Below are 114,768 nucleotides of genomic sequence, written 5' to 3'. Positions count from 1 at the left end.
GCGATCGCCTTGGCCACCCCCTCGACCGCGCCGGCCGCCCCCGACGCGTGATCGGCCGGCTTGGACCCGCGCTGCTCCCGCCCGGTGCTCGTGGTCCCGGTGGTGGAGTCGTCGGCCTTGTCCCAGCCGTCGTCGCCGGGCTGACGCGGCACCACCGCCTGGATGGTCGTCACGAAACCCTGCCGCCGGGACAACCGGTGCGTCACCTGTGTGACCAGGCACGGCGACAGCGTGGTCTGCTCGGCGTCCGGCCCGAGCACCGCGTCCAGGTCACGCAGCAGCGGCAGGCCCGCGCCGGTCGGTGCCAGGTCCGGGTAATCCTCGGGCGGCAGCGGGATGGACACCCGGTCGCCGGGCTTGAGGTCGGGCCGGCCCAGCGCGGTCGCGGTGACCTTGGCCCGGGGCGATGGCGGTGGCGGCCCGGCCGTCGCCTCGCGCGGGTCGGCGTCGGCGCCGCGTTCGGCGCTCACCAGGCCGCCGGCCGCGTCCAGCGTGCGATCCACCGGCAGCGCCTTGACCCCGCTCTTGTCCGCTGTCCACTCGCCGAGGTGCAGCACACCGTCGCGGATCAGGGCCGCCGGCAGTCCCTGCAGCTTCATGCCGGCCAGCACCTGGTCGCGGACAGTGCGCATGGCCTGCAGGGCGCTGCCGGGCCGGACGTCGGCGGCATTCTGGTCCTTCCCGGGCTTCGGCAGGGTGTCCACGCCGTGGCTCCGGACGCTGATGCCAGCCCGCCGGGCGATGTCGTCGACGGCGTCCGGCAGCGTCTTGTAGGTGAGCGTGCCCGCCATCCGGGTCTCGCCGAGCCGGGCGACCACCCGCTCCCGGCCGCTCAGCACCGTGTCGTAGCGGCGCTCGCCGGCCTGCCGCCGCATCGAGTCCACCCGGATGGTCGCGACCAGGCTGTCCGCCGGGGGCCGGGTGCCGCCGTCGACGAGGTCGCCGAGACCGGTGGCCCGGGCCAGATCGCCGAGCACCCCGGCGGTGGTGTCGCACCACCACAGGTGGATCTCGGCGGCCAGCACGCGGCCACCGGCCCGGACGCGCTGGTAGTCGGAATCGGTGAGTCCCTCGATCACCACCTCGTAGCGGCCGCCCTCCAGTTCGAACGGCAGCGTCGCCGAGACCGAGCCGTCGTAGGTGTCGCTGCCGACGGCGAGCAGCCGTTTCAGGCCGCCCGGACCGTCCGAGAAGAAGACCACGGCCCAGGCCGGCACGGTGCCCGGCTGCACGTCGGACGAGCGGGCCGCCGGGCCGGTCAGCGGAATCGTCATCGGTTCGCTCCCAGCAGCAGATCGAGGGCGGGATCGCCGGGTGTCGGCGCCGGTCCGGCCGGTCCGGCCACGGTGAGCGGGCGCCAGCGCAGCACCAGGCGGCTGCCGGAGCGGCCCGGGCCGAGCAGAGCGCCGGCGGTCAGCAGCAGCCGGTCCACGATCAGCTCGGCCACCGCGGCGGATCCGGCGGCGAGCCGTACCGGCACGCCGGGGACGACCGGCACGGTGTCGCCGATCCGCCCGTCCACCACCATGGTGAGTCGCGGCCGGGGCAGGTCGAGCGGGGCGTGCCCGTCCGGCGGGGCGGCGGTGATGAGCTGGTCGTCGACGACCACGAGGCGCGGGTCGGCGGCGAGCAGCGGCGTGGCCGAGCCGAGCGGCACGGCCAGCACCAGCAGGCGGGAGTCGTCCAGCGGCAGCCGGGCGGGCACGCCGTCGGGCAGATCCGTGTCCAGGGTGGACAGTGTGGGTGCGGGCGCAGGCGGTGCAACCGGGTCCAGGGCGTCGAGGTACGCGTCGGCCAGCGGCCGGGTCACGAAGGCGGGCAGCACGTTCACGGCGGCCTCAGAACGGGAGCCGGTCGGTGAGCGCGCCGACCCCGATCGACGTGACGTCCAGCAGCCGGGTGAGGCTGCCGGGCGGGGGCAGGTGGATCAGGCGCATGGTCACGTCGATGGTGTCCTGACGGGCCGCGGTGAGGCTGAAGCTGAGCGACTGCACCGCCAGGTTCGTGCGGACCGTGGCGCTGGTGACCAGCACCAGACCGGTGCCCAGGCCGCCGGTCTTGGGACTGAGCACGGTGCCGTACCGGCTGGCCTCGGCGATGTTCTCCAGCATCGCCTTCCATTCCAGGCGCAGCGGGCCGAGCAGCACGGCGGTGAGCCCGATGGTGTCGTCGTGGGTGGGCAGCGCGACCCGGCGATTGCTTCCGCCGACCGCGGGGACCGCGTACGACGCGTCGATCGCCATCTGAGTGACCGCCCACAGTGGAACCGGGACGATCCCGTCGAAGAGCACCGCGCTCGGCGTGTGCAGATTCGAGGCGTACGAGCTGGGCATGGTCAGTCCCTCGCCAGGTTGTGCAGGTCGGCGGCGAAGCGGTACAGGTCGTCCGGGGTCGCCCACTGTGCCCGCCGGTCGAACGCGGTGATCGCGGCGTCGATCTGACCGAGCAGGGCCGGGTCGGCCGGCCGGGTGGCGAGCTGCCGGTCGATCCGGCCGACGGCCTCGGTCACCGCGTCGATGGCCTTGTTCCAGGCCGGGTTCTGGTCGTAGGTCCGCTTCAGGATCGTGGTGTCGAGCACCCTGGTGAGCCGCTTGAGGGCGTTCTGGGCACGGGCGACGGCGACGTTGGTGGCGCGGACCGGTTCCGGCCCGGTCCGGTGGCCCAGCGCCTCCTTGAGGGGGTCCGGGGGTTCCACGTAGTCGATCGGCGGTTTCTCGTTCGCGGGCGCGGCCTCCCAGGCTTCGAGGCTCTTGCGGGTAGGTGGCGACCCGTACTGGAGGATCTCCGGACCCACCCCGGTGACCTTGACGTTGATCGGCCCGTTCGGGTCCGGCGGGCCCTCCGGCACGGTCAGGTCGATCGTGTAGAGGTCGTGGACCTTGCCCTCGGCCACCGCGCTGATGTGGTACTGCCGGTCGGCGAGCGACTGACCGGACTTGCGGGTCCGGGTGGTCCACACGTATTCGACGCCGGGCGGGGCGTTGTCGCGCAGCCTGCGGACCCAGGCCTCGACGCCGTGGTTCTCGAGCCAGTTGTTGATCCGGGCGATCGCGTGCACCACCCCGTAGACCGCGTCGAAGCCGAGTCCCGGCGAACCGGCGCCGTGCGCGCGCTGGGTGCCGGCCTTCTCGTACGCCTCGCCCATCTCGGCCGCCCGGAAGATGACCTCCTCGCCGCGGGTCAGCCGCCGGGTGCTCGACACGCTCGGCCCGACCAGCAGCTCCTCGACGATCGCGCCGTCGGCCTCCTTCCAGACGCGGTAGCCGAACTCCTCGAAGTGCAGGACCGTGTCGTCGGGGATGTCGGGGAACTTCCAGTAGAGCCCGTCCGCGTCGATCTCCAGGGTGATCTCGCCGCGGCGTACCTTCCGCTCACCCCACACCTTTCCCGTACGCCCGAGCACCGGAGCACCCTCGCGAGGCGCGTTCGTGGGCTTGTCCGCGAGCCCGGGGCGCGCACCCGGGTAGTCGGGCTGCGCCGCGGTGTCCGGCAGCGGCTCGACCAGCCGGCCCTCCTCCTGGGCCCACTTCTGCGGGTCGGCCAGCTTCTTGGTCTCCTCGTGCAGCTGGTCGAACATCATCCGCAGCTCGTCCCGGTTGACCGTCTCGCCGGTGCCGGCCAGCACCTTCTCGTACACGACGTGGATGGCCTCGCGCAGCCGGGTGAGCCGGCCGACCACCTGCGTCATCGACGTGACGTAGCGGCTGCCGAGCAGCTCCATCGCGTCCATCACGCCGTTGGAAAGGATCTTGGTGGCGGCCTCGCGGTCGGTGAGCTTGAACCTCTTCATGAACGCGTCGACGACGGCCAGCTTCCCCACGGTGAGGTGCACGTGCGGCTCCAGGTCGGTGCCGCGGACCTTGAACGCGACCATCACGCCCCCTCGATCGCGCGGCCGAGCACCTCGAAGACATCGCCGGGCGAGGCGTGACCGGTGACGCCCACCTGCCGGCTGACCGCCTCGGCGATCCGGCCGACCGCCTTGTTCAGGGCCAGCTGGAGCAGATATCCCTTGGTCATCTCGATCGCGAACGTCTTGGTGAAGTGCTTGAGGCTCAACGCGGCCAGGTGCTCGGCGATCTGCTTCATGGCCTGCCGGGTGGCGATCCCGGCGGCCTCGGCGACCTGGCCGCGCGCCACCGCCCGGCTGACCCCGGCCGCTCCCCGGGCCAGCGCCGGCGCCTCCGGGAGCACGGTCAGCGCCGCACCGATCACGGCCGCCCACATCTCGGCCTCGACCTGGGCCTTGGAGAGGATCTCGTCGCCGTCCAGCATCGAGCGTTGCAGGTCGCGGTGCTCAAAGGCGGTTTCCAGCCCCTCGTACGCCTGGACGAGCCCGACGCCCAGCGCGAGTGGCGGGCAGAAGATGGCCAGCACGGTGATGCCGACCAGGTTGAGAATCTCGAAGACGGCCGCCTTGTCGATCTCGGCGTTCGCGAGCCGGCGCATGCCCGCCACGTACGCGTCCTGGTCGGTGAACGCCGGTCGCAGCCGGTCGTCGGCCAGCTTGTGGATGCCGGCCAGCGTGGCGCCGATGTCCGAGGCGGTCTTGATGTCGTCCCGGCTGAAGCTGGCCAGCCCGAAGGCGAGGCTGCGGTCGCGTGCGGCCTTCCGTTGCCACTCCCCGTTGGACTTGAGGAGTTCGGTGAGCAGGTTCCGGAAGATGTCGTCGACGTGCCCAGTCAGCTGGTGCCCGAGCTCGGTCGACATGGCGTTGTCGAGCGCCTGCGCCAGCTTGAGCTCGCGGACCAGATCGTCTACTTCGGACACCTTGTCGACCAGCGAGTCGACCTGGGCGACCTGCCGGCGCTGGGCGGTGATGAGCGCGTCCAGCTCTTTGCGGCTCCACCAGCGGCCGTCGCCGTCGTACACGCGGAAGCCGTCCTTCTGCCGCGTCACGGTGCCGGACACCGGTTCGTGCGAGACCGGCTCGCCCGCGCCCAGCGAGTCCAGCAGGTCCTCGGTGAGCGACTGCCAGGCGGCTGCCGAGCGCGGGTTCAACGAGCTGCCGGCCGACCCGATCAGCGCGTACGTCCGGTTCTCCCGCTCGATCAGGGCGTCGCGCAGGCGCATCAGCTCCACGGTGTCGGCGAGCATGACGACCAGGAGCAGGCGCGTGACCGACATGTAGGACGCGAAGTTCATCGCCCGCTTGGAGAGCTCCTCGCCGGTCGCGTACAAGGTCTGCAGCAATACGTCCTGGCAGGTCGAGACGAACATGGAGGCGACCGCGTCGTCCTGCGCGGAGCCGAAGACCTCGGTGAAGCGGACCGCCCACTCGCTCGCGTGACCGGCCACCGGGCAGGGCAGGGCCCGCTGAAGATCCAGGTTGATCATGATCGAGAGGTAGTCCCGGTACAGCGCGGTCAGCGGCCCGAACGCCTCGGCCATCGCCTTGATCTGCGGCATCATGGGCGCCCGGTTGCTGGTCAGGATCCGGCAGTTGCGGTCCACCTGGACCAGCGCCCCGATCAGGAACCCGCCCACGAACGCGCCGGGCTGCATGTGCAACAGCCCGGCGAGGCTCTGCACCCGGGTGGCCAGCCGCTCCGCGACGTGCGCCGGCAGGTTCTCGATCGCGGGCTCACCGAGGAAGGGCATGTCCGGCGTGCGCGGATCGTCGTGCTGCAGGCCCAGCAGACTCAGCCACAGGCTGGGCTCCTCGGCGTCGAGGGGCGGGCATTTCCCGTACGTGTCCTCGTGTTCCTCCGGATCGTCCTCGGTCAGCACGAGCACCGGCCGGGTGTCGCGCGGGAGGTCCTTGACGACCGGCCCGATCCAGACCGGCTTGCCGTGCGCGGTCAGCTGGAAGACGGTGACCGAGTTGCCGGCGTGCAAGCCCGTCTCGGCGAGGCGCTTGCGGGCCTGCCGGTGCAGCAGCGCCTGGTCGGCCTGCGGCGATCGGCGCAGCAGGTCCACGCTGATCGCCTCGATGAGCAGTTCCTCGACCTGGGCGGTGCCGGTCGCGGACCCGAACACGCTCCACCGGTCGGCGTCGACGAAGGAGACCCCGTGCAGCACCGCCTCCTGCTTGCCACCGGGGAACTGATAGATGCCGAGGTCGGCGAAGGCGCGGCGCCGGGCCGTGAAGGTGCCGTCAGGTCCCGTCTCGACGTCGATGAAGTCGGCGATCGCGACGCCGGTGTCCGCGTCCCCGCGGATCGCCACGAACCGGTCGGGTGGATAGCCGCCGGTGCGCACCATGATCGCGTCGAGCAGCTCCGCGTTGCTCCGGATCCGGCGCAGGCGCTGCGCGGGCCGGGCCTCGGGCACCGGATCGGGGGTCAGGTCACACAGCGGCACCGTCACCGCCGCGCCGCCACGGTCGTAGTAGGGCACCCGGTAGCCGGTCGCGCCGTCCGAGGTCACCACGAACCGGTCCTCGTCGTACGGCTCGGCGTGCTCGGTGCGGTCGCGCCCGTGCTCGGCCGGCGCCCACGAGCGGGTCATCCGCTCGGCGGCCAGCTCGATGCCGCCGCGCAACGCCTCCTCGACGGCGGCGGCGATCCCGCGCGGCAGCTCGTCACCGGTGAACCGCACCGTGATCGCGGGCCGCCGCCCGGACGCGGGGGCCCGGGTGACCGCGTGCACGGTCCGGGCTCGCCGCACCGCCCGGTCCAGGGCCGCGCCCGCGGCGTCGCCGACCAGCGCGACCAGGCCGTCGCCGACCCGGTCCGCGGCCACCTCGAGCCGGACCCGCACCGGGACGCGCACGGTCGTCATGCCAGCGACTCCAGGGCCGCGGTGAGCCGGGCCAGCGTCGTGTCGACGTGCTCGTCCGGGTCGCAGGCCGGCACGATCCGCACCTCGACCTCGACCGGGAACTCCAGCACCAGCCCCTCCTCGCGGACCCGGGCCAGCACCGCCTCGCTCCCGTCGGCCGTGACCACGAGCTCGCCCCGGCTGAGCACGACCAGGCCGGTCTGCTCCACCACCCGTACGGTGTCGTCGTCCATCGGTTCCCCTACAGTGGCGTGTTCCGCGGAGTCTTCGTGGTGGCGCTGTTCTTGTCGGTGACCTCGGCCTCCAGCGAGAAGCCGGAGAACGTGGCGACCGGGGCGCCGCTGATCGTGGCCGCGCCGGGAGCGGCGCTGGTGATGTAGCACTGCTTCATCACGACCGTGGCGTACGACCAGTCGTTGCCGTCCTGTTCGAGCATCACGAGCTCGAACGGGTCGCCGCGGAACGCCAGCGCGGTCAGGTCGGCCACGGCCGGGCCGATCGCCATCACCGACAGGGTGAAGGTCAGGTTGTGCGGCGTGGACACCATGCCCACGTGGGTGCGCTCGACGGTGTGCAGCGGCTCGGCGCTGGAGCCGAACTGCGGAATGAACGACTGCGTGGCGTACGCACGGTTCTCGGTGCCGTTGACGGTGAACCGGACGCCGAGCCGGGTCTTCCAGTCGAACTGCGGTGACGTCATCTGTCGGCCCTTCTCAGAAGTGCGGCACCAGCGTCACGTTGAGCTGGTGGATGGTGGCGGCGATCTCGACCAGCACGGTGGCTTCGACCTGGCGCTTCTGGCGGGCGGTCACGACGGCGGCGGTGTCGGCGTCGGTCCGGGCCGGCTCGGGCAGCCCGAGGATGGCCAGCAGCGGAATGGTCACCGAGAAGCTGTCGATGGTCCCGGCGCCGGCGAACGGCGCCAGGATGTTCTCGACCCGGATCTTGACGGCGGTCAGCCCGGCCTTGGTGATCCGGCTGTCCCCGACCGCGCCGATCAGACCGGCCCGCAGGTTGAACTTCATCTGGTCGAGCAGCGTCACGATGTCCAGGTAGTTGCGGGTGGCGTCGCTGGTGAACACGCCGCCGTCGGCCAGGAAGAGGCCGGTCCCCGGGATCAGCGCCGGGTCGATCAGCGGGATGATCCCCTCGCCGGCGAGCGCGGTGATCTCCGGCGGCGTGTACTGCGAGGTGATCGGCATGGTGAAGCCGCGCACCTGCTTGAGCAGCACGCTCGTGCCGGGCGGGTAGCCGGCGACCGTGCCCATCACCGCCGCGGCCGCGTCGCCGGTGGCACCGCGCGCCGTGACCAGCACCATCCGGCCGTCGTCGCTGCGCAGCGGACCGTATCCGGAGGCGGCCAGGATGTCCGAGACGTACTTCGGTGAGCGCGCGACGGTCGGGTCGACCATGGCGACCGCGATCCGGTCGCTGCCGCCGGCCGAGGCGTTCTCGACGTGTTCCTTGAGCGCCATCAGCCCGGTCGCCGCGGTGTTGCCCGAGGTGGCCTTCCCGGCCTTCGTCTCACCGGCCAGGCAGACCCAGGTGACGTCGTCGGCGGCGTCCAGGCCGGCCAGCGCCGCGGCGTACGCGTCCGCGGTGTCGGTGCGGACCCCGTAGACCTTGCTGGGCCGCGGGTCCTGCTGGAACACGAGGTCGAGGCTCTGGGTCAGCGGGTTGGCGGCGCCGCCGTTGGCGAACGCGTCCAGCACCGAGGCGTGGTCGGTGACCTCGACCGGGGTGGCGGCCGGCGCCGAGACGCCCGCCGCCGCGTTGCCGACGACCGCCACCACGCCAGGGTTGCGCGTCGCCGCGGGCAGCAGCCCGCTGGTGTCGATCGTGACGTTGACGTACGGGTAGGCCGGTTGCACCACGGTGCTCATGCGATTCCCTCCGGATCGGGGTGTGTGGTGGTCAGGTGGTGACGACGGCGATCCCGCCGGCGGCGAGCCAGCCGCGGGCCGCGGCCAGCCGGGCTCCCGCGTCCGCCCCCGGCCAGCCCTCCTGCTCGAACGCGGCGGCCGGCAGCAGCCAGCAGACGACGCGGTCGGCGCGGCGGGGCGGAGCGTCCGGCGGCGGTTCGGGGAGCGGGTAGGCCAGGGCGGCGCGGCGGGCCGAGTGGGTGGCTCGCAGCAGCTCACGCGGCGCGGTGTCGGCGGCCGCGACCAGGACGGCGACGACGACCGGGAGCACGAGCGGGGTGGCCGTGGCCGGGTCGGGCGGTGCGCTCATCGTCAGCCGCAGCCCGAGCCGGTCGCGGCCGCCGTCCCGGCCGGACGAGGCCACCTCGGCGACCTCGATCGTGCCGCCGGCCCGCGCCGCGCGGACCGCGAGCCGGGCGGCCAGCACCGCGTCGGCGCCGGCCGCCGAGCCCGACGGGTCGTCCCACGTCAAAGTCACGTCCCACGGCAGGGCGTCACCCGCACGGGTGAGCCGGGCGGTCGCGGTGCCGCCGCGGGCGATGGGCACGGCGAGGTCCACCCGGTCGTACGCGGCGGTCGTCGGCCCGGTCACGGTGGCCGGATCGATCTCGTAGGCGACCGTGGCGATCTGGAGCAGCGCGTCATCGGTCAGCAGGCCGGCGCGGGCAGCCGGGTCGGCGAGGCGCAGCAGTGTGCTGTCGATCGCGTCCATCAGTCACCGACCAGTACCGCGGCCAGGGTCTCGGTGCCCAGGTCGGACAGCGGAGTCTGGTGCGGTCGCATCTCGTGCAGCACCGCGTTGCGCGCGTCGTCGGCCAGTCGCACGACCCGTACGCGGCAATGGGTGCTCTGAAAGGCCGACAGGTCGCCGTCGGTGAACCGATGCAGCGGCGCGACCACCACGTCGGCGCGGCTGGCCGCGGCGCGCTCGAAGTCGGTCACCGGGCTCTCGCCGACCAGCACCAGCGTCGAGCGGCTCGCCACGACGGCGCGCACGACCTCACTCAGCATCTGAGTGAGCCCCATCACGAAGACGCGGACCGGCATGGCCCGAGTCTGCGGGCGCGACCGTCCCGGACGGGAGGGATCGCGGGACCCGGATCGCGGCCCGGATCCCGATCCGTATCGTCGTGAACCTGCTAGAAAACGGCAGCCCGGGCGGCCGATGATGGCAACGATGAACGTCGTCGTCGTCTCGCGCGTGCGCCTGTACCGGGAGGGGCTCGTCCTCGTGCTCCGGAACAGATGCGGGCTGAGCGTGGCCGGATCGGCCGGCGCCGGGCCCGAGGCGGTCGAGCTGGTCGGCGCGACCCGGCCCGCGGTGGCGATCGTGGACTCGGCGCTCGTCGTCGGCGACGGCCTGATGCCCGCGTTGCGCCGCGCGCACCCGCCGATCCGGGTGGTGGCGTTCGGCGTAGGCGACGACGAGGCCGAGATCATCGCGTGCGCCGAGCGGGGCGTGGCCGGCTACGTCTCGAGCGACGCCGTCGCGGCCGACCTGGTCGCGGTGCTCGAGGCGGTCGGCCGGGGCGAGCTGAGCTGCACCCCGTTCGTGGCCGGCACGCTGCTGCGCCGGGTCGCCGCGCTGGCCGGCCACGGCCCGATCCAGGGCAGCCTGCTCACCCACCGCGAGGCCGAGGTGCTCGCGCTGCTGGAGCAGGGTTTGATGAACAAGCAGATCGCGCGCCGACTGGGGATCTCACTGTCCACGGTGAAGAACCACGTGCACCGGATCCTGCAGAAACACGCGGTGCTCAGCCGCAGCGACCTGGCCCGAACCTGACGACCCTCGAGTCCGGACCCATTCGATCCTCGACATGCGCGTGGTGGTGCGGCCGGGTGAGAAGCCGGACTACAGCACTGTCGAGCCGGTCAGCACGGCGGAGGCGTTGCAGGCCGCCGGTGTTGCCAAACTGACCCGAGCGCACGTGCAGCAGATCGACGACCTTGCCGAGCAGCGCTGGTTCGGCCGGTGTGCGGTGCTGCACGACGACACCGGTCAGCCGTCCGAGATCTACTTCTGGGGGTTCTCCGGCGACTGAGACCACCGTCAGGACGCCGGGAGTGTTTTCGGCTGGCGCAGGCCGCACACCGCGATCAGGTCGTCCAGCACGCCGATGAATCGCGTACGGACGGCCGCGGTCTTCCAGGTTTTCTGATCCCGCGGGCACATCAGTGCCGGGTCGTAGCCCTGACCCGCGATCATGCCGGTCATGCGGTTGACGGTGGCAACACAGACGGGTGTGGTGTATCCCCACGGCTTGGTGGTCGCGGATACCCCGGCGGGTAGCTTCGTGCGGCCGTCGACCATGACGCCGGTCAGCTGGCCGGACCGCAAGTTCCGGGTCCGGCTCAGGTTGGCGCCGCGGAGATCGGCGCCGGTCAGGTCGGCGTACTGGAGGTCGGCGTCGCCCAGGTTGGCGCTGTTCAGGCTGGCGCACGTGAAGAAGGCGCGCCGGAGAGTGTTTTCGTCGGCCCGCAGCGCAAGACCGCGGAGATTGGCTCGGCGGAAGTCGACCGCGACGCCCAGAAACGCGCCGTTCGGCCGGAAGTAGGGCAGGGAAATGCCATGCAGGTTCGCGCGGCTGATGTCGGTGCTGTGCACGCCGAGCATCGCGTCCGAGTCCAGCTTCTTCACCTGGTTCATCGCGCGCGACACCACCACCGGCTGCGGCGACAGATAGTCGGGCAGGCCGCGGCTGGTGGGCGTGCTCAAATCCTGGATGAAAGCGGTCAGCACTTGGAGGGCGTCGCCGGCGCCGTCCTGCTGCTTCGCCGTGTCGCCGTCATAGTTCGAGCGGTCCTGGACGAACTTGGTCAGCAGCTGCATGGAGTTCGTCTGCACGGCTACCGAATTGCTGCCCAGGCCGTCGACGATGTTGCTGTAATAGGTCGCGCGGGAGTTGCGCTCGAACTGGCTCTGACTCGCGGCCAGCTGGCGGATGGACAGGACGACGGTGGTGCCGACGACGAGCACCGTCAGCATGGTCGAGACGACGACTGTCCACAGCCCCCAACGGCGTTGCCGCTTGTCGTTGCTTTGGGCGTACCGGAATTTCGCTTCCTCCAGCTCCAGTTCGCGTTGCCGGAAGTTGGCGTCGGTCTGATCCATCGGTCGCTCCCCGGGCGCGGCTGCACAAACGCCAGGGTCGGGCAGGCATAGGCCGGTGTAAATCAGCATCCCGACAGAGACTCGGAGCCGTCACGGGGCCGGTCGTTCGGCGTCGAAGGCTTGCTGGCCGAGGACGCGGAGGAAGGCGAAGCGTTCCGCGGTGCCCGAGCCGGGCTGTGGCCGGAAGACCGCCGCACCGACCGGAAGCGGCGCTGACCTCGTCGAGAACGTCGGTGCTGAGCTCGATCCGCCCGGCGGCGACGTTCTCTTCAAGATATGTCCGGCGCTTGGTGCCGGCCAGCGCCGTCACGTAATCGCCCTGGTGGAGAACCCAGGCGACTTCGCTGATCGACTTTCTGCCGGCGCCGCCATACGAGGCCATAATGTGGGATCAGTGTCCGTTGTGTGGGACCGGCGACCACATCGTGGCAGCGCGTCCACAAGATGAGATTCTTGTCCACAATGGAGCCTTTCTCCGCTTTCGCACCTTTTGCTCGGCCGCTTTCCGGGGCGTTTTGGAGACCTTGGAGACTTATGGCTCGCATGTGGGCGTAAGTCTCCAAGGTCGCAAGAAAGTCCAGAATGTGGCCGGGGTCGCCGCATAGTGGGATGCATGGGCGAGGTCGCGTCGGCCTTGAGGCATGGTGCGGCTCATCGGGTCAGCTCGTCGGCCGATGCCGGTCGCGGGCTCGCGGCGCGAGGCCGGGCCGGGGCAGTATGGCGGTGACGGGCGGCCGACGTGGCGCGCGCCGGCTACGCGGTTTCCTTTCGGATGACCGGGGCCACCTCCGTCGCGAACAGCTCCAGGCTCTCGCTGACCATTCCGAACGACATGCTGCCGACGTCGAACTGGCCCACGTAGCGGCTGATGCCGAGCATCTCGTGATGCCGCATGATGCCGTCGATGACCTCCTGCGGGCTGCCGACCAGCAAGCCGCTGCTCAGCCACTGGTCGTACACAGGCCGGGGCATGCCGTTGGGCATCGACGGGTGCAGCTTGAAGTAGTCCGAGTAGTACGGGAAGAAGTCGTCCTTGGCCTTCTGCGACGAGCGTCCGATGTACATGTGGCCGCCGCTCGCGATCGGCAGCGCCGCCGCGTCGTGGCCGGCCTGTTCGGCGGCACGCCGGTAGAGCTCGACCGTCCGGTGGCCCGGGTCGGGGCTGGTGAACAGGGCCAGGAACATCGGCGCGCCCAGCGTCCCGGCGCGCACCGCCGACTTGGGCGTGCCGCCCACGCCGATCCAGACGGGCAGCGGATCCTGCAGGGCTCGCGGCGCCACCACCTCGCCGTTGAGCGCCGCCCGCGTGGTGCCCTGCCACACCGGCCGCTCCTCGCGTACGAGCTGCAGCAAGAGCCGGATCTTCTCCTCGAACAGCACGTCGTAGTCGCGGATGTCGTAGCCGAACAACGGGAACGACTCGGTGAACGCACCCCGGCCCGCGATGATCTCGGCACGGCCGCCGGACAGTTGATCCAGGGTCGCGAACTGCTGGTACACGCGTACGGGATCCTGGGTTGACAGCACCGTGACCCCGGACGCCAGCCGGATGTTCTCGGTGACACTCGCGATCGCCGCCAGCACCACCTCGGGCGCCGATATCGCGTGATCGGCGCGGTGGTGCTCGCCCAGGGCGATCAGGTCGAGGCCGGCCTCGTCGGCCATGACGGCCTGCCGCACCAGATTGTCCAGCCGCTGCCGCACGCTGATGGTTTCCCCGGTACGCGTGTCCGCAGTCACGCCGCCGAAGGAGTAAATCCCGAGTTCCACTGCCGAACCTCTCTCAAGCGACGCGGTTGTCGTCGAGGTTCACGACCTCATCGCCCGGTGCTTCATGATGCTTACGAAATGTGCGCAGCCCCATCATGAGTCAGAAATGTGGGCGGTACAAAAGGCACATTGATGTGCGCCGCATCAGTGAGTTCGGAGGCCGTTCAGAGCGAGAGCCAGGATCTTGGACGTCACCGGGCGACGCTCGCCCGGTCGAACTCCTCGCGGTGGTTACGGATGTCGTCGCGGTGTTCGTACGCCCACTGCGCGAGCGCCAGCACCGAGCTCAGGAGCGTGTGGCCGAGGGGTGTCAGCGAATACTCGACGCGCGGCGGTACCTCCGCGAAGGCGGTGCGCTCGACCAGGCCGTCGCGTACGAGGTGCTTCAGCGTCAGGGTCAGCATGCGCTGCGAGATGCCGGGGACCAGTTGGTGGAGATCCGTGTACCGCCGGGGGCCGTCACCCAGCGTACCGATCACGATGACGGTCCACTTGTCACCGACGCGATCGACGACACCGCGGATGAGGTCGGCGTCGTCCGCCCACTTCTCGCAGGGCCCGGGAAGCCGGATTCCGGCCGCGCGAAAGTCTGCCACCGTCGGCACGACGATCATCCTCCTCTTACGGACGCAAGGTGCCCTCGGATCCTGACGCACGATGCGGTTACGCACAAGTCGTAAGTAATGAGGCTCCCCTTCGGTTAGCCCGTGCCGGTGCGCTGGCGCGACGCTGCCCATCGAGCCGTAACGGCTATGTCGGCAGCTCTCCGGTCTCGGCCAACTGCTGCGCGACGTCGGTGAGCCGGCGGTTCAGCCGCTGCGACACCCGGCGCAACAGATCGAAGGCGTCCCCGGCGGACAGCCGCTGGCGTTCCATCAGGATGCCCTTGGCCTGCCCGATGATGTCCCGGCTGCTCAGTCCGCGATGCAGCGCGGCCTCCCGACGATCGACCTCGTCCTGCCGCTGCGCCACGGCCACGGCCACCGCCACGTACGAGGCCAGGATTGAACCGAACTCGTCGTCTTCGTCGCCGAACGCGTCCGGGGCCGCACCGTAGAGACTGAACGCTCCGAGCGCCGACCACCGGGCCGGCCGGTACACGAACAACCCGTAGCTGAGGGCGCTCGACACCCCGAGGTCGGCGGCAGTGGCAGCCAGGACCGGCCAGCGCCGCACCGCGGACAGGCCGGCCACATGGATCGGACGATCGCTCTCCATGGCTTCCGGCGCGGGACCGATGCCGGTCGCGAACTGGATGTTGTCGAGTTCGGCGGCGACCGCGTCACTGCTCACCGTGTCCACGACGCGTCCATGCTGGTACAACGTCACGCTCGCCCGCTCGCAGCCGGCCACCGCGCCGACGGTGAACTTCAGGACCTGCGCGAGCACCTCCCGCAGGTCGTCGTTGCCGAACAACTGCCGGGCCAGTGGAGCAAAACTCGCCAGCAACATCGGCCCGTACGCCTGTGGGCCCCACTCGGCCGCGGCACGTGCCCGATCGTGCGCGGCGGCACGCCGGTTGACCACGGCACGCTCCCGTCGCCGTTCACCGTCGGCGCGCGCCTCGGCGTCCGCCACCGGGTCCCGGCCGGTGTGCAGCCGCGCCGCCGCGGGCCGGCGGCCGCCCGGTCGCTGCTGATCGAAACTCCGCTCCCGATCGAACAGCTCCCGCTCCCGGTCGTCGGCCAGTTGCTCCCGGAGCTCGGCCGTCTCCTCGCGCCGGTCGGCGAGCGTGTCCCGATCGTCGGCCCGGGCGTCACGTTCGGCGGCGATGAAGTCCCGCCGATCGGACAGCCACGCGGATTCGTCAGGATCCGCTGTCTGTCCGGCGGTAACAGCGGTCGCCGCCCGCGCGCTCCCGGCAACGCGAAGAGCAGCACGGGCCCGGACCCGGTCGGCGGCCTCCCGCGTACGCTCCAGCTCCGCCTCGGCCCGGCGTACCGCCGCCTCGGCCCGGCGCAGCGCCGCCTCGGTCGCGGCCACCTCCATCGCGTCGTCGTTGGTCCCGGCCCGCGCCGCGTGGTCAACCTCTCGTTCGTCCTGGGCGTGTTCCTGCCGGTCGGCGGCGCGTTCCCGCTCGTCGGCCAGCGCCTCTCGCTCGTCGGCCAGCCGTTCCCGTTCGTCGGCCAACCGCTCGCGCTCGTCCGCGCCGGCCTCCCACAGGTCGGCCCGCCGCTTACGCTCCGCCGGCGAGACGTCGCCGCCGGACGCCGCCCTCCCGTCCGCCTCAGTCAAGCCCGGCCTCCCGCCATGACGTGCCGCCGTCGGTGACCAGCAGCGACTCGAGCCCGAGGACACGGAAAACCATTGCCGGCATGCCGTGCAGCCCCTCGACCTGCAACCGTCGGCCCCGGCTCGTCGCGGCCGTCCAAGCAGTAACGATGGCATCGACGCTGCGGGCGTCGACATAGCCTACGTCCGAAAAGTCGAGCACGATCGAGGTGGCGGCACCGGACTCGACGACGCTCATCAGTCGTTCGCGCAAGTCCTCCGCCGTGGCCAGATCCAGCTCGCCGGCCAGACAGATCACGTCGACCCAGCCGACCCGGCGCTGTGACCAGCAGAAAGGGCCTGCGTCCCGCTGCGGGATACGCATTTCAGAATCAGCGATTCTGGGCACCAGCCATCTCCTCTCGGAGCAATGGCTGGGTCATCAACCGCCCCCATCCTCCCCCCGAACGGGACCGCCCGCAACTTTGACCACTACGGGGCACGGAACCGAACTCGGATGTAAGCCAGCTCATATTGGACTCGGCGGTCCTCTCGGCAATATGAAAGCACGAGTTAAGCCCTGGAAATGAACCGGACGCTCGGGCACAAATCGTCGATGGCGGACGCTATCGATCGCCTGTCAGAGGAGGTTTCAGTGAGGTCGTCCATACCGGAATCACCGCTGACTCCCGCGCAGGTTTTGCGACTGACCGATGCGGGTGGCGCGCAGGCCGCGTGGATCACCCTGCTCACCACCGAGCATTACAATCTCCAGACCAAACGCGCCGCCACGATCAGCGAGGCCAATGGACGCGCGAGTGTGTTCATCGGTGCCGTGTCGGCGGGTCTGATCGCTCTGGGATTCCACGGCGGCGGGCATGATCGCTCGGCCAGCGTCACCGTGTTCGACGTCCTCGTCCTGACCTCGCTGGTGTTTCTGGGAGTGGTCAGCTTCTTACGCTGCCTCGAAATCGCCATCGACGACTGGGAGTTCGCGGGGCGGATCGCTCATTTGCGAGCGGCCTACGCCCAACTGGTACCCGAGCTGACCGTTCTGCTGGCCGCGTCGTGGGGCGAGGAGAAACTGAACATGATGCTGGCCGGCCGCTGGCGTCCCTTGCGCAAGATGCTCAGCGTGGCCGGCAGCATCGCCGTGATCACCGGCGTCGTCCTCGGCTCCGATGTCGGCGTGCTGCTCTACGGTCTCCATCTCCAGCTGTACGCGGCGATCGGGGCGGGCGTCGTCGTGGGCGCGGTGTTCATCACCGCCGCGGCGCACTACCAGTGGGCGCGCTGGTGCGAGGCGTCCCCGGCCGCGGAGTACCCAGCTGCGTAGCAATGCTCTAGGGCAGCAGCTGCGTGATCAGGGCGTCGGCGAGCCAGTTCTCGTAGCGGCCAGCGGTCCATCCGCGTTCGATGACCAGGGTTCGATATACCTCGGGCAGGACCAGCGTGAGATAGATGGCCACGCCGTCGTCGGTGCTGACGCCCGGTGCGAGGTGGGCGGCGATGGCTTCGACGTGGCGGCGGAAGGCGCGTTCGCGGTTGGCAGCGATGGTCCGCATGTCCCGCGCGATGTCCGGGTCGGTGCGGGCCGCTTCCTGGTAGATGTCGATGACGTCGTACATCTGCTCGAACTGCCGGCGCTGAATGTTCGCCGCCCGCCGGAGGCCGTCTCGGGGGTCCGGCTCCGCGAGGGCCTCTTCGTGGGCGCGGTCGATGTCGAGGGTGTCGGCGATCCCCCAGGCGATGGCCCGCAGTATGGCGGCCTTCCCGCCGAACGCCGAATAGATCGTCGGTGCCGGGATGTCGGCGGATTCCGCGATCGCGGCAATGGTCGTCGCCACGTAGCCCTGGCCGGCGAACAGGGCACGCGCTGCCGAGGCGATCTGCGCCTTCGTCGCCATCGCCTGACGTTGCCGGTGACCCTTCTTGACAACCACGGTGGGAGAGTATCACTGTCTTCATCATAGTCTCACTATGATGAAGGGAGCACCGCAATGGCTTCCGAAATGCTCGAGACACCCGTGCTCATCGTCGGCGGCGGCCCGGCCGGGCTGACCGCGTCGCTGCTGCTGTCCCGGCACGGCGTCGCATCCCTGCTGATCGACAAACGCGTGACCGGGTCGCCCCTCCCCCGGGCCCGCGGCGTGCACGCCCGGGCGATGGAGATCCTGCGAGTCTGCGGGGTCGAGCCCGACCTGCGGGCCGTCGAGCTGCCGATCACCCCCGGCGCCGAGTGGCGCACGGACCTGACGGGTTCGCCGCTGCGCGAGGACGTGCCGTCCGCCGGCCGGTCCCTGGTGAGCCCGTGTGAAGGGCTGTCGGTATCCCAGGATGTGTTCGAGTCGGTGCTGCGCGAGCACGCCGGCGGCTACCCGGCGGGGCAGCTGCGCACGGGTGCGCTGCTGGAGTCGTTCCAGATCGTCGACGGCGGTGTGCTGGCCACGGTGACCGAGCAGACCACGGGCCGTACGACGCGCGTCCGGGCACGATGGATGATCGCGGCCGACGGCGCCCGCAGCGGCATCCGCCGGCAACTCGGCATCGCCATGAACGGCCCCGAGGATCTCGGCCGGCAGACGATGATCGCGTTCCGGGCCGACCTGACCGCCCGGACCGGTGTACGCCCGCGCGGGATCTACTTCCTCACCGCCTCCGGAGCCGCGCTGATCTGGACCCACGCCGACGACCGTTGGGTGCTGAGCCAACCCGGCCCGATAGCCGCCGGCGACGACCCTGCGACCGTCGTCCGGCGCGTCCTCGGCCTTCCCGGCCTGACCCTGGACGTGCTGGGCACCAACGCGTGGACGGCCGCCGCGCAATCCGCTTCGCAGTACGCGTACGGGCCGGTGTTCCTGGCCGGCGACGCCGCCCACCGTTTCCCGCCCGCCGGCGCCACCGGGGTGAGCACCGCGATGCACGACGTACACAACCTCGCCTGGAAGATCGCCGCCGTCGTCCACCGCCACGGCGGCGAGAAGCTGCTGGACAGCTACGCCACCGAACGAGAACCGGTCGGCCGCCGCAACGCCGACGAGACCGGCACCGCCTGGACCCGGATCTTCACGGCGAACGGGGCGCCGTTCAACGGACGCAGCCTGGCCCAGATCGACATGGGCTACCAATACACCTCACCGGTCACCGCCGGCGACGGAAGCCCCGACGCCGACCCGCCCGGCGCCGACTACCGGCAGACCGCGGCACCGGGCTGCCGCGCCCCGCACCTGTGGCTCGCCGACGGATCGTCCACCATCGACCTGTTCGATCGCCGTTTCGTCCTGCTGACCGCCGAACCCGGCCACGCCTGGCGCGACGCCGTCGCCCGCTGCCCCGGCGCACCCGTCGACAGCCACGTCATGACCGAAACGCAATGGCCTGACCTGTACGGCGTGGCACCCGACGGTGCGGTCCTCGTCCGCCCCGACGGCCATGTCGCCTGGCGCAGCGCCACCGCATCCACCGACCCCGAGGCGGACTTCCAGACTGCCTGGACCACCAGCACGGGATTTGCCGCGACACCTCGCCGATAGTCTGGCGGCATGGCCGCGCCGTTCGACTCGTCCCTCGACCTGCGGTTGCTGTCGCCGTTTCTGGTTCTGGCCCAGGAACTGCATTTCTCGCGGGCCGCGCAGCGATTGCATATCGCCCAGCCGGCGCTGAGCCAGCAGGTAGCCAGGCTGGAGCGTGCGCTTGTTCGACCGTCCGCCACGACCGATCGCGCTGACCGCGGCCGGCCAAGCGTTGCTTGACCGCGTCACCCCGGCGCTCGCGATGGTGGAGCAGGGCGTCGCGGAGAGCAGAGCGACGGCCGGCGAGCAATCCGAGACCCTCACCGTCAGCCATCTGAGCTCGTTCGCCGTACGCCTGGTCCCCCTGATCGTCGGCACCCTGCGCGCCACGCATCCGCGGCTGCTGCTGACGCTGCACGAAGCCAGCCTTCCCGAGCAGCTCGCGGCGTTGCGCGCCGGACGTGTCCAGATCGGGCTGGTCCACACCAACACCGATCTGCCCCTGCTCATCCCGGACCTGCGCGCCGTGACGATCGCCACCGGCCCGCGCATGATCATGGTGCCCGCGGGGCATCCCCTGGCGGTCAAGGACGCGGTCGTGCTGTCCGACGCGGCAACGCAGCCCTTCGTGCTTCCGTCCGGCGACGGGCAGACGGGCTACCGCGCCGGGATCGAGCGCACCTGCCGGCGGTACGGCTTCACCCCGCTGCCGGCCGCGCAGGCCAACGACACGGGCGTCATCGTCGAGCTGGTCGCGGCCGGCATGGGTGTCGCTCTGCTGCCCTGGTTTGCCGCCACCGACCTGCCCCGTGACGTGGTTGCCCGGCCGCTCGCCGACGAACGGTGCGAGCTCGTGGCGCTCACCACCCCACACGCTCCCCGTACGGCAAGCGCCCTTATCGCCGCTGCCCGCGAGGCGGTAGAAAAGTTGACCACCGCGGTCAGTCGATCGCCCGCCACCGGCGCTGATGCACGGATGTGATCGTCCATGCATAACCATTCTTGGCGGCGGAATCACCGCCGGGCATCGTGGCGGCATGACATCGACAACCCCTACCGGCAACACGGCCGCGTCCAGCGATCCCGTACTGAGCCCAGGATTGCCGCCCCGCGATGCCGAGGACGCGAACGCCAACGACATACGCCGTTTCGTCTACACCTGGTTCACGCTGTTCGAACACCGGGCTCCGGCCGAGCAGCTCGCCACGCACCTGGCAACCGGCGAACACCTCACCCTGGTCATCCCCGGCACTGAGCCGATGCATGACATCGAGCAATTCACCGCCTGGTACAAGCAACTGCTGGCCAACACGCAGTGGAACTTCCACGAGTTGTCGAACCTCAGGGTCAACTATTCTGGCGACGACGCCTATGACGTCACGTTCGACGTCGACTGGCAGGGCGCCGTCACCGAGGCTTCGGCGTGGCCGACCAATCTGCCGGAGCAGCGTTTCCGCTTCGCGCTACGCCAATGGTGGCGGGTCATGGTGGGCCCGGGCGGCGCGCTGGACAGCCCGTTCACCATCGCCGACCTCGTCACCGAAGCCCGATAGTTCATGGCCACAACAGGTTACGACCACGTGATCATCGGGGCCGGTAGCAGCGGATCCGTCCTGGCCAACCGGCTCACCAAGGACTCTGACGTCCGCGTCCTGCTGCTGGAGGCCGGACCCGCCGACGACCTGCGGACCATTGACATCCCAGCCGCCATGATCCAGCTGGGATCTCCGGGGCGCTGACGTCGCCGAGTACGGATCGCCATCACGGCCGACCGGTTGTAGCTTGCAAGTAAAAGGCGAGCGGGGTAGCACGATGTCGAAGCGTTGGCAAGATCTCAGTCAGGCGCAGCGCCGCTCCATCATCGGGATGACGGTCGCCGAGACCGCGTTCAAGGCCGCGATGTTGATCGACCTCAAGCGTCGGCGAGCGAACGAGGTGCGCGGTCCTAAGTGGCTATGGGCTTCAACTGCCCTCATCAACTCCGCAGGGATCGCGCCAGCCGCGTACTTCCTTGTCGGCCGGATTAAGTAAGCCACTGTCGCCTGGCGTTGGCCGGGGCGATCCGGCGTCTGAGCGCCGGTGTTCCCAGCTGCGGGTGCTCCATGTAGACGACCATGTCGAAAGACGACCAGGCGGCCCGGTGTCGTCCAGTGGTCGAACTCAGCCGCGGCCAGGGCAGGCGCAGGCCCGTACCACCTCCTGTGCCGCGTTCCCGTCTTATCAGGCGAGGCATCGACAGAGGGGGAATGCATGGATGACAGTCGGACCCGCGTACCTGGCCTATTTCGACGGACAGCTGACGGCGCTCCGGCGCATGGCGTACCTGCTCTGCGGGGACGGCGACCAGGCTGACGACCTGGTCCAGGAGACCGTCACCAAGGTGTACGCACGCTGAGGGCGGATTCTCCCGCGTGGACAACATCGACGCGTACGTGCACACGGTCCTCGTCCGGGCGTTCCTGGACGAGCGCAGGCGCGGCTGGTGCCGGGTCCGCCTGCTCGCCTCGGCACCCGACCATCCCGCCCCCGCGCACCCACCGGTCGAGGACCGCACCGTGGTACGAGCCGTACTCGCCCGGATCCCGCTCCGGCAGCAGGCCGTCCTTATCCTGCGCTTCCTCTGCGACCTCCCGGTGGCTGAGGTGGCCGACATCCTCGGCTGCTCCCCGGGGACGGTGAAAAGCCAGACCGCCCGGGCCTCGGAGCGGCTGCGTGCCGCCCTGCCGGACACGCTGATGGGAGCCGATCGCGCCGCAGGACGCGGCAGACGGCGGTGTCTGGATGCAGGTGCAGATCTGGGACGCCCGCGCGTGGAGCCAGCAGGACATCGTGGAGTTCGCCGACGGCATCCACGTGCAGCCCAGGGCGGTTCGCGGGCGCGGCTGACCGGGACCACGCACCCTGACCGGCCATCCGAGCCCGTTGCGCAGCCCGCGCAACGGGCTCGGGCGCAACCGGACATCGCCCAGTTCGCCGCCGTCGGCCGCAAGGAATAGTCGCCCGCTTTTCGTAGCCCAATCCTGGCCTGTCATCCGGGCGCGGCCCTGCCTAATTTGGTGGGGTGCCCAGGACCATTTGGGTTTCACGTGCGTTAGGGGGATTCCTGTGCGAACACTGATCAAACGTCTGTCTGTTATGGCCGCGAGCGTCGTCGCCGCGACGGCGGCAATGGTTGCTAGCGGTGTCAATGCACCTGCGTCGGCCGCCGGCCCGGCACCATGTCCGATCAACCACGTCTGCTTCTACGAGTACTTCCACGACAACAATGGAAACCCGCAGCGCGCGGGAAGCATGTCCGATCAGACAAGCCAGCTTATGGGACATCCGAAGACCATTACCGCAAACGTCGACCAGGCATTCGAGTATGGAACCGGTTCGGTGCAACTCGACGTATTCGGCTCGATCACCGACTTCAGTAAGAATAGCCATTTCACCAACGGTCACCTGATCGACGACAAGGTCTCGTTTGTGGACAATGAGACTGATCAGTGCCTCATGATGTGGGGAAATCCGGGCTTCCAAATTCCGGACGGCCACCTCAGTGAAGCGGTTCTGTTCGGGCCACATACCGCGAAGGCTATGGTCGGCTACAACCTCGGCAGGGATGACAACAAGTTCTCCTCCGCGGCCGTGACGAAGCAAACGGCACCGAGCCGGTGCGACGCGTACGCATCCAGTGGCAACTATGAGTGGATGACCAGCCCCTTCAATCACCACAGCTAGACACCTTCGTGGTGCATGAATGGTCGTTGGGCGACGTGGCCTCACACCCGGACGTCGTCGCCGAGATGCTCGACATGCTCGACGTGCACGAGGGACACAACGTCCTGGAAATCGGCGCCGGCACGGGCTACAACGCGGCCCTGCTGAAAACCCTTACCGGCCCAACCGGCTCGGTCACCACCGTCGACATCAACGCCGACGTCACCGCCGCAGCCCGCCACCACCTCGACGACACCGGCTTCCACAACGTCAAGGTGATCACCCGAGATGGCGCTGATGGGGCACCGGAGGGCGCCCCCTACGACCGGATCATCGTCACCGTAGGAGCATGGGACGTCCCGCACGCTTGGTGGGATCAGCTCAAACCTGACGGTCGGCTCGTGCTGCCGTTACGCTGGCGCGGCACCAGCCGCGCGGTGTCCCTCGTGAAGCAGACTGACCGATTGGTCGCCGACCGGACTTCGCTGTGCGGATTCGTGCCGATGCTGGGCCAGTACGGCGAGCGCAGGCACACCATCGACGCCGACGGCCTGGTCACGATCCACTACGACATCGACCAGGCCGACGCGCTCAACGGCATCGACGGCGTTCGCAACCGCGAGAAAACCCAGGTGTGGAGCGATCTGACGGTCGGAAGCGAAGAACCGTTCGACCTGCTGTGGATGCATTTGAGCGCCACGCATCCCGGCACCGCCCGCATCCAGGCCGACCGGAAGGCCGTCGACTCCGGACTGTGCATGCCCGCCGTGCCCATCCGATCGCCAGCACTCATTGGTCGAGGGTCGCTGGCGTACTTCTCCATCCGCCGCACCGACGAGCCCGGCCGCTGGGAACTCGGAGCCATCGGTCACGGACGCGCCGGCCACAAACTCGCAGAGTTCATCGTCGGCCAGATCCGCCAATGGGATACCGATCGGTTGGCTGATCCGGCGCTTACGATTTATCCGGGTAACGTGGCGCTTTGCGCAACCGAACGTGGGGTCGTCAACAAGAAAGAGACCCAACTGCGCATTCAGTATTGACATACGGGTCAACTTAATCTGGCCGCACGGCACTGGCCGACAGTCGTGCGCTGCCAGTAAAGCGGGCGAATAGGTAGTGCTACCTCGCGTTTGAGCGTTTATGGTTGAGATTGAAACAATCCTACTCGTAACCCAGCTGATGCGCTTGCGTATTCCGCGACTGACCTTTCAGTGACGTCTCGATTTCGCGCCAATAAGACCAGCGTTCAGCAATGTAGCGCTTGCGCTCGTCGGTCATCATCACTGATCTGCTGGTCGCCTCGGCTGGGTCGCCAAGGAGAAGTGGCGGCGGCCTGGCTGCACGACATCGGCTACGCACCGGCACTGCAGACCACCGGATTCCATCCCCTTGACGGCGCCCTTTACCTGCACGCCCGCCAGTGGCCGATGGCCGTCGCCGCCCTGGTCGCCCACCACTCGGGCGCCGCCGAGGTCGCCGCCGTCCGCGGCCTGGTCGGCGCAGTCGCCGGATTCCCGCCGCCGGCCCTCGCGGTGGGCGACGCTCTCACCTACGCCGACCAGACCGTCGGACCCGACGGCGACAGCGTGACCTTCGCCGAACGCCTCGCCGACATGCTCCGCCGGCACGGCCCGGACTCGGCCAACGCCATCGCCCACGCCCGCCGCGAGCCGGTGCTGCGCGCCGCCGTCAATCGGGTGGACCGACGCCTCGCCGCGCTCGGCCAACCCTCATACTCCTGAAGCTATCGAAGCGGGCGGAACGCGGCCTGCAGCTCCGCCGCGAACAGCTCCGGCTCCTCCCACGCCGCGAAGTGCCCACCCCGCGCCGCCTCGCCGAAATAGTTGAGCGTGGGATAGGACTTCTCGGCCCAGCTACGCGGTGTCCGCCAGATCTCGCCCGGGAACGTGCTGAAGCCGACCGGCACCCGCGGTGCCGGCAACGGCGCACTGCCCGCGGTGGGTGCGTCCGGCCCGTACGCCTCCCAATAGGACCGCGCCGCCGACGCACCCGTGCCGGTCAGCCAGTACGCCGTGATGTTGTCGAGAATGTGGTCCGGGGTGAGGTTGCCCGAGGACTGCCCGTCCACGAACGCGTGCCCGATCTTGTAGTAGGCGTCGGTGTCGTGGTCGATCATCCAGGCGGCCAGCGCGGCCGGCGAGTCCAGCAGCGCGTACCCGATCGTCTGCGGCCGCGAGGCCATCTCCACGAAATAGCCGTTTCCGCTGGTCTGGAACAGCTTGATCGCGGCGAGCGCGGCCCGCTCCTCCTCGGTGGCGTCCGGCAGCACGGACGGATCGTTGAGCGCCGGCACGAGCAGGTTGGTGTGGATGCCGATCAACCCGTCCGGGCCGATCCGGCCCATCGCGTCGGTGACGCCGGCGCCAACGTCACCGCCCTGCGCCACGTACCGGTCGTAACCCAGCCGCCGCATCAGCTCGGCCCACGCACGAGCCGTACGCGCGAGGTCCCACCCGGTCTGGACCGGCTCACCCGAGAAGCCGTACCCGGGCAGCGACGGCAGCACCAGGTGGAACGCGTCCGCAGGGGTGCTCGGATCGGTCAGCGGCCCGACCGAGTCGAGCATCTCGACGACCGAACCCGGCCACCCATGCGTCATGATCAGCGGCAGCGCGTCCGGATTCTCGGACCGGACGTGCAGGAAGTGGATGGTCACGCCGTCGATCTCGGTGGTGAACTGCGGCAGCGCGTTCAGCCGGGACTCGACCCGCCGCAGGTCGTACTCCTTCTCCCAGTACTGATGCAGCGCCGCCATGGTGGCCAGCTGCACCCCCTGCGAGCGGTCACCGACGAGTTCCTGCGACGGCCAGCGGGTCGTCGCCAGCCGGCGACGCAGATCGTCGAGCGCCTCGTCACGGAAACGCACGGTGAACGGCCGGATCTGCTGCTCGAGCGAGGTCATGGCACGCACTGCCCTTCGGGAGAATCGACGCGAAGATGCCGTCCACCAGCCTGCCAAGGATTGGCGGGGCACGACCCAGGGAGAAACCCTGGTCGGTCAACTGGTGGGCAGCACGTCGAGGGCGCCGCCGTACTGGTAGCTGCCGTAGAGCTGCACCCCGCGGTGCGGGCTCTTGACGTTCCACTGGCCCTTGGCGGTGCGGTAGACCACGATGTCGGCGAACCCGTCACCGTCGTAGTCGCCGGTGGCCGGCACGTCGGAAGCGTCCCCACCGTACGCGTAGGCGGCGTACAGCTGCGCGTTGCGGCTGGTGCTCTTTATCCACCACTGGCCCAGGCCCTTGCGGTAGAGCACGATGTCATCCTTGCCGTCCCCGTCGAAGTCGCCCGCCAGCGGGATGTCGGTGGGGTTGCCGCCGTAGGCGTAGCCGCTGACCAACGTGACCCCGCGATGCAGGCTCTTGATGTTCCACAGCCCGCCGCCGTACACCGCGGCGTCGGCGTAACCGTCGCCGTCGAAATCGCCGACCACCGGCAGGTCCGTGGCGCCGCCGAGCACCGTACCGCCGTACAGCTGAAGGTTGCGGCTGAGGCTCTTGACCCACCACTGGCCCGCGGATTGACGGTAGAGCGCGATGTCGTCGATCCCGTCACCGTCGAAATCGCCGACGAGCGGAATATCGCTGGCATTTCCCCCGTACGGGTAATCGGTGGCCAGGTCGACGCCGCGGTATTGGCTGCGGATGTTCCATTGGCCGTGATTGTAGAGCGCGATGTCGGCATGCCCGTCACCGTCGAAGTCCCCGGTGAGCGGCACGTCGCCCGGTTCGCCGCCGTAGACGTAACTGCCGCGGATCTGGGTGCCGGTGGCGGCGTTGAGGAGGTTCCAGAAACCGTTCGGCGGGCGGTAAAGCGTGAACTCGCTGCGCCGGTCGGCGTCGAAATCGTTGGCGGTGCGGGCAATCGGCTTACCCGCCAGGGTGGCCAGTCCGGCGACCGAGCCGTTGAACACGTTGCGGTCCACGTTGCCGGTGATGCCCGCGACGGTGCCGCTGCTGGTGTACTGCCAGACGGTGAAGGTGGCCCAGCCGGCCGAGACGGTTCCCGGCGTGCTGGCGTACGCGGCATGGTCCAGTGGCAGCGAGGCGAACGCCTTGCTGTTGCCGGTGCAGGGGTTCCACCAGTTCGGGTTCGTGTAGATCATCGGTTTGGTGCCGGTGCGCCGTTGCACCTCCGCGACGAAGGCCTGGATCCAGGTCACCATCTGGGCCGGCGTCAACCCGTAGCAGGGTGACGGGCTGCCCGATCCCGCGTACGGCCATTCGATGTCCAGCATCGGCGGCAGCGTGCGGCCGTCGTGGACGTATTGCGCGTGGTCGAGGAAGAAGTCGGCCTGGACGGTGCCGGTGCTTTTGTCGGGCAGGGCGAAATGGTACGCGCCGACGTACAGGCCGGCGCTTTTCGCCGCCAGGTAGTTGGTGCTGAAGGTCGGGTCGACGGTAGCGGTGTTGTCGGTTGCCTTGAGGATGGCGAATTTCTCACCGGACGCCGCGACCTGGGGCCAGTTGATCGTGCCTTGGAAGTGCGACACGTCGACACCGTCGACGCTGAATCCGGCCGGTGTCGAGACGGTCGGCGTCGGCACCAGGCCGGTGTTGTTGCCGGGTCGTCCGAAACCGGCGTGCGCTTGGCCGTCACCGGCCGTCCCAGCGGCCTGGGCCGGAACGACCGGAGCGATGAATAGCGCGGCCGCAACTGTTGCGCCGGCGAGAAAATGTTTACCGAAAAGGGGCACGCCCTAAAGTCGGATGATTCATTTCATCCGGGAACTCGCCCGGTAAATTCGGGGGGAACCGTCCGGATACATCGGACGGCCGCATTTTGTGAAGTGTCTGCTGGACAGGTCCGCCTGTTTGTCGCTTAATTGACGGCCCCGCCGCGGTGACGTTGGCGGTGCGCTCGGTGACTTCTACCGTCCCCATCGGACTTCGCCGACGAAACATGGGGGGCCTCATGCAACACAACCGCCGGTGGTGGGCGCTGGTCGCGGTGTCACTCGCCACCTTCATGACGTATCTCGACAACAACGTGGTGAACGTCGCGTTGCCGTCGATCCAGCGCGATCTGCATCTGAGCATCGAGGGGCTCGAATGGATCGCGAGCGCGTACATCCTGGTGCTGGCCGGTCTGTTGCTGGCCGGCGGCCGGATCGGCGACGTGCTGGGGATGCGCGGCACGTTCTACGGCGGACTGGCGGTGTTCACCGTCGCCTCGGTGGTCGCCGGCCTGGCGCAGAACCAGGAGATGCTGATCGGTGCGCGAGCCGTGCAGGGCCTGGGCGCCGCGCTGCTCACGCCGGCCTCGCTGGCGTTGCTCCCGGCGCTGTTCCCGGACCCGCGCGAACGCGGCGCGGCGATCGGCATCTGGGGTGGCGTGAGCGCGCTCGCGCTGGCCGTGGGTCCGCTCACCGGCGGCTGGTTGAGCGAGCACGCCTCGTGGGGCTGGATCTTCCTGATCAACGCGCCGGTCGGTGTCGTCACCGGCCTCCTGGCCGCGGTCACCGTGCCCGCGGTGGAGCGGCAACGGTCGCGCGGCCTGGACGTGCCCGGCATCGCGGCGTCGTCACTCGGCCTGTTCGCGGTGACGTGGGGTCTCATCGAGGGCGAGTCCCGGGGCTGGACGTCGGCCGGGATTCTCGGCGCGTTCGGGTTCGCGCTGGTGGCCGCCATCGCCTTCCTCGTCATCGAGAAGCGCTCGAAGAACCCGATGATCGAGCTCGGTTTCTTCCGCCTGCGGGTGTTCACCGGCGGCCTGGTCGCGATGGGGCTGTGGGCGTTCAGCGTCTTCGGCATCTACTTCTACACGGCCATCTACCTGCAGAACGTGCTGGGCTTCTCGCCGACCAAGGCGGGCGCCTCGTTCGTGCCGATGGCGCTGCTGATGGCGGTGACCGCGATTCTCGCCCCGCGGCTGGAGGCGCGGTTCGGGGCCGGCCCCACGGTGGCGCTCGCGCTGCTTCTGATGGGAATCGCCGAGGCCGCGATCGCGACGTACGGCGAGGGCACGACCTATGTGGACCTGCTGCCGTGGATCCTGCTGCTCGGCGTCGGCGGTGGCATGGTGATCCCGCTGAACAACGTGATCGTCGGGGCGCTGCCGGCTAACCGCGCCGGAATCGCCTCGGGCATGCTCAATGTGTCGCGCGAGGTGTTCGGGCTGCTGGGCATCACGATTCTCGGGGCGATTCTGACCAGCCGGTCGAACGGCGCCACCGGCAGCGAACTGCATCGCTATCTGCACGGCTACCAGACCGCCATGATCGTCGCCACGGTTCTGGTGGTCGCGGGCGTGCCGGTAAGCCTGTGGGCGCTGCGGTCGATGCGGTCCCCGGCACCGGAAGCGGCCGAAAGCCCGCGGTGGGCTTCCTCACCCGGGGCCCGCGGGTAAACGGTGGCAGGATCGGCCAGGCTGATTGACGCAAGCTACTTCGGGGGCAGGGCTTCAGATGGCATTCGAGATACGGCCGGTTCAGGTACGGGACTACGGAGGGCTCGGGCACGTCACCGCCGAGGTCTACGCCGTGGTGTATCCGCCGATCGAAGAGGCCCGCAAGGCCGTACGGGAAATGCGTGATGTGACCGCCCGGGTGGCGGAGGCCGAAACGACGTTCGTGGCGGTCGAGCCCGGCGACGGGAAGGTCCTCGGCGGCGTCTCGTTCGTGTTGAGCGGCAACAAGCACGCCAATGTCGCCCGGCCGGGTGAAGGCGAATTCCGGCTGCTGGCGGTCGACCCGGCGGCGCGCGGGCAGGGCGTGGGTCAGGCCCTCGTGCAGGCCTGCCTGGACCGGGGTGCCGAGCTCGGCCTCGAGCGGGTGGTGCTGCTGACCCAGGAGGACATGCTGGAGGCACAGCGGCTGTACGACCGGATGGGGTTCAAGCGGGTGACCGACCGTGACTGGGAGCCCGTGCCCGGCGTTCGGCTGTGGGCGTACGCCTTCGAGGTGTGAGCGGAACCGCGTGGTGATGTGCGTCACGCTGGGCCGGTCGGGGGCGCCGGGTATTTCGTCACGCCCCGCGACGGTGGCAGCCTCGGAGACGTGCAATTAAGAACCCGCCGCCTCCCGTTATCGGCCGAGGTGGCGTTGTCGATCCTCGCCGCCGTGGCAGCGTTCGCGGTGGCGGGTGTCGTCTGCGCGGCGGCCCGGCACAGTCACGTGCCGGGGCTGGTCCTCGGGCTGGCGCTGCTGGCCGTCGTGCTGGCGATCGCGCGGACGGCCGGGATCATGTATGCGCTGCCCGTCGGCGTGGTGGCCACCGAGGCGTACGACTGGTTCTTTCTGCCGCCGCTGCGCACGCTCGACGCGGGTGCCTTCTCGGTGCTCGGGCTGCTGATCGCGATGGCGGTGATCGTCGGGGCGGTGACCACGACGATCGCCCGCAACGCCGTCGAGTCGGAGCGGGCCCGGGGCAATCTGGCCGATGAGCAGGCCGCGCTGCGGCGGGTCGCCACCCTGGTCGCCGCCGGTGCCCGGCCGTCCGAGGTGTTCCAGGCGGTCGCCGACGAGCTCGCCCGCCTGCTCGGCGCCGACTCCAGCTTCGTGGCGCGGCTCGACGACTCCGACCCGGCGAAGGGCGAGGAGCCGCGGATCACCATCGTCGGCTCGTACGGGCGGTTGACCGCCGCCACCCCGGTCGGGACCAGGGTCGCGCTCGAAGAGGGCATGATGATGCGGACCGCCGTCGACACCGGCCGGGCCGCCTCGTTATCGGGCGCCGGTCTGCAGATCGGGCCGTTCGGCGCGGTCGCGGCCGACCTGGGCCTGAACAAGGGCATCTCGACGCCGGTGATGGTGGGCTCGCGGCTGTGGGGCGTGGTCGTGGTCGGCACCAACGGCGACTTCCAGCCCGGCGCCGAGTCGCGCATCGCCGACTTCATCGAGCTGGCCGCGATCGCGATCGCCAACACCGAGGCCGACGAGCAGCTTCGCGAGCTGGCCGACACGCAGGCGTCGTTACGCCGGCTGGCGCTGCTCATCGCGCAGGGCGAGCAGCCGGAACGCGTGTTCGCCGCGGTCACCAAGGAGGTGCTGCGCCAGTTCGGCGACGAGGGCGGCACCGCTCGGCTGTTACGCTACGAACTGGATGGCACCGCCACTTTACTGGCGAACGAGGGCAGCTCCGGGCCGCACGTCGTGGTCGGCGGGCGCTGGGAGATCCGGCCGCATTCGGGCCTGTTCGAGACCGTCCGCCGGACCGGGCGGCCGGCTCGCGTCGACGACTACCGCACGCTTCCCGGCGGCAGCGCGTTCGCGCGGGAAGGGCTGGTCTCGGCGGTCGGCGTGCCGGTCCACGTCAACGGCCGGCTGTGGGGGCTCATCGCGGTCGGCACCAGCCACGACCGGCTGGCCCCCGACCTGGAGGCCCGGCTGACCGAGTTCACCGACCTGGTGGCCACCGCGGTCGCGGACGCGCAAAGCCGGGCCGAGCTGACCAACTCCCGCGCCCGGATCGTGGCCGCCTCCGACGAGACCCGCCGGCGCATCGAGCGCGACCTGCACGACGGTGTCCAGCAGAGCCTGGTCACCCTGGCGCTGCGCCTGCGCACGGCGGCCTCGGACCTGGCGATCGAGGGCAAGGCCGGCGCCGAGGGCCAGGACGGCGAAGAGCTGGCCGACGTCGCCACCGGCCTGATGACGGTCATCGACGAGTTACGGGAGCTGTCCCGGGGCATCCACCCGGCCGTGCTGTCCGACTCCGGCCTGCGGCCCGCGCTGCGCGCCCTCGCCCGCCGCGCCCCGGTGCCGATGAACGTCGAGGTGCACTTCGACGAGCGGCTCACCACCGCAGTCGAGGTCGGCGCCTACTACGTGGTCTCGGAGATGCTGACGAACGCCGTGAAGCACGCCGACGCCTCCACGGTCGACGTCGACGCCGAGGTGACGGACTGTGTGCTGACGCTGCGGGTGCACGACGACGGCACCGGCGGCGCCGACCCGGAACGCGGCACCGGGCTGCTCGGGCTCAAGGACCGGATCGAGGCCCTGGGCGGCCGCTTCGACGTGCACAGCCCGGTGGGCGGCGGCACCACGGTCATCTGCCGCATCCCGACCTGCCGGCCGGCCTAAAGGGCATAAAACGATCACCCCGCGGGTTGGGATGCCCGTGAGTGATGCGGCGACGGTGGTGGTCATCGGTGGCGGGCAGTCCGGTCTCTCGGCCGGCTACCACCTGAAACGGCGCGGGTTCGGCAGCGCGCTGGACGAACCGGCCGGCGACCGCACGTTCGTGGTGCTCGACGCCGCTCCCGCCCCGGGCGGCGCCTGGCTCGAGCGCTGGGAGTCGCTGCGGATGGCGACCGTCAACGGGATCTTCGATCTCCCGGGCTTTCCCAAGCCGCCGCTGGACCCGGAGGAGCCGAGCCGCACCGCGGTGCCCCGCTACTTCGCGAACTTCGAGCGCCGGACGGAGCTGCCGATCGTACGGCCGATCCAGGTCAGCGCGGTCCGACCGGGCCCGGACGACAAACTGATCGTCGAGACGAACCGGCAACAATGGGTCACCGAGGCGATCATCAACGCCACCGGCACCTGGACCAACCCGGTGCGCCCGCACTACCCGGGCCAGGAGACCTTCACCGGCCTCCAGCTGCACACCCACGACTACGTGTCGGCCAAGGAACTCGCCGGGCTGCGCGTCGCGGTGGTCGGCGGCGGGATCTCCGCGATACAGCTGCTCGAGGAGATCTCCCGGGTGGCGAGGACCGCCTGGTACACCCGTCGTCCGCCGGTCTTCCGGGACGGCCAGTTCGAGCCCGAGGTGACCGGTCGCGAGATCATCGCCAAGGTGATCGCCGACGTCGAGAACGGCCGGCCCACCGGGAGCGTCGTCTCCTACACCGACCTGGCCTGGACACCGTACGCGCTGGCGGCGAAGGCGCGTGGGGCCCTCGAACGGCGCCCGATGTTCACCGCGATCGAAGCTCACGGCGTACGGGAATGGGATGGGTCTTTCACGTCGGTGGACGCCATCGTCTGGGCCACCGGTTTCAAAGCAGCACTCGCCCATCTGGACCCGTTGGGGCTGCGGAACGAGCGGGGCGGCATCCGGTTGATCGGGACTCAGGTGGCCGACGATCCGCGGGTGCACCTGATCGGCTTCGGCCCGTCGCAGTCCACGGTGGGGTCGAACCGGGCCGGCCGGGACGCGGTGCAGGCCCTGGTCGGCCACCTGCGAAAATGACTACGGCTTGCGGCCGACCGCGCCGTACTGCTCGACCTCGCGCGCCTCGTCCTCCGGCCGCCACCGGGTGACCGGCACCAGACCGGGCTCGACGATCTCGAGACCCTCGAAGAACGCGGCGAGGCGATCGGTGTCGCGCAGGTAATACGGCAGGGCGGCGGACTCGTTCCAGATGCGCGCCGCCTCGACCACTTCGGGCGTGATCGGCGCGCTGTCGTAGATGGCGAGGTAGCTGCCGGAGGGCACCGCGTCCAGCGCCTTGCGCACCATGGCCTGGGCGACGGCGTCGTCCTCGACGTGCCCGAGCACGCCCATGAACAGAACCGCGACCGGCTCGGAGAAGTCCAGCGTGAGCGCGGCCTCGCTGAGCACCAGGTCGATGTCGTGCATGTCGGCGTCGACGTAGCTGGTGATGCCCTCGGGCTTGCTGGTCAGCAGCGCCCGGGCGTGGGTGAGCACCAGCGGGTCGTTGTCGACGTAGACGATCCGGCTCTCCGGCGCGACCGACTGCGCGACCTCGTGGGTGTTGTTGGCGGTGGGCAGGCCCGTCCCGATGTCGAGGAACTGCCGCACACCGGCCTCGCCGGCCAGGTAGCGCACCGCGCGGGTCAGATACGCGCGGCTGAGCCGGGCGTTCTCGGCCAGTTCCGGCTGACCGACGAGAATCTGTTCGCCGACCGCCCGGTCCACGGCGAAGTTGTCCTTGCCGCCGAGCAGGTAGTTCCAGATCCGCGCGGTGTGCGGGACCGAAGTGTCCAGTTGCGGGAATTGCTGCTCGTCGTTCGACACGCGCGTCATCCTCTTCGGACGGAACAATGCCGATTGATCATAGACCGTCCCGGCCCGGGCGGCGAACCCCCTAAAGTTCCGGCATGGTGGCGGCGACATAACTGCCCAGAACGGTCACCGTGCAGCCCATGTCCTCCAGGTCACTGAGCGCCTGCCGGGTGCGGTCCTCGCCTATGCCGCCGCCGAAATCCAGATAGAACATGTACGACTGTGGTTTGCCGACGATGGGCCGCGAGGTGAGCAAGGACAGGTTCAGCCCCTGCGCCGCGAACGCGCCGAGCGCGCCGTGCAGCGAGCCGGGCTGGTTGGGCGCCTCGATGACGATCGAGGTCTTGTCGCCGTCACGCTGCTCGGTCAGGTCGCGGGTCAGCACCACGAACCGGGTGAAATTGTGGTGATTCGTCTCGATGCCGCGCCGCAGGATCTGCATGCCGTGCATCTCCGCGGCCGCGGCCGAGGCGATCGCGGCCCGGTGGATGTCGCCGGACGCTTTGACGTCGGCGACGCTCCCGGCCGTGTCCGGGTGTTCGAAACGAGCGGCATCCGGAAGCGCGGAGTCGAGGAAATCCTCGCATTGCGAGAGCGCCACCGGATGCGAGTAGACCTCGGTGACATCGGCCAGGGTGGCGCCCGGCATCCCGATCAGGCATTGCTCGATGCGCAGGATCACCTCGCCGCGAATCAGCGACGGCCGCACCTGCAGCAGGTCGTAGACGTCGTTGATGGTCCCGTGCAGCGAATTCTCGATGGCGCAGACGGCGTAATCGGCGCGCCCCTCTTCCAGCGCGTCGAACACCAGGCGGAACGGCAGGTCACAAAAGATGGTGTCGATGTCGTCGCCGAAGTATTGGCGGGCGGCGACGTCATGGAAAGACGCCGCCTGACCTTGGATCGCGATGGTGGGCCGGGAGTTCACGGGCTACACGCTACAGCGCACGTCACATTCCCGGCCTATAGGACGGCCAGCGTCTCGTACAGGTCGTCCAGACCCTGCGAGCCCAGCGACAACGCCGCCATGTGCCAGGCCTTGAGGTCGAACGCCTCGCCACGCGCCGCGCGGGCCGCGTCCCGGCCCCGCAGCCAGGTGCGCTCGCCCAGCTTGTAGCCGATGGCCTGGCCGGGCATGCCCAGGTAGCGGATCAGTTCGCCGTCGAGGAACTCGTCGTCCAGCCCGCTGTAGCGGCCGAGGAACTCGCGGGCCGCCTCCGGGGTGACCGGCGACCCGGGCCGGAACGGCGAGTCCGCCGGGAAGTCGAACCGCAGGTGCATGCCGATGTCGATGATCACCCGGATCAGGCGCAGCATCTGCGAGGACAGGTAACCCAGACGGGTGGCCGGCGTGGTGTGGTAGCCCAGTTCGTCCATCAGCAGCTCGGCGTAGAGCGCCCAGCCCTCGACGTTCGCCGACACCTCGCCCAGCGACACCTGATAGGTGGACAGCCGGTCCGCGACGTAACGCCACTGCGCGAGCTGCAGGTGATGCCCGGGAACGCCCTCGTGATACCACCCGGAGGTGAGGAACCACAGCGGGAACCGCGTCTCGTCGCCGACCGGCAGCCACGTCCGGCCCGGGCGGGAGAAGTCCAGCGACGGCACCGTGTAGTAGGGCGCCGGGGCACTGCCGGCCGGTGCGATCATCGCCTGCACCCGGGCGACCGGCTCGGCCAGGTCGAAGTGCGTGCCCTGCAGGTCGCCGATCGTGCGGTCCATCAGGTCCTGCAGGAACTCCCGCATCGCCTCGACGCCCTCGATCGCCGGGCCCTCGGTCTTCAGGTATTCCGCGGCCGCGACCGGCGTGGCGCCGGGCAGCACCTTCTCGGCCTCCACGCGCATCTCGGCGTCGAGCTTGCGAAATTCATCCCAGGCCCACGCGTACGCCTCGTCCAGGTCGAAATCGGCGCCGTTCCAGTACCGCGACCAGAGCCGGTAGCGTTCCCGGCCGACCGCGTCCGGGGTGCCCGCCGCCGCGGGGGCATACTCCTCGGCGAGCCAGCCGCGCAGCCGGGACAGCGAGGCGGTGGCCTGGAACGCCGCATTGTCGAGCTCGGCGCGCAGCGCCTGCGGGCCCGGCGCGACGACGTCGGCGAACCAGGCGGTGTTCACCCACGTGTTGAGCTGGTCGATCATGGTGGAGACCTGGCGTGGGGCGGACAGGAGACCCTTGCGCGCGCCAAGTTCCAGGGTGGTGCGGAAGCCGTCGACCGTCTCCGGGACGCGGCGCATCCGGCGGGCGAGCACCGCCCACTGGTCGTCGGTCTCGGTCGGCATCTGCACGAAGATCTCGCGCATGCGGTGGATCGGCGACATGAGGTTCCGCAGCGCCCGCAGGTCCTCCCCCGCGTCATGGATCGCCAGCTGCGCATCCAGGCGTTCGCGTAGCAGGCGGGCGCAGCGCGCCTCGTCGGGATCGCCGGCCGGGGCGGCGTCGAGCCGGGCCAGCGTGCGGCGGGCAAGCTCGGCCGCGGCTTCCAGACCGGCCGGCGACAGGTCGGGCAGGTGGTCGTCGTCCGGGTTGATGCCGAGCTCGACGGCGGTGGCCGGGTCGAGTTCGGCGAGGTCGGCGACGTACGCGTCGGCGAGGTGGCGAGGAGTGTCGGGCATATCAGCCTCTACGTGTGGCGGGCGGGGTTGTTCCGGCGTGCGACCGTCGATCGCTGTCGCAACGACGCGCCGGCCACCGGCTATTCGCCCAAGTTCGGGCGGGCAACGCAAAAAGCATGCGTCGCCGTGACCGTGGCGCCAAATCACTCGTTGGACGATACGGTGCATCAGAATTACCCCTCCCCCCGGTGGTTCGAGTGAGATCGATGGCAGGCTTCCGACGGCGATCCGCGCTGCTCGCGTTCGTCGCCGTGAGCACGCTCGTCGTGGCGGCGATCCTGCTACCGGCCCGCGCCGTCGCCGGCCTGCTGATCGCCTGCTCGGGCGCGTTCGCCGTGGTGATGATCCGGGCCGTACGGACCCGGCGCGCGGCCGGCCCGCACCCGCGTGCGCTGTCGCTGGCGGCCGGCATCCTGCTCACCGCGCTCGCCGGGGCGGCGGCCGCGCTCGCCGTCCTGATCGCACCCGACGTGCTGGTCGCCGGCGGTGTGCCGCTGCCCGCGGAGATCCCGCTGGTCACGCTGTTCTTCGTGGCCGGCGCCTATCTCCCCGCGACGCTGCGCCCGCATCAGCGGCGTGACCTGCTCGCCCGGTTACGCGCGGCGCTGGACATGCTCGGGCTGACCGCGTGCCTGATCTTCACGCCGTGGCTGGTGCTGACGCACGGCGACGAGCAGCGCGGGGCGACCATGACCGCGCTGATCCTGGGCGCCACCGCCGCCGCGGTCGTCGCGGTCAGTGGCGTGCACGCGATCCGGCACCGGGCGGCGCTTCAGTGGTGCGGGCCGGGCGCGGCGTTGTCGCTGGTCGGGCTCACCGCGCTGGTCATCGGAATGGATTATCAGGGCGAGCCGAACGCGGCGATCGCGGCGCTGGCCGGCGGCCTCGCGGTGAACGTGGCCGCCGCGCTCATGTGGTATGGATCGGTGCGGATCCGGCCGGACGCCCGCCCGATTCCGCCGGCCGGCAGCGAACCGTCCGCCGGTTTCCCGTTGCTGGCGTTGCCGATCCTGGGATCCGCGCTGGCCACCGTGTACCACCTCATCACCGGCGGCCGTCTGGACCCGGTGGCGATCATCCTGGGGACCGTCGCGATCACGGCGGTGGCGACCCGGGAGTGGGTGTCCGCGATCGTGTTGCGCCGGCACGCCGACCACCTCACCGACCAGGGCAACCGGTTGCGCAGCCTGGTGTTCGGCTCGGCGGACGTGGCGATGATCCTGGACGCCGACCTGGCGGTGCGCTGGCAGTCACCGGCCGCCGCGCGGCAGTTCGGACTGTCCGATCAGGACGTTCTCGGGCGAACCGCGTCGGCCCTCGTGCATCCCGGCCAGGCGGACGCCCTGCACGCCCACCTCACCGAGCGGATGGTCCACCACGACCCCACCCCCTTCCCGGTACGCCTCCGCGACGGCTTCGGCCGCTGGCGTGACACCGAATGGACCACCAGCGGCGGCGACCCGGCGGAACCCGGCCGCACGCTGGTCGTGCACGTCCGGGACGTGAGCGACCTGCGCAGCCTGGAACAGGCGCTCCGCGACGCGAGCCACCTCGATCAGCAGACCGGCCTGGCGAACCGCGAGGGGCTGCGCCGGGCCGGCGAGCTCACCCCGGACACCGGCGCGATGATCGTGATCGAGCTGGGCGGGCTCGCCGCGATCGGTGACGTGCACGGTCCGGACCTCGCCGAGGTGGTCGTGGCGGAGGCCGCGCGCCGGCTACGCACCCGGATGGCCGGCGGCGACGTGCCGGCCCGGCTGAGCGAGACCCGGTTCGCGGTGCTGACCCGCAGCGGCGCGGTCCGCGCGCACCTGCTCGCGAGCCAGCTCCTCACCGCGCTGACCACGCCCTATTCGGCGGCCGGCACCGCGGCCCACCTGTCCGCCTGGGCCGGGCTCGCCGACCTGACCGCGCAGGTGGACATCGACGAGGTCATCCGCCGGGCCGGGCTGGCGATGCGGTCGGTGCGGTCCGGGCCGCCCGGCGCCGTCGAATGGTACGACGAGCAGATGGAGATCAAGCTCCGCCGCCGTTCCACTCTGGAGCGAGACCTGCCCGGCGCCGTGCAACGCGGCGCCCTGGAGCTGAACTTCCAGCTCGTGGTCGAGCTGCCGGGCGGCCGGCCGGTCGGCGTCGAGTCGCTGCTGACCTGGCGGCATCCCACCCAGGGCGTGGTGAGCGCCGACGAGCTGCTCGCGCCGGCCGAGGATCTGGGACTGCTCGCCGAGATCGGCCAGTGGACGCTGCATCGTTCGTGCCGGTTGCTGGCGGACTGGCGGCGCCAGCACGAGGATCTCTGGGTCGCGATCAACGTCCGTCCCCGCGAGCTGGTCGATCCGGCGTTTCAGGCCGCCATGCAGACCGCCCTGGAAACGCATCAGATCCCGCCGTCGGCCCTGGTCGTCGAGGTGTCCGAGCGCGACCTGATCGACCAGCAGCCGGCGGTCGAAGACCTGGCCGCGCAGCTCGGCCGGTTGCGCGCGCAGGGCGTCCGGACGGCGGTGGACAACTTCGGGGCCGGCCCGACGTCGCTGAGCCGGCTACGCATCCTGCCGATCGACCTGCTCAAGGTCGACCGGGACGTGTTCGGCCAGCCGGCCGGCACGCTGCCGCAGATCGGCGCGGTGATGGACGTGACCGTGGCGCTCGGCCGCCGGCTCGGCATGGAGGTGATCGCGCACGGGCTGCAGCAGAGCGAGGATCTGGAGGTCGTGCAGGCGGCCGGATGCCGGCTCGGCCAGGGCGACCTGCTGGGCAAGCCGATGCCCGCCGAGCACCTGGAAGCGCTGCTGGAACGGCAACCGCGCTGACTCAGTAGGCGCCGGCGATGATCTCGCGGATCGCCACGGAACGCACCTCGAAGACGTCGAAAACGCCGGCCGCGGCCATTCCAGGTGCCAGTTCCCGCAGTTGCCCGGCGACGGCTTCGTAGTCCGCGCTGCCCGGGTTCAATGTGGACAGGGTCCGCGCGTTCTCGATGAACGCGGCAACTGTGCCCTTACGAACCTGTACCCCGCCGTTCGCGACGTAGGTGCTGGCGGAGTCCGGAATCGCGTCCTCGGGGCGCACGACCTTGCTGCTGTCACTCATGAGATCTCACGGTAGGGGCATTCCGGCGGCAAAACCCTGTGAGCCCTCGCACGCTCACGGCTGGTGACTGACCCGTGCCCAGGTGTCGGTCGAGTCGGTCGACCCGCCGTACTGGGTCCAGCGGGCCTCCGTGCAGATGTACGGGAAATCACCCACCGAGGTGAGAGCCTTCTGCGTCGATACCGTCCGGCCGTTGCGGACCACCTCCCATCGGTGGCCGCCGGAGACCTCGCTGACGAAGATGCGCCCGCCCCGCGTCTCGACGCGCGTGGTCTCCTTGCCGCGCAGCCGCCATTTGTCGGACAGGCCGGCGGCGCTCAGCAGCGCGGACTTGGTGAAGTCGTCGGACGTCCGGCCGTCCGGCCGGATCGACAGGGTGGCGCCGGCCGCGCCCGAGTAGCGGGATTTGTCATCGGACGTCTTGATCTGCATCGAGGTCATCCGCCACGTGCCGACGAGGCAGGGATCCAGCAACGGGGTCACCGAGGGTTTCCCGCTCGACGGGCTCGTCTTGGCTGCCGTGCTCGCCGATCCCGCCGAGCGAAGCGGCTCGACCATCGCGCGCGTCCGGGCCGGTGCTTTCCGGCCGGAATCGGCGCGGGCGACCCAGAGTGTGCCCGCGGCCACCCCGGCCACGGCCACGGCGCCCACGATCGCGACCGCGACCCTCCGGCGGCGCCGCCCGCGCGGCCGCGGGATCTCGGCGGTCCCGGCGGCGATCGGGACGGTCCGCTGCGCACCCTCATTCGCGGTGGTCGCGGCCAGCGTGGGCGCCGGCGCGACGACCGTGTCGCTCTTGCGTCGCGCCCCCGGCCACCGCCGTGGCCGGCGCGGCTTCGTCTCGGCGAGCGACGCGACGGTTTCCAGCAACGGGCGCGACTCGACGGCGGTGAGGCGGCTCTCCGGGTCCTTGTCCAGCAAGCCCTTGATGACCGGCCACAACCTCCCGGCGTACGGGGGAGGAAGGGGTTTGCTCCCGAGCACCGCGGCGACGGTGGCCTGCGTGTCGTCGCGCTGGAACGGCGAGCGGCCGGTCACCGTGGCGTACAGGGTGACGCCGAGTGACCACAGGTCGGAGGCGGCGGTGGCGGGCTTGCCGTTGATCCGTTCCGGAGCCATGTACGCCGGGGAGCCGATCAGATGCCCGGTCGCGGTCAACGCGGTGGCGTCGTCGATCGCCGCGATGCCGAAGTCGGTCAGCACCACCCGATCGCCGTCGAGCAGGATGTTCGCGGGCTTGACGTCGCGGTGCGCGATGCCCTCGGCGTGCGCGGCCCGCAACGCGTCCAAGACCTTGAGACCGATTTCCCCGGTACGCTGCTCGGTCAGCAGCCCGTGTTCGGCGATCTCCGCGGCCAGGGTGCGTCCCGGCACGAGTTCCATCACGATCCAGGGCCGGCCGTCCTCGGTGACCACGTCGTGGATCGTGACGATGCCGGGATGCCGCAGCCGGGCCGCGGCCTGTGCCTCGCGGAGCGCGCGCCGGGCCAGTTTCTCGTCGACCGGCGCGGCGGCCGGGCCGTGCACCCAGATCTCCTTGACGGCGACGTCGCGTCCCAGCAGCTCGTCGTGTGCCGCCCAGACCGCGCCCATGCCGCCCTGGCCGAGCGGGCGCAGAAGCCGGTAGCGGCCGACGACCACGCGCGGCTCTTCAGTCACAGACCAGAATCTATCTCGCGTCCACAAGGGAAGGGCGGCGCGGGAGGCGCCGGTCGTGTCACGCGGCCGGCGCCCCGCCGGAGACGTCGCGTGTGCTCGGCGCGCGTCTCGCTGTTCGACGGTGAGCGCGATGCGCAACCACATCCGGCGCCGAACCAGGCCGGCGCTACGCTCCGTCGTCGATCACGACTACTGTGCACCCTGGCCGGCCGGTTCGGCGGTGTTCGATACGAAGCTTGTACGCGTCCTTCACGCCTTGGCTACGGTCATCGTCGCGTGCCAGTGCGGGGACTCGGCGATCATCCGGCTGATGCTGGCGGCATCGGTCGGGCGGGTGAACAGATAACCCTGCGCGGTGTCGCAGCCGAGTTCGCGCAGCATCGCCAGGGTCGCCTCGTCCTCGACACCCTCGGCGATGGCCCGCAGCTCCAGGGCATGCGCGAGGGCGATCATGGCGTTTACGACACCGGCCCGCGCCGGGCTGGCGGTGATGCCCTGCACGAAGCTCCGGTCGATCTTGAGGGCGTCCCAGTGGCGGTCGGCCAGCCGGGACACCGAGGAGTAGCCGGTGCCGAAGTCGTCGACCGCCACCGCGATCCCGTGCCGGCGCAGCTCCGCGAGGATGCCGGTCATCGCGACGTCGTCGACCAGCGCGGTCTCGGTGATCTCCAGGATCAGCGCGGCCGGCGGGGTGCCGTGCGCGGCCAGCGCGGCCAGCACGCTGGGCACCAGCCGGGAGTTGCCGAGCTGCCGGGGCGAGACGTTCACCGCGACCGGGGGCCGCCAGCCGAACTCGGCCAGCCAGCCGTCCTGCGCCGTGAGCGACTGCTCCAGCACCAGGTCGAAGATCGGGCCGATGATGCCGTGCGTCTCGGCGAGCGGCACGAACTCGTCCGGCGACAGCGGCCCGCGGGTCGGGTGCCGCCAGCGGACCAGGGCCTCCAGCGCGTACAGCTCGCCGGTCGTGACGTCCAGCTCTGGGTGGAAGACGCAGGTCAGCTCGTCGTTGAGCAGCGCCTGCCGCAGCTCGGTCTCCAGCCGCAGGCGGGCCCCGGCCTCCTCGGCGTGCCGGTGGTCGAACCGTTCGGCACGGCCCCGGCCACCGTTCTTGGCCTGGTACATCGCGGTGTCCGCGTCACGCAGCAGCTCGTACGGGTCGGCCCGGTAGTCGTCGGTGGTGCGCACGCCGACCGAGACGGACGGGTACAACTCGATGCCGTCCAGGACGATCGGCTCGGTGACCGAGGCGACCAGGCGCTCGGCGACGCGGTCGGTGTCCTCGTCGGTGGCGCCGGGCATCAGGATCACGAACTCGTCGCCGCCCAGCCGCGCGACGACGTCGCCGTCCTGCTCGCCGACGCCGCGGACGGTGCCGACGATCCGCTCGGCGATCGTGATCAGCAGCCGGTCGCCGGCCGCGTGCCCGAGGCTGTCGTTGACGTCCTTGAACCGGTCCAGGTCGCAGAACAGCAGGGCCACCCGGCTGCTGCCGTCGGACGGGAGCTCGGCCAGCGCGAAGGTCAGCCGGCGCACCAGCTCGGTGCGGTTGGGCAGGCCGGTCAGCGCGTCCCGGGTGGCGCGCCGGCCCATGTCGCGCAGCGGACGGCAGATCCGGGCGGCGGCCAGCACCCCGGAGAGCATCACGGCGAGCTCGACCAGCCGGTCCCGGCCGGTGGAGGTGGCGAAGGCGAACGCCTCCAACGCGAGGACGCCGGACACCACGACGAGGTACCGGCGCACGCTGAGGATGTTCGTCGAGACGTACCGGGGGACGTTGAGTTGTCCCATCTGGGGATGCAGGGCCGCGGCGGCGAGCAGCAGCGGCATCAGCATCCAGCCGATGTCCATCCAGCCGCCGGCCGCGTAGGTGCCGTTGAGGCTGGCGGTGGCGTAGTACGCGTCCGGGACGAACCAGGCGACCATGCCGGCCACCAGGAGTCGCGCCGGCATCTTGCGCATCTCCATGCTCAGCCCGGCGCGCAGGGCCCCGAACAGCACGATGAGCGTGCTGATCGGGGTGCCGACCGCGACCAGGACGGCCAGTTCGGTGCCGCCGGCGTCGAGGGTGGGGCTGATGATGTGGATCCAGTACAGCAGGGCCAGTGGGATCGTCAGGACGCCGGCCTCGAGGACGCTGTCGCGGCCGGCCCGGTGACTGAGCCGCACCACGGCGGCGGCCGCCAGCAGGTGCGCGGCGATGTAGAGGACGTCGGCGACCCCGGGGAACGGAGCCTCGGCGTGAAAAAGGTCGTAGCCGGCGAAAATGATGTCGCCGGCGGCGGAAAGGGCCAGCGCGGTGGCCAGCATGACCCAGGACGATCGGTTGCGCGGCCGGCCCCGGCGCACCCCGACGATGGCGGCGACGGCTCCGGAGGTGTTGACGGCCGGGAAGATCCAGCTGGTGACCTGGTTCAGGGGCAGCGTGATGTAGCAGGTCGCGGCGACGCCACCGGCGAGCAGCAGCCATAGCCACGCTTTGCTGTGCGGTGGCACCACGCGCATGTCGGCTCCTGTCGCCCGCCTGCGTCCCGGTTGGCGGGACGAAGGCTGTAATCGGCCGCGAGCGAGCGCACTTGAGCTTCCGTCCGGCCCGTTCTGGGCGGGTTCGATCGGTCTGACCGACCGCGTGGCGTTATTGCGTTGTGGGCGGGCCGGCGTTTTGCGATTCTGATCTCGGCCCCGGCGGCTTCAGAAACAGGCGCTTCCACAGCGGATGCATTGGCGCTCAAACCACGCTGATTCGCTGCCCTCCAAGCCACCGGTCTTTCAAATCGGAACCGCTCCGGGGCCACCTTTTCGTTTACGGGGGGGGAAAATGTCCGAGGTCATCGTCCACAGTGGATTTCGCGGCCTGCGTTACGTCGACGGCCGTCTCGAGACGGTGCTGGAGCCGGGCCGCTACGAGCTTGTGCGGCGCCGGTTCCCGGGCCGGCGCGTGCCGAGCGTCGAAATCAACCTGATCGACGTGCGCGAGCGTGAACTGAACATCAAGGGCCAGGAGATCCTGACCGCCGACAAGGTCGCGGTTCGCGTCAACATCATCACGCACTTCCGGGTCACCGACCCGGTGGCGGCGGTGGAGCGGGTGGCGGACTACAGCGACCGGCTCTACAGCGACGTGCAGCTCGCGGCGCGGCGCTCGCTGGCGTCGATGACGCTCGAGGCCATCCTGACCAACCGCAACCAGCTCAGCGAGGACATCCTGCGCGACGTCGAGGGGGTGGCCGCGGGGTACGGCGTGGCGATCATCCGGGCGGACGTGAAGGACCTGGTGTTCCCGGGCAACCTTCAGGAGGTCATGAACCGGGTGCTGATGGCGCAGCGCATCGCGGAGGCGCAGATGGTCGAGGCGCGGACGCGGGCGGAGCGGGAGGCGCTGGAGGCCACGTCGAAGGCGGACGCCGAGCGGGTGGCGGCCCAGGCCCGGGTGGAGAAGACCCGACTGGCGGCCGAGGCGGACGCGGAGGCCAAGCGCATCCGGGCCGACGCGGACGTGGACGCGCTGCGGCGGCTGGCGGCGGGGGCCGAGGCGTACGCGCAGCACCCGGCCCTGCTCCGGCTGCGTGAGCTGGAGACGCTGGGCGATCTCGGCTCGAACGCCGCGGCCCGCCTGTACATCGGCTTCGAGAAGCACAGCAACACGCTGGACGCGGACTAAGCCGCATCTTGTGGATCTTGAGGGATGATCCAGATCGTCGCGGTTGTTGATCACCACGCGGTGAGTGCCCGATTTGAACTGACTGACGCCGAGTGGGAACTTCTCAAGCCTCGGCTACCCGCGGATCCGCCGCGTGGCAGCCGGTGGATCGACCACCGTACGGTCATTTCCGGGATCCTGTTTTCGGGAACGGACCGGGATTCCGTGGCGGGACCTGCCCGCCCGCTTCGGGAGCTGGAAGACCGTCTACCTGCGTAAACGACGGTGGGCGCTGGACGGCACCTGGCAACGCATCGCCGAGCGGCTGCGCCTGGACACCGAAATGGGTGATCCGCAGTGGACGCTGGGCATCAATTCCAGCGTGATCCGCGCGCATCAACACGCGGCCGGCACCCGCCACCAGCGCCCGGCCGACGCGTATTTTCGGACCAGTGCGTTAAGTGCGCACCCACGAACCGACGTCCGAGCACACCTGATGCGCGTCCCGCTGCCGACGATCAGTGCTCCTCGGGTGCTCGGGGTGGATGACTTCGCGCTTTCCGGCCGCGTTTATGGCACGTTGCTGGTCGACGAGGACACCCGGGTTCTGCCGATCACGTTGCGGGAAGGCCGTGACGCCGCCTTCAAGATGCCGACTGACTGCATGCCGTGGCCCACGAGGCGTTCGGCATTTATGCCGAATGTCCAGCGCAACGTACACGCCGGAGTACTAGCGATCGCGGACTCCCTCCTCTCTGTCACAACGACGACAGGGGCTCCTCGTACTGGTATCTGAAATTGCGACACTTGCCTGAGGTGACGGTCCGTATGCATCGTAGAACGTCAGTGAATGACGCTAAGGAGCACTGATGCCCCGGCCATGGGAAGCTGACCCGAGTGCAGAGTTGACTCGCAGACTTGGCAAGTCGCCACTGGAGCTCGGCGCGACCAGTAGTGGACCAACCTGCCCAGATATATGGGAACTCGACAACGGCGACATAGCCGTGATCGGACGCGAGCACACTGCTGACTACGTCGACCGCCTGCCCGAGGGCGTGGCGATTGGATCGGATGAGCGGCTAGTGATCATCCCAAGGAGTATGATTGTTGCCGCCAAACCCGACATGCCAGACGCCTAGACTGCCGACATGTCGCTTGTTGACGCCGCGAAGACGACCTATCTACCGTTGGATGACTACATCGAGGACTTCACGACAGTGTCAGCCAACCTCGTGGGGGACATCTGGAAATCCGAACGCGCCCAGCACTTCCAGGAGCCTGGGAACCGGAGTTGGGAGGCGTATATCGCGGGCCGATGGGAGGAGGCTCTCCAGGCTTCGACGTCAGAGCTGACCGAGCTGAAGCAATACTTTTCGCAGCTGGAACGCCGGGGAACTCAGTTCTACCGCATCCGGGTTGTGGAGTTACCTCTGTCTAGCTATCTACGGTGGGAGCTACACATATTACGCGTGAGGCTACTAGCCGGCGAACGGATCAGGATCGCGCCGCCACCGATTACCGATCGGGCCGAGCAGCAATACGGAATGATTCCTGAATTGGTGCTTCTTGGCGACACGGCGGGGTACATCGTCGACTACAGCGACGACGGCGTCGCTAAAGGGGCAGCAAAGTTCGACGATCCATTGTTAATCGGACGCTGTCGGGCGGCCCTAGCGGAAATGTACGAACATAGCGAAGAATTCGAACAATTTTTTGCGCGGGAAGTCCTTCCGGTAGACCAGCGATAACGACCGTGATTCGATCCGTGCAAATTTCCGGGCGCGCGGTCCGTGCTACCATGCTGCGTACCGCAACCCTGGCGCTCACCGCGCTAGCGATTCTCGGCGCTTTGGGCGCCGTACTACTCTCGCCGCTCGCCCTATCGCGACTACCTTCCGGAGAAGGCGTCGATTGGGGCACACTAAGCGACGTTGGTCAAACGTACGGTGCAGCCTCTGCAGTACTGTCTGTGCTTGCACTCGGTGGAGTCGCCGTGTCGCTGCATCTACAACGGCGAGAATCCAAGGCGGCTCGAGAGCAAGCCCTTCGCGGATTACACTCTGACCTACTCAAGATGGCGTTGGATGACACGTCTTTCCTCGCGTGCTGGGGGCCGATTGCCAGCTCATCCGATATGAACTGGTATAGACAGCATATTTATCTCAATCTTATTGTCTCGCATTGGCAGATGGAGTGGGAGATCGGGGCGCTTAGTGAAGCTCATCTGCGCTTTACTGCGGCCGGAATTTTCGGAGGTCCGCTAGGCCGCCAATTTTGGGCCGAAGCGCGGGAGCCTCGACGAGCCGTCGAACGTGGACGCCGTGCCCGGACCTTCTACTACATCGTCGACGACGAGTACCAGGCCGCCCTCGGAAGGCTCGAGGGCGAAGATTCGACGGGCACGCAGCCGGAGGATAATCAGCAAACCCACAGTGACCTTCCCGGCTCACATGGCGAGCAGCCTCGGAATTGGCCTGTCGAACGCACGCCACAAAAAGGAATAACTCTTGAATTCTCAAGGTTGACGGCTGCCATCTATATCGCGGCCGGAGCCGTCGTTGGCGCAACGGTTCTGCGGACGCTTCGAGACTTGACACGGAAGCCATAAGGCACTCGCCGCCATCTTAATACTGCAGCGGCACTCACCTGGGTGGACAGCTGCGGCGTTTGTGGTGGCTGAGGCGGACTTGGTGTTGACGTCGTCGTCGCCAGCGGGACTACCACCAGGTGTGTTTAGGCTGGCGGCGGCGGACGAAGAGTGCGGCCAGCCGACGCCGGATCTCCGATACCATTTAGCCGAGCAAGTTAACGAACGTCTGACGCCAAAACACGGCTCTGGCGCGAATTCCGTCTTTGATCTTGCTTTTGGGGTTACTGCTATCGGGATGCGGTGATCGCGCCTACAAGTGCGTACCAATCTGGCCAGATTGTGGTAAGTCCGCGTGGCTTCCAGTGGACTCAAGAGCTCATTGATCTCGGTCCGCAAATTTACAATACTCGCTGGGTCTCTGCGCCTACCTCGACACGGTTTTCGACCAGCGCCAGACTCCCGTCCTTCTAGCGGAGTTGGCGCGAAAGCAGCCAAGGATCTGGTTAGTGAGCGCCGCATCGCCTCGACCATCTCCGCTCGGCGTACTCACCGAGGACCGAGCCCGATCTGCGCGTAGGGATGCTGCGCGCACAGGGTGCAGACCGAGGGCACCCGGGCCGTGGAAGTCAACCTTCCCGATCTTGACGGGAGCGCATGGTATTGGTTTGAGCAGCCGGGCCGATAGGTCATGGACGATCGGTTTGGCGTGCGCGAGCGGAGTCAGCCGAATGGGATGGTCCGAGGCGTGCCTACGGATCGATGATCGGTATCGCGTTCCGGACGAAGGGCGGAGGTAGCGGACAGGCCCGCTTTGATTCGATGTCAGCGGGCGCGGCCTTCGTGCGCTCGTGGATCTCTGGGGCGGGTTGATGGCACCTTTTCCGATTCTGTTCTTCATCTTCGTCGAGATGCTCAGTATGGGCGCGATGCTCGTCCACAAAGGGATAATGAATGCGACTGGCCAACAGACCCGGCCACTCAACCTCTCCCGTCGGTCTCTCGCCGACCTCCGGCGCGCCCACGGCCGGCCGGCCAACCCAGCAGAGGCCGATATCCACCGCCGGTCGGCCGACCTAATGGCCGCGCTCCGGTTCTATCAAGTCGCGGTCGATCCGCGCTTCACCGACTGGGAGATCGGCAACCAGCTGGCAGTCAACGCACCACGGATGATGGAGCAAGTGATCGACGCGTACGGCCACCTGCCGCTGAGCCCGGAGCGGGAGGTCGCGGTCCAGGTTCTGCCACACCTATCTGCCGCAGGGCCTGGCAGTCACCGGCAATGCATACACGTTGTTCGCCGGTGGTGCTCTGCGTGGCGACCGCCCCGGTCGCCGCTGACTTCGGTGGCGCCTCCGTCAGTATCGGCGTAGCAGGCAGAATTCATTGCCCTAAGAGCGGGCTAGGTAACCCGCAGGTCACGCCCGGTTCGGCCCCGGCCAGGCGTGACCTCAACCGCTGCCGACGTGTGTCCAGAGGCGGTCAACGGGCATGATGTGGATCCGGTCCTCGTAGGTGTAGGAGCGTAGGCCGGTGCTGAGTGCCGCCCCGGCGATGAACCTGTCGCCGAGGGCGTCGCGCAACGCCCGCAGGCCCTTGAGGTCGGCGCCGGCGACACGTTCGTTCGCCTTGACCTCGAATGCCAGAACTCCGCCGTCGTCAAACTCGATGACGAAGCCGACCTCCTCGCCGTCGTGGGTGCGCCAGTGGAGACGCGCTGTGTGGCGAGCTGGGCAGCTGAAACGCGCATGAGCCGAGCAGCCACCCCGGAATCGATGACATGAACCTTTGGCGCTGCCGTGGCTCGCGCGCGCAGGGTCTTTCCCCAAGCTGGCAGTCGCTCGATGACAAAGAGTCCGCAGCGCGGGCAGGAAGTCCTCGGTGACACCGGCGATCTCGCCCTGTGACAGAGGCCAGATGGTCATGGTGTGCAGCCGGCCGGGAACTACCAAAATCCGAGGTGCCTGAACTACCAAAATCCGAGTCACGCAAAAGTACCCAAATTCGGGCGCTCGTGGCTACCGATTCTTTAGCCACGGGCCTCCGGACGGGCTGTTCGCGGGGCGGACGTGAAGAAGGCCGGCCACCCAGCTGGCCGGCCTTCTTCTTTTACTGGGGACGGGCTTATTTCTGGTTGCCGACCAGCTTGGGGCTGGCGGCCAGGCAGACCAGGATCAGGACGGCGCTCAGGACGAGCAGGGCGTTCTTCGGCTGGACGTACTCGACCGCGATGCCGACCGCCAGCACCGGGACGATCAGGCCGACGTAGGAGGACAGGAACAGGCCCGCCAGGGCCTCGCCCCGCTTCGCCGGCTCCGAGACCCGCACGACCGTGGTCACCGCGCCCTTGAACAGCAGGCCACCGCCGCCGCCGGCCAGGCCGCCGCCGATCAGGAACAGGGCCAGGCTGGGCACGAACGCGCCGACGGTGACCACGATCAGGCCGACGATGGCCAGCGTGAGACCCGCGATCAGCAGGGTTCGGATCGCCACCTTGACCGTGATGATCTGCAGCAGAGCGGCCGTGCCGAAGACGATGAAGGCGACCGTGCCGGCCAGGGCCCGCGACGGGTGCCCCATGGTGCCGGCGACGAAGGCCGGAGCGATCGTGTTGAACAGGGCGTTGACCGCGAAGACCACGAACCCGGCGCTGGCGGCGGCCCAGAAGGCGGGCTTGGCCTCGGCGGGCAGCGACACCCGCTGCGGGCGGTAGGCCGGGCGCGGGCCGTCGACGTTCGCCGTCTCCGGTGACAGGGCGACCGCGATCGCACCGACGATCATCAGCACGCCGAAGACGATGAAGGGGGTGCGCAGCGGCGCCGAAACCCACTCGGCGAGGAAGCCGGCGACCAGCGCGCCGACCGCGAAGCCACCGAAGTTCGCCGCGGCACCGACCACGTCGGCCCGGGTGCGGGAGGCACCGGAGCGGCCGTTGAGCTCACCCACGAAGGCGGTGAACGCGGCGCTGACCAGGCCGACGCCGATGCCGGAGACGACGCGGCCGATGATGATGGACGGCAGCGCCGGCGAGGCGATGAAGATGACGGCCGAGAGGATCTCGATCAGCAGGCCGATCAGGATCATCCGTTTGCGGCCCAGGTAGTCCGAAAGGTGACCGGCGAAGAACAACGTCGCGACCACCCCGACGGCGTAGACCGCGAAGACGACCGTGATCATGAACGTCGAGAAGCCGTCGCGGAGCTGGTACAGCTCGTACAACGGCGTCGCGACGGTGCCGAACGCGATCGTGATCAGGAACGCGAACGCGACCGACCAGAAGGCCGCGTTGTGCCCGAGAACGCCCGACCGCGACGCGCCGCGCGTCTCCGCAGCGTGCGTAGTGATCGAAGACATGACAACCCCCACAAGGTATTCGTAGCAGCGTTACGCTGTACTGGGTAACGACGCTAACACCCTCGGGTATTCCGGCGCTAGGGAAGATTCGTAACAGGGTTACGCTCAGGGGCGTGTCGTCCGACACAGTCAGTAGCACGGGTACGGCACGAGCGTATCGGCGGTAACATGGCCTCATGGATACGCGCACCCAGATCCTCGAGGCGGCTGAGAGGCTGTTAGACGTTTCCCCCGACCGCGACATCTCCACCCGGGCCGTCTGCGAAGCCGTCGGCGTCGGCGCCCCGGTGCTCTACCGGCTTTTCGGCGACAAGAAGGGCCTGCTCAGCGCCGTCGTCGACTACGGCTTCGAGCGCTACCTGAACTCGAAGCGCGCGCTGCCCGTCTCGGACGACCCGGTCCAGGACCTCCGCGACGGGTGGAACGGCCACGTCGCGTTCGCGCTGGCACACCCCGCGGTGTATCGGATGATGTACTCCCCCGCCTTCGAGACCGTGCCGGGCGCCGCCAAGGAGGCGCTCGACCTGCTGCGCGTCGTGCTGGACCGGTGCGCTGCGGCCGGCCTGCTCGCGGTGAGCCCGGAGGTGGCGGCGCAGACCATCATGGCGGCCAACATCGGCGTGGCGCTGAGCATGGTGACCCAGCCGGAGACGTACCACGACCCGGAGCTGTCCACCCGGGTACGCGACGCGCTGCACGCCAAGCTGCTGATCCGCCGCGACAACCTGCCGGCCGAGCCGGACCGCCTCGCGCCGGTCGCGCTGCAGCTCGCGGCCCTGCTGCGCCAGCAGCCGAGCGGCCTGGGCGAGCCGGAAACCGCCCTGTTGGTGCATTGGCTCGACACCATCGGCACCGATACGACACATTAAGCCGGTGCCGGAATCGCTTTCGGAGCTGCTGAACGGGCGGCGCGCGGCCCTCGACGCGACGCTGCCCGCCGCCGGGTTCGTCGTCGGGTGGCTGGCCGGCGGCCGGTCGATCTGGGCCGGTTCCGCCGTCGCACTGGCCTGCGCCGCCGTCGTCTCGGTGTGGCGGCTGCGCCGGGGCGACAAGCCGCGCGCGGTCCTGATCGGACTGCTCGGCGTGTGCGTGGCGGCGCTGATCGCGTTGCGCACCGGGCGGGCCGAGGACTTCTTCCTGATCCAGCTGCTCAGCAACGCCGCGAGCGCGCTGGTCTGGGCGGTCAGCATCGTGATCCGGTGGCCTCTGCTCGGGCTCGTGGTGGGCGCGGTGCTCGGCCAGAAAACGCGATGGCGGCGCGATCCGGCTCTGCTACGCGCGTACGGGAAAGGAAGTTGGGTCTGGGTTGCCCAGTACGTCGTGCGGGTCGCCGTCTTCCTTCCCCTGTACGCCGCGGAGCAGGTGCTGGCGCTGGGCGTGGCGCGGGTGGCGCTGACCTGGCCGCTGGTGGCGGCGAGTCTCGCGGTGAGCTGGTGGGTGATCCGCCGCAGCCTGCCGCCGGGGCATCCGGGCCTGCGCCACCCCCAGATCTAGCCGGCGGGCAACCGCACGGTGACCGTGGTGCCGGCGTTCTCGGTGGAGTCGACCTCGATGGTGCCGCCGTGGTTGCCGACGATGGTCCGCACGATGGCCAGGCCCAGCCCGGTGCCGGGGATGGCGTTGCGGATCGCGTTGGTGGCGCGGAAGAACCGGGCGAACAGCGCCTGCTTCTCGCTTTCGGGGATGCCGATCCCGGTGTCGGCCACGCTGAGCGCCACCCGGTCGCCGTCCTGCGCGGCCCGGACCGTGACGGTCCCGTCCGCGGGGGTGAACTTGACCGCGTTGCTGAGCAGGTTCACCAGCACCCGGTCGAGCTGGGCGCCGTCGCCGCGGGCCGGTAGCGGGCCCCGCACGTCGCAGTGCAGGCCCACGGACGCTTTCGCGGCGGCCGGGGTGATCCCGCCGATCGCCCGCTCGATCACCTCGGCGAGGTCGACCGTCGCCAGCTCGCTGCGGAACTCGCCGTTCTCGATCCGGGCGAGCGTGAGCATGTCCTCGATCAGCTCACGCAGCCGGGCCGCGTTGCGGGCGATGACCTCGACCATCCGTCGCTGCGGCTCGGTGAGGCCGCCGGTGTCCGGATCGCGCAGCAGCTCGCTGTACCCGGAGATGCTGGTCAGCGGCGTACGCAACTCGTGCGACACGGTCGTCATGAAGTCGGTCTTGGCGTTGTCCAGGGCTTCCAGCCGGTCGCGTATCTGCTCCTCGTGCCGGCGCACCAGGTCGGCCTGGTCGGCGGCCGCGTTCAGGGCCTCGGCGACCGCGCGGATCTCGGTGAGCCCCTCCACCCGGGCGCGGCCGGCTTTGTCGCCCTCGGCGCGTTTCTCCAGCAAGGTCGCCATCTCGCGCAGCGGCCGGGTGATCCGCCGCCGGGTCCGCATCGACGTCACCACGGCGATGGCCGCGGCCGCGAGCGTGATCAGCCCGATCCCGACGCCGGTCGTCACGTTGATCACGTCGATGCGCCGGGTCAGGCGCTCGGCCTCGGCGGCCAGGTTCCGCTGCAGATCGTCGTTGGCACGGTGGAAATCGTCGAACAGCTGCTGCCCCTGCTCGGTGAGCGCGACGGCCGTCGCCGACAGCGGCAGCGACACGCGCAGTTCCTCGGCGTTCTGCCACCAGGCCAGGCCCTTGGCGATCTCGGCGTCGATCTGGGCGCGGCGCTGCTTGGTGCCCAGGTTCCGCAGGTCGGACACGGCCTGCGCATACCCGTTCTGCGCGTCGTCGAAGAGCTGCAGCATGTGGGCGTCGCCGGTCAGTGAGTAGCCGCGCATCGCCCAGGCGGCGGCGCTCACGGTGTCGCCGATCCGGTCGTTGGCCAGCCCGAGTGGTTGCACCTCCAGGGTCAGCCGGTCCACCACCCGGTTCTGCACCAGGGCGGCGCCGAGCCGCAGTGCCCCGGCGCCGACGATCAGCACGATGAGCACGGCGAAGGTGCGGCTCAGCAGCCGGGCGACCGACCCCTCATCGGGCATCTCGCGCGGTCACGCCCGCGCCCGGCTCAACAAGGACTGGATCCGGGAGACCAGCTCGCGCGGGCTGAACGGCTTGGTCACGTAGTCGTCGGCGCCGGCGCTGAACCCGCCCTCGACGTCCTGTTCCTGCACGCGCGCGGTGAGCATGACGATCAGCATGCCGGCGGTGGCCGGATCGGCACGCAACATACGGCACACGTCGATGCCGGAGAGACCCGGCATGGAGACGTCCAGCACCGCGAGCGTAGGCCGGTGGCTGCGGGCCTGGTCGAGCGCGGCCTGGCCGTCCTCGACCGCGATCACCTCGAACCCGGCCTGCTCCAGCTTGAACGCCACCAGATCGCGGATGTCGGCGTCGTCGTCGGCGACCAGGACCACCGTCACGGCAAGCTCCTTCGCAGTCCGTTCGCCCGACCATATCCGATTTATGCCTTCAAAGTGCTGGCAACCGGTCCGCAACCGGCGCGCAGCGGCGTTGCATCCGCGCTCCGGTGTCCTGATTCTCAGACGCCGAGCTTTTCGAGGAGACCCGATGCACGCCCTCATCGCTGACATCCGCAGCGAGGCCCTGTTCGCCTCGAACCTCCAGCGGTCGCAGCACCCGACCGTGGAATCGATCCGCGCCGTCGTCAACTCGACCGTGGACCGGCTGGGCCAGCGCCGGTGCTCCGAGGTCGTCGCGCAGGAGTTCGGCGAGCACCCGGACTGTGCTCTTGATCGCATGCGGTGGGCCCGGCGGGCCGTGCGTCTGGCCTTCGAGGCCTGACAGGTCGTATGCTCCCGGACATGTCAGCGCGCTTGAGCATGTGGTGGCCCGCCTAACCGGCGGCCACACCCTCCCGCGCGCTCCAAGCTCACGCGGCCGCCTCCCCGAGGCGGCCGTTTCGCATGGCTGGTCTCGGTCGGCGCCGCCGAAACCGGAAAGAGGACCACCATGCGGCCTTTCGCACTGATCCATCGCGACGGCACCGACTACGTCGAGGTGCTCACCGGCGACGTGATCACGGTTGCCACGCTCGCCGAGATCCCGCTCGATCCCGGGCATCCGACGCTGGCGCTGATCCCGTATCGCCAGGTCACCGAGCGCGGCTTCCACTGCATCGACGACCACGCGCCGCTCGAATGCCTGGTCGTGGCCTCCTCGAAACGCGAACCGCTGAGCGCCTTCCCGCCGGCGCCGCTGACCGTCACGGGCGGCGCCTTCGATCTGTCCGACGAGGCGTACGGGAAGATCGTCGAGGATGTGCTGCGCGACGAGATCGGCCGCGGCGAAGGCGCCAACTTCGTGATCCACCGCGTCTTCGAGGCGACGGTCGACGGCGATCCGGTGGACGCCGCCCGGGCCGCGTTCGGCCGGTTGCTCGCCGCCGAGCAGGGCACCTACTGGACCTTCCTGGTGCACACCGGCACCCGCACGCTGGTCGGCGCCACCCCGGAACGGCACGTCAGCGTCGCCGACGGGATCACCATGATGAACCCGATCAGCGGGACGTTCCGGCACGGATCGGGCAGCCTGGTCGATTTCCTGCGTGACCCGAAGGAGATCGAGGAGCTCTACATGGTGCTCGACGAGGAGCTCAAGATGATGGCCACGGTCGCCGAGCACGGCGGTCAGGTGGCCGGGCCGTACCTCAAGGAGATGGCCCACCTCACGCACACCGAGTATCTGCTGGCCGGCAAGGGTTCGAAGGATGTCCGCGAGGTGCTGCGCGAGACCATGTTCGCGCCGACGGTGACCGGCAGCCCGATCGAGAACGCCTGCCGGGTGATCGCCCGGCACGAGGGCCGCGGCCGTGGCTACTACGGCGGCGTGCTGGCGCTGCTCGATCATGACGAGCAGGGCCGGCAGTCGCTGGACGCGCCGATCCTGATCCGGACCGCGGAGATCGCCCCGGACGGTCGCCTGCGCGTGCCGGTGGGTGCCACCCTGGTCCGGCACTCGAACCCGGCCGGCGAGATCGCCGAGACCTACGCCAAGGCGGCCGGCGTCCTGCGTGCGCTGGGTGCCTCCGGTTCCGCTTCTTCCCCGGTACGCCCGGACCCCGTCACCCCCGAGGTTTCCGCGCTGCTGGCGGCCCGCAACGACAACCTGGCCCGGTTCTGGCTCGACTCGCGGGCGCCGGGCTCGCTGACCGTCCCGGAGCTGGACGGTCGCACGGCGGTGATCGTCGACGGCGAGGACACGTTCACCGGGATGCTCGCCCACCAGCTCAAGGCGCTCGGGCTCGCCGTTTCGGTGGTGGGGTGGAACGCGCCGGTTCCGGATGCCGACCTGGTCGTGGTGGGGCCCGGCCCCGGCGACCCGTCGGATCTCGGCGACCCGAAGATGAAGGTGCTGCGCGACCTGGTGTCGTCGCTGCTCGAGGCCGGGCGGCCGCTGTTCGGCGTGTGCCTCGGGCACGAGATCCTCTCGGTGCACCTCGGCCTGCCGATGGTCCGGCGGGAATCGCCCTATCAGGGGCTCGCGCGCGACGTCGATCTCTTCGGGTCGCCGCGCCGGGTCGGTTTCTACTCCAGCTTCGCCGCGCACAGCCCCGCCGAGGCGTTCGAATCCCGGTACGGCCGGGTCACGGTGGCACGCGACCCGGCCGACTCCGCGGTCCATGCGTTGCGCGGCAGCGGATTCGCGGGCGTGCAGTTCCACCCCGAGTCGGTGCTGAGCCGCGACGGCGTGACCGTTCTCGCCGAACTTCTGCCGCACGTCCTGTCCGGGGCGGTTAGTCCCGCGCGGAACGGGTAGCAAATTTCCTAGTCGGTGGTTCAAGCGGATCGAGAGCCTCCGCTTGGGCCACCGGCGCGAACCGGCTCGTGAAGTTGCGCATCACCCGGGGCTGCGAGGTGATCCGCAGGCCCCGGACGGCTTCCCGGCGGTCGTGGACGGCGGCCACCGTCTCGATCACGTACTCGAGGTGGCTGCGCGTGTAGACCCGCCGCGGCAGCGCCAGCCGCACCAGCTCCCACGTCGCGGGACGCTCCACGCCCGTGGTGGAGTCCATTCCGAAGGTGACGGTGCCTAGCTCGGAACCGCGCACCCCACCCTCCAGGTAGATCTCGTCGACCAGCGTCTGCGCCGGATAGTGGTCCCACGGCAGGTGCGGCAGGAACATCCGGGCATCCAGGTACGCGGCGTGCCCGCCCGGCGGGAGCAGCACCGGGACTCCGCGCGCGGCCAGCGCCTCCACGAAGGCCGCCGTGGTGCCGACCCGATGCCGCAGGTAGTCCTCGTCGAGCACCTCGCGCAGGCCGACCGCGATCGCGTCCAAATCCCGGCCGGCCAGACCCCCGTACGTGGGATAGCCCTCCCCCGCGATGCACAGCTGCTTGACCCGGGTCGCGACCTCGTCGTCGTTGACGCAGATGAACCCGCCGATGTTGGCCAGGCCGTCCTTCTTCGCGGACATCGTGATCGCGTCGGCCTGGGCGAACATCTCACGCACGATCTCGGGAATCGCGACGTCCGCGTAGCCGGGTTCGCGCTGCCTGATGAAGGAGGCGTTCTCGGCGAAGCGACACGCGTCGATCACAAACGGGATCCCGTACGCCCGGGCCAGCTCGCCCATGCCGCGAATGTTGGCCATCGACACGGGTTGACCCCCGCCCGCGTTGTTGGTGACGGTCAGCATCACGAACGGGACTTTGCCGTCGCGGATCTGCTCCTCCACCGCGGTCAGGTCGGCGTCGCCCTTGAACGGGGCTCGGGTGCTGGGATCGCGGGCCTCGGAGATGGGAAAGTCTTTAGCTCGCCTGCCCAGCAGCTCGAGGTTGCCTTTGGTGGTGTCGAAGTGGGCGTTGCTCGGGACGACCTCGCTTTCTCGTTCTTGCACGAGCGCCGCGAAGAGGATGCGCTCGGCGGCGCGGCCCTGGTGCGTCGGGATCACGTGGCGGAACCCGAAGATCTCCTGGACCGTACGCTCGAAGCGGGTCCAGCTGCGGGCTCCCGCGTACGTCTCGTCGCCGCCGAGCAGCGCGGCCCACTGATGGTGCGACATCGCCGCGGTGCCCGAGTCGGTGAGCAGGTCGATGGTGACGTCCCCCGCGCGCAGGCCGAACAGGTTCCACCCGGCGTCGCGCAGCGCCTCCTCGCGCCGGGCGCGGGTGGTCACCGGCAGCGGCTCCACCATCTTGATCTTGTACGGCTCGAACGGCCACGTCTGCGCTGTCATAGATTCGATCGTGGCCGTCGCCGCAGCCGGTGGTGAAGACGAGATCGAAGGCGTTGCCGGCTTTGGGGCTCCGAATGGAAGGTGGATCGACCGATGACGTCCGATGCCAGTTTTGCCCTGGATCGCACCGACCGGGCCATCCTCGACGTGCTCCAGCGCGACGGGCGGTTGTCCTTTCTCGCGGTGGGCCGTCTGGTCAACCTGTCCGGGCCGGCCGTCCGGGAACGGGTGCGGCGGCTCGAGCAGGCCGGGGTGATCCGCGGCTACGGCGCCCGGGTCGACCACGCGGCGGCGGGTCATCCGGTGCTCGCGTTCGTCCGGATGGCGTGCATCGGGCCGGGCTGCATCCGCACGTCGTACACCCCGGCACTGTTCCCGGAGATCCTCGAATTGCATCGGCTCAGCGGCGGGGACTGCTCGATCCTGAAGGTTGTCACCCCCACGGTGGCGCGCTTGGAGGAACTGATCGACCGGCTCGCCGCGTACGGGAAACCGACCACCAGCCTCGTGCTGTCCACCGTGGCCGAGCACCGCCCGATCCCATAGGTTGGGGTTTATGGAATTTCGCACCCTCGGGCGTAGCGGCTTAGCCGTCTCCACGCTCTGCTTAGGCACCATGACATTCGGCAACGAGTCCGACGAGAAGATCTCACACGAGCAGCTCGACATGTTCGTCGAGGCCGGCGGGACCTTCGTGGACACCGCGAATGTCTACTCGGCCGGTGAGTCCGAGCGGATCATCGGCCGCTGGCTGGCCTCCCGTCCCGCCTCGGTCACCGACGCGATCGTGCTGGCGACAAAGGGCCGCTTCGCGACGGCGCAAGACCCCAACGGCAAAGGCCTTTCGGTACGCCACCTCACCCGCGCCGTGGAAGCATCGCTGGACCGCCTCGGACTCGACACGATCGACCTCTACCAGGCGCACGCGTGGGACGCGTTGACCCCGCTGGAGGAGACGCTGCGGACGTTCGACGGCCTGATCCGCTCCGGCAAGATCCGGTATTACGGTTTCTCCAACTTCACCGGCTGGCAGCTCACCAAGGCGGCCCTGCTGGCCCAGTCGCTGGGCCTGGCCGCCCCGGTCAGCATCCAGCCGCAGTACAGCCTCGTGGTCCGCGAGACCGAGTTCGAGATCGCGCCCGCGGCCATCGACGCCGGCCTGGGCATGCTGCCGTGGAGCCCGCTGGGCGGCGGCTGGCTCACCGGCAAGTACAAGCGAGACCAGCGCCCGACCGGCGCGACCCGCCTCGGCGACGACCCGAACCGCGGCATGGAAGCCTATGACCGGCGCGGCACCCAGCGGACCTGGGACGTCATCGACGCCGTCCAGCGCATCGCCGAAGACCGCGGCGTGTCGATGGCCGAGGTGGCCCTGGCCTGGGTGACCGACCAGCCCGGCGTGACCTCGACGATCCTGGGCGCGCGCACGCTCGACCAGCTCGAGGCCAACCTGCGCACGGCGGGCCTGCACCTGACACCGTCGGAGACCGCGGCCCTGAACGAGGCAAGCGACCCGCAGGCCCCCGACTACCCGTACGGCGAGCTCGGCATCGACCAGCGCAGCCGCACCTTCTGACGCTGTTAGTGTCGTCCCGGTGATCGTCGAGTTCACCGCGGAGCTGTGGCGCTGGACCGCCCGCCGGGACGACACGTGGGTCTTCGTCAGCCTCCCGCCAGAGGAGTCCGACGACATCCGCGAGGTGGTGGGCGCCCGGTCGCGCGGCTTCGGCGCGGTCCGCGTCCGCGTGACAATCGGCCACACATCCTGGAAGACGTCCATCTTCCCGAGCGCGGACGGCGGCCCGTACGCGTTGCCCCTGAAGAAGTCAGTGCGCAGCTCGGAGAATCTCGACGTAGGCGACACCGCGTCGATAACAGTCGAGCTCCTCGACTTCTAGCCGTCGGGTCACCGGCCGGGCTTTGCCACCACCTACGCAGGGCGACCGGTTACGCATGGCGGCCAGCGCGCGGGCCACGCTGACTGCCGCCAGTCACGCAACGCGAGCAGTAAAGGCAGGCTGCCATGGCGGCCAGCGCGCGGGCCACGCTGACTGCCGCCCGTTACGCAGCGCGAGCGGTAACGCAGGGCTGCCATGGCGGCCAGCGCCCGGGCCACACTGACTGCCGCCCGTTACGCAGCGCGAGCGGTAACGCAGGGCTGCCATGGCGGCCAGCGCGCGGGCCACGGTAGCTGCCGCCAGTCACGCAACGCGAGTGCCAAACGCAGCGGACAAGGCCGCCTGGCGTCCGGAAACTTCCCAGCCACGCAGGCATCCCGCTATGTGGACATCGCAGACCGCATGATGGACATCTTTGCGACCTTGGAGAGTTACGCCCACATATGAGCCATAACTCTCCAAGGTTCACATTGCACGGCGAAAATCAGCGGCACAAAAGGTATATATCCTGATTAAATCCCGTCCACTTGAGACTCGAATCCCACATCGCGGACTCAGATTCACGATGTGGACGCCCATCCCGCTTAGCGGACGCTCATCCCAAGGTCTGGACACCTCACGCCACACCCGAAGACCGCGAAAGCCCACAGCCCACCACCGGCCACCGGAAATGTCGGACATGCACCGAAGTGCGACCGGCGCCGCTCTCCGTTCCCGCGACTACGCCGCCATGCCAACCCAGCGCGCCCACCCACTCCCGCAACCGGCACCACCCACCGCTCGCCGCAGCGACGCCGCCATGGCAACCCAGCGCACCCACCCACTCCCGCAACCGGCACCACCCACCGCTCGCCGCAGCGACGCCGCCATGGCAACCCAGCGCACCCACCCACTCCCGCAACCGGCACCACCCACCGCTCGCCGCCACCACGCCGCCATGGCAACCCAGCGCACCCACCCACAGCCGCAACCGGCACCACCCACCGCTACGCCGCCATGGCACACCCAGCGCGCCCCGACCGCCAGCCGGCGCCTCCACGTAAGACCGCAAGCCCAGCCGCCCCCCACGCAACGGCGTCGAATCGCTGCGTGGGGAGCCGGGCCGGTCAGGCGACTGGTGCGTCGGCGGGCTTGCCCTCCTCCAGCGTGATGTTCTTGCCGTCGCGCGGGTCGAACAGGTGGATTTTGTCCAGGTTCAGCCAGACCTGGGCGTCGACCCCATCCCGTACGCGGGACTCCGCCGACAGCCGAGTGACCAGGCTGTCCTGGGGTGGCAGGTCGGCTCCGCCGGCATCGGCCGCCAGATCCTCCAGGTCGGCCGCTGCCGCATGCTCACCCTCGATCGTGAAATATACGTACTTGTCGGAGCCCATCGACTCGACCAAGTCGACGGGCAAGGTGAACTCGAAGCCCCGCGACCGCTGGTGCTCCTCGATCAGGCGCGCGTCCTCGAAATGCTCCGGCCGGATGCCGACGATGAGCTGCTTCGGGGCGTTCTCGCCGGACAGGGTGCGGCGCAGGCGATCACCCATCGGGAAGTCGCCCAGCGGCGTACGCAAAAGGTTGTTCTCCACCGCGGCCGGCAGGAAGTTCATCGACGGCGATCCGATGAAGCCCGCGACGAAGAGGTTCACCGGGCTGTCGTAGAGCGTCTGCGGGTCCCCGACCTGCTGAATGTACCCGCCGCGCATGACCACCACGCGGTCGCCCAGCGTCATCGCCTCGGTCTGGTCATGCGTGACGTAGACCGTCGTGGTGCCCAGCTGCTTCTGCAGGCGCGACACCTGCGTACGCATCTGGACCCGCAGCTTCGCGTCCAAGTTGGACAACGGCTCGTCCATGAGGAACGCCTTGGGGCTGCGCACGATCGCCCGGCCCATCGCCACCCGCTGGCGCTGACCGCCGGACAGGTTGGCCGGCTTGCGATCCAGATACTCGGTGAGTTCGAGGACCTTCGCGGCCTCGCCCACCTTCTGGTCGATCTCGGACTTGGGCAGCTTCGCGAGCTTCAGCGGGAAGGCCATGTTCTCCCGCACGCTCATGTTGGGATACAGGGCGTACGACTGGAACACCATCGCGATGTCCCGGTCCTTCGGCGCCTTGTCGTTGACGCGCTGGCCGGCGATGCGCAACTCGCCGGAGGTGATGTCCTCCAGGCCGGCGATCATGTTCAGTGTGGTGGACTTCCCGCAGCCGGACGGGCCGACCAGGATGATGAACTCGCCGTCGGCGATCGAAAGGTCCACCTCGTGTACGGCCGTCGTGCCGTCCGGATACTTCTTGGTCACCTTGTCGAGAACAATGTCAGCCATCGCAACCTAACCCTTCACGGCGCCGGACGTGAGGCCCGCGACGATGCGCCTCTGGAAGAACAGCACGAACAGGATGATCGGGATCGTGATCACCACGGCGGCCGCGGAGATCGCGCCGGTCGGGTCCTCGAACTGCGAGGCACCGGTGAAGAACGACAGCGCCGCCGGGACCGTACGGGATCGTTCGGTCGAGGTGAGCGAGATGGCGAACAGGAAGTCGTTCCAGCAGAAGATGAACACCAGGATCGCCGTGGTGAAGACGCCGGGCGCGGCGAGCGGGGCGATCACCTTGCGGAACGCCTCGCCCTGGGTGGCACCGTCCATCTTGGCCGCCTTCTCCAGGTCCCACGGGATCTGTTTGAAGAACGCCGACAGCGTGTAGATCGCCAGCGGCAGCGCGAACGTGATGTACGGCAGGATCAGGCCGGCCCAGGTGTCGAACAGGCCGGTGTTGCGCTCGATGTTGAACAGCGGCGACACCAGCGACACCTGCGGGAACATCGCGATCAGCAGGGACACCCCGACGAGCGCCTTCTTGCCGGGGAAGTCGAGCCGGCTGATCGCGTACGCGGCCATCGTCCCGAGCACCACGGCGATCACCGTCGAGATGAGCGCGATGCCGATCGAGTTGATCAACGCGCGTACGAACTGGTCGGTTTGGAAGATCAGTTTGTAGTTGTCCCAGGTCCAGTCCCGGGGGATGAAGTTGCCGTCGGTCAGCGTCGGCGTCGTCTTGAACGACAGCGACGCGATCCACAGCACCGGGATCAGCGCGAACACGACCACGACCGCGTCCAGCAAACCCCACTTGACCTTGGCTGAAGTGGTTGCGACAGCCATCATCGCCTCCCGTCGTCGCTGCTGCCCGGCGCCGCGGTGCCGAAAAGCTTGACGAAGATGAACGCGATGATCGCCACGGTGAGGAAGATCAGCACCGACATGGTGGAGCCGATGCCCAAGTTCAACCCCTTGATCAAATTGTTGTACGCGATCATCGACACCGAAGACGTCTCGTTGGCGCCGTTCGTGAGCACATAGATGTTGTCGAACACCCGGAACGCGTCCAGGGTGCGGAACAGCAGCGCGACCAGGATGGCCGGCTTCATCACCGGCAGCATCACCTTCGTGAACCGCTGCCACCACGACGCGCCGTCCATCGACGCGGCCTTCAGCAGGTCGTCCGGCACCAGCGCCAGACCGGCCAGCAGCAGCAGCGCCATGAACGGCGTCGTCTTCCAGATCTCGGCGACGATGATGATCGCCAGGGCGCTGGCCCGCTCGGTCAGCGGCGCGCCGTCCGGCGAGAACAGGTTCGCCAGGTAACCGGTGTCCGGCGTCCACGCGTACCGCCAGCTGAACGCCGCGACCACGGTGACGATGCCGTACGGGATCAGGGCGGAGGTCCGGACGAGCCCGCGCCCGACGATGGTGCGGTGCATGATCAGCGCGAGGCCCATGCCGAGCGCCAGTTCCACCACCACCGACACGACGGTGATGAGCACGGTGACGCCGAACGCCGTCCACCAGTAGCCGTTGGACAGCACCGTCGCGTAGTTGGACAGGCCGATGAACTCGCGGTCCTGCGGGAACTTGAGGTCGTAGCGCTGCAACGACAGCCAGAACGAATAGATGATCGGGTACGCGGTGACCGCCACCATGACGATCGCCGCGGGTGCGCACAGCAGCCAGCCGAGCTTGCGCTCCTGGCGTTTGCCCTCGCTGAGAGGTGCCCGTCGGCGGGCCACCTTCTCCGCAGGCGCCCGAGTTGCGGTTCTTTCCTCCTGGACGGTCACGGGAGCACCCCCTTCGAGTCGATGGCGTCCTGAATGGCCCGGCGCAGCGACGCCGCGGTCTTCAGCGGGTCGATCGACGCCGGCGGCGACAGTTGCGCGGCCACCACCGTGGACAGGTTCTGATAGGCCGGGGTCCGTGGTCGCGGCGCCGACTTCTTCAGCTCGTCCAGCAGCACCGCCTTCATCGGATACGCCTTGTCCATCTGCGGGTCGCTGTAGACGGCCTCGATGGACGGCGCCTGCCCGGCCTTGACCGCCAGGGTCAGCTGGCTCTGCGGCCCGCGCAGGCACCTGATCGCGTCGAAGGCGAGATCCGGGTGCTTGCTGTACGAGCTCACCGCCATGTTGGAGCCGCCGATCGTGGTGACGGCCGGGGTGCTCGCGTCGATGGCCGGGTAGGGGGCCCATGCCGTGTTCTTCGCGATGTCCGGTGCGTCGCCGGTCATCGAGGCCCACACGTACGGCCAGTTCAGCTCGAACGCGCCGCCGTTGTCCTGGTACGCGAGGCGTACGTCGTCCTCGATCATGTTGGAGAAGGACGGGCTGGTCACCCCCGAGGTGGCCAGCTTCTTCATGACCTCCAGCGCCTTGACCGTGCCGGCGTCCATGATCGCTGTCTTGCCGTCCTCGCTGACCACGTGGCCGCCGGCGCTGGCGACCAGCGTGTTGAACAGGACGACCAGGCCTTCGTACTGGGCACCCATGGTGAGGATCCGGTAGGGGGTCTTGCCCTGCGCCTTGAGCTGCTGGGACTGCTGGATCATCTCGTCCCACGTCTTCGGCGGGGTCGGCACGAGATCCTTGCGGTACCACAGGAGCTGCACGTTCGTGTTGTTCGGCGCCGCATACAGCTTGCCGTTGTACTCACCGGAGGCGAGCGGTCCCTCCAGCGTGCCGTTGCGCACCTCGGCCGCCTGCGCCTCCGGGAACTCCCGGATCCACTTGGCGCTCGCGAACTCCTGGGTCCAGGTCACGTCCATGCCCAGGATGTCCATGCCGCTGTCCTTGGCGGCGAGCCGCCGGACCATCTGCACGCGCTGGTCGTCCGCGGTCCGCGGGAGGACCTGGTAATCGATCTTGTACTTCCCCGCGGCCTCCGTGTTGCATTGATCCACGACGGTCTGCATGTTCTCGACGGGGAATTGGTAGTAGTTGAGGGTCGGCACGCCACCCTCGTCATTTGATCCGCAGGCAGCCAGCGGTGCGACCAGTGCGAACGCGGCCCCCACCGCGAGCGCCCGGGTACGCCGGGTGTGCCGGTGCTGATGTCGGTTCTCCATTGACCCTCCATCCGGCAGTCTCGTCCGCCGCAGTGACCCCGATCACTAGGCGGCCAGTGCTTCCCTGCCCCACTGTGCGCAGAAACAAACCCCCTGGTGTACGCCTCGGGGCAAACCGCTCGATGGGCGCGTTTAATCGCGAACCACAACGGGGTATCGGCCTCGCGCGTTGGGCGTAGAAAAGGGGGACCGTCATGACCGAACCGCAGGTCACACTCGATCCGGACAGCCTTGACCCGGTCGAGGACAAATTGCGCGGACCGCTCGAGGACCAACTGACCTCGGCACTGCAGGCCGCCACCGACAAAATCAGGCGCTCGTACGCCGGGGAGTCCGTCGACGAGGTAACCCGGATGCTCCTGGACGGGACGCGAGCGGGGCTGCACCCGGACATCGCGGAAGGTTTCCATCCCGAGATGTCCGAGCTGCGTCACGTGGCGGAGGCGATCGTGGCCGGGCGCTGATCGCGGCCGGGTACGTTGGCGGCCATGGTTCCGCGTTCTCGCCTCGCGATCGGTGTCGCGGCCCTGATCGCAGCCGGCACGCTCGCCGCGTGCGGTGGCGGGGGTTCCGCTCCCGCCGCGACACCAACCCGGCCCAGCGCGGAACCGCCGTCAGCCCCCGATGATTGGGCCACCTACCACGGTGACAACCAGCGGACCGGGGCCGGCGCGCCGCAACCCGCCGCCACGAAACTGGCCCAGGCGTGGCGGGCCGACCTCGACGGCGCGGTCTACGGGCAGCCCCTGGTCGTCGGGCAGCGGGTGCTGGCCGCCACCGAGAACGACACGATCTACGCGCTGAACGCCACGAACGGCGCGGTCCTCTGGTCGAGGCATGTCGGAACCCCGGTGCCGCAGTCGGCGCTGCCCTGCGGCAACATCGACCCGCTCGGCATCACCGGCACGATGGCCTACGACGCCGCGACCGGCCTGGTCTTCGCCCTGGCCGAGACCACCGGCGGCAGCCACACCCTGTACGGCGTCGACGCCGCCACCGGCCAGGTGCGTCTCCAGCGAGCCGCCGAGCCGCCGCGCGGCGACAAGATCGCGCACCAGCAGCGGTCCGCGCTGACCATCCTCGACGGCCGGGTCTACATCGCGTACGGCGGGCTCGCCGGGGACTGCGCCGACTACATCGGCTCGGTCGTGTCGGTGCCCACCCCCGGCGACGGCGCCGAGCAGAGCTACGCGATCCCGACCACCCGCGAGGGCGGCATCTGGTCGCCCGGCGGCGGCATCGTGGTGGGCGGCAAGCTCTACTACGCGGTCGGCAACGGCGAGTCGACCAGCGGCTTCGACGGCAGCGACACCGTGATCGCCCTGGATCCGGGCCTGCACCGCACCGACTTCTTCGCGCCGTCCACGTGGCCCGACGACAACGCGCACGACCTCGATCTGGGTTCGATGACCCCGGCCGTGGTGGGCGGTCAGATCGTCATCGCGGGCAAGCGCGGCGTCGGCTACGTGCTCGACCCGAACCACCTCGGCGGGCTCGGCGGCCAGCGCTCCCAGGCCGACCTGTGCACGCCGTTCGGCGGTGCGGCGGTCAGCGGCGACACGCTGTTCCTGCCGTGCAGCGACGGCGTGCGCGAGGCCACCCTGCGGCAGGGCAAGCTGGCGCTCGGCTGGCACGGGCCGTCCGGCGCCGCCGGCGCACCGGTCGTGGCGGCCGGCTCGGTGTGGGTGGTCGACTATGACGGCGGCACGCTCTACCTGCTCGACCCCGGGAGCGGCAAGGTCCGCTCGCGGCTCGACATCGGCCGGGCACCGCACTTCGCGTCGCCCACCGTCGCGCGCGGCCGGGGCTACGTGGGTACGCTCAGCGGCATCGTGGCAGTGGCTTACTGATGTCGCCGATGGAGGCCGTCCGAACCTGATGTTCGCGCCTATGGAAGCCGTCCGGCGCCTGATGGATCTGCGGCACCGGGGACGTGCCGAGGATCTGCCCGCCGTGCTGAGTTCCGCGGCCGCGTTCCTCGACGCCGACGCGGCCAGCGTGCTGCTGATCGACTACGCCCAGCTCTCGCTCTGCCCGCTGCGCGGCACCGACCCGGTCATGGCTGGACCGCAGGCGGTGGAGGGCACGGCTCCCGGGCAGGCGTTCACCACGGCGCGGGCGGTCTGGCAGGACGGCCGGTTGTGGCTGCCGCTGCTGCACGGCGCCGAACGGCTTGGTGTGCTCGGGTTGTCCGTCCGGGCGTACCCGGGAGACAACGCTCTGCGCGACCTGGAGGTGATCGCGGCCCTGGTGGCCGAGCTGATCTTCAGCCGGATGCCGTACGGCGACGCGGTCGAGCACACCCGGCGCCGGCTCCCGATGCAGCTGGCCGCCGAAATCATCTGGAACCAGCTGCCGCCGCTGACCTTCGCGGTCGACGGGACGGTCATCACCGCCGTGCTCGAGCCTTGCTACGACGTGGGCGGCGACGCGTTCGACTACGCGGCCAACGGCGACGTGCTGCACGTCGCGCTGTTCGACACGGTCGGGCACGGGATCAGCGCGAGCGACCTGACCACGCTGACGCTGAACACGTACCGCAACGCCCGGCGCTCCGGGCTGTCGCTCACCGACACGTACCGCTCGATCGACAAGTGGGTGCACGCGCGGCACGAGGGCAGTTTCGTGACCGCTGTACTGGCCGAGCTCGACACCACGACCGGCGTGTACCGGCGGATCAGCGCGGGCCACCCGGCCGAGCTGCTGGTCCGCGACGGCCGGGCGATGCCGCCGCTGCCCACCCCTACCGCACTGCCGTTGGGGCTCGGCCACATGCGTACGCGCGGGCCCGGGGTGACCGAGCTGGCGCTGGAGCCCGGCGACGCCCTCGTGCTCTACACCGACGGCATCACCGAGGCCCGCGACGAGAACGGCGCGCTGTTCGGCGCGGAGCGGCTCACCGAGTTCGCGATCGAGGCGCTGCGGGCCGGCATCCCGGCTCCGGAGATGATGCGCCGGCTGATCCACACCATCGTCTCGTACGAGAACGGGGAGCTCCGCGACGACGCCACCGCCGCGATGCTGCGCTGGCGTCCCGTGACGAGGGGCGCGGTCCGCTGAGCGGCTTCGCCGGCCGGCCGGGCCACAATCGGCGCATGGTGCGCAAACACGTGCTGGTCACGGGTCAGGTGCAGGGCGTCTTCTACCGCGACAACTGCCGCCGGGTCGCCGGCGAGCAGGGGGTCGCGGGCTGGGTCCGCAACCTGCCGGACGGCCGCGTCGAGGCGGTCTTCGAGGGCGAGCCCCCGAACGTCGACCGCATGCTCGCCTGGGCCCGCCGCGGCCCGGCCCGCGCGGTGGTGACCTCTGTCGACGTAAGCGAGGAGCCGGTCGAGGGGCTGAGCGGCTTCCAGATCGCGTGACGTGCGCGGGCCGCCGCACGCCTGTCAGGAGCAAAGGTCACCGAGGCTCCGGCACGCTCGATCCTGCCCGTCGATTCGGTTGAGTCGATAAGTTCCGACAAGTATGCATATTTTGCGATTTAGGGGTCGCGGCGGCTGGTCTTTCCCGTGCAAGTGGCCCGCCATCTTGCGTGGGGGCGCAGGCTGGCGGGCGAGCGCGGTGGCTGCCACGGCGGCGTCGCGGCGGGAAGCGGTCAGCGACGCCAGTTTGCGGAGGCGGGTGGGCGCGCTGGGCTGCCACGGCGGCGCGGGACGTCGCGGCCCGGCTCCGGTCGAGCGCAGCGCCGACTCGTATTTCAGCATATATCCGGTATTTCTGGCAGCCCATGATGGGCTATCGCGGCGTTCGGGTGCGGCACGCGTCGTGAAGTGTCCAGCTTTCGTAACTGTTCAGCTGGTTCCGTCGGCCGGGAGCCCCCGTGCGAGGCGGCGCCGCCAGGTCCGGGCAGGTCCCAGCTCCCCACAGTGGCCGCCCCACCCGGGCGTGGGGAGCCGCGACGCCGAGGAGGTTGCGGTTGCCCACACCGCAGCCACCCCCACCCCCGTGTGGGCAGTCGTGACGCCGGGAAGGTTGCGGTTGCCCACACCGCAGCCACCCCCACCCAGGTGTGGGCAGTCGCGACGCCGAGGAAGTTGCGGTTGCCCACAGCGCAGCCACCCCCACCCCCGTGTGGGCAGCCGCCACGACCGGAAGGTCCCGGCTCCCCACAGCGACGGCCCGCGCAGGTCAGCCGTGCAAGGAGGCCAACTCATCGGAGCGTGAGCGGCGCGAGAAACGGCTGAACAGTTCCGGCTTTTGGGATGGGCGTCCGCGAAGTGGGATGGGCGTCCACATCGTGAATTTGAGTCCGCGATGTGGGATTAGAGTCTCAAGTGGACGGAGTTTAATCGGGATATATGCCTTTTGTGCTCCGCATTTTCGCCGTCCAATGCGAACCTTGGAGAGTTATGGCTCGTATGTGGGCGTAACTCTCCAAGGTCGCGAAAATGTCCACCATGCGGTCTGCGATGCCCACATTGCAGGACGCGGGCGGGAACAGCTGGGCAAAACCGGCGCGCGGCGATGTGTCATGTCGCCGCACCCGCGACGCCGACGGCCAGCACCAGCAACCAAGCCCGCCGGCCTGGGGAAAGGGCCGGCGGTGCTCGACGCCGCCGGGAGACACTCGCGGGAGATACTCGCGGGAGACACTCGCGGGAGACGCTCGCCGGAGACGCTCGCCGGAGACATCGCACGCGTGCTGGCCGAGGCGGACCGGGAACGCAACCGGAGCCGGTCACGCGTGCGACTGGTTGACGGATTCTGGGCTGCTTTCAGAGCGCGTGGCGGGCCTTGTAGATCTCGGGGGCCCGCATCCCCGGCAGGAACAGGAAGCCGAAGGTCACCAAGGCGCCCAGGACGCCGGCGCCGATCAGGGTTTCGCGGACGCCGAGGGAGTGCGCCACGGGGGCGGCGAACGCGTACGACAACGGCAGCAGGGCGGTCGAGACGAACCAGTCCACGCTGGACACCCGGCCGAGCATGCCCTCCGGGACCAGCTTCTGCTTGGTTGTCGCCCACGCTACCGTGCCGGCCGCCTCGAGGCCGTTGACCAGCACGCACGCGGCCGCCAGTTGCCAGGTCGAGGTGGCCAGCCCGTACCCGGCCACGGCCAGCGTCGCAACGGCCCACGCGGCGTACAAGTAGGTCATGGTCAGCCTCGGCAAGCCTAGCCAGCCGACCGTGAGCGCCGCCAGGATCGCGCCCAGGCCGCCCGAAGTGAGGATCAGGCCAAGCTGGGCGGCGCTGCCACCGAGCTCGTGCTTGACCACGTACGGGAGAAGCACCTCGGTCGGGCCGACGAACAGCAGATACGTGAACGTGGCGCACAGGAACGTGCCCCAGAGCCATACGTGCCGGCGTACGTAATCGACGCCTTCTTTCATTTCGTGCCAGAACGACGAGCCGGCCGCGGGCAGTGCGGCGACCTGGCTCATCAGCAGGAGGCAGAGCGCGGAGAAGGCGAAGGTTGCCGCGTTCGCGGCGAACGCCCAGCCGGAGCCGCCGACCGCGATCACCGCGCCGCCGAGCAGCGGGCCGAGGATCTGCAACCCGGCCGGCCGCACGAACTGGTCGAGCGCGTTGGCCGCGACCAGCTCCGACGCCGGGACGAGCCGGGGCACCAGACTGTCGAACGCGGGGCCGAAGAAGCCGGCCGCGGCGCCGTACCCGGCGATGAGCACCAGCATCAAGGGCAGCGTCAGGAGCCCGGAGAGGCTGAGCATAGCGAGACCGCCCATGATCAGGCCCCGGAGAAGGTCGGAGACCAGCATGATGTGGCGCGGGTCGTAGCGGTCGCTGACCACGCCGCCGAACAGCAGCGTGGCGATCTGCGGCACGGACAGCGCGACGCCGACCGCGGACATCGCCGCGGGCACGCCGAACAGGTCGTACACCTGCCAGGCCAGCGCCACGAGCAGGATGCCGTCGCCGATCAGCGACGCGCTCATGCCCGTCCACAGCAGCCGGAACTGCCGATGCCGCAGCGCGGTCACGACCGCCGCAACCGCCCGGCCGCGGCCAGCTCGGTGATCACCGCGTTCAGCGAGTCGATCTCGTCGTCCGTGTTGGCCGCGGTGACCTGCACGCGGAAGCCGACCTGGTCGCGCGGGACCAGCGGGTACGCGGCGAGCGTCACGTAGATGCCGCGGTCCCAGAGCAGCTTGCCGACCGCGTCGATGTCCCCGCCGTGGGCCAGCGGCAACTCGATGACCGGCGTGCAGCCCACGTTGGGGGTGTAGACGCCGGACGCGCGTACGTGGTCGAGCACCCGCATGGTCTTGCGGTAGAGGTCCGCGCGGATCTCGTCGCCGCGCTTCTCGTTGACCTCCATGCCGGCCAGCACGGTCGCCAGCGAGGCGGTCGGCGCCGGTCCGGAGTAGAGGTAGGGTGCGGCGGCGACCTTGAGATGGTTCTTCAGGCCGGTCGGCAGGGCCAAAAAGGCCAGCAGCGACGAGTACGCCTTGGAGAAGCCCCCCACCAGCACCACATTGTCGTACGTCTCGCCGCTGTACTTGACGATCGAGTTGCCCCGGATCCCGTACGGGGAGATCTCGTTGGCGGCGCGCTCGCCGATGACGCCGAAGCCGTGCGCGTCGTCGATGTAGAGCGTGGCGTCGTATTCGCGGCACAGCGCGGCGAAAGCGGCGACGTCCGGTGCGTTGCCGGTCATCGAGTTCACGCCGTCCATGGCCACGATCTTCGGCACGCCGACCGGGGCGTGTCGCAATTTTTCGGACAAATCGGAAATGTCGCCTGAGGCGAACCGCTGGACGGTGGCGCCGAGCCCACGGGCGTACATGGAACCGTCATAGATTGTCTTGTGTGCCTGGCTGTCCAGGAAGACATGGCCGTCGCCGGCCAGGATCGGCAGCACCGACATGTGGATGTGCGTGATCGTCGGCAGCACCAGCGTGTCCGGCGCGTCGAGCAGCGCGGTCAGCTTCTCCTCGATCTGCGGGTAGAGCGCCGGGTTGCCGAGCAGCCGCGACCAGCTCGGGTGCGTGCCCCAGCGGCGTACCTCGGGCTCGATGGCCGCCATGATCTCCGGCTCCAGGTCGAACCCGAGGTAGTTGCAGGACGCGAAGTCCGACAGCCAGTGGTCACCCACCCGGATGCGCCGGCCCTTGATCTCCTCGATCGTGGCGTCGAACATCGGGTTGCTCAGGCGCAGCCGCTCCAGGTCGGCGATCATGACAGTCCTCTCGTGCTGATCAGGAACTCCTCGGGAGAAACCGGCTTGCTGAACAGGTAGCCCTGTCCGAAGTGGCAGCCCATCTCGACCAGGGCGGCCCGGTGTTCGTCGAGTTCGATGCCCTCGGCGACGACCGTGAGATCGAGCGTGCGGGCGAGCCGGACGATGGTGTCGACCAACGCCATCTGCTGCGGGTTGGCCAGGATGTCGTCGATGAACGACTTATCGATCTTCAACACGTCGACCGGCATCTGGCTCAGATACGACAGCGACGAGTAGCCGGTGCCGAAGTCGTCGATCGCGATCCGGATGCCCATCGCGCGCAGCTCGCCGAGATCCCGCCAGACCTGGTCGGCGTCGTGCAGCACCAGGCTCTCGGTGATCTCCAGCAGCAGCCACTCGGGTCGCGAGCCGGTCTCGGCCAGCACCGCCCGCACCTGGTCGACGAACCCGGCGGTGCGGAACTGCCGGGCCGACACGTTCACGCTGACGTAGCGCAGGTGGTCGTGGTCGCGGCGCAGCGAGGTGAACATGTGCAGCGCCTCGCGCAGCACCCAGCCACCGATCGCGACGACCGCGCCGTTCTCCTCGGACAGGTCGATGAACTCGTTCGGGCCGAGCAGGCCGCGGTGCGGGTGCTCCCAGCGGACCAGCGCCTCCATCCCGACGACGTCGCCGGTCGGCAGGTCCACGATGCTCTGGAAGCGCAGCCGCATCTGGTTGCCGGGCACCGCCTCGTTGAGCGCCGCGCGCAGTTCCATCCGGCGCACCATCGCCTCGTGCAGCTCGTCCTGGTAGCTCTGCCAGGTGTTCTTGCCCTCGGTCTTGGCCATGTACATCGCCAGGTCGGCGCGGCGCAGCAGCTCGCTGATGCCGCCGGACTCGGCGCTGGTGGCGATGCCGACGCTGGCGGCGCCGCTGACCATGTGGGTGCCGCCGGCGCCGTCGCTGACCTCGAACGGCGCGCCGAGCGCGGCGACGATCCGTTCCGCGACGGCCTCCGGCTCGCCGTCGGCGACGTGCTCGATGAGCACCGCGAACTCGTCGCCGCCGGTCCGCGCCACCACGTTCAGCGGGCCGACCACCTCGGCGATGCGCCGGGCCACGGTGATCAGGAGCTGGTCGCCGGCCGCGTGCCCGAGCGAGTCGTTGACCTCCTTGAAATCGTCCAGGTCGACGAACAGGACGGCGGTGGTCGCGGTCGCCTGCTCGAGCCGGCTCTGGAACAGCGCGCGGTTCGCGAGCCCGGTGAGCGCGTCGTGGTACGCCTGGTGGGCCAGGTCGCTCTCCAGCCGGCGACGCTCGGTGACGTCCCGGATGGTCACCACCAGGCCGCCCACCGCCGTCTCGTCGCGCAGGTCGCGGCAGGTGCACTCGACCTGCAGCAGCAGGTCGTCGCCGGAGACCGCGGTGAGGTCGACGCCGTCGCGCACGCCGCGGCCGGCGCGCACCTCGTCCAGCAGGTGCCGCAGGTCGTTGTGGTCGGTGCCGGCGATCAGCCGGTACAGCGAGGTGCCGGCCAGGTCGGTACGCCCGAACACCGGCAGCGCCGACGGGCTGGCGTACCGGATGGTCTCGTCGTCCCCGACGATCATGATGACGTCGGAGGCGCTCTGGATCAGCGCCCGGAAGTAGTCCTCGCTGTCGCGCCGGTTCACCTCGGCGGTCATGGTGATCCGCTCGACCGCCATGATGCCCTGCGCCATCAGCGCGTGGAACGACTGTTCCAGCACGAGCAGCAGGTCCTCGTCCGCGGCCAGGTAGGCCATCTTGCGCCGGCCGGAGCTCACCAGCTCCGCGTAGAGCGCGGCGCGGTGCGGCGCGAAGATCGACGTCTGGTCCTCGACGGACACCCGGCGGGTCGGGCCCATCCCGCTGGGCGCGCCTGGGGCGTCCTCGCCCAGCAGGTGGAAGACGTACGGCCGGCCGCTCGGCACCAGACCGGCGACGGCCTTGCGGACCGCTTCGCCGGCCTCCTTCTCGGTGGTGGCGGCGACCAGGTCGGCGCCCGCGATGCGCAGCAGCCGCTCCCGTGCCGCGGTCTCGCGCTGCGCCTTCATGAGCCCGGCGACCCGGGCCATGACCAGCAGGAAGATGCCACCCGAGGCGGCCGCGATCATGGGCGCGTCGCCGACGGTGCCCCGCAGATCCTCGACCAGCAGCACGACCGGGGCGATCAGGGCGGCGAGCGACATCACCGCGATGCGCCGGCCACCGGCCACCCCGGGGGCGACGTCGCCGGTCGTCATGTCGCGCATCGACGGGTGCAGCGCGGCGAGCGCGGTCGAGGCGTAGAAGATGATCCAGCCCGAGTCGGAGGGACCGCCGACCTGGAACGTGCCGGCCACCTGGCCCAGCCCGTAGACCGCGTCGGCGACCAGCTGGCCGACCACGCCGGCCACCAGCAGATGCAGCGTGACCGAGCGGCGGCCGCCCACGGTGATCAGGCGCGCGACCATCGCCAGCGCCAGCAGGTCGCCCAGCGGGTAGCCGACGGACGTCAGCTTCGCGAGCAGGCCGAGCTGGTCGTCGTGCACGTACGGCGCGATCAGGAAGACCCAGGAGAGCAGGCTGAGGCCGGCGGTGGGCACCAGAGCGTCGAGCAGGGCCGCGCGGTTGCCGGTGGCGGAGCGGGCCCGGATGAAGATCAGCAGCGCGATGGCCTGCAGCGGATACGCGGTCAGGTAGAACAGGTCGGCCACGCTCGGGAACGGGTGGTCCTGGCCCAGGAACTCGGTGAGCACGTTGTAAGCAGTGTCACCGGCGGTGAAGAAGGCGATCATCGCGGACAGCAGGTACCAGGGCAGCCGCCGGGACGGACGGTGCTTGCGGACACCGGCGAGCACGGCGACCGCCGCCGGGAAACCGATCGCCGCCCACGCGTACATGTGCAGCTGCGGCAGCGCGTAGAAGACCGCCGTGAGGGCGATGATCCACGCGCCGAAGCACAACTGCATGCGGGCGGCCGACATCCGTACTCCGTTCTGAGCTGGGACTCTTTGAATCGGCATTCCGAGCCTGATGCTGAAGGTCCCCCCGCCCCGTTTCCGGTCAAGATCGCGACCGCGATAATGCCGGTCGATGATCCACATCCGGCAGCTCACCAAGACCTACGGGCGGGTGACCGCCCTCGACGACGTCACGTTCAGCGCGGTCCCCGGCCGGGTCACCGGCTTCCTCGGCCTCAACGGCTCGGGCAAGACGACCACGTTGCGCATCCTGCTCGGCCTGACCCGGGCCACCTCCGGCGCCGCGCTGATCAACGGACAGCCGTACCGGGACCTGGACTCGCCGTCGCGTCAGGTCGGCGCGGTCCTCGAGCAGGGAATCTCCCATCCGGGACAAACCGGGCGCGATCATCTCGTCACTCAGGCCTTGCTGAGCGGCGCCGGCCGGGCGCGGGTCGAGGAGTTGCTGTCGTACGTCGGTCTCACCGCGGCCGCGCGGACGAGGACCGCCGAATACTCGCTCGGCATGCGGCAACGGCTCGCCATGGCCACGGCCCTGCTGGGCTCGCCGTCGGTCCTGGTGCTCGACGAGCCCGGCAACGGCCTGGACCCGTCCGGGATGGCCTGGCTGCGCGGGCTGCTCCGGGAGCACGCGAGCAACGGCGGCACCGTCCTTCTCGCCAGCCACCTGCTCGCCGAACTGGAACAGCTCGTCGACGACGTGGTGATCATCGCGGACGGCCGGGTGCGGCTGACCGCCCCGCTGGTCGAGGTGGCCGGCGGCGGCGTGCCCCGGCTGCGGGTGCGCGGCCGCGACCCGCACCGGCTGTGGCAGGCGTTCGAGCGGGTCGGCGCCACGGTGACAACCGACGGCCGGCACCTGTACGTCTCCGGGTTGTCCGCCGAGGACGCCGGGGACATCGCGTTACACGTGCGGGTGCCGGTCTACGAGCTGGTCCCGGAGACCCCGAACCTGGAAGAGGTCTTCCTGAACCTGGTGGGTGGCCGATGAGTGTGCTGCGCAGCGAGCTGTACCGGACCGCGACCCTGCGATCGAGCCGGTTGTCGCTGGTGGTCGCCGCGGCGGTGGGTCTGGTGGCCGGCTGGTTCGGTGCCTGGTGGTTGCTGGCCGGGCTGGGGGCGCTGGCCGTGGCGGTGCTGACGACCGTGCGGCGCTACCGGCACCGCTCGGCCATCCTGGTGTTTCTGGGGCAGCCGAACCGCCTGCGCGTGCTGGGGGCCAAGTGTCTGGCCGCGGCGCTGGTCGCTGTCGTACTCGCCGTGGTCAGTGAGGTTGTCGCGCTGCTGACCAGCTTGACCACCGGGTGACCGTGATCTCCAGGAACGGTCCGGCCGGCGGGGCCGACCGATACTGCTCGTATCGGTCGACCAGAGCCGCCAGCGCCTGCGGGGAATGGCCGGTCACCCGGGCGGTGCCGTCCGCGCGTACCCACCACAGCCGCGACCAGTCGTCCTCGTAGTGGTCGGCGAGGACGCTCACGTGGGGATTGGCGGCGATGTTCGCGAGGCGTTTGAGGTTCCTGGTGCGTTTGGGTTTCGCGTCCACCGCCGAATAGATCATGCCGTTGGCGAGGGCGAACACCATGGGCACCAGGTGCGGGACGCCTTCGCGGTCGACCGTGGCGAGGCGCGCCACCGGCACGCCGGCGAACCGCTCGGCCGGGGTCAGCGGCCGGTCAGCTCCCCGATCGCCTTCTCCCACTTCTCCAGGGCCGGTTCGACGATGCTCCACGGTCCGGACGGTAACCACACCGAGGCCCGATGGAAACCCGCCTCCCAGCAGCGTTCCAGCGCTTTCGGGTCGGCCGGCACGCTCAGCATCTGGAACTGCAGATAGCGGTCCGCTCGCGCCCGCAGCAGGGCCACGCGGTCGAAGACGTCGGGGTCGCGCCACTGCGGGAACCAGCCGTCGCCGTACTCGAGCACGCGGTCCTCGACCGTCGGCCCGCCGCCCCCGACCAGGATCGGCGGCCACGGCTTCTGCGCCGGTTTCGGGTAGCTCCAGATCCGGTCGAAGTCGTGATGCTTGCCGTGGAAGGTGGCCTCGTCGCTGGACCAGATCTCGCGCATCGCCTTGATCCGCTCGGCCATCAGCGACAGCCGGGTGCGCGGGTCGGTGCCGTGGTTACGCATCTCCTCGCGGTTCCAGCCGGTGCCGACGCCGAAGTCGAACCGGCCGCCGCTGAGGTGATCGACGCTGGCGACCTCCTTGGCCGTGATGATCGGGTCGCGCTCGATGACCAGGCACACGCCGCTGCCGATCCGGATGCGGCTGGTCGCCTCGGCCGCCGCGGTCAGCGCGACGAAAAGATCGTAGGTATGCCAGTACTTCTGGGGTAACCGGTCACCGCCGGGCCACGGGGTCTCCCGGCCGGCCGGGATGTGGGTGTGTTCCGCGAAATAGATGGCCGAGAATCCGTGCTCTTCGGCCCGGCGGGCGATCTCGCCGGGCCGCAGGCCGTCATGGGTGGGGAAGTATCCGACGCCGAATTCCATGCGCCGATCCTATGAACCGGACAGTGACCTGTGTCGTTTGGAGGCTGAGTCGTCTTGCGCAGCCAAGTCGTCTTGTGGAGCCAAGTCGCGAAGGGAGAGACCGATGATCATCGCCATCGCCGTCCTCGCCGCCCTGCTGATCGGCTTCGTGGCCGGTCTGGTGAGCTTCAAGAAGTCAAACGAGTACTGCGACCAGCACGGGGTGACGCGCATGTGCCCCATCTGCACACCCGGGCTCGCCGACCGGCACGTCTGCCGATAGCCGAAAGTGCACACCACCGCGTTCGATCGTTCGAGCACGTCGGGCCCTCCCTTCGTGTGAACCCTTTGGGCCGTATCGTCCCTACCGCGGAGTAGGACTAGCACCATCCACGATGGCCGATCAGAATCTCCGGGTCCGCTAGGCGTCGAGTCACTCACCCGCCCTTTGAAGGCCAGTGTGGGCGGTGCATGATGGGGCGAGGTGCCGGTCAATGTTTTAATGGCGTTTTGGGTCCCGGAGATGGGAGAAGATCGGTGGCGCAGGTGATCAAGAGAAACCCTGCCGCCGAACTCAACGATGCGCTGATCACGGCGTTGACCGAGATCCCTTTCATGAACGCCCTGGCCGATCGCCGCCTCCTGCTCCAGCTCGTGCGCCGGACGACCGACGAGTTCCCGGATGTTCCGGAGAACGACGTGAACCGGTTGCACGTCATCCAGATCGTCCTGGCCTGCCTGCAAAAGCGCGGCGGACTGCGCGCGCTGACCGATGCCCTGCTGACGATGGCGCCGGACGCCACCGGCAGCAAGCGGGCTGTCGAACTGATCCGGACGGCCTCGCTCAACAGCTTGCTCACCGAGGCTCAGGTGCGCCGGATTCACGAGTTGCTCAAGCGCTCCGAACGCGAGACGGATCATGCCGATCGCCGGTGGTGGCGGCACAGCGCCGGCGAGGCCTCGATCGAGATACCGGACGGGGTCGTCACCCTGGTCGCCGCGTTCGACCACCTCGGCAACCGGCCGGTCCAGCACCAGCGCATGCCGGCCGCGCTGCTCCTGGTCCAGCACGTCGCCCAGCACACGAGCGGGCCGCTCGAGGTCGAGCTGAACCTTTGGGCAAGCGAGTTGGCGGAACACCTGGAACTGGAGGACTCTCCGCGACTAAGGTCGGTCCCCTCGGGCGCTGACCCGGGCCCGCCGATCGTCGTCGCCACCACGCCTGAACTGCACGAACCCTCGACCGACCCGACCGGAGACGCGACGGAGCCAGCCCGGGAACAGGACGCCGGAGGGTCCGATGATAGCATCACCTCGGACATGTCCGATAAATCAGACAATACGGAAATGATGGAAATGATGGCGGCGGCGGACGGCAGAGTCTCCATCGACGACCTTGAACGCGACGCGAGTCCCCAAGGAGATGCGATGCCTCCCGTCGCCCAGACGACGCCAGTGGTCCCGCTCCCGAAAGTCTGGGGCGACATCCCGCAGCGCAATCCGAATTTCACGGGGCGCGAGTCGCTCCTCGAAGACATACACGAGAAGCTGTCGCGGACACAGCAGACCGCGGTCCTCCCGCAGGCGCTGCACGGCATGGGCGGGGTCGGCAAATCCCAGGTCGCGATCGAGTATGTGCATCGTCACAGCTCGATCTATGACTTGATCTGGTGGGTGTCCGCCGAACGGGAAGCCCAGATCCTGACGTCCCTCACGCAGCTCGCGTTACGCCTGAACCTCGACGTCAGCCCCGAGGCCAATACCGCGGTGCCGGCCGTACGCGAGGCGTTGAGCACCGGTTCCAGCGGCTACCAGAACTGGCTTCTCGTCTTCGACAACGCCGAAGCCCCGCAGGACGTCATGAAGTACTTCCCCACCGGTGGCGCCGGCAAGATCCTCGTCACGTCGCGGGATCTCGACTGGGGACGCGTCACCCGGTCGATCGAGGTCGATGTCTTCACCCGCGAGGAGAGCAAGGCCTTCCTGCACGGCCGCAACCCGGATCTCTCCGACGACGACGGCGACCGGCTGGCGACCGCACTGGGCGACCTCCCCCTGGCGATCGAGCAGGCGGCCGCGTGGCGCTCGGCCACCGGGATGTCCGTCGACGAGTACCTGTCGCTGCTGGAGGCCAAGCGGATCGAGGTGCTCGAAGCAGCGCCGTCGCCCGACTACCCGGACTCGGTCGCCGCGGCGTTCGAGCTGTCACTGGAGAAGCTCAAGACCGTCAACCCGGCCGCCCTGCAACTGCTGCAGATCTGTTCCTTCTTCGCACCCGAGCCGATCTCCCGGGACCTCTTCGCCGGATCTCCGGTCGCGCCGATCACCGAAGAGCTCGACGCGACGCTGAGTGACAGCTTCCGGGTCAGCCGCGCCATCCGTGACATCCAGCGCTACGCGCTCGCGAAGATCGACCACGCCCGCAACGCCCTGCAGATCCACCGCCTCGTGCAGGCCGTGCTCATCGGCCGGATGTCGGAGAACGAGCGGCTCGTGATGCGGCGCGGAGCGCACACGCTGCTGGCGAACAACACGCCGAACAACCCGAGCCGGCGTGGCGACTGGCGGCTGTACCAGGCACTTCAGCCACACGTCGCGGTCTCCCGCGCGGTGGAGTCGCCGGACGCCCGGGTGCAACAGCTCGTGTCGGGCGTCATGCAGTTCCTGTACTACTGGGGCGATCACGCCGGCAGCGAGGCGCTCGCCCAGGAGGCTCTCGAGTGGACGCGAAAGAGCAACGGCCCGGCCGCGCAGCAAACCTTGAAGGTGGCGAAATGGCTCGGCTTCATGCGATGGAAGAACGGAAAGTACGCCGAAGCGCGTGAGCTGAACGCGCAGTCGCTAGCCCTCTACCGCGAGAACTTCGGGGACCAGGAAGAGGGCACCATCGACGCCATGAACATCGTGGCCAACGACCTGCGTACCAGCGGTGAGTTCGTGGCCGCCCGGGACCTCGACGAGGAGACGGTCGCACTGGCCCGGCGCGAGCTGGGCGAGGACGACCCGGCCACCTTGAACTTCGCGCACAGCCTCGGGGTGAGCCTCCGGTTCAACGGCGAGTTCAAGCGGGCGGCCGAGGTCGACGCCGATACCCTCCGGCGCCGCGAGATCGTGCTCGGCAGCGACGACGAGGCGACGTTCAACACCCACGCGGCGTTGCTGATCGACCTGCGCGAGAACGGCGCGTTCCTCGAGACGGTGCCGCGCTTCGACGCCCTGTACCGGCGCGTTCTCGCGACCTTCGACCAGGACGCCCCGGCGACGCTGCAGGCCGCGCGGTATCTCGCCATCTCCCGGCGCAAGGCCGGCGACCACAATGGCGCCCGGGCACTCGCCGCGGACACGCTGGACCGCTATCGCCGTCGTTACGGCGACGACTTCCCGGACACCATCGCCACGGCCGTCAACTACGCCATCGACCTGCGTCAGGCGGGTGAGCTGGAGGCGTCGAGAGACCTGGCCGCGACCACCTTCGTCAGGTATCAGCGCATGTTCGGTCCGAGCCACGCGTACACCCTCAGCGCACGGACGAATCTCGCCATCGTGCACCGTCTCAGCGGCGAGACCCAGACGGCCTACCAGCACAACTCCGACGCCTGGACGAAGCTGCGGGACGCGCTGGGCGCGGACCACCCGGTGACGCTGACCTGCGCCACCAACCTCGCCAGCGATCTGCACGCTATGGGCCGCTTTCAGGAGGCGTACGAGCGGGACACCGACACGCTGACCCGCTCGGAACGCGTGCTGGGCACCGAACACCCGTCGACGCTCGCCGTCGGCATCAACCTGGCGCTGGATCTACGCACCCTGGATCGAACCAATGAGGGCGACAAGATCCTGTCGGACACCATGACGCGGCTGCGGGCCAAGCTCGGCGAGCAGCACCCGGCGACCCTCAACGCGCTTCGGAGCATTCGCGCGGACTGCGACGTCGACCCGATGCCGATCTGACGCTCGTCCCGGTGGGCGGGTTGGCCGACTCCGTCAGTCGACCCGTCCGGGTGGGCCCTGACCGCCGAGGTTTGACCGGGGGCGATCGACCTGCTCGAGCAGCTGCTCGACGGAATCTGCCAGGGCGGCGCGGTCGCATTGGTCCAGCGTCGCCAGGGAGAACTCGGAGAGATCGATCAGCTCGGTCTCGACATCGGCCGGAGAAAGATCCACTGCGCGATTCCTCCTTGATTCCGAATGCCGGGCAGGGATCCGCCCACGTCACTATCCCACACGAGAGCCGCAGTTCGGGAAAGTTTACCCCTGTACTTCGCGATGCTCGCGTGTCACGCTGGCCGACGTGCGCGAACATCCCGGTGACATCCGATATGAAGCGTCCCAGGTCGGCATCGGAATCATTACCGCACTCCCGGTGGAGAGGCTCGCGGTCGAGCAAATCTTGGACGATGTCGTTCCGGTTCAGTTCGACGGCGACCATCATCCTTATCGGATAGGCACGGCGCCGAGTCGTGATCCGTTGCGGCCGCACGTGATCGCACTGGCCCAGCAGACGTCGGACGGCACCCGCGACGCCGCCTGGTTGTGCGGCCACATGCCACACACGTTCACGAGTCTCCAGACGATCGCGATGTGCGGTATCGCGGGCGGGGTGCCGGGCAAGGATGTCGACCTCGGTGACATCGTGGTGGCGACCGAGGTCGTGGACTACCGGCACGAGCGTCTCGTGGACGGAAAGCACACCGTACGGGCGAATCTGCAACGGCCCGGCACGGTATGGATGAACGCCGATCACGAGGTGGAGGCGTACGAGCTGCAGGGTTTGGCGCCCTGGATGCCGTTGCTCGACACCTCGGAAGTCCTGTTTAGACGGCCGGACGCCGGGAAGCCGCGCGCGCACCGCGGCCGGGTGGGCAGTGCCGATCTCCTGGTACGCGACGCCGTGTTCCGTGACGGTCTCGCCGATGACTATCGCATCCTGGCGTTCGAGATGGAGGGTGCCGGGATCGCGATCGGTGCCCACCTCGGGGACCGTCCGTGGTTCATGGTCCGGGGCATCGCCGATCACGGCGACAACGCCACCAAGAACGACATCTGGCACCCGTACGCCTCGCTGACCGCCGCCGCCCACCTCAGATCGGTGCTCGCGCAGTGCAACCCGTTCCGGCCCGGCGGTTCGAAGGGCACCGGGAGAGCCGGCCGGAATCCGCTCGACGCGATGACCAAGGCGCTGGTGGGGCTGAGCGTCATGCAGGACGACATGCAGCGGCGGGCCGTCCTCAATCAGCTTCCGTCGAGTATCCGCACGCAGATCCCCGAGAACGCGGTGGGCCGCCTGCACATCATCGGGATCATCCAGGCCTGCGAACGCTTCCCGGACGGCCTCGACCAGCTGCTCGGCGCCCTGGGACGCACCCTGGGCGACGACGCGGCCGAGTTCGTCGCGGTCGAGCGGACGCTGCGGGCCAACTGGTCAGGTCAGTGACGGCACGGTTCGGGCCAGCCACTGCGATACGGCAAGGGGCTCGACGTCCTCGCCGTGCGCCCGCAGCGCGTCGAACAGCGCCCGTACCCATTCCGGCCGGGAGCGCAGCGGTTCCTCGCCGGTGGTGATGCTCAGGCCCGCCCACGCGTGCGGATCACCGGGCTCGGCCGCGACATCCCGGCGGTAGGCGTCGCCGGCCAGCTTGTCATCGCCCGACATCACGGCGACGTCGGCTGGTGCGGCACCCAGGCGGTCGGCTCGTCCGACGAGGTGGGCGCGGGCCAGTTTTTCCCAGCCCAGCGACCACCGCGCGCTCGTCGCGGCGGGCGTGATCGCGTCCCGGAGGGAGCCGAGTCCGGCCGGGTCTCCCGCGGGCCAGGCGGTGGCGAGCGATCGCACCTGGTCGTCGTCCGGGTGCAGGTAGCGGAGACGCCATTCGGCGCGGTGCGAACGGCAGACGACCTCGGCCGACGACGCGGCGACCGGGTCGATCAGCTCGGCGTCCCACGATCGCACCTTCGCCGCGAGTCCGTTCACCAGGCTGCGGCCGGCGGTGGTGAGCCCGGCGGACGCGGTCAGCGCGACCAGTGCCTCCCGCACCTGCCCGCCCGCGTAGGCGAACTCGAAATCCGCGATCCGGCGGTGCATCCCGGCCGAGACGAGCCGGCGGGTGCGCCAGAAGTCGGCGATGCCGTAGAACGCGTACACGCCCTGCACCAGCCCGGCGAGCGGCCGCGGGTCGTCGCGCCAGGGCGCGTGGTGGATCGCAGCGCCGTCGTCGTCGGTCAGCGGCATCAGATGGAGCAGCCCGCCGAGCTTGATGTGCTGGAATTCGTGCACGAGCGACACCGCGAGGTCGACCTCGTCCTCCGGCGGCGAGATCATCACACTGCCGAAGGCCTCACCGGTGGAGGCGCTGCGCGTCGTGCCGAGCTCGTCGACGGGAAGCGGCACCAGGCTCACGACGCCCTCGGCCAGCGCTCGCGCCGTGGCGGGGTGGTCCTGGCAGAGGATCGTCCAGGCGCCGTCGAGCAGTTTCACCCAGCGGGCGACGTCGTCCTCGTCGAGCCGGTCCGGGGCGACCGGGTCGGCGAGCTCGCGGGACGGGTCGATGTCGTCCAGATAGACCGACAGCGCGAGGTCGCCACCGACCCGTAGCCGCCGTAGTGGCCACCAGCCGTCGGCCTCGTCGTCCGGCACGACGAGGGTCTGACCATCGTGCTCGAGGCGGATCTGTCCCGCGGTGCAGGTGGCGACGGCCGTCGAAGCTTTCTGGTCGTCGTCGAAGTACGCCATGCCGAGCGTCGGAAGCATGACCCGGCCGTTGCGGAGTGGCACCGAGGTCTGCCAGTCCCGGCCGGCCCGCGCGTTGGTCACGAGCGCGAGCGTGTGCAGCACGCCGGCGTCCAGCCAGAACGGCACGTCCGAGGTGGCTTTGCCACGCTTGCGACGCAACGTGTACGCGGCCCAGGAGCCGACCTGCGGGTGCAGCAGCAGCGAGTCGTCACCGGCACCCGCCAGCACCGACCACGCCGCCGCGGCGGGCGGCAGCGGTCCCATGTCGTCCTCGTTCAGGGATTTCCGCACGGTGTCGAGCAGGAGTAGCCGCCGGCTGCGCTGCCCCGCCCACAGTGTCCGCAGGGTCGCCACATCCCCGCCGCCCGCGCAGAGTTCCGCGAGCTGACCGGCCGGAATGCGGTGCTTGTCAGGGACATGACCGGCATTGTCACGGTGCATCACACAGACTCTCCCACTCCGCCCAGCGAGGATCGATGCTCATCGTGATCGTACGCATACACCTCGCTATACATCACGACGGTCCGACGACAAGGCACGCCGACCAGCGCCATGTGGAGCGACTTTCCGCGTTGGGGGTCACGGCGCAGATCGACTTCGCCGCCGGCGCCGTCAGGTGTGCCGGCTTTCCCGCTCGCACCTCCGCGCACGCCGACCGCACCGCACGCACCCTCCCCGCGCGCTATCCTCACCGCTCGCACCCTCCGCGCACGCCGACCCCACCGCACGCACCCTCCCCGCGCGCATCCTCACCGCTCGCACCCTCCGCGCACGCCGACCCCACCGCACGCACCCTCCACCCACGCCGACCGGTGCCCACGGCGGCTGCGATCGTGGCGTATCGCTGGCCGGGATGGCAGCGCGGCGGCGTGGATGCGCGTTGCTCCCTGGCGGCAGCCGACCCAGCCTGGCCAACCGGGGTGTCTGCCACCGTTAGCAAGTCGGAAATGTCGCCCAGCGTGGGTCTGGCGGATGGCGTGGCGCGGGCTGAAGTCGGATTGGCCCGCGCCGCACCACCGCGGGCGTCGCCGTCGAGCTTTCCGAAGTTGGCGCGCCGGGGTTGTCATCGTCCGACAAGTCGGAAATGTCGGACAGGGCGCACCGCGTGATACTCACAATGTGGGACAGGGGTCCGTTGTGCGGGACCCGCGACCGCATCGTGGTCACCGCGGCCACGATGCGGGATTTTCGTCCATTTTGGAGCTTCTTTTCTCCGCTCTCGTGCTTTTTGTTCCCTAGCTTTCGCTGCAAATTCGTGGACCTTGGAGAGTTTATGGCTCGCATGTGGGCGCAACTCTCCAAGGTCGCGCGAAAGTCCAGAATGTGTAACTGTTCAGCTGCTTCCGTCGGCCGGGAGTCCCCGTGCGAGGCGGGGCTGCCAGGCCCGGGCAGGTCCCAGCTCCCCACAGTGGGAGCCCCACCCGGGTGTGGGCAGTAGCGCCGCCGGGGAGGTTGTGGTTGCCCACACCGCGGCCACCCCCACCCGCGTGTGGAGAGTCGCGACGGCGGGGAGGTTGTGGTTGCCCACACCGCGGCCACCCCCACCCGCGTGTGGAGAGTCGCGACGGCGGGGAGGTTGTGGTTGCCCACACCGCGGCCACCCCCACCCGGGTGTGGAGAGTCGCGACGGCGGGGAGGCTGTGGTTGCCCACACCGCGGCCACCCCCACCCGGGTGTGGGCAGTAGCGACGGCTGGGAGGCTGTGGTTGCCCACACCGCGGCCACCCCCACCCGGGTGTGGGCAGTAGCGACGGCGGGGAGGCTGTGGTTGCCCACACCGCGGCCACCCACAGCGGGTGTGGGCACCTGTCACGGCCGGAACCTCCCAGCTCCCCACAGCGACCGGCCTAGCAGGTCCGCCACGGAAGGCCGACGCATCGCAGGGTGAGCGGCGAGAACCAGCTGAACAGTTCCAGAATGTAGTCGGGATGGCCGCATAGTGGGATTGGCGCGGCAGCCGGGGCACTGCGGCAACGAGACATGAGGCCACCGCCGCAACGAGGCCTAGACCCACCGCCACGACGCGACCGCGGGCGCTCAGATTCGCAGCGGGCGGGGCGTGGGGGCGGCTACGACGGGGCCGGGCCTCGGGGCAGGGTGAGGATCAGGTCTACTACCAGGGCGGACCAGCCCGTCTGGTGCCAGGCGCCCAAGCCCGCGCCGTTGTCGCCGTGGAAGTACTCCGGGAAGACGATCAGGTCCTTCCAGTCGGGGTGGGTCTGGAGGAGTTTGGTGGCGCCGAAGATGGGGCGGTTGCCCTCGGCGTCGGGGACGAACAGGCCGATCAGGCGGCGGGACAGGTCGTCGGCCACCTCGGACAGTGGCATGCGGCGGCGCGAGCCGGTCGGGTACTCGACGATGAGGTCGTCGCCGAAGAACGCCGCGTACTCGCGCAAGGCCTCGATGAGCAGGTAGTTCACCGGCATCCAGACCGGGCCGCGCCAGTTGGAGTTGCCGCCGAACAGGCCGCTGGTGCTCTCCGCGGGCTCGTAGTCGACGGTGAACTCCGAGCCGCCCAGCGACACGGTGAACGGTTTCTCCAGGTGCGCACGCGAGAGAGTCCTTATCCCGTACGCGGAAAGGAACTCCTCGGGGTCCAGCATCCGGGCCAGTACCCGGAGCAGCTGCTCGGGGCCCACCATGGCGAGCAGGCGCTGTTGCCGGCCCTCGGGTGACAGGCGCCGCGCGCTGATCACGTCGGCGTACTCGCCGCTCTGGGTGTTGAGCAGCCAGCGCAGGCGGGCGTTCAGTTCGGGCAGCCGATGCAGCGTGCTCGCGCTGAGCCGGGTGGTCGCCGCGAGCGGGAGCAGACCCACCACCGAGCGGGCCCGCAGCGGCATCCGGTAGCCGTCCGGCAGGCGTAGCTGGTCGTAGAAGAAGGAGTCCTCCTCGTCCCAGAGTCCCTGCTGGTAGGAGGACTCGGCGATGTACGCGAAGTGCTCGAAGAACTTCGTCGCCACGTCCTCGTAGGTGCGGTCGTGCAGCGCGAGCCGGATCGCCATGTCGAGCAGGTTCAGGGCGTACATGGCCATCCACCCGGTGCCGTCGGACTGTTCGAGCACGCCGGCCACCGGCAGCGCGGCGGAGCGGTCGAACGGGCCGACGTTGTCCAGGCCGAGGAAGCCGCCCTCGAACACGTTGAGGCCGCCGATGTCCTTGCGGTTCACCCACCAGGTGAAGTTGAGCAGCAGCTTGTGCATCACGCGGGCGAGGAAGTCGTAGTCGCGGCCGCCGTCGATCTCGAAGACCCGCAGGGCGGCCCAGGCGTGCACCGGTGGATTCACGTCGCCGAACGACCATTCGTACGCGGGAATCTGGCCGTTGGGGTGCATGTACCACTCGCGGAGCAGCAACAGCAGCTGGGACTTCGCGAACGCCGGATCCACGCGCGCGATCGAGACACAGTGGAAGGCCAGGTCCCACGCGGCGTACCAGGGGTACTCCCACGGGTCCGGCATCGAGATGATGTCGAAGCTGTTCATGTGCCACCAGCCGTTGTTGCGCCCGTACCGGCGGCCCGGCGGTGGCGGCGGCGAACCGGGGTCGCCGAGGAGCCACTGTTTGACGTCCAGGTGGTAGAACTGCTTGCCCCACATCAGCCCGGCGATGCCCTGCCGGGCCACGGCCGCCTCCTCGGGGCCGGCCGCCGCCGGGATCAGCTCGGCGAAGAAGTCGTCGGCCTCGGCCCGCCGGTCGCGCATCACCGCCTGCCAGTCGTCGCGCAGGTCCAGCGGTTCCGGCTCGTCGTCGGCCTGGATCAGGCGCAACCGGATCGTGCGGCTCTGACCCGCCGCGAGGATGAGACGGTAGTGCAGCGCGCCCTTGGTGCCGACGTTCGCCGGGTTCACCGTGGGCGCGCCGGAGATCAGGTGGTCGTTGATCCCGTCCTTCGGGTACATGCTGTGGCCCGGCTGGCCCCACAGCCGTTGCGCGTTGGTCTCGTTGTCGCACAGCAGGGCGTCCGGGGCGTCGGCGCCTTCGAGGACGATGTGGCCCAGCGACCGATGCGTTCCGGCGAGCCGTCCGGGACTGCCGGCGATCTCCGGGACCGGGCGGTTCGGCATGCCCCAGGACCACGTGTTGCGGAACCACAGGGTGGGCAGCACGTCCAATGTCGCCGGCGCGGGACCGCGATTGGCGACGGTGACGGCGATGCACATGTCGGCCGGGCCGGCCTTCGCGTAATCGACGGTCACCTGCCAGAACCGGTCCTCGTCAAAAACGCCGGTATCGATCAGCTCGTACTCGGTCTCGGCCCGGGAACGATGACCGTTGACGTGCACCAGTTCGTCGTACGGGAAAGCGGTTTGGGGGTAGTGATATCGCCATCGCATCCACGAATGGGTCGGCGTGGAGTCGAGGTACCACCAGTACTCCTTGGCGTCCTCGCCGTGATTTCCGCTGTCCCCGCCGAGGCCGAACATCCGCTCCTTGAGAATGGGGTCGCGGCCGTTCCAGAGGGCCAGGGCGAAGCAGAAGATCTGCCGGTCGTCGCAGATCCCGCCCATCCCGTCGTCGTTCCAGCGATAGGCACGCGAGCGGGCGTGATCGTGCGGGAAATAGTCCCAGGCGGTGCCGTGCTCGCTGTAGTCCTCGCGGACCGTTCCCCAGGCACGCTCGGCGAGGTAGGGGCCCCAGGCGCGCCAGGGCTGCTCGCCCGAGTCGGCCTGTTCGAGGCGTAAGCGTTCGGCCACGACGCGTCTCACCCCCATACCCGCGATTCTGCCCGACACCGGCGCGTTCCTCAGCTTCTTCCGGTCCTACCTGGATACGCGCGAGTTAACAGGTTATTCGAGCATGAGCTTGCGCACAGGATGCGTTGGATGACACATCACCAATTCGGTCAAGGTTGATTCATTCATGTGTCGCGTGCGCCCCACGGGCCGCCCGGTTTCACTCCGGCGGGAGCGGGAAGCCGCCCTGCTGAAGGGCTTCCTGCGTAACAAAGGAATCAATAAAGAGATACCCGTGCGTAGCAAGTGAGCTCTATGAAGAGTCGCCAATCACCCTTCCGAAACGGATCATGCGGTGCTTTGTTTGGCCTCGAAGGGCCTCGCGCCAAAAGCGCCGGGCCGGAACTGAAAGGGACGTAGATGACCAATCGGCTATCGCTGCTGGGTGCTGGCGTGGTATCGGCAGCGCTCGTGGTGGGCACCCCGCTCGCCGCGAGTGCCCACGGCCCCTCGAACTCACACGGTCACGGCGAGGGCAGTGTCACCCTGCGCAACGTGATCTCCAGCAAGAAGGGTGAGGCGCCGCTGACCGACCCGACCCTGCAGAACATGTGGGGCCTCGCGGAGGGACCGGACTCCTCGGTCTGGGCCGCCAACATGGGCGGGAAGACCTCGATCATCCTGCGCGGCACCGGAACGCACAGCACCCCGTTCCGGCAGGTGACCCCGTCGATCACCGTTCCCGATGTCGTCGGGCCGTCCGGCGAGGTGTTCAACGGCACGGACGGGTTCAAGGTCGGCAAGGACCCGGCCCGGTTCCTGATCGCCGGACTGGGCGGCACCATCACCGGCTGGAACACCGGCACGGCCGCGACGAAGGTGGTCAGCACCACCGGCGCCGAGTACACCGGCATCGACATCATCAACACCCGCAAGGGCGCCGAGCTCGCGGCGACCGACTTCCACAACAACCGCATCGACGTCTTCGACAGCAAGTTCAAGAAGATCAGCACGCGCGGGTTCGTGGACCACAACCTGCCGGCCGGTTACGCGCCGTTCAACCTGGAGCAGATCGGCGACCAGGTCTTCGTCACGTACGCCCTGCAGGACGCCAACAAGGCGATCGACGTTCCGGGCGCGGGCCACGGATTCGTCGACGTGTACAACACCGACGGCACGCTCGAGCACCGCCTGATCAGCCGGGGCGACCTCAGCTCGCCGTGGGGTCTGACGATCGCGCCGCGCGGCTGGGGCGACCTGACCGGCAAGCTGCTGGTGGGCAACCTCGGCGACGGCACCATCCACGTCTACGACCCGCACAGCGGCCGCCTGATCACCGAGCTGAAGGACAGCAAGGGCAAGGCGATCACGGTCGTCGGCCTGTGGGGCCTGATCCCCGGCAACGCGAACTCGGGCGGCAACGGCACGATCTGGTTCGCCGGTGGCGCCTCGATGGCCAACCCGAACCACGGCGTGGTCGGCACGCTGACCTTCAACAACTGAATTCCGGTAACGGGGACCGCTGCGGAATTGGTCGTCCACTTCTGATCGGCACGGTTCGACAAAACATTTCGGCTCAGCCGTTCGGACAATTCCGCTAAACCCCGGAAAACAAAAAGAGGGCCGCACCCGTAACCGGGTGCGGCCCTCTTTCGCAATAACTAGTGGCGGCGGAACGTGGTGACCGTCAGCTCCCACTGGTTACGGTGGAAGCCACGACGCACCTTGCCGCAGTCGAAGCTGACCCACTTCTTGTGGACCTTGCCGACCTTGCCGACCTTGGTGCAGGCGCCGAGGGTGCGGTAGTACCCCTGCGAGTGCTTCTTGAACTGGTCGCGGTGGTCGGACTTCCGGTCGTTGTCGCGCCGGTTGTCGTTGCGGCGGTCGTCGCGCCGGTCGTCGGACTTGTGGTCGGCCTGGACGGAGGCGCTCGCGGTGGCCGCCGGCGTGGCGGAGGCCGGGGCGACACCCAGGGACAGGCCGGCCGCCACGGCGGCACCGGTCAGCGCGAGCATACGCACGGTCTTATTCATGGCAAACGCCTTTCTCGTAAACCAGAATTTCTCCTGGTGCGCCACAGATCTTATGAGCGCAGGCGCATTCCACGGCCGCCGACACCGCACACGAATAGGTGATTCGCGGGCGTTCCGAAAACGGTTGTTCCGCAAATTGTTATAAGCCCGATTCCTTGGTGACCACGTCCAGGCGGCGGCGCAGGTGGGCCCGTTCCGGCTCGGTGCGGGCCAGCGCCAGCGCCTGGTCGAAGGCCTCGACCGCCTCGCTCGATCGGCCGAGGCGGGTCAGCAACTCGGCGCGGACCGCGGGCAGCAGGTGGCCGCCCAGTTTCAGGCCGTCCAGCAGGGCCAGGCCGGCCTCGGGCGAGCCGGACTCGGCGATCGCCACCGCCCGGTTCAGCCGGACCACCGGCGAGCCGGTGCGGCGTTCCAGCTCGGCGTACAGCCGGGCGATCCGCGGCCAGTCGGTCGGCGGCGGCTTCGCGTGCTCGGCCGCGATCAGCGCCTGCAGGTGGTACTCCCCCGGCATCGGCGCGGCCTCCAGCACGTCGAGCAGGGCCAGCCCGCGCGCGATCTCGTCCCGGTGCCAGCGGCCGCGGTCCTGATCGGGAAGCAGCACGAGAGCGCCGTCCGCGTCGACCCGGGCATCCCGGCGCGCGTGTTGCAGCACCATCAGCGCCAGCAGCGCGGCGATCTTCGGCTCCTCGGGCAGCAGCTGGCCGGTGAGGTAGCCGAGCCGGATCGCCTCGCCGGCCAGCTCCGGCCGCACCAGCGACGGGCCGGCGGTGGCACGGTACCCCTCGGTGAAGACCAGGTAGATCACCTTGAGCACCACGTCGAGTCGTTCCGGCAGGTCCTCGGCGGACGGCTTGCGCAGCGGGATGCCGGCCACCGCCATCTTCGCCTTCGCCCGGGTCAGCCGCGCGGCCATGGTCGGCTCCGACACGACGAACAGCCGGGCGATCTCGGCGGTGGTCAGGCCGGCCACGAACCGCAGCATCAGCGCGGCCCTCGCCTCCGGCTTCAGCGCCGGGTGGCAGCAGGCGAACAGCAGCCGCAGCCGCTCGTCCGGGATCTCCTCGACGACCTCGGCCGGCTCGGTGATGAGCAACGGCAGCCGCCGGGCGTCGGCTGCTTCCCGCCGGATGCGATCGAGCGCGCGGCGGTGTGCGGCGGTGAACAGCCAGGCGGCCGGCCGGGCCGGCACCCCGTCGGCGGGCCAGACCCGGGCGGCCGCCTCGAACGCGTCCTGCAGGCTGTCCTCGGCCAGGTCGAAGCGGCGCAGCCGGGTCACGAGCAGGGCGAGCAGGCGGGACCACTCGTCGCGGTACGCCTGCTCGACCGCCTGCTCGGCGTTCACATCTCGGGGTTGTCGACGATCGGCCGGACCTCGACGATCGGCTCCGGCAGCTGCTTCGCGAGCTCGATGGCGGCGTCCAGGTCGGGCGCCTCAATCAGGTAGAAGCCGCCGAGCTGCTCGGCGGTCTCCGCGTACGGGCCGTCGGTCACGCCCACGTCGCCGGAGTTGCGGACGGTCGTGGCCGTCGACGAGTTGGTCAGCTCCTTGCCGCCGAGCATGGCGCCGCGCGACTGCAGCAACCCCGCGTACTTGGCGTGGGCCTCCATGGTCGCCTTGCGGTCCTGCTCGTCGCGAGCCTCCCACGCCTTCTCGTCGCCGTAGATCAGGAGTGCGTACTGCATGGTGTCTCTCCTTCCGCGGGCCGCCCGTCGCGACCGTCGGGATGATGACGCCACCACATCATCAGAATCGACAGGCCGGGAGAAAATCGTCAGTCGAGCCAGCCGGGACGGATCAGGCCCGCCTCGTACGCGATCACGACGAGCTGCGCCCGGTCGCGGGCACCCAGCTTGATCATCGTGCGGCTGACGTGGGTTTTCGCGGTCGCCGGGCTGATCACCAGGCGGGTCGCGATCCCGTCGTTCGACAGCCCCTCGGCGACCAGCACCAGCACCTCGCGCTCGCGGTCGGTGAGCTGGTCGAGCTGGGGCGGCGGGGTGGCCTGCTTACCCCGGGACGCGGCACCGGCGAACTCACCGATCACCCGGCGGGTCACGCTCGGCGAGAGCAGCGCGTCCCCGGCCGCGACCGCGCGCACGCCGCGCAGCAGCTCGACCGGCTCGGTGTCCTTGACCAGGAAGCCGGACGCGCCGGTGCGGAGCGCCTCGAAGACGTACTCGTCGAGCTCGAAGGTGGTCAGGATGACGACCTTGGTGCCGGCCAGGGCCGGGTCGGCGACGATCCGCTTGGTGGCCTCCAGGCCGTCCACCCCGGGCATCCGGATGTCCATCAGCACCACGTCCGGCTTGTGCTGCTGGGCCAGCTTGATCGCCTCGAGCCCGTCGGCCGCCTCGGCGACCACCCGGATGTCCGGCTCGGCGTTGAGCAGCGCGCGGAAACCCGCGCGGACCAGCGCCTGATCGTCCGCCAGCAGTACCGAGATCATTCCTCGTCCTCCTCCGCCGCGACCGGCAGTAACACCGACACCAGGAACCCGCCGTCCACCGGTCCCGCCTCCAGCGTGCCCCCGAGGCTCTCGGCCCGCGCGCGCATGCCCCCGATGCCGCTGCCACCGCCCTTGTCGTCCGGCTCGTCGTGGCGTACGGCCGGGCCGTCGTTGCGAATGGCCAGATGCAGTGCGGTGGGCAGGTAGTCGACGCCGACCGAGGCGGTGGCTCCCGGTCCGGCGTGGCGGCGCACGTTGGTCAGCGCCTCCTGCACGATCCGGTACGCGGCGCGGTCCACCTCGGGTGGCAGCTCCCGCTCGTCGCCGGTGACCTTCGTGGTGACCGGGAGCCCGGCGTCAGCGGTCAGGTCGTCGAGCCGGCTCATGCCGAGGGCGGGCTGGCGCGGCGCCGCCTCGTCCTCGGTGCGCAGCACGCCGAGCACGTTACGCACCTCGCGCAGCGCCTCCGCGCTCGCCGTCTTGATCGCGGTGAGCGCCTCCCGGGCCTGCTCGGGGCGGTTGTCCATCAGGTGCAGGCCCACCCCGGCCTGGACGTTGATCAGGGACAGGTGGTGGCCGAGCACGTCGTGCAACTCGCGGGCGATGCGCAGCCGCTCCTCCGACGCCTGCCGGCGTTCCTGCTCCTCCTGGGCGCGCTCCCGCTCGGCGCGCACCTTCATCATCTCGGCGAAGTGCTCGCTGCGTGCCTTGGCGGCGCTGCCCAGGAAGATCGTCAGGGCGACGGCGAGCGCGAGCAGCAGCAGGCTGCGCAGGTTCGCGTGGGCGCCGGCGGCGAGGCCGAGCGGGTCGGCGAACATCCCACAGACCAGGACATAGAGCACGTACGCCGTACTGCCGCCGACGATCGCCGCGAGTGGCCGGCCCTTCTTCGCCAGGCCGAACAGCGCGGCGCCGGGGGCGACCGCGTAGATCCAGCTCGGCTGGGCGACGGTCGCGAAGCCCAGGGAGGCGGCGGCCGCGACCAAAAAGACGGTCAGCGGGAACCGGCGGCGCCAGATCAGCGCGATCGGGCCGGCCAGCAGCAACGCGTACCACCAGCCGTTGAGGGTGACGAAGACCTCGCCGTCGTCGGCCAGGTTGTTCGCCCCGGCGACCTGGATGAAGCCGGCGAGGATCGCGGCGCCCAGGCCCGGTCCGCGGTTACGCAACGCCCCGGGCGCGGGCGGACCGGTGAACCGGCCGGTGCGGCGTTCCGGCCGCCACGGCGCTCCCCACCGTTGCGTCTCGTCCATGCAGCGAACGTACGGCAACGCGGTGGTCCGGGGCATCGGCGCGCGGGACTACTCCCCCGGGCGTACGTGGTGCGGGTGGGGTCCTCCTCCGGGCGTACGGGGGAAGGGTTGTGGGGTGGGAAAACGCACAGAAGATGCGCCGCCGGGGCGACGCGTTTCTTGCTCGGTGGGACGACTCTTGAAGGAGCACGTCAGCCGAGGAGGAACGATGACTAACGAGGCGTGGTCCGGCCCGAACCGGCTCCGGACCTCCGACACGGAGCGCGAGGAGATTGCCGCGATCCTGCGTGCGGCCATGACCGAGGGCCGACTCACCCTGGACGAGGGCGAGGAGCGGCTCACCGCCGCGTACGCCGCGAAGTATCGCGACGAGCTGCCGCCGCTGACGGCCGATCTCCCGGACGGAGGCCGGCGCGCCCTGCTGGACACTCCGGAGGCGCGTGCGGCCCGCGAGGCGACACGCCGGGGAGTGCGCCGGCACGCGGGCGCGGTGATCGGTATCGCGATGGTTCTGACCGCACTGTGGGTCCTGTCCGGGGCGCACTTCTTCTTCCCGATCATTCCGCTGGTTTTCCTGTTCATCGGCCTGCGCCGGCACGCGCGGTGGCAGGAATGGCAGTCGCACAACGGCGCGCCGAACGGGGTGGCGCCCTGGAACGCGCCGCACCACGATCGTCCTTTGTAGACACTACGGTTGTTGATCAACCACCGTCCCTCTGCCACAGTGACCGGGTTTGTCCCCGGTCACGGCAGAGCGGGGGCGCGGGGAGGATCAACAACGATGATGGGTCCGTCGCACGCCCTGTCCGGGGCGGCCGCCTGGCTCGCCGGGACCTGGGCTTTGAACCAGTTCGCCGGGTATGAACAGTCACCGCTGGCCATCACGGTCGGCACGCTTGTCTGTGCGGGGGGCGCGCTTTTACCCGACCTGGACTTGTCCGGAAAAGTCACGAGAAATCAGGGTGGGGCGACGGTGGCCCGCACCTTCGGGGTGATCTCGCTGTTCGCCGCCGAGGTGATCGAGAAGGTGTCGCTGGGCGTCTACACCGCGACCCGGCTCAGCAAGGACCCCAAGCGCAACAACGGGCACCGCACGTTCACGCACACGCTGCCGTTCGCCGCCGGGGTCGGCTGGGGCACCACGGCGCTGGCCACGCACTATGGCAAGTGGGCCGTGGTCGCGATCGTCTTCTTCATGGCCGGCCTGGCGTTGCGCGGCCTGTTCGACGAATGGGCCGAGAAAGCCGGCTGGGTGATCGTGACGATCTGCTCGGCGGCGATCGCCTGGTTCACCGCGGCCAACCTGCCCGGTGATCGCGGGTATCCGATGCTCGGGCTCGCGGTCGGGGTCGGCTGTTTCGTGCATCTGATGGGCGACATCATCACCTCGGCCGGGGTGCCGATCCTGTGGCCGGTACCGACCGGGCGGCGGTTGTGGCGCATGATCGGCGTGCCCAACGGGATCGCGGTGAAGGTCGGCGGCAAGACCGAGACCGTCATCTTGCGTACGGCGTTCACGGTGGTCGCGGTGCTGGCGGTGGTGGCGATGGTCGCGCCGCAGTTGTTGCACCGGTTCCAGCTGGATACGTGGGCGCGCGGTAAATAGCCGTCGGCCTAAGTCAGGCGCCGGCGTAGCAGGTGTTGATCGGCTGGGGTCGTGGTCGGTCGGAGGCTTGCCTCGTCGGCGCTTCGCGCTTCCGGTCGCGTAGTAGTTGTGGTCAACCGCGTGGCGGCAACCGCGTAATGCGGCTTCGGCTCGGGTGGCGCGGCAAAGGTAGTTCGGCGGTTTTCCAGCTCGTTCGGGCGACCGCCGGGCTGTTGACGTAGCGCGGGGCGATCGTCCGAGTTGAGGTGTTCCAGCTCGGCCCGGGGCGACCGCCGGGCTGTTGACGTAGCGCGCGGGGCGATCGCCGATATCCGATAAATGCCGATAAGTTATGCCTGCACTCTCCGAGGTCGTGCGGGTGAGCTGACGGATGGTGTCCGCGTCCGGCTGCGTTCTCGGCATGCGGTCGCGGATGTCTACATGCCGGGACGGACGTCCGAATAGGACAGTTGTTTTATCCGGATTAGTGGCTTTTGAGTGGGCCGCTGGCCGGGTGATTTCGAGACCTTGGAGAGTTACGCCCATATATGAGCCCGAACTCTCCAAGGTCTGGAAATCCGATCGCGCGCACCCAGCCGGCGTGGACGTTGCCGCTGCCGAAAACGGGCGAAACGGTGTATATGGGGTCGCCAGTGAACGATGTGGCGGCGTTCGGCGACGGGGATGCGGGGCGTGGGTGGAATGGCGTGTACCAGGCGTGTCGGCTCGCTGGTAAAACGAACGCTCGTTCGCGGAACGGAAAGCGCACTCAGGTCGCCAGCTGCCGAGCCGCACCAGGGCAGGGCCAGGGAAGATTTTTTGTCATACCCCTGCCCTAACGTGTCCGGCATGGAAGCCAAAGCCGCGCTGCGTCAATACCTGCAAGAGGGCCGGAACGCTCTGCTGTTCAAGATGGACGGTCTCGACGAGTATTCGGTGCGCCGTCCGATGGTGCCGACCGGCACCAACCTGCTCGGCATCGTGAAACACGTGGCCAGCGTCGAGGCGGGCTACCTGGGCGACACGTTCTTCCGACCGTACCCGGAGCCGCTGCCCTGGTTCGCGGAGGACGCCGAGACCAACGCCGACATGTGGGCGACCGCGACCGAGTCCCGCGAGCAGATCATCGGGCTCTACCGGCGCGTGTGGGCGCATTCGGACGCGACGATCGACGCGCTGGATCTGGACGCGCCGGGCCGGGTGCCGTGGTGGTCGCCGGAGAAAGCCGACGTCACGCTGCACCAGATCCTGCTGCACATGATCGCGGAGACGCATCGGCACGCCGGGCACGCCGATCTCGTACGGGAGCTGGTGGACGGTGGGGTGGGGAGGCGTACGGAGGGAGACAATGTGCCGAAAGAGGACGAGAAGTGGTGGCAGGACTACCGTGACCGCCTCGAGGAGGTCGCGCTAACGGTCGGCGGTCTCGGGAGCAGCCCAGCTCGCCAGTAACGCGAGCGCGTCGGCGTCCGGCGTGCCCGGCTCCGCGGTGTAGGCGAGAAGCGTCAGCCCTTCGTCGGCGGTGATCTCCATCGCCTCGTAGGCGAGGTGCATCGTGCCGACGACCGGGTGGTGGATGCGCTTGGTTCCGGTGCGGTGGAAGCGCACGTCGTGGGCGGCCCAGCGGGTACGAAACTCGTCGCTGCGAGTGGAGAGCTCGCCGACCAGGTCGGTCAGGGGCTTGTCGTACGGGTTACGGCCGGCCTCCGCGCGCAGCATCGCGACGATGTCCTCGGAGGTGCGCGCCCAGTCGCCGTAGAACTCGCGGGCGCGCGGGTCGAGGAAGGCGAAGCGCGCGGTGTTCGCGGGGCGGGCCGGGCTGTCCAGCACCGGGGCGAAGAGCGCGGCGCCGAGAGTGTTGGCGGCGAGGAAGTCCATCCGGCCGTTGCGCACCCACGCCGCCGTGCCGACCATGCTGTCCACGATCCGCTGGATGGGCGGGCGGACCCGCTGAGCGGGCGTCCGGCGCCGGACCGCCGAGGTGTTGGTCGCCGCGCGCGCGAGGTCGAAGAGGTGGGCGCGTTCGGCTTCGTCGAGCTTGAGGGCGCGGGCCAGGGACTCGAGCACGCTTTCCGAGACGCCGCCGAGGTTGCCGCGCTCCAGACGGGTGTAGTAGTCGACGCTGACCCCGGCGAGCATCGCGACTTCCTCGCGCCGGAGCCCGCTGACGCGCCGGTTCCCACCGTAGAGGGTCAGGCCGGCCTGCTCGGGCGTGAGCGCGGGCACGCCGGGTCGTCAGAAAGTCACGGGCCTCACCGCGGTGGTCCATGCCGTCGACGATAGATCCCGCCGGCGTACGTCTGGGAGGGTCTGCGAGTCACCCTCTGGCCTCCGCCGTGGTGCGTGGTTGTCTTGGAGCATGACGATGAGCTGGACCGGCGATGAGCTGACGAAGATCGGCGACGCGGACGAACTCGAGGTTTCGTCGGTGCGCCCGGACGGGAGCCTCCGGCCGTACGTGACGATCTGGGTGGTTCGCCTGGGGGACGATCTCTACATTCGGAGCGCGTATGGGCCGGAGAACGGGTGGTATCGGAGGGCGCACGCGGCGGGAGCGGGGAGGGTGCGCGCTGGTGGGGTCACGCATGACGTGACGTTCGAGGACGGCGACCCGGCGTTGCGCGAGCGAATCGACGACGCGTATCACGCGAAGTATGACAAATACGGCCCGACGGTTGTGGGGCCGATGGTGGGCGAGGAGCTCGCCGCGGTGACGTTCCGGCTGTCGCCGCGGTGACGCTCTCGTTGTCGCAGCGGGTGGCGTTCTCCTTGTCGCCGCTGGTGACGTTCTCGTTGTCGCTGCGGTGAGTCAGCCGGCGTCTGTCGCGGCCAGGACGGCTATGCGGCGGCGGTCCGGGGTGATCACGGCTAGGCCCAGGTCCCACGCCACCTTGTTGAACCAGGTGGTTCTGCCCTCGAAGAGGTACCAGCTGCCGCGCTCGGCATCCTCGCCGGCCATCGCGTGGATCGAGCGCCAGGCCGCCAAGCGCCCATAAGCCCCATAAAGGCCCTTGTTGTACGCGCCACCGGACGCCGCCGCGGTGAAGAGCAGGCGCCACGCCTTGTCCGGCGGGCAGGACTCGATCCCCAGCCGGCGGCGCGGCATCAGGCCGTCGAGGCAGTCGAGATTCATGGCCAGCAGGGTGTCGACGGGCTCGTCGAAGTCCCGCGCCAGCCGGAACGATCGCGCTTCGAAGCGGCCGTTGGATTCGCCGACCCAGTTCTGGACGGCGGCGCCGATCGCCTGCGCCTCGTCCGCCGTGGTGGTCTCGCCGACCTCCGGGGCTTGGTCGGAGGTCGCGCGCGCCGACGGCAGGTCCCAGGGCCCGAACATGTCGTCCCCGTCGACGCGTTCGATACCCGTCAGCGTCAGGGGCAGCACGCTCAACGGATGCTCGGCGGGCGGCCGATAGTCGACACGCTGGCCGCGCAGCACCAGCTCCTGCGCGAGGCACGCGCGGAGTTCGCCGGAAATATCGTCATTAAACGCGGCCGCGAGTTCCGTCGCGCGGTGCCCGGCCGCGAGCAGCGAAGCTACGTACGCGTCCTGCCCGACCACGCCCGCGACCCGCAGCGTCTGTGCGACGTCGTGCGCGGCGAGCAGCTTGAGCAGGTGATCCGCGGCGCTGCGATATTGCCACGGTGGCACCTCCGCATCGCGGTAGCTCTCCTGTAGAGCGACGATCAGATCCGCCACGTAGGCCGCGTCGCCGTCCGCGATGCGCTTCTCGGCAAGCTGCCGAACCGGCGTGACGCTGCCGAGCGACCCGAGCCCAGCAGCAACGTCCCGAGGCGCCTCATCCATGCGAAGAGCCTAGGCGCCCACTCCGCCGGTCATTCAGATGCGGATGTCCGCGGGGTCGGTTGTCGTGGGTAGGCCCGCCTCCAGCCAGGCCTCGACGCCGCCGGTCAGGTACCCCGGCAAATTTGGGGCAACCCCGGCATCAGCCGCCGGTGGACGGTCCACGATGCTGGTCGTAAGGAAAGAGGGGTGTGGGCCAGCTTGTACCGGAACGTAGCGCTGCCGTCGGCCACGGATCTGGAGGACGGCGTACGGGATTGGGTCTTCTCCGAGCCACTCCGCGACCTGATCGTCCACTTCGGAGGAGAGCTGCCCACCACCGACGCGAGGACGGCGCTGGGCTGGCTGGATGAATTCTCGTACGAGCACTGGGATTTCCGTCGCGGCGTGGAGCGCGCCGACATCAAGCAGCAGGTGTTCGAGAACGCGAGCCTGGTCCTGGCCGCCACCGGTGCGCTCGGGCTGCGCGGCCACAACACCCCGCAACGCGACTTCTACGACCGCATCCTGGTCCTCGGCGGTGGCGCCCGCGCGTGCTTCCTGCGCCCCGACTACACGGCGTCGCTCCTCAGACAGGGCCTCACCACCGACGGCATCGCCGGCCTGGGCAGCGAGCGCCGGCTGAGCCCGCCCGAGCGGGAGATCGCCGGCCCGGGCGCGGAAACGGAGGCGGATGCCCTGTTCCGAGGCTTCGATCGAGCCGGAGTCGACGCCCGAATCGTGACGGCCACCGGCCCGCGATCCAGCACGGCGGACGTCCGACGAGCCAACACCGCCGACACCTACGACGCATGGCGCGCCGCCGACCCGGCGCCGGTCTCGACAATCCTGATCGTGACGTCCGAGATCTACGTACCGTTCCAGCACTACGACGCCGTACGAAAGCTGGACGCCACCGTCGAAACCGTCGGCCTCCCGGCCGCGTACACCTTGCCCGACGGCCTCCGCCAGAGTTTCCAGCCGGAGAACTACCTGCAGGAGCTGCGGTCCGCGCTCCGTTCCATGCGACGGCTTCTGGAAACCCCAGGCGACAACGGCGATCGTCGGTGACGGCGCTCAAAGGTGTTGGCCGGGCGCATCCTCGACCGTAAAACCGGCGCTTCTGATCTCCTCGGCCAGTTCGAGCTGCCAGTAGTACCGCCCCGCCTTCAGCGGAAGGGGCGAAACGTTGAGGGCGAAGGACGCGTCGAGCGGAGATCCTGCCAGTAACCCTGCAGGACGTCCGACTTCGATGTTGCCTTCCGCCCTGATTTCTCGTGGTCCGTCGGGTGTCGAGAGGACCACCGGCGGCCCGTCTTGCTCACGCAGCGTCAACGTGAGAGCGAATCGTTGGTTGGCCCTGTCCCACGGCACTTTCGCCAAGACGGCCACGGCATGGGTGAAAGGAGTAGTCGTGCGGGACCATCCGGCCCCGAGCATGTGCACTTTGCCGGTTCCGGCCTCGGCCTGCGCAGCGTCACAAAGAATGAGTTGAACCTCGATCGGCGACGCCATCAGGCAGCGAAGAAGTTCAGGTTGTTGGGGTGAGTCGGTTCAGGTGCTTTGCCGACGGCCATACCGAAGATCGTAAGCCATTGGGTTTGGCCGCGTGCGGGTCGCTCGGTCTTGCCTCGCTCCGGCGCCGCCTCGAACTCGGCGAGGAGCGCGTCTACGTCCTCGTCCTCTTCGTAGTAGTCGTCGTGTCCCATGGTCGTCATGATGCCTCCCCTACCTGTGAATCACGCGGCGATTAGTGAAGTGGGCGCTACCTAAACGGTAGACATCACCTACCGGATCATTCGCGTCATACAGGACAACCAACGCAGGGCGCTGCTGGATATGAGCCTTGACCAAGAATCGCCATCCGCGGACCTGATGGTAGGAGTGCGCATAGTCAAGACCCTCGACACATTGGATAGCGTCTCGGACCTCGTCGGCCGTAATCCCGTGCTTATTGTTGATCTTTTCCTCCACCCGGGCGCTGATGTCGATTCTTACTACCCAGAGTCTGCTCACACGCCCTGCCTGATCTCGACCGCTCGCGAGGAGCTGAAGCTATCTCGGATCGGCAATGAGCTGTAATAGCAGAATCCTGTCGCATTTTGCTTTTGACGCGACGAAGGCAGGAGACGACCGACAAGCTCCTACTGAGATCAGCGGGTGAGGCGGGCCAGTTCGGCGTCCAGCATGGTGCGCAGCGGGGCCTCGTCGTGCTGCAGATTCGCCAGCATCGTGCCGCCCTCCAGGGCGGCCAGTAAGCAGGTCGCGGCCTCGTCGGGGTCGACGCCCGCAACCACGTGCCCGGCGCCTGCCGCCCGCCGCACCAGGGCGGCGAGGGCGAGCCGCCACTCCTCGAACAAGTCGGACAGCGTCGCGCGCAGCACCGAAGAGTCGCCCACCTGGCCGGCAAACGTGCCGAGCGGGCACATGCCGAAATCGCTGGCCCGCAGGGCCGCCAGCACCTCGTCGCGCCACCTGGTCAGGTCGTCGCACGACGGGTCGCTCAGCGACTGCTGGTTGGCGAGGATCCGGTCGAGCTGCAGGCGGAAGACGGCCTGGGTCAGGCCCTCCTTGTCGCCGAAGTAGTGGTAGAGCTGCGACTTCCCGGCGCCGCTGGCGGCGAGCACGTCGTCGAGTGAGGTCGCGGTGATCCCCCGGTCGTGCATCAGCCGGGCGGCGGCCGCGGTGATCCCGGCCATCGTCTGCCGGCCTTTGGCGGTTGTCGGGATTCTCACGTAGCCCACTGTACTACGCGGTACAGAACTTTTGTACCGAGGGGTACAGTCCGGACGTATGACTCTGATACTCGACCGCCCGAGCACCACCGTGGCGGAACGCGAACTGCGCGCGGACCTCGTGGCGCGCGCCGCCGGCCTCGTCCCGCTGCTCAAGCGCAACGCCGCGAAGACCGAGCAGGACCGTCGCGTGGCCGAGGAGAACATCACGGCCATCGAGCAGGCCGGACTCTTCACGATCACCCAGCCCAGGCGGTACGGCGGGCTGGAGGTCAACTTCCGGACGAAGCTCGAGGTCATCCGGGAGCTGGCGCGCGGCTGCGGGTCCACCTCGTGGACGGTGAACCTGCTGACCGACGGCGCGTTCTTCGCCGGCCAGTGGAACGAGCGGGCGCAGGACGACGTCTGGGGGGCCAACCCGCGCGCCCGCATCGCCGGGGTCCTCTCCCCCACCGCGAAGGCCGAGGTCGTGGACGGCGGCTACCGCGTCACCGGGCGCTGGGCCAACTGCACCGGGGTCCTGCACGCGCAGTGGGTGTCGCTCAGCGTGCCGGTCGACGGCGGCCTGGCGCTGATGCTGGTCCCCGTCGAGGACGTGACCATCGAGGACACCTGGTTCGTGGCCGGGATGCGCGGCACCGGCTCCAACACCGTGGTCGCCGAGGACGTCTTCGTCCCCGCCCATCGCTTCCTGTCGCTGCACAAGCTCACCAGCGGGCAGAACGACAACCCGTACAAGGACGAGGTCCTCTACCGGACGCCGTTCGCGCCGGGCGCGACCATCAACCTCGCGCCCACGCAACTGGGCCTGGCCCGGGCGGCCCTCGACTACGTGATCGAGAAGGCGGCCACGCGCGGCATCACCTTCACCTTCTACGAGACGCAGGCCGGCGCGCCCACGGTGCAGCTGTCGATCGCCCGGGCCGCGAACCTGATCGACATCGCCGAGATGCTCGCCTACCGCGCGGCCGCCGACGTCGACGAAGCCGCGCGGCTCGGTGAGTTCCCGGACTATGCGGCCCGTGCACGCGTACGGATGGACACCGCTCAGTCGGTGGTGAACGCCCGCGATGCTATTCGGGAGCTCGTCTCGGCGTACGGGGCATCGGCTTTCGCAGAGACGAACCCCCTGCAGCGCATCTGGCGGGACAGCGAGGTGGCGAGCAGGCACGCCATCGCCAACCCGGCGATCGGCGCCGAGGTGTACGGGCGGGCGCTGCTCGGCCACACCGGCGGGGTTACGCCACTGTTGTAGGTTCGTACGCCAGGTTCGGGCGCAGCCACCGCTCCACGTCCTCGACCGGCATCCCGCGCCGGGCCGCGTAATCCGCCACCTGGTCCTTGGAGATCCGGCCGACGGTGAAGTAGCGCGACGCGGGGTGCGCGAAGATCAGGCCACTGACGGCGGCGGCCGGCGTCATCGCGTACGACTCGGTGAGACCCACGCCGATCTGATCGGTGCCCAGCAGCTCGAACAGGTCTTTCTTCTCGCTGTGGTCGGGGCTCGCCGGATAGCCCAGCGCGGGGCGGATCCCGCGGAAGCGCTCGGCGTGCAGGTCCTCCAGCTTGGGCTGCGAACCCGGCTCGAACCAGTCGCGGCGGGCCTGCAGGTGCAGGTACTCGGCGAACGCCTCGGCGAGCCGGTCGGCCAGCGCCTTCACCATGATCGCGCGGTAGTCGTCGTTCTCGGCCTCGTAGTGCTTGGCCAGCTCGTCGGCGCCCTGGATGGACACCGCGAAACCACCCAGGAAGTCGCCCGAGCCGGCGGGCGCGATGTAGTCGGCCAGCGAACGGTTCGCGCGACCCGCCGGCTTCTGCGTCTGCTGGCGCAGCATCGGGAACTTCACGCCGCTCTCCAGCACGATGTCGTCGCCCTCGGAGTGGGCCGGCCAGAAGCCGTAGCGCCCGCGCGCCCGGAACGAGCCGTTCGCGATGATCTGGTCGAGCAGGGCGTTCGCGTCGTCGAAGAGCTCGCGCGCGACCGGCTCCTGCAGGATCGCCGGGTACTTGCCCTTCAATTCCCAGGCCAGGAACAGGAACTGCCAGTCGATCATCTCGCGCAATTCGGCGATCGAGGGCTCACTTTCCCGTACGCCCGTGAAGGCCGGTGTGGGCAGATCGCTGAAGTCGACCTCTTCCCGGTTCGCGCGGGCGTCGGCGAGCGTGAGCAACGGCTGCGCGCGACGGTTCTCGTGCTGCTCGCGCAGCCGCTCCTGCTCGGCCCTGTTCTCCACGTCGAGCGCCTTGGCCCGGTCCTCGTCGAGCAGGTTCGAGACCACGCCGACCACCCGGGACGCGTCGAGCACGTGCACCGTCGATCCCGCGTACGCCGGGGCGATGCGCACCGCCGTGTGCTGACGTGAGGTGGTGGCCCCGCCGATGAGCAGCGGCAGCTTGATGCCCCGGCGCTCCATCTCGGCGCCGACCGAGACCATCTCGTCCAGCGACGGCGTGATCAGCCCGGACAGCCCGACGACGTCGGCGCCCTCGGCGAGCGCGGTGTCCAGGATCTTCGCGGCCGGCACCATCACGCCGAGGTCGATCACCTCGTAGTTGTTGCAGCCGAGCACCACACCGACGATGTTCTTGCCGATGTCGTGAACGTCGCCCTTGACGGTGGCGAGCACGACCTTGCCCCGGCCGCGACCGGCCACCTTCTCCTTCTCCATGTACGGCTCGAGGTAGGCCACCGAGCGCTTCATCACGCGCGCGCTCTTGACCACCTGCGGCAGGAACATCTTGCCGGAGCCGAACAGGTCGCCGACCACCTTCATGCCGTCCATCAGCGGCCCCTCGATCACGTCGAGCGGGCGGGGCAGCTGCTGACGGGCCTCCTCGGTGTCGGCCTCGATGTAGTCGACGATGCCGTGCACCAGGGCGTACCTGAGCCGCTCGGAGACGTCACCCTCGCGCCAGGAGAGATCGACCGTACGCTTCTTCCCGGCCTCGCCCTTGACGGTGGCGGCGAACTCGACGAGCCGGTCGGTGGCGTCCTCCCGGCGGTCGAACAGCACGTCCTCGACAAGCTCCAGCAGGTCGGCCGGGATGTCCTGGTAGACGGTGAGCTGACCGGCGTTGACGATGCCCATGTCCAGGCCGGCCTTGACCGCGTGGAACAGGAACGCCGAGTGCATGGCCTCGCGCACCACGTCGTTGCCGCGGAACGAGAACGACAGGTTGGAGATGCCGCCGCTGGTGCGCACGCCGGGGCAGCGCTCCTTGATCAGCGGAAGCGCCTCGATGAACGCCTTCGCGTACCCGTTGTGCTCGGCGATGCCGGTGGCCACGGCCAGCACGTTCGGGTCGAAGATGATGTCCTCGGCGGCGAAGCCCGCCTGCTGCGTCAGCAGGTCGTACGCCCGCCCGCAGATCGCCACCTTGCGGTCGCGCGTGTCGGCCTGGCCCTGCTCGTCGAACGCCATGACGACGACGCCGGCGCCGAAGTCGCGGATGCGCCGGGCGTGCTCCAGGAAGACCTCCTCGCCCTCCTTGAGGCTGATCGAGTTGACCACGCCCTTGCCCTGCACGGTCTTGAGACCGGCCTGCAGGACGGTCCACTTCGAGCTGTCCACCATGATCGGGATGCGGGCCACCTCGGGCTCGGTGGCGATGAGGTTGAGGAACTTGGTCATCGCCTCCTCGCTGTCGAGCAGGTCGGCGTCCATGTTCACATCGAGCAGGTTGGCGCCGCCGCGCACCTGGTCGAGCGCCACCGCGACGGCGCCCTGGTAGTCGTCGGCCTCGATGAGCCGGCGGAACCGGGCCGAGCCGGTCACGTTGGTGCGCTCGCCGATCATCACGAAGCCGGTGTCCGGGCCGATCTCGAACGGCTCGAGGCCGCTGAACCGGGTGGCCGGCTGGGGCTCGGCGATCTTGCGCGGGGCCTTGCCGCGGACGCTCTCGACGATCTGCGCGATGTGCGCCGGGGTGGTGCCGCAACAGCCGCCGGCGATGTTCACCAGGCCCGAGTCGACGAACTCGCCGAGCAGCTCGCCGGTCTGCTCCGGGGTCTGGTCGTAGCCGCCGAACGCGTTCGGCAGACCCGCGTTCGGGTGCGAGGCCACGTACGTGCCGGCCAGCCGGTTCAGCTCGGCCACGTGCGGGCGCAGCTCGGCCGCGCCGAGCGAACAGTTGACGCCCACGACCAGCGGCTGCGCGCCCTCGATCGAGCGCCAGAACGCCTCCACGGTCTGACCGGAAAGCGTACGGCCGGACAGGTCGACGATCGTGACCGAGATCCACAGCGGCAGGTCCGGGGCGACCTCACGGGCCGCCGCGATCGCCGCCTTCGCGTTCAGCGTGTCGAAGATCGTCTCGATCAGCAGCAGGTCGACGCCGCCCTCGGCCAGCGCCGCGATCTGCTCCGCATAGGTGGCCTTGACCTGGTCGAAGTCGACCGCACGGTAGGACGGGTCGTCGACCTTCGGGGAGAGCGAGAGCGTCACGTTCAGCGGGCCGACCGAGCCCGCCACGAACTTGCCGCCGGCCTCGTCGGCCGCCTGCCGGGCGAGCTGAGCGCCGCGGAGGTTCATCTCCTTGACGTACGACTGCAGGCCGTAGTCGGCCTGGGCGATGCTCGTCGCGGTGAACGTGTTGGTGGTGGTGATGTCGGCGCCGGCCGCCAGATACTGCCGGTGGACGTCGAGGATGATGTCCGGCCGGGTGAGGTTCAGCAGGTCGGGGTCGCCGGTGACGTCCTGGACGTGGTCCGGCGCGATCAGGTCGCCGCGATAATCGTCGGGCTTGAGCTTGGCGCCTTGCAGCATCGTGCCCCAGGCGCCGTCCAGCACCAGGACGCGCTCGGCCATCTGGCGCTTCAGCTCGGCCGTACGGGCTTCTCTTTGCAAACCGACCACCCCTCCGTGATCAAACGGAGGCGCCCTTGGTCGGTAGTCACCGAGCGAGCGTGGCGGGGCCCGAAAACCCCGTTGCAGCGCCTCTCGCCTCGGACCAACAAAGGTACCCGACTTTCATTTCCCGTCTGCATATGCGCCAACCACTGAGACGTCGAGCGGGAACCGGACAGTTGTCGCGCCGAACAAGAGCCGGCCCGCTTCGGCGGCGCTGGCGTGCACCGCCGCCACCACCTGATCTGCCTGCTCGGCGGGACAGTGCACGACGACCTCATCGTGCACAAAAAGGACCATCTCCGCTTTTGTTCCATCGAGCGCCGTGCGCAGTGTGGCGATCATTACCAGCGCCCACTCCGCCGCCGTGGCCTGAATCACAAAGTTGCGGGTGAATCGGCCACGCGCCCGGCCGGACGCGCCGCCCTGGGAAGACTCGGCCGAGCCGGACTCTTCGGGAGGATCGAGGCCAGCGTCACGCCAGGCGGTCGAAGCGGGCGGACTCGTGCGTCCCAGCCATGATCGGACCAGGCCGCCGGCTTCACCCGTACGGGCGGCGGCCTCCACGTACTCGAAGGCGGTCGGGTAGTGCTTGCGGAGGACGGCCAGCGCCGGGATCGCGTCGCCGCCGGTCTGCCCGTACATCGCGCCGAGCAACGCGACCTTGGCCTTGGCCCGGTCGCCGTCGAACGAGTCGGCGGCCAGCGCCGCGTACAGATCGCCGGCCGCGCCGGCCTCGGCCAGGCGCTGGTCACCGGAGACGGCGGCCAGCATCCGCGGCTCCAGCTGGCCCGCGTCGGCGACCACGAACGTCCAGCCCGGGTCGGCGACGACCGCGCGCCGCACCACCTTCGGCACCTGTAACGCGCCGCCGCCGCGGGTCGCCCAGCGGCCGGAGACGACGCCGCCGGGCACATACTCCGCGCGGAAGCGGCCGTCGCTGACCCAGTCGTCCAGCCAGTTCCACCCGTGGGCCGTCCAGATCCGGTAGAGCTCTTTGTATTCCAGCAGCGGCTTCACCGCCGGGTGATCGACCCTGCGCAGCACCCAGGCCCGGGTATTCGGCACCTCCACACCCGCACGCGCGAACGCCCGGACCACCTCGGCCGGCGAATCCGGATGCAGCCCCCACGTGCCGAACGCGGCGTTGATCTCGGCGCTCAGCTCGGCGAGCCGGCGCGGCGGACCCACCGGCTGCGGCGGCCCGAGCAGCTCACGCAGCAGCCGGTCATGGATGTCGGCGCGCCAGGGCACCCCGGTGTGGCCCATCTCGGCCGCGACCAGGGCGCCGGCCGACTCGGCGGCGACGAGCAACCGGAAACGGCCCGGATGCTCGGTCTGCGCGATGCGGGACTGCTGGTCGGCGTACACCTGGGCGGTCGCCGCGAGCACGTCGAAGCCGGCGGCGGCCGGCGGACCCGCCATGGCCTCGAACAGCGCGCCCTGAGCGAAGCCCGGCGGCTCGGCGGCCCGCGGCGGCGGATCGGGCGGCACCGGCAGCCCCAGCAGCCGAGCCCGCGCGGCAGCCAGCGACCGCGGCGCACCCCACCACCCGGCATGCCCGATCAGCAACGTCTCGGTCAGCTCGAGATCATGACAGCGCGCCACCCGCACACCGGCGCGTAACAGCGCCGGATAGACCTCCGCCGTCGAGGCCCACACCCAGCGCGGATGATCAGCCGTCTCCCGCTCGGCCACCGCCATCGCGAGATCACTCACGGGCACCGGCTCGGCGGCAGGCAGATCCATCAGACGACCACCTCGGCCATCCGGATCGGGAACCACCGCTACCAGCACGAGCTCATTCTGCCCTGCGGGTACGACATTTTTTGGTACGCCCGTTCGAAGAGTCCCGGGCGCCTCGCCCGGCTGGGTGCAACACCGGCTCCTCGCGCCCGACCGGGCTGTCCCGTCACCCAACCCCGCGCGTCAGCCTCACGGGCAGCACCGGGCTGTCCCGTCACCCTTACCGCGCGGCCTCCGGCCGATCAGCCGCACGCGCCGCGGCCTGATCCCGTCCCGCCGGGGTCCGATGTGGACGGAGGGCACGCACCCGGCATTCTGGGGCGTATGAGGCCTTGGCGCCGGTCCCGCGGCCCCTCCGACGACTCCACAGGTCCCTCCGACGAGTCCATTGGCCGCGCCGACGAGTCCATTGGCCGCTCCGACGAGTCCATTGGCCGCTCCGACGGGTCGAGGGCCGCTCAAACGAGTCGAGTGGCCGCTAGCGACCCGGCCGCCGTCCAGCGGGCCGAGGTGCAGGCCGCCGTGCTGCACCCGCAGTTGCGCGAGCGCGATCCCGCCCTGCTCAGCGACCTGCTAGCGGGACCGGGCCACGTGTCGGGTGCCCGGTCAGCCGCCGGGAACGTCTCCCACTCCGTGGGACAGGTGGCCGCATACTGAGACCGGCGGCCACGTCGTGGACGTGGCATCCGCAATGTGGGATGGTCGTCCACTGTAGATAGTATTTCTGTCCCCTAATGCGGCTTTCGCCCGGCGAGGTTTTCCGGCCGAATGTGAACCTTGGAGAGTTGTGGTCGATATGTGGGCGCAACTCTCCAAGGTTCACGAAAATCTCACGATGTGGCTGCGATATCCATATGCCGGGACCGGCGGGCCCATCGTGTAGCCCGGTACGCCAGCTTCGCGAGCGCCGCGTGCCACCGCTGAGCCCACAGGTACGCCAGCTTGCAAGCGCCGCGTGCCGCCCGCCGAGCCCGGCAGCCTACCCGCCGGAAATATCGGATATATGCCGAAATACTTGCTGCGCTGACCCGGTGGCGCGCCGACCGACGAGGAGATCGCCTCGCTCCGCCGGGCGTCTCGATCGAGCAGACGTGCGAGACGACCCCTTTACTTGTCGAAGGTGGCGTAATACGTGGCGGCCAGGTCCTCGTCCTTGCGGCCCTGCTCCTTGGCCCGGCCGAGTCGCGCGGATGCCGCCTCGGCCACGTCCAGGCGCAGGCCACGGGCCCGGGCCGCCTCGACGATCAGCCGGCTGTCCTTCTCTGACGTGCCCACCGCGAAGCTCGCCGGGGACAACCCGCCGTCGCGGATCAGGTCGATCTTCGTGTGCAGGTACCCCTGATCGAGCGGGCCGCCGGCGGTCATCTCGAGGAACTGGTCGATGTCGACGCCGAGGCCCTCGGCCAGCGCGAGCGCCTCGGCGGCGGCCGCCACGGTCGCGATCGTCCAGCTGTTGGCGACCAGCTTGAACCGGGTGCCGCCGCCTTGCGCCGCGTCCTCGCCCTGCCACCACGTGCGCGCGCCGATCGCGTCCAGCACCGGCGCCACCGCCTCGCGATGCTCGACCGGGCCGGCCGCCAGCACGTTCAGCTTGCCCGCCTCGGCCGGCGCCCGGGTGCCCACCACCGGCGCGTCAAAGAAGATCAAACCCTTCGATTCCGCGTACGCCGCCAGGTCTGCCACATCCGCCAGGGAAACCGTGGTCATCTGCAGCCACTTCGTGCCCGGACGTGCGGAAACCCGCGCCATCACGTCCCGTACCGCAGCGGCGTCGAACAGCATCGTGATGACCACGCCGGCGCCGTCGACGGCCGCGTCCGCGGTGTCGGTGACCTGCACGCCGTCGGCCAGCAGCGGTTGCGCGTGCGCCCGGGTGCGGTTCCACGCGCGTACGTTCAAGCCCGCCTTGGCCAGCACGCGGGCCATCGCCGAACCCATGATCCCGGTGCCCAGCACGGCAACCGTCGGTGTCTCGCTCACTAGATGATCTCCTTGGAAAACAGCCGCAGCAGTTCCGTCGTCGCCGGCCCGGCGGGGGAGGTCGCCGGCATCGCGACCGAGACCTGCCAGCCCGGGCCGCCGGGCGCCGCGAGCGGCACCGCGCACAGACCCTTGGCCTGCGGCTTGCGGGTCACCGGCGCGGGCACCAGCGCCACCCCGAGACCCTGATGAACAAAATCAAGAAGCGTGTGTACGTCGTTGACCTCCACCGACACGCGGCGGGCCACCCCGAAGGTCTGGTCGTTGAGCCGGCGCGCCCCCCAATCGGCACTGAAGTCGATGAAGTCCTCGCCCGCCAGGTCCGCCACGGCGACCGACGTCTTCTCGGCCAGCGGGTGAGCCGGGTGACACAGCACCAGCATCTCCTCGGTCGCCAGCGGCAGCAAACGTATGCCCTCGGGGGCGGCGCCCGGTAGCGCGACGAAGCCCACATCGAGCCGGTTGGCCCGGAGCTGGTCGATGAGCTGCGCCGACCCCGCGTACTTCAAGCGGATCTCCACACCGGGGTACGCGCGCCGGAACGACGACAAAAGGGGCGGCAGATCGAGGACGCCGAGGCACTGCTCGGAGCCGACGGTGAGGGTGCCGCGCAACAACCCCCGTACGGCCGCAACCGCGTTTTTTGCCGCGGCCGCGCTGGCCAGCGTCCGGTGCGCCTCGGTGAGCAGCGCATGCCCCGCGTCGGTGAGCTCGACCCGGCGGGTGTGCCGCACGAACAGGTCGGCGTCGAGCTCGCGTTCCAAGGCCCGGATCGACGCGGACAGGCCCGACTGGGCGACCCGCATCCGCTCGGCGGCCCGGGTGAAATGCCTCTCCTCGGCGACCGCCACGAAGTACTCGAGATGCCGCAGCTCCACGATTGAGAACCATAGCTGCTGAATGTGAGCGCATTCTTCTGTTGGACGCGCAACCGCTCGGGATACAAGAGTGGAAGTCACCAGACCTAGGAGCTGCTTTGCCGTACAACGCCGATACCGACCGTTACCAGCAGATGGAGTACCGCCGTACCGGGCGGAGCGGGTTATCGCTGCCCGCCATCTCGCTCGGCCTGTGGCACAACTTCGGCGGCGACGTCCCGCTGGAGACCCAGCGGGCCATCCTGCGCCGCGCCTTCGACCTCGGGGTCACCCACTTCGACCTGGCCAACAACTACGGCCCGCCGTACGGGTCGGCCGAGTCGAACCTCGGGCTGCTGATGGACGCCGACTTCCGCCCGTACCGCGACGAGCTGGTGATCTCCACCAAGGCCGGCTATGACATGTGGCCAGGCCCGTACGGGGAATGGGGGTCTCGGAAGTATCTGACCGCCTCGCTCGACCAGTCCCTGAAGCGGATGAAGCTGGACTACGTCGACATCTTCTACTCGCACCGCTTCGACCCGGACACGCCGCTCGAGGAGACCATGGGCGCCCTGGACCGGGCGGTGCGCTCGGGCAAGGCGCTGTACGCGGGCATCTCGTCCTACTCGCCGGGAAAGACCGCCGAGGCCGCGGCGATCCTGCGCGACCTGGGGACGCCGTTGCTGATCCACCAGCCGGCGTACTCGATGTTCAACCGCTGGAGCGAGCGCGGGCTGCTCGACGTGCTGGAGGAGGAAGGCGCCGGCTGCATCGCGTTCTCGCCGCTGGCTCAGGGCCTGCTGACCAGCAAATACCTGAACGGCGTGCCGGAAGGGTCACGGGTCACGCAGGGCAAGTCGCTGGAAGCGGACATGCTCTCCGAGGAGAACGTCGACAAGGCGCGGGCGTTGAACTCGATCGCCGAGCGGCGTGGGCAGACTCTGTCGCAGATGGCGCTGGCCTGGGTGTTACGCGACCCGCGGATGACCTCCACGGTGGTCGGCGCCAGCAGTGTCCAGCAGCTGGAGACCAACCTCGGGGCGCTGCGCAACATGGCGTTCACCGAGGACGAGCTGGCCGAGATCGACAAGTACGCGACCGACTCCGGCATCGACATCTGGCCGCGCTTCAGCGAGTAGGTTTCGTCACCGCTCCAGGTACGCGGCGGCCTCGAGGATCGTCTCGGTGACCGCCGCGGCCCGGGAGACGGGCGTCGCGTGCGAGGCGTTCGGGATCTCGTAACAGTCCATGCCGCCCGCGCGGTCGGCCATGAACCGCAGCGCCTCGGCCGGAATGCTGCGCCCGGCGCCGCCCCAGATGAACCAGCTCGGCAGCCACTGCCAGGCCGCCTCGTCGGTGTCCAGCGGCTCGTCGAGGGCGCGCTCGGCGATCGGGCGCTGCGTCGCGGCGAGCAGGGCCGCCTGGTCGTACGGGAGGTCCGCGGCGTACTGCTCGTGGAACTTCGCCGGATCGATGATCAGTTCGCCGCCGCCGCGGTACATGAGCGCGTCGCCCAGGGTGCTGCCCTCGAACTTGCTGGTCAGCAGGGCGGCGCTCTCCCCCGGCGCCGGCGCGAACGCGGTCACGTAGACCAAGGCTTTGACCGACGGGTGCACGGCCGCCGCGGTGGTGACCATCCCGCCGTAGCAGTGCCCGGCGAGGATCACCTTCTGGTCCAGCGTGGTGATCAGCGAGCTCAGCTTCGCGGCGTCTTCCGCCACGCCGCGCAACGGGTTCGCGAAGGCAACGGTGGACACGCCCCGCTCGGCCAGCCGCCGGATGACGCCGGCCCAGATGGCAGACTCGGCGCAGCCCCCATGGACGAGAACGACCACCGGTTGGTCAACACTCGCACTCACGTCGCAACCTCCTCCATTCAGATGTTTGTCATCCTTGTGACGAGGTAGGCCGCTGTCATACGTCAATCGACTGCAACTTCGTGTCACAACCGATGCCGAGCAAGCCCTGCTAAGTCCACCGCGAGCTCCAGCGTCGCCGGCATTCGCTGCTCTCGCGCGCCACAGCAGCAGACCGAAATATCCTTTATTTCGCGTTATTTCGATCCATGTTGGAGCAGCGGTGCGCGGTGGCTCGCCCTGCGAACCCGTTTTCCGGAGACCTTGGAGAGTTCGGGTTCATATGTGGGCGTAACTCTCCAAGGTCTCGAAATTGAGCGCCGAACCGCCCGCACAAAAGGGTCAGAAGAGGGCGAATCGACTGTCCTTTTCGGATGATCGTCCACGATGCGGAACTGTTCAGCTGGTTC

General features: G+C 69.3%; 104 protein-coding genes and 1 pseudogene (1 of these 105 only partly in view). 49 read left to right on the top strand and 56 right to left on the bottom strand.

All coding sequences use genetic code 11. From position 1 onward, the window contains the following. The 10 genes in view from HH310_RS28850 to HH310_RS28805 are tightly spaced (at most 31 nt apart) and all read right to left on the bottom strand, a layout consistent with a single transcriptional unit that may run on beyond the window. On the bottom strand, positions 1-1,274 hold the 5' portion of the coding sequence (locus HH310_RS28850; RefSeq protein ID WP_169178830.1) for a hypothetical protein. Its footprint begins 709 nt before the window's first position; the window shows 1,274 of its 1,983 coding nt (coding positions 1-1,274); it begins with the start codon at positions 1,272-1,274; its stop codon lies off the left edge, out of view. After that, positions 1,271-1,831, bottom strand: coding sequence for a hypothetical protein (locus HH310_RS28845; RefSeq protein ID WP_169178829.1), 561 nt, complete (start codon positions 1,829-1,831; stop codon positions 1,271-1,273). Before HH310_RS28845 ends, HH310_RS28850 begins: the two co-directional genes overlap by 4 nt. Positions 1,832-1,838: 7 nt before the next feature. Beyond that, on the bottom strand, positions 1,839-2,333 hold the full coding sequence (locus HH310_RS28840) for a hypothetical protein (RefSeq protein ID WP_169178828.1): 495 nt from the start codon (positions 2,331-2,333) through the stop codon (positions 1,839-1,841). A 2-nt stretch (positions 2,334-2,335) separates the two neighbouring features. Beyond that, positions 2,336-3,877, bottom strand: a complete 1,542-nt coding sequence (locus tag HH310_RS28835) for a hypothetical protein (protein WP_169178827.1) — start codon at positions 3,875-3,877, stop codon at positions 2,336-2,338. Further along, on the bottom strand, positions 3,874-6,723 hold the full coding sequence (locus HH310_RS28830) for a hypothetical protein (RefSeq protein ID WP_169178826.1): 2,850 nt from the start codon (positions 6,721-6,723) through the stop codon (positions 3,874-3,876). The genes HH310_RS28835 and HH310_RS28830 overlap by 4 nt, the downstream gene beginning before the upstream one ends. Then, the gene (locus HH310_RS28825) at positions 6,720-6,956 is read right to left on the bottom strand and encodes a hypothetical protein (protein WP_169178825.1); all 237 of its coding nucleotides are present in this window, start codon (positions 6,954-6,956) and stop codon (positions 6,720-6,722) included. Before HH310_RS28825 ends, HH310_RS28830 begins: the two co-directional genes overlap by 4 nt. Before the next feature lie 8 nt (positions 6,957-6,964). After that, the gene (locus HH310_RS28820; RefSeq protein ID WP_169178824.1) at positions 6,965-7,423 is read right to left on the bottom strand and encodes a hypothetical protein; all 459 of its coding nucleotides are present in this window, start codon (positions 7,421-7,423) and stop codon (positions 6,965-6,967) included. A 13-nt stretch (positions 7,424-7,436) separates the two neighbouring features. After that, positions 7,437-8,606 carry a hypothetical protein gene (locus HH310_RS28815; protein WP_169178823.1) on the bottom strand — a complete coding sequence of 390 codons (1,170 nt, stop codon included), beginning with the start codon at positions 8,604-8,606 and terminating at the stop codon, positions 7,437-7,439. Between the two features lie 31 nt (positions 8,607-8,637). Beyond that, positions 8,638-9,357, bottom strand: a complete 720-nt coding sequence (locus tag HH310_RS28810; RefSeq protein WP_169178822.1) for a hypothetical protein — start codon at positions 9,355-9,357, stop codon at positions 8,638-8,640. Next, positions 9,357-9,692, bottom strand: a complete 336-nt coding sequence (locus HH310_RS28805) for a hypothetical protein (RefSeq protein ID WP_169178821.1) — start codon at positions 9,690-9,692, stop codon at positions 9,357-9,359. The genes HH310_RS28810 and HH310_RS28805 overlap by 1 nt, the downstream gene beginning before the upstream one ends. A 130-nt stretch (positions 9,693-9,822) precedes the next feature. Between HH310_RS28805 and HH310_RS28800 the strand changes: the two genes are divergently transcribed. Then, positions 9,823-10,428, top strand: a complete 606-nt coding sequence (locus tag HH310_RS28800) for a response regulator transcription factor (protein WP_169178820.1) — start codon at positions 9,823-9,825, stop codon at positions 10,426-10,428. 34 nt (positions 10,429-10,462) lie between these two features. Further along, a complete protein-coding gene (locus HH310_RS28795) occupies positions 10,463-10,687 on the top strand; it encodes a hypothetical protein (RefSeq protein WP_211192741.1) in 225 nt (74 codons plus the stop codon). Between the two features lie 8 nt (positions 10,688-10,695). Here the strand turns inward: HH310_RS28795 and HH310_RS28790 are convergent, their stop codons facing one another. From HH310_RS28790 to HH310_RS44190, 5 genes are all read right to left on the bottom strand, one after another. Next, a complete protein-coding gene (locus tag HH310_RS28790) occupies positions 10,696-11,757 on the bottom strand; it encodes a pentapeptide repeat-containing protein (protein ID WP_211192740.1) in 1,062 nt (353 codons plus the stop codon). Between the two features lie 753 nt (positions 11,758-12,510). Beyond that, on the bottom strand, positions 12,511-13,527 hold the full coding sequence (locus HH310_RS28785; protein WP_169178819.1) for an LLM class flavin-dependent oxidoreductase: 1,017 nt from the start codon (positions 13,525-13,527) through the stop codon (positions 12,511-12,513). Between the two features lie 191 nt (positions 13,528-13,718). Then, positions 13,719-14,141: a helix-turn-helix domain-containing protein gene (locus HH310_RS28780; protein WP_169178818.1), complete on the bottom strand. Its 423-nt coding sequence runs from the start codon at positions 14,139-14,141 to the stop codon at positions 13,719-13,721. Positions 14,142-14,277: 136 nt separating this feature from the next. Further along, positions 14,278-15,762: an ANTAR domain-containing protein gene (locus HH310_RS28775; RefSeq protein WP_169178817.1), complete on the bottom strand. Its 1,485-nt coding sequence runs from the start codon at positions 15,760-15,762 to the stop codon at positions 14,278-14,280. Continuing rightward, complete coding sequence (locus HH310_RS44190; RefSeq protein WP_169178816.1) at positions 15,755-16,147, bottom strand: STAS domain-containing protein; 393 nt, start codon at positions 16,145-16,147, stop codon at positions 15,755-15,757. The genes HH310_RS28775 and HH310_RS44190 overlap by 8 nt, the downstream gene beginning before the upstream one ends. Positions 16,148-16,324: 177 nt before the next feature. Here HH310_RS44190 and HH310_RS28765 point away from each other — a divergent pair, with 177 nt between their 5' ends. Continuing rightward, on the top strand, positions 16,325-17,074 hold the full coding sequence (locus HH310_RS28765; RefSeq protein WP_169178815.1) for a hypothetical protein: 750 nt from the start codon (positions 16,325-16,327) through the stop codon (positions 17,072-17,074). A gap of 7 nt (positions 17,075-17,081) precedes the next feature. Here the strand turns inward: HH310_RS28765 and HH310_RS28760 are convergent, their stop codons facing one another. Further along, positions 17,082-17,681 (bottom strand): helix-turn-helix domain-containing protein, encoded by a 600-nt coding sequence (locus HH310_RS28760; RefSeq protein WP_312034388.1) that lies wholly within the window; start codon positions 17,679-17,681, stop codon positions 17,082-17,084. Positions 17,682-17,738: 57 nt separating this feature from the next. On the opposite strand from HH310_RS28760, the gene HH310_RS28755 reads away from it, so the two are divergent. The 11 genes and pseudogenes from HH310_RS28755 (at position 17,739) to HH310_RS28710 (ending at position 24,697) form a co-directional block, all read left to right on the top strand. After that, positions 17,739-19,271: an FAD-dependent monooxygenase gene (locus tag HH310_RS28755; RefSeq protein WP_169178814.1), complete on the top strand. Its 1,533-nt coding sequence runs from the start codon at positions 17,739-17,741 to the stop codon at positions 19,269-19,271. Positions 19,272-19,280: 9 nt separating this feature from the next. Beyond that, a complete protein-coding gene (locus HH310_RS28750) occupies positions 19,281-19,490 on the top strand; it encodes a LysR family transcriptional regulator (protein ID WP_169178813.1) in 210 nt (69 codons plus the stop codon). Next, entirely contained in the window at positions 19,432-20,232 is an 801-nt protein-coding gene (locus HH310_RS28745) for a LysR family substrate-binding domain-containing protein (protein WP_169178812.1), read from the top strand. The genes HH310_RS28750 and HH310_RS28745 overlap by 59 nt, the downstream gene beginning before the upstream one ends. 55 nt (positions 20,233-20,287) lie before the next feature. Beyond that, positions 20,288-20,803 carry a hypothetical protein gene (locus HH310_RS28740; protein ID WP_169178811.1) on the top strand — a complete coding sequence of 172 codons (516 nt, stop codon included), beginning with the start codon at positions 20,288-20,290 and terminating at the stop codon, positions 20,801-20,803. Between the two features lie 3 nt (positions 20,804-20,806). Further along, positions 20,807-20,989, top strand: a complete 183-nt coding sequence (locus HH310_RS44185) for an NAD(P)-binding protein (protein ID WP_169178810.1) — start codon at positions 20,807-20,809, stop codon at positions 20,987-20,989. A 73-nt stretch (positions 20,990-21,062) separates the two neighbouring features. Further along, on the top strand, positions 21,063-21,281 hold the full coding sequence (locus tag HH310_RS28730) for a hypothetical protein (RefSeq protein WP_169178809.1): 219 nt from the start codon (positions 21,063-21,065) through the stop codon (positions 21,279-21,281). Positions 21,282-21,504: 223 nt separating this feature from the next. Next, positions 21,505-21,645, top strand: coding sequence for a hypothetical protein (locus tag HH310_RS45525; RefSeq protein ID WP_312034387.1), 141 nt, complete (start codon positions 21,505-21,507; stop codon positions 21,643-21,645). 16 nt (positions 21,646-21,661) lie between these two features. Next, positions 21,662-21,913, top strand: a pseudogene (locus HH310_RS45520) (sigma factor-like helix-turn-helix DNA-binding protein); the annotation flags it as partial. A gap of 442 nt (positions 21,914-22,355) precedes the next feature. Further along, a complete protein-coding gene (locus tag HH310_RS28720) occupies positions 22,356-22,973 on the top strand; it encodes a hypothetical protein (RefSeq protein ID WP_169178808.1) in 618 nt (205 codons plus the stop codon). Beyond that, complete coding sequence (fxlM, locus tag HH310_RS28715; protein ID WP_169178807.1) at positions 22,940-23,995, top strand: methyltransferase, FxLD system; 1,056 nt, start codon at positions 22,940-22,942, stop codon at positions 23,993-23,995. The genes HH310_RS28720 and fxlM overlap by 34 nt, the downstream gene beginning before the upstream one ends. A gap of 282 nt (positions 23,996-24,277) precedes the next feature. After that, positions 24,278-24,697, top strand: coding sequence for a hypothetical protein (locus HH310_RS28710; RefSeq protein WP_169178806.1), 420 nt, complete (start codon positions 24,278-24,280; stop codon positions 24,695-24,697). Between the two features lie 2 nt (positions 24,698-24,699). Here the strand turns inward: HH310_RS28710 and HH310_RS28705 are convergent, their stop codons facing one another. After that, positions 24,700-25,878 carry an epoxide hydrolase family protein gene (locus HH310_RS28705; RefSeq protein WP_169178805.1) on the bottom strand — a complete coding sequence of 393 codons (1,179 nt, stop codon included), beginning with the start codon at positions 25,876-25,878 and terminating at the stop codon, positions 24,700-24,702. Positions 25,879-25,974: 96 nt separating this feature from the next. Next, positions 25,975-27,672, bottom strand: a complete 1,698-nt coding sequence (locus tag HH310_RS28700) for a GH25 family lysozyme (RefSeq protein WP_169178804.1) — start codon at positions 27,670-27,672, stop codon at positions 25,975-25,977. Positions 27,673-27,890: 218 nt separating this feature from the next. On the opposite strand from HH310_RS28700, the gene HH310_RS28695 reads away from it, so the two are divergent. The 4 genes from HH310_RS28695 to HH310_RS28680 all read left to right on the top strand — a co-directional run bounded on the left by HH310_RS28695 (position 27,891) and on the right by HH310_RS28680 (position 33,115). Then, positions 27,891-29,324 carry an MFS transporter gene (locus tag HH310_RS28695; protein WP_169178803.1) on the top strand — a complete coding sequence of 478 codons (1,434 nt, stop codon included), beginning with the start codon at positions 27,891-27,893 and terminating at the stop codon, positions 29,322-29,324. A 58-nt stretch (positions 29,325-29,382) separates the two neighbouring features. Beyond that, on the top strand, positions 29,383-29,883 hold the full coding sequence (locus tag HH310_RS28690; RefSeq protein ID WP_169178802.1) for a GNAT family N-acetyltransferase: 501 nt from the start codon (positions 29,383-29,385) through the stop codon (positions 29,881-29,883). A gap of 90 nt (positions 29,884-29,973) precedes the next feature. Next, positions 29,974-32,001, top strand: coding sequence for a GAF domain-containing protein (locus HH310_RS28685; protein WP_169178801.1), 2,028 nt, complete (start codon positions 29,974-29,976; stop codon positions 31,999-32,001). 37 nt (positions 32,002-32,038) lie between these two features. Beyond that, entirely contained in the window at positions 32,039-33,115 is a 1,077-nt protein-coding gene (locus HH310_RS28680; protein ID WP_312034384.1) for an NAD(P)-binding domain-containing protein, read from the top strand. Here HH310_RS28680 and HH310_RS28675 read toward each other — a convergent pair whose 3' ends face one another. The 3 genes from HH310_RS28675 to HH310_RS28665 all read right to left on the bottom strand — a co-directional run bounded on the left by HH310_RS28675 (position 33,116) and on the right by HH310_RS28665 (position 36,505). Further along, on the bottom strand, positions 33,116-33,913 hold the full coding sequence (locus HH310_RS28675; RefSeq protein ID WP_169178799.1) for an SAM-dependent methyltransferase: 798 nt from the start codon (positions 33,911-33,913) through the stop codon (positions 33,116-33,118). A 61-nt stretch (positions 33,914-33,974) separates the two neighbouring features. Beyond that, entirely contained in the window at positions 33,975-34,820 is an 846-nt protein-coding gene (locus tag HH310_RS45515; RefSeq protein WP_169178798.1) for a prephenate dehydratase domain-containing protein, read from the bottom strand. A 35-nt stretch (positions 34,821-34,855) separates the two neighbouring features. Further along, on the bottom strand, positions 34,856-36,505 hold the full coding sequence (locus tag HH310_RS28665; RefSeq protein ID WP_169178797.1) for a DUF885 domain-containing protein: 1,650 nt from the start codon (positions 36,503-36,505) through the stop codon (positions 34,856-34,858). 206 nt (positions 36,506-36,711) lie between these two features. On the opposite strand from HH310_RS28665, the gene HH310_RS28660 reads away from it, so the two are divergent. Beyond that, complete coding sequence (locus HH310_RS28660) at positions 36,712-39,315, top strand: bifunctional diguanylate cyclase/phosphodiesterase (RefSeq protein ID WP_169178796.1); 2,604 nt, start codon at positions 36,712-36,714, stop codon at positions 39,313-39,315. A gap of 1 nt (position 39,316) precedes the next feature. Here the strand turns inward: HH310_RS28660 and HH310_RS28655 are convergent, their stop codons facing one another. From HH310_RS28655 to HH310_RS28645, 3 genes are all read right to left on the bottom strand, one after another. Beyond that, the gene (locus HH310_RS28655; protein WP_169178795.1) at positions 39,317-39,595 is read right to left on the bottom strand and encodes a hypothetical protein; all 279 of its coding nucleotides are present in this window, start codon (positions 39,593-39,595) and stop codon (positions 39,317-39,319) included. Between the two features lie 54 nt (positions 39,596-39,649). Next, on the bottom strand, positions 39,650-41,254 hold the full coding sequence (locus HH310_RS28650) for a serine/threonine-protein kinase (protein ID WP_169178794.1): 1,605 nt from the start codon (positions 41,252-41,254) through the stop codon (positions 39,650-39,652). 249 nt (positions 41,255-41,503) lie between these two features. Further along, positions 41,504-43,756, bottom strand: coding sequence for a bifunctional diguanylate cyclase/phosphodiesterase (locus HH310_RS28645; protein WP_169178793.1), 2,253 nt, complete (start codon positions 43,754-43,756; stop codon positions 41,504-41,506). A 313-nt stretch (positions 43,757-44,069) separates the two neighbouring features. On the opposite strand from HH310_RS28645, the gene HH310_RS28640 reads away from it, so the two are divergent. From HH310_RS28640 to HH310_RS28615, 5 genes are all read left to right on the top strand, one after another. Further along, on the top strand, positions 44,070-44,912 hold the full coding sequence (locus HH310_RS28640) for a slipin family protein (RefSeq protein WP_169178792.1): 843 nt from the start codon (positions 44,070-44,072) through the stop codon (positions 44,910-44,912). A gap of 133 nt (positions 44,913-45,045) precedes the next feature. Then, a complete protein-coding gene (locus HH310_RS28635; RefSeq protein WP_169178791.1) occupies positions 45,046-45,687 on the top strand; it encodes a transposase in 642 nt (213 codons plus the stop codon). Positions 45,688-46,039: 352 nt separating this feature from the next. Then, a complete protein-coding gene (locus tag HH310_RS28625) occupies positions 46,040-46,639 on the top strand; it encodes a DUF6879 family protein (protein WP_169178789.1) in 600 nt (199 codons plus the stop codon). Between the two features lie 50 nt (positions 46,640-46,689). Next, the gene (locus HH310_RS28620) at positions 46,690-47,499 is read left to right on the top strand and encodes a DUF6082 family protein (RefSeq protein WP_248294513.1); all 810 of its coding nucleotides are present in this window, start codon (positions 46,690-46,692) and stop codon (positions 47,497-47,499) included. Between the two features lie 830 nt (positions 47,500-48,329). Then, entirely contained in the window at positions 48,330-48,851 is a 522-nt protein-coding gene (locus HH310_RS28615; RefSeq protein WP_169178787.1) for a hypothetical protein, read from the top strand. Between the two features lie 29 nt (positions 48,852-48,880). Here the strand turns inward: HH310_RS28615 and HH310_RS28610 are convergent, their stop codons facing one another. Next, positions 48,881-49,366, bottom strand: a complete 486-nt coding sequence (locus HH310_RS28610; protein WP_396027550.1) for a DUF4143 domain-containing protein — start codon at positions 49,364-49,366, stop codon at positions 48,881-48,883. A 236-nt stretch (positions 49,367-49,602) separates the two neighbouring features. After that, positions 49,603-50,832 (bottom strand): MFS transporter, encoded by a 1,230-nt coding sequence (locus HH310_RS28605; RefSeq protein WP_169178786.1) that lies wholly within the window; start codon positions 50,830-50,832, stop codon positions 49,603-49,605. 176 nt (positions 50,833-51,008) lie between these two features. Between HH310_RS28605 and HH310_RS28600 the strand changes: the two genes are divergently transcribed. Beyond that, positions 51,009-51,701 (top strand): TetR/AcrR family transcriptional regulator, encoded by a 693-nt coding sequence (locus tag HH310_RS28600; RefSeq protein ID WP_169178785.1) that lies wholly within the window; start codon positions 51,009-51,011, stop codon positions 51,699-51,701. Further along, positions 51,664-52,326 (top strand): DUF3159 domain-containing protein, encoded by a 663-nt coding sequence (locus HH310_RS28595; protein WP_396027552.1) that lies wholly within the window; start codon positions 51,664-51,666, stop codon positions 52,324-52,326. The genes HH310_RS28600 and HH310_RS28595 overlap by 38 nt, the downstream gene beginning before the upstream one ends. Here the strand turns inward: HH310_RS28595 and HH310_RS28590 are convergent. Both HH310_RS28590 and HH310_RS28585 read right to left on the bottom strand, forming a co-directional pair. Further along, positions 52,323-53,807, bottom strand: coding sequence for a cell wall metabolism sensor histidine kinase WalK (locus HH310_RS28590; protein ID WP_169178784.1), 1,485 nt, complete (start codon positions 53,805-53,807; stop codon positions 52,323-52,325). The genes HH310_RS28595 and HH310_RS28590 overlap by 4 nt on opposite strands. A gap of 9 nt (positions 53,808-53,816) precedes the next feature. Beyond that, positions 53,817-54,191 (bottom strand): response regulator transcription factor, encoded by a 375-nt coding sequence (locus HH310_RS28585; protein WP_169178783.1) that lies wholly within the window; start codon positions 54,189-54,191, stop codon positions 53,817-53,819. 148 nt (positions 54,192-54,339) lie between these two features. Between HH310_RS28585 and HH310_RS28580 the strand changes: the two genes are divergently transcribed. Next, positions 54,340-54,573, top strand: coding sequence for a hypothetical protein (locus HH310_RS28580; RefSeq protein WP_169178782.1), 234 nt, complete (start codon positions 54,340-54,342; stop codon positions 54,571-54,573). Between the two features lie 168 nt (positions 54,574-54,741). Further along, a complete protein-coding gene (locus HH310_RS28575) occupies positions 54,742-56,547 on the top strand; it encodes an anthranilate synthase family protein (protein ID WP_169178781.1) in 1,806 nt (601 codons plus the stop codon). Here HH310_RS28575 and HH310_RS28570 read toward each other — a convergent pair. Continuing rightward, positions 56,525-57,970: a tryptophanase gene (locus tag HH310_RS28570; RefSeq protein ID WP_169178780.1), complete on the bottom strand. Its 1,446-nt coding sequence runs from the start codon at positions 57,968-57,970 to the stop codon at positions 56,525-56,527. The two genes, HH310_RS28575 and HH310_RS28570, sit on opposite strands and share 23 nt — an antisense overlap. Before the next feature lie 93 nt (positions 57,971-58,063). On the opposite strand from HH310_RS28570, the gene HH310_RS28565 reads away from it, so the two are divergent. From HH310_RS28565 to HH310_RS28555, 3 genes are read left to right on the top strand one after another with little or no spacing between them, the layout of a single operon-like run. Next, positions 58,064-58,516 (top strand): Lrp/AsnC family transcriptional regulator, encoded by a 453-nt coding sequence (locus tag HH310_RS28565; RefSeq protein WP_169178779.1) that lies wholly within the window; start codon positions 58,064-58,066, stop codon positions 58,514-58,516. A gap of 10 nt (positions 58,517-58,526) precedes the next feature. Continuing rightward, positions 58,527-59,546, top strand: a complete 1,020-nt coding sequence (locus tag HH310_RS28560) for an aldo/keto reductase (RefSeq protein ID WP_169178778.1) — start codon at positions 58,527-58,529, stop codon at positions 59,544-59,546. 19 nt (positions 59,547-59,565) lie between these two features. After that, positions 59,566-59,868, top strand: a complete 303-nt coding sequence (locus tag HH310_RS28555; protein WP_169178777.1) for a DUF1905 domain-containing protein — start codon at positions 59,566-59,568, stop codon at positions 59,866-59,868. 1,106 nt (positions 59,869-60,974) lie between these two features. Here the strand turns inward: HH310_RS28555 and HH310_RS28550 are convergent. From HH310_RS28550 to HH310_RS28535, 4 genes are read right to left on the bottom strand one after another with little or no spacing between them, the layout of a single operon-like run. Beyond that, on the bottom strand, positions 60,975-62,180 hold the full coding sequence (locus HH310_RS28550; protein ID WP_169178776.1) for an ABC transporter ATP-binding protein: 1,206 nt from the start codon (positions 62,178-62,180) through the stop codon (positions 60,975-60,977). Between the two features lie 6 nt (positions 62,181-62,186). Then, positions 62,187-63,020, bottom strand: coding sequence for a carbohydrate ABC transporter permease (locus tag HH310_RS28545; protein ID WP_169178775.1), 834 nt, complete (start codon positions 63,018-63,020; stop codon positions 62,187-62,189). Further along, complete coding sequence (locus HH310_RS28540) at positions 63,020-63,973, bottom strand: carbohydrate ABC transporter permease (protein WP_169178774.1); 954 nt, start codon at positions 63,971-63,973, stop codon at positions 63,020-63,022. Before HH310_RS28540 ends, HH310_RS28545 begins: the two co-directional genes overlap by 1 nt. Continuing rightward, positions 63,970-65,253 carry an ABC transporter substrate-binding protein gene (locus HH310_RS28535; protein ID WP_169178773.1) on the bottom strand — a complete coding sequence of 428 codons (1,284 nt, stop codon included), beginning with the start codon at positions 65,251-65,253 and terminating at the stop codon, positions 63,970-63,972. Before HH310_RS28535 ends, HH310_RS28540 begins: the two co-directional genes overlap by 4 nt. Positions 65,254-65,447: 194 nt before the next feature. Between HH310_RS28535 and HH310_RS28530 the strand changes: the two genes are divergently transcribed. From HH310_RS28530 to HH310_RS28515, 4 genes are read left to right on the top strand one after another with little or no spacing between them, the layout of a single operon-like run. Further along, positions 65,448-65,717, top strand: coding sequence for a hypothetical protein (locus HH310_RS28530; protein WP_169178772.1), 270 nt, complete (start codon positions 65,448-65,450; stop codon positions 65,715-65,717). Between the two features lie 24 nt (positions 65,718-65,741). After that, entirely contained in the window at positions 65,742-67,103 is a 1,362-nt protein-coding gene (locus HH310_RS28525) for a PQQ-binding-like beta-propeller repeat protein (RefSeq protein WP_169178771.1), read from the top strand. A 40-nt stretch (positions 67,104-67,143) separates the two neighbouring features. Beyond that, positions 67,144-68,313, top strand: a complete 1,170-nt coding sequence (locus HH310_RS28520) for a PP2C family protein-serine/threonine phosphatase (protein WP_248294504.1) — start codon at positions 67,144-67,146, stop codon at positions 68,311-68,313. 35 nt (positions 68,314-68,348) lie between these two features. Beyond that, a complete protein-coding gene (locus HH310_RS28515; protein WP_211192738.1) occupies positions 68,349-68,615 on the top strand; it encodes an acylphosphatase in 267 nt (88 codons plus the stop codon). 1,353 nt (positions 68,616-69,968) lie between these two features. Here HH310_RS28515 and HH310_RS28510 read toward each other — a convergent pair. Genes HH310_RS28510 through HH310_RS28500 form a run of 3 tightly spaced genes read right to left on the bottom strand, consistent with a single transcriptional unit; the run spans position 69,969 to position 75,360 of the window. Beyond that, entirely contained in the window at positions 69,969-71,189 is a 1,221-nt protein-coding gene (locus HH310_RS28510; protein WP_169178769.1) for an MFS transporter, read from the bottom strand. After that, positions 71,186-72,388: a pyridoxal phosphate-dependent aminotransferase family protein gene (locus HH310_RS28505; protein WP_211192737.1), complete on the bottom strand. Its 1,203-nt coding sequence runs from the start codon at positions 72,386-72,388 to the stop codon at positions 71,186-71,188. The genes HH310_RS28510 and HH310_RS28505 overlap by 4 nt, the downstream gene beginning before the upstream one ends. Further along, positions 72,385-75,360 carry a bifunctional diguanylate cyclase/phosphodiesterase gene (locus tag HH310_RS28500; protein ID WP_169178768.1) on the bottom strand — a complete coding sequence of 992 codons (2,976 nt, stop codon included), beginning with the start codon at positions 75,358-75,360 and terminating at the stop codon, positions 72,385-72,387. The genes HH310_RS28505 and HH310_RS28500 overlap by 4 nt, the downstream gene beginning before the upstream one ends. A 109-nt stretch (positions 75,361-75,469) precedes the next feature. Here HH310_RS28500 and HH310_RS28495 point away from each other — a divergent pair, with 109 nt between their 5' ends. Beyond that, complete coding sequence (locus tag HH310_RS28495) at positions 75,470-76,348, top strand: ATP-binding cassette domain-containing protein (RefSeq protein ID WP_169178767.1); 879 nt, start codon at positions 75,470-75,472, stop codon at positions 76,346-76,348. Next, positions 76,345-76,665 carry a hypothetical protein gene (locus HH310_RS28490; RefSeq protein WP_169178763.1) on the top strand — a complete coding sequence of 107 codons (321 nt, stop codon included), beginning with the start codon at positions 76,345-76,347 and terminating at the stop codon, positions 76,663-76,665. The genes HH310_RS28495 and HH310_RS28490 overlap by 4 nt, the downstream gene beginning before the upstream one ends. Here the strand turns inward: HH310_RS28490 and HH310_RS28485 are convergent. Both HH310_RS28485 and HH310_RS28480 read right to left on the bottom strand, forming a co-directional pair. Beyond that, the gene (locus tag HH310_RS28485; RefSeq protein WP_312034381.1) at positions 76,622-77,059 is read right to left on the bottom strand and encodes a TIGR03668 family PPOX class F420-dependent oxidoreductase; all 438 of its coding nucleotides are present in this window, start codon (positions 77,057-77,059) and stop codon (positions 76,622-76,624) included. The two genes, HH310_RS28490 and HH310_RS28485, sit on opposite strands and share 44 nt — an antisense overlap. Next, the gene (locus HH310_RS28480; protein ID WP_169178762.1) at positions 77,023-77,853 is read right to left on the bottom strand and encodes an LLM class F420-dependent oxidoreductase; all 831 of its coding nucleotides are present in this window, start codon (positions 77,851-77,853) and stop codon (positions 77,023-77,025) included. Before HH310_RS28480 ends, HH310_RS28485 begins: the two co-directional genes overlap by 37 nt. 103 nt (positions 77,854-77,956) lie before the next feature. Between HH310_RS28480 and HH310_RS28475 the strand changes: the two genes are divergently transcribed. Then, positions 77,957-78,115: a hypothetical protein gene (locus HH310_RS28475; RefSeq protein ID WP_169178761.1), complete on the top strand. Its 159-nt coding sequence runs from the start codon at positions 77,957-77,959 to the stop codon at positions 78,113-78,115. A 263-nt stretch (positions 78,116-78,378) separates the two neighbouring features. Beyond that, on the top strand, positions 78,379-81,783 hold the full coding sequence (gene fxsT / locus HH310_RS28470) for an FxSxx-COOH system tetratricopeptide repeat protein (protein ID WP_169178759.1): 3,405 nt from the start codon (positions 78,379-78,381) through the stop codon (positions 81,781-81,783). 33 nt (positions 81,784-81,816) lie between these two features. On the opposite strand, the gene HH310_RS28465 is transcribed toward fxsT, so the two are convergent. Continuing rightward, positions 81,817-81,996 carry a hypothetical protein gene (locus tag HH310_RS28465; protein ID WP_169178758.1) on the bottom strand — a complete coding sequence of 60 codons (180 nt, stop codon included), beginning with the start codon at positions 81,994-81,996 and terminating at the stop codon, positions 81,817-81,819. A 127-nt stretch (positions 81,997-82,123) separates the two neighbouring features. Between HH310_RS28465 and HH310_RS28460 the strand changes: the two genes are divergently transcribed. Next, entirely contained in the window at positions 82,124-83,266 is a 1,143-nt protein-coding gene (locus tag HH310_RS28460) for an effector-associated domain 2-containing protein (protein WP_169178757.1), read from the top strand. On the opposite strand, the gene HH310_RS28455 is transcribed toward HH310_RS28460, so the two are convergent. Further along, entirely contained in the window at positions 83,255-85,003 is a 1,749-nt protein-coding gene (locus HH310_RS28455) for an HEXXH motif domain-containing protein (RefSeq protein ID WP_169178756.1), read from the bottom strand. The two genes, HH310_RS28460 and HH310_RS28455, sit on opposite strands and share 12 nt — an antisense overlap. A 1,628-nt stretch (positions 85,004-86,631) precedes the next feature. Then, positions 86,632-89,274: an MGH1-like glycoside hydrolase domain-containing protein gene (locus HH310_RS28450; RefSeq protein ID WP_169178755.1), complete on the bottom strand. Its 2,643-nt coding sequence runs from the start codon at positions 89,272-89,274 to the stop codon at positions 86,632-86,634. A 381-nt stretch (positions 89,275-89,655) separates the two neighbouring features. Between HH310_RS28450 and HH310_RS28445 the strand changes: the two genes are divergently transcribed. After that, positions 89,656-90,738 carry a TIGR03118 family protein gene (locus tag HH310_RS28445; protein WP_169178754.1) on the top strand — a complete coding sequence of 361 codons (1,083 nt, stop codon included), beginning with the start codon at positions 89,656-89,658 and terminating at the stop codon, positions 90,736-90,738. Positions 90,739-90,896: 158 nt separating this feature from the next. Here the strand turns inward: HH310_RS28445 and HH310_RS28440 are convergent, their stop codons facing one another. From HH310_RS28440 to HH310_RS28420, 5 genes are all read right to left on the bottom strand, one after another. After that, the gene (locus tag HH310_RS28440) at positions 90,897-91,268 is read right to left on the bottom strand and encodes a hypothetical protein (RefSeq protein ID WP_169178753.1); all 372 of its coding nucleotides are present in this window, start codon (positions 91,266-91,268) and stop codon (positions 90,897-90,899) included. Positions 91,269-91,407: 139 nt separating this feature from the next. Next, positions 91,408-92,610: an RNA polymerase sigma factor gene (locus HH310_RS28435; protein WP_169178752.1), complete on the bottom strand. Its 1,203-nt coding sequence runs from the start codon at positions 92,608-92,610 to the stop codon at positions 91,408-91,410. After that, a complete protein-coding gene (locus HH310_RS28430; protein ID WP_169178751.1) occupies positions 92,607-92,951 on the bottom strand; it encodes a YciI family protein in 345 nt (114 codons plus the stop codon). The genes HH310_RS28435 and HH310_RS28430 overlap by 4 nt, the downstream gene beginning before the upstream one ends. Positions 92,952-93,040: 89 nt before the next feature. Continuing rightward, on the bottom strand, positions 93,041-93,715 hold the full coding sequence (locus HH310_RS28425; protein WP_169178750.1) for a response regulator transcription factor: 675 nt from the start codon (positions 93,713-93,715) through the stop codon (positions 93,041-93,043). Beyond that, a complete protein-coding gene (locus HH310_RS28420) occupies positions 93,712-94,968 on the bottom strand; it encodes a sensor histidine kinase (protein ID WP_169178748.1) in 1,257 nt (418 codons plus the stop codon). Before HH310_RS28420 ends, HH310_RS28425 begins: the two co-directional genes overlap by 4 nt. 208 nt (positions 94,969-95,176) lie before the next feature. On the opposite strand from HH310_RS28420, the gene HH310_RS28415 reads away from it, so the two are divergent. The 3 genes from HH310_RS28415 to HH310_RS28405 all read left to right on the top strand — a co-directional run bounded on the left by HH310_RS28415 (position 95,177) and on the right by HH310_RS28405 (position 98,005). After that, positions 95,177-95,653, top strand: coding sequence for a DUF1707 domain-containing protein (locus HH310_RS28415; RefSeq protein ID WP_169178747.1), 477 nt, complete (start codon positions 95,177-95,179; stop codon positions 95,651-95,653). 96 nt (positions 95,654-95,749) lie between these two features. Continuing rightward, complete coding sequence (locus tag HH310_RS28410) at positions 95,750-96,574, top strand: metal-dependent hydrolase (RefSeq protein WP_169178746.1); 825 nt, start codon at positions 95,750-95,752, stop codon at positions 96,572-96,574. 828 nt (positions 96,575-97,402) lie between these two features. Further along, positions 97,403-98,005 (top strand): DinB family protein, encoded by a 603-nt coding sequence (locus HH310_RS28405; RefSeq protein WP_169178745.1) that lies wholly within the window; start codon positions 97,403-97,405, stop codon positions 98,003-98,005. Here HH310_RS28405 and HH310_RS28400 read toward each other — a convergent pair. Continuing rightward, positions 97,964-98,779 carry a helix-turn-helix transcriptional regulator gene (locus HH310_RS28400; protein WP_312034378.1) on the bottom strand — a complete coding sequence of 272 codons (816 nt, stop codon included), beginning with the start codon at positions 98,777-98,779 and terminating at the stop codon, positions 97,964-97,966. The genes HH310_RS28405 and HH310_RS28400 overlap by 42 nt on opposite strands. A 133-nt stretch (positions 98,780-98,912) precedes the next feature. Here HH310_RS28400 and HH310_RS28395 point away from each other — a divergent pair, with 133 nt between their 5' ends. After that, positions 98,913-99,290, top strand: coding sequence for a DUF2255 family protein (locus HH310_RS28395; RefSeq protein ID WP_169178744.1), 378 nt, complete (start codon positions 98,913-98,915; stop codon positions 99,288-99,290). Positions 99,291-99,362: 72 nt separating this feature from the next. On the opposite strand, the gene HH310_RS28390 is transcribed toward HH310_RS28395, so the two are convergent. After that, the gene (locus HH310_RS28390) at positions 99,363-100,358 is read right to left on the bottom strand and encodes a DUF6183 family protein (RefSeq protein WP_169178743.1); all 996 of its coding nucleotides are present in this window, start codon (positions 100,356-100,358) and stop codon (positions 99,363-99,365) included. Between the two features lie 198 nt (positions 100,359-100,556). On the opposite strand from HH310_RS28390, the gene HH310_RS28385 reads away from it, so the two are divergent. Continuing rightward, positions 100,557-101,405 carry a hypothetical protein gene (locus tag HH310_RS28385; protein WP_169178742.1) on the top strand — a complete coding sequence of 283 codons (849 nt, stop codon included), beginning with the start codon at positions 100,557-100,559 and terminating at the stop codon, positions 101,403-101,405. Between the two features lie 6 nt (positions 101,406-101,411). On the opposite strand, the gene HH310_RS28380 is transcribed toward HH310_RS28385, so the two are convergent. The 3 genes from HH310_RS28380 to HH310_RS28370 form a co-directional block, all read right to left on the bottom strand. Further along, a complete protein-coding gene (locus HH310_RS28380; RefSeq protein ID WP_169178741.1) occupies positions 101,412-101,849 on the bottom strand; it encodes a DUF6941 family protein in 438 nt (145 codons plus the stop codon). Beyond that, a complete protein-coding gene (locus tag HH310_RS28375; RefSeq protein ID WP_169178740.1) occupies positions 101,849-102,043 on the bottom strand; it encodes a hypothetical protein in 195 nt (64 codons plus the stop codon). The genes HH310_RS28380 and HH310_RS28375 overlap by 1 nt, the downstream gene beginning before the upstream one ends. Before the next feature lie 444 nt (positions 102,044-102,487). Then, a complete protein-coding gene (locus tag HH310_RS28370; protein ID WP_169178739.1) occupies positions 102,488-103,069 on the bottom strand; it encodes a TetR/AcrR family transcriptional regulator in 582 nt (193 codons plus the stop codon). 58 nt (positions 103,070-103,127) lie between these two features. Between HH310_RS28370 and HH310_RS28365 the strand changes: the two genes are divergently transcribed. Next, a complete protein-coding gene (locus HH310_RS28365; protein ID WP_169178738.1) occupies positions 103,128-104,324 on the top strand; it encodes an acyl-CoA dehydrogenase family protein in 1,197 nt (398 codons plus the stop codon). Here the strand turns inward: HH310_RS28365 and metH are convergent. Next, complete coding sequence (gene metH / locus HH310_RS28360) at positions 104,308-107,916, bottom strand: methionine synthase (RefSeq protein WP_169178737.1); 3,609 nt, start codon at positions 107,914-107,916, stop codon at positions 104,308-104,310. The two genes, HH310_RS28365 and metH, sit on opposite strands and share 17 nt — an antisense overlap. A gap of 123 nt (positions 107,917-108,039) precedes the next feature. After that, complete coding sequence (locus tag HH310_RS28355; protein ID WP_169178736.1) at positions 108,040-109,665, bottom strand: bifunctional 3'-5' exonuclease/DNA polymerase; 1,626 nt, start codon at positions 109,663-109,665, stop codon at positions 108,040-108,042. A 468-nt stretch (positions 109,666-110,133) separates the two neighbouring features. Here HH310_RS28355 and HH310_RS28350 point away from each other — a divergent pair, with 468 nt between their 5' ends. Then, the gene (locus HH310_RS28350; RefSeq protein ID WP_169178735.1) at positions 110,134-110,319 is read left to right on the top strand and encodes a hypothetical protein; all 186 of its coding nucleotides are present in this window, start codon (positions 110,134-110,136) and stop codon (positions 110,317-110,319) included. Between the two features lie 450 nt (positions 110,320-110,769). On the opposite strand, the gene HH310_RS28345 is transcribed toward HH310_RS28350, so the two are convergent. Both HH310_RS28345 and HH310_RS28340 read right to left on the bottom strand, forming a co-directional pair. Beyond that, a complete protein-coding gene (locus HH310_RS28345) occupies positions 110,770-111,642 on the bottom strand; it encodes an NAD(P)-dependent oxidoreductase (protein WP_169178734.1) in 873 nt (290 codons plus the stop codon). Next, a complete protein-coding gene (locus HH310_RS28340) occupies positions 111,642-112,520 on the bottom strand; it encodes a LysR family transcriptional regulator (RefSeq protein WP_169178733.1) in 879 nt (292 codons plus the stop codon). The genes HH310_RS28345 and HH310_RS28340 overlap by 1 nt, the downstream gene beginning before the upstream one ends. Before the next feature lie 134 nt (positions 112,521-112,654). Here HH310_RS28340 and mgrA point away from each other — a divergent pair, with 134 nt between their 5' ends. After that, positions 112,655-113,641: an L-glyceraldehyde 3-phosphate reductase gene (mgrA, locus tag HH310_RS28335; protein ID WP_396027551.1), complete on the top strand. Its 987-nt coding sequence runs from the start codon at positions 112,655-112,657 to the stop codon at positions 113,639-113,641. Between the two features lie 6 nt (positions 113,642-113,647). Here mgrA and HH310_RS28330 read toward each other — a convergent pair whose 3' ends face one another. Beyond that, positions 113,648-114,361, bottom strand: a complete 714-nt coding sequence (locus HH310_RS28330; protein ID WP_169178731.1) for an alpha/beta fold hydrolase — start codon at positions 114,359-114,361, stop codon at positions 113,648-113,650. Positions 114,362-114,768 lie beyond the last annotated feature (407 nt).

Origin of the sequence: Actinoplanes sp. TBRC 11911 (assembly GCF_012933445.1) — a bacterium.
Taxonomy (GTDB): domain Bacteria; phylum Actinomycetota; class Actinomycetes; order Mycobacteriales; family Micromonosporaceae; genus Actinoplanes.
The sequence above is the reverse complement of the archived record's forward strand: the minus strand, read 5'-3'. Positions and strand labels throughout refer to the sequence as shown.

Bases quoted from the DNA above. Each gene is read 5' to 3' on its own strand.
- HH310_RS28840 (WP_169178828.1), bottom strand. From the start codon at position 2,333: ATGCCCAGCTCGTACGCCTCGAATCTGCACACGCCGAGCGCGGTGCTC.
- HH310_RS28830 (WP_169178826.1), bottom strand. From the start codon at position 6,723: ATGACGACCGTGCGCGTCCCGGTGCGGGTCCGGCTCGAGGTGGCCGCG.
- HH310_RS28825 (WP_169178825.1), bottom strand. From the start codon at position 6,956: ATGGACGACGACACCGTACGGGTGGTGGAGCAGACCGGCCTGGTCGTG.
- HH310_RS28820 (WP_169178824.1), bottom strand. From the start codon at position 7,423: ATGACGTCACCGCAGTTCGACTGGAAGACCCGGCTCGGCGTCCGGTTC.
- HH310_RS28815 (WP_169178823.1), bottom strand. From the start codon at position 8,606: ATGAGCACCGTGGTGCAACCGGCCTACCCGTACGTCAACGTCACGATC.
- HH310_RS28810 (WP_169178822.1), bottom strand. From the start codon at position 9,357: ATGGACGCGATCGACAGCACACTGCTGCGCCTCGCCGACCCGGCTGCC.
- HH310_RS28805 (WP_169178821.1), bottom strand. From the start codon at position 9,692: ATGCCGGTCCGCGTCTTCGTGATGGGGCTCACTCAGATGCTGAGTGAG.
- HH310_RS28800 (WP_169178820.1), top strand. From the start codon at position 9,823: ATGAACGTCGTCGTCGTCTCGCGCGTGCGCCTGTACCGGGAGGGGCTC.
- HH310_RS28795 (WP_211192741.1), top strand. From the start codon at position 10,463: ATGCGCGTGGTGGTGCGGCCGGGTGAGAAGCCGGACTACAGCACTGTC.
- HH310_RS28790 (WP_211192740.1), bottom strand. From the start codon at position 11,757: ATGGATCAGACCGACGCCAACTTCCGGCAACGCGAACTGGAGCTGGAG.
- HH310_RS28780 (WP_169178818.1), bottom strand. From the start codon at position 14,141: ATGATCGTCGTGCCGACGGTGGCAGACTTTCGCGCGGCCGGAATCCGG.
- HH310_RS28765 (WP_169178815.1), top strand. From the start codon at position 16,325: ATGAACCGGACGCTCGGGCACAAATCGTCGATGGCGGACGCTATCGAT.
- HH310_RS28755 (WP_169178814.1), top strand. From the start codon at position 17,739: ATGGCTTCCGAAATGCTCGAGACACCCGTGCTCATCGTCGGCGGCGGC.
- HH310_RS28750 (WP_169178813.1), top strand. From the start codon at position 19,281: ATGGCCGCGCCGTTCGACTCGTCCCTCGACCTGCGGTTGCTGTCGCCG.
- HH310_RS28740 (WP_169178811.1), top strand. From the start codon at position 20,288: ATGACATCGACAACCCCTACCGGCAACACGGCCGCGTCCAGCGATCCC.
- HH310_RS44185 (WP_169178810.1), top strand. From the start codon at position 20,807: ATGGCCACAACAGGTTACGACCACGTGATCATCGGGGCCGGTAGCAGC.
- HH310_RS28730 (WP_169178809.1), top strand. From the start codon at position 21,063: ATGTCGAAGCGTTGGCAAGATCTCAGTCAGGCGCAGCGCCGCTCCATC.
- HH310_RS45525 (WP_312034387.1), top strand. From the start codon at position 21,505: ATGACAGTCGGACCCGCGTACCTGGCCTATTTCGACGGACAGCTGACG.
- HH310_RS28705 (WP_169178805.1), bottom strand. From the start codon at position 25,878: ATGACCTCGCTCGAGCAGCAGATCCGGCCGTTCACCGTGCGTTTCCGT.
- HH310_RS28695 (WP_169178803.1), top strand. From the start codon at position 27,891: ATGCAACACAACCGCCGGTGGTGGGCGCTGGTCGCGGTGTCACTCGCC.
- HH310_RS28690 (WP_169178802.1), top strand. From the start codon at position 29,383: ATGGCATTCGAGATACGGCCGGTTCAGGTACGGGACTACGGAGGGCTC.
- HH310_RS28675 (WP_169178799.1), bottom strand. From the start codon at position 33,913: ATGACGCGCGTGTCGAACGACGAGCAGCAATTCCCGCAACTGGACACT.
- HH310_RS28665 (WP_169178797.1), bottom strand. From the start codon at position 36,505: ATGCCCGACACTCCTCGCCACCTCGCCGACGCGTACGTCGCCGACCTC.
- HH310_RS28660 (WP_169178796.1), top strand. From the start codon at position 36,712: ATGGCAGGCTTCCGACGGCGATCCGCGCTGCTCGCGTTCGTCGCCGTG.
- HH310_RS28655 (WP_169178795.1), bottom strand. From the start codon at position 39,595: ATGAGTGACAGCAGCAAGGTCGTGCGCCCCGAGGACGCGATTCCGGAC.
- HH310_RS28645 (WP_169178793.1), bottom strand. From the start codon at position 43,756: ATGCGCGTGGTGCCACCGCACAGCAAAGCGTGGCTATGGCTGCTGCTC.
- HH310_RS28640 (WP_169178792.1), top strand. From the start codon at position 44,070: ATGTCCGAGGTCATCGTCCACAGTGGATTTCGCGGCCTGCGTTACGTC.
- HH310_RS28625 (WP_169178789.1), top strand. From the start codon at position 46,040: ATGTCGCTTGTTGACGCCGCGAAGACGACCTATCTACCGTTGGATGAC.
- HH310_RS28620 (WP_248294513.1), top strand. From the start codon at position 46,690: ATGCTGCGTACCGCAACCCTGGCGCTCACCGCGCTAGCGATTCTCGGC.
- HH310_RS28605 (WP_169178786.1), bottom strand. From the start codon at position 50,832: ATGTCTTCGATCACTACGCACGCTGCGGAGACGCGCGGCGCGTCGCGG.
- HH310_RS28600 (WP_169178785.1), top strand. From the start codon at position 51,009: ATGGATACGCGCACCCAGATCCTCGAGGCGGCTGAGAGGCTGTTAGAC.
- HH310_RS28590 (WP_169178784.1), bottom strand. From the start codon at position 53,807: ATGCCCGATGAGGGGTCGGTCGCCCGGCTGCTGAGCCGCACCTTCGCC.
- HH310_RS28580 (WP_169178782.1), top strand. From the start codon at position 54,340: ATGCACGCCCTCATCGCTGACATCCGCAGCGAGGCCCTGTTCGCCTCG.
- HH310_RS28575 (WP_169178781.1), top strand. From the start codon at position 54,742: ATGCGGCCTTTCGCACTGATCCATCGCGACGGCACCGACTACGTCGAG.
- HH310_RS28570 (WP_169178780.1), bottom strand. From the start codon at position 57,970: ATGACAGCGCAGACGTGGCCGTTCGAGCCGTACAAGATCAAGATGGTG.
- HH310_RS28565 (WP_169178779.1), top strand. From the start codon at position 58,064: ATGACGTCCGATGCCAGTTTTGCCCTGGATCGCACCGACCGGGCCATC.
- HH310_RS28560 (WP_169178778.1), top strand. From the start codon at position 58,527: ATGGAATTTCGCACCCTCGGGCGTAGCGGCTTAGCCGTCTCCACGCTC.
- HH310_RS28550 (WP_169178776.1), bottom strand. From the start codon at position 62,180: ATGGCTGACATTGTTCTCGACAAGGTGACCAAGAAGTATCCGGACGGC.
- HH310_RS28545 (WP_169178775.1), bottom strand. From the start codon at position 63,020: ATGGCTGTCGCAACCACTTCAGCCAAGGTCAAGTGGGGTTTGCTGGAC.
- HH310_RS28535 (WP_169178773.1), bottom strand. From the start codon at position 65,253: ATGGAGAACCGACATCAGCACCGGCACACCCGGCGTACCCGGGCGCTC.
- HH310_RS28530 (WP_169178772.1), top strand. From the start codon at position 65,448: ATGACCGAACCGCAGGTCACACTCGATCCGGACAGCCTTGACCCGGTC.
- HH310_RS28525 (WP_169178771.1), top strand. From the start codon at position 65,742: ATGGTTCCGCGTTCTCGCCTCGCGATCGGTGTCGCGGCCCTGATCGCA.
- HH310_RS28520 (WP_248294504.1), top strand. From the start codon at position 67,144: ATGGAAGCCGTCCGGCGCCTGATGGATCTGCGGCACCGGGGACGTGCC.
- HH310_RS28515 (WP_211192738.1), top strand. From the start codon at position 68,349: ATGGTGCGCAAACACGTGCTGGTCACGGGTCAGGTGCAGGGCGTCTTC.
- HH310_RS28505 (WP_211192737.1), bottom strand. From the start codon at position 72,388: ATGATCGCCGACCTGGAGCGGCTGCGCCTGAGCAACCCGATGTTCGAC.
- HH310_RS28500 (WP_169178768.1), bottom strand. From the start codon at position 75,360: ATGTCGGCCGCCCGCATGCAGTTGTGCTTCGGCGCGTGGATCATCGCC.
- HH310_RS28495 (WP_169178767.1), top strand. From the start codon at position 75,470: ATGATCCACATCCGGCAGCTCACCAAGACCTACGGGCGGGTGACCGCC.
- HH310_RS28490 (WP_169178763.1), top strand. From the start codon at position 76,345: ATGAGTGTGCTGCGCAGCGAGCTGTACCGGACCGCGACCCTGCGATCG.
- HH310_RS28480 (WP_169178762.1), bottom strand. From the start codon at position 77,853: ATGGAATTCGGCGTCGGATACTTCCCCACCCATGACGGCCTGCGGCCC.
- HH310_RS28475 (WP_169178761.1), top strand. From the start codon at position 77,957: ATGATCATCGCCATCGCCGTCCTCGCCGCCCTGCTGATCGGCTTCGTG.
- HH310_RS28455 (WP_169178756.1), bottom strand. From the start codon at position 85,003: ATGCACCGTGACAATGCCGGTCATGTCCCTGACAAGCACCGCATTCCG.
- HH310_RS28450 (WP_169178755.1), bottom strand. From the start codon at position 89,274: ATGGGGGTGAGACGCGTCGTGGCCGAACGCTTACGCCTCGAACAGGCC.
- HH310_RS28445 (WP_169178754.1), top strand. From the start codon at position 89,656: ATGACCAATCGGCTATCGCTGCTGGGTGCTGGCGTGGTATCGGCAGCG.
- HH310_RS28440 (WP_169178753.1), bottom strand. From the start codon at position 91,268: ATGAATAAGACCGTGCGTATGCTCGCGCTGACCGGTGCCGCCGTGGCG.
- HH310_RS28430 (WP_169178751.1), bottom strand. From the start codon at position 92,951: ATGCAGTACGCACTCCTGATCTACGGCGACGAGAAGGCGTGGGAGGCT.
- HH310_RS28425 (WP_169178750.1), bottom strand. From the start codon at position 93,715: ATGATCTCGGTACTGCTGGCGGACGATCAGGCGCTGGTCCGCGCGGGT.
- HH310_RS28420 (WP_169178748.1), bottom strand. From the start codon at position 94,968: ATGGACGAGACGCAACGGTGGGGAGCGCCGTGGCGGCCGGAACGCCGC.
- HH310_RS28415 (WP_169178747.1), top strand. From the start codon at position 95,177: ATGACTAACGAGGCGTGGTCCGGCCCGAACCGGCTCCGGACCTCCGAC.
- HH310_RS28410 (WP_169178746.1), top strand. From the start codon at position 95,750: ATGATGGGTCCGTCGCACGCCCTGTCCGGGGCGGCCGCCTGGCTCGCC.
- HH310_RS28405 (WP_169178745.1), top strand. From the start codon at position 97,403: ATGGAAGCCAAAGCCGCGCTGCGTCAATACCTGCAAGAGGGCCGGAAC.
- HH310_RS28395 (WP_169178744.1), top strand. From the start codon at position 98,913: ATGACGATGAGCTGGACCGGCGATGAGCTGACGAAGATCGGCGACGCG.
- HH310_RS28390 (WP_169178743.1), bottom strand. From the start codon at position 100,358: ATGGATGAGGCGCCTCGGGACGTTGCTGCTGGGCTCGGGTCGCTCGGC.
- HH310_RS28380 (WP_169178741.1), bottom strand. From the start codon at position 101,849: ATGGCGTCGCCGATCGAGGTTCAACTCATTCTTTGTGACGCTGCGCAG.
- HH310_RS28375 (WP_169178740.1), bottom strand. From the start codon at position 102,043: ATGGGACACGACGACTACTACGAAGAGGACGAGGACGTAGACGCGCTC.
- HH310_RS28365 (WP_169178738.1), top strand. From the start codon at position 103,128: ATGACTCTGATACTCGACCGCCCGAGCACCACCGTGGCGGAACGCGAA.
- HH310_RS28355 (WP_169178736.1), bottom strand. From the start codon at position 109,665: ATGGATCTGCCTGCCGCCGAGCCGGTGCCCGTGAGTGATCTCGCGATG.
- mgrA (WP_396027551.1), top strand. From the start codon at position 112,655: ATGGAGTACCGCCGTACCGGGCGGAGCGGGTTATCGCTGCCCGCCATC.